The sequence below is a fragment of the Adlercreutzia sp. DFI.6.23 genome, assembly GCF_024462535.1.
Taxonomy (GTDB): domain Bacteria; phylum Actinomycetota; class Coriobacteriia; order Coriobacteriales; family Eggerthellaceae; genus Adlercreutzia; species Adlercreutzia rubneri.
In genome coordinates this window covers 173,014-288,356 of the sequence record NZ_JANGBP010000003.1, presented here as the reverse complement: position 1 = coordinate 288,356, position 115,343 = coordinate 173,014, and the positions used below count along the sequence as shown (strand labels likewise).

The window sequence follows — 115,343 nt, the reverse complement described above, 5'->3', positions numbered from 1 at the left end:
CGCCGTATGAGCGGGCACGGCACAGGCGAGGCGGATACGCCCATCGCCCCCTTCACGCCGGCCACCTACGTGCGCGACAACGTCATCGGTCTGGCGGCGTTTCTGCTGGCCCTTGCAAGCACCGTGCTCATTCTGCCGGCCCTCGGCGTGAACTCGGCGGGCACGCTGCTCGTCGCCGACGTCCTCACGCTCATCGCGCTGGGCGCCGGCTTTCTGGACTACCGCCGCAAGGCCGCTTTCTACCACGAACTGCACCACCTTACCGGGCAGCTGCGCCAAGCCTGCGTGCTTCCCTCCCTCATCGCCGAGCCGCCCTTTCTGGACGGGAAGATCGCCTACGATACGGCCTCGCGCCTCGCACAGCTTTCAGCCGAGGAGACGGCAGCCCTGCGCGACAATGAGGCCGCCTACCGCCGTTACGTGGAACTGTGGATCCACGAGATAAAGACGCCCATCGCCGCCATCAAGCTCATGCTGGCCAACAACCCGGGCCCCGAATCCGCCAAAGTGGCCCGCGAGCTGGAGCGCATCGAAGCCCAGGTGGATCAGGCCCTCTACTACGCGCGATCCACCTCGGTCGAACGCGATTACGCCATCCGCGAGGTGAACCTGGCCGCCGTCGCCCGAGAGGCCTGCAAGCGACACAGCCGCTTCCTCATCGAGAAGGGCTGCACCCCTGCCTTCGACATTCCGGATGCCATGACGGTGCTGGCCGACGAGCCCTGGCTCGTGTTCATCTTGGGGCAGGTGATCGTAAACGCGGCGAAGTACGGCGCCACCGCGCTTACGTTTACCGCCCGCGAAGAGGAGCCCGGCACCTCCCGCGGCCGCACAGTACTTGAGGTGCGCGATAACGGCTGCGGCATTCCCGCCGCCGACGTGCCCCGCGTCTTCGAGCGCGGTTTCACCGGTCAGGTCGGCCGCGCCCACGGTTCGGCCACGGGCATGGGCCTTTACCTGGTAGCGAACTTGTGCGCCTCCATGGGCCTGCACGTGGGCCTCGCCAGTGAAGAGGGCACGGGCACCCGCGTCATCCTCACCTTCCCCCACGACCGCACCCGTAAAGAACTCTTCGGCGCTTAGAAGAGGCGGCCAGGTAGAAACAGGTAGAAACCTGCGCAACCTAACACATTCGTAAGTCAACCGTAAGTCCGATCGATGGAACCATACACACCTCCTCTTTAGGATGAAATCAAGCTCGCGATCCGTCAAATGCAGGAGGCGGATACGGGGCGTTCCGACCGAGCGAGTTCCGCAGCGACTGGAAATGCCCGGTGGGCATTTCCACAAAGCGAGGACTGTCTGAGCGAATCGGAATGCCGCATAGCCGCCTCCGGAGGGACGGAGCATCCCGAAGCCGTCTCCGGACAGGCGGAACGCGAGCCGCACATCCGAGAGAAAGGACTGTCGTGAACACTGCAGGGAAAATCATCCTGACGCTTGCTATCATCGGGGCCGTGGGAGCCTTCATCTCCCACCAGCTGCCCAAAACCGAGAGGAGCTACTAATGGCCGAAGTGTACACCGAACCCACCCCCTCGGCCTTCGGTCCGCGTCCGACCGATCCTGGCACGCCTGTGCCCCTCGATGGCGACGGCACGACGACCCTCGACGGCATCGCCGCCGCTTTCTCCCGCGAGAACTACGTGGCCGGCGCCGCCTCCGCAGCCAGCGCCGCCAGCGGAAGAGGAGCCCACACCGCCCGTGGCGCCCACCGTGCGGCCGACCCAACCCACGCTTCTCAAGCCGGCCACCCCGTCAACGCAGGCTCCCCAATCCTCTCCGTGCGCTCCATCGAGAAGGTCTTCGGCAGCCGCGACTCGGTCACCCACGCGCTGGCCGGCGTCAGCTTCGACGTGGCCGCCGGCGAGTTCGTCGGCATCATGGGTCCCTCGGGCTCTGGCAAAACGACGCTTCTGAACTGCGTCTCCACCATCGATACGGTCACGAGCGGCCACATCATCGTGGGCGGCCGCGATATCACCGGCATGTCGAAGCGCCAGTTGGCGAAGTTCCGCCGCGACGACCTCGGCTTCATCTTCCAAGACTCGAACCTGCTGGACACGCTCACCGGCTTCGAGAACATCTCGCTGGCCCTCACCATCAAGGGCGAGCCGGCCCGCGCCATTCCCGGCAAGGTGAACGCCATGGCCGCGCGCCTCGGCGTGGATGGCGTGCTGCAGAAGTACCCCTACCAGATGTCCGGCGGCCAGAAGCAGCGCGTGGCCGCGGCCCGCGCCATGGTCACCGACCCGAAGCTCATCTTAGCCGACGAGCCCACCGGCGCCCTCGATTCCCGCGCCGCCACGGTGATGCTGGAGATCATGGAGATGATGAACGAGCAGATGGGCGCCACCATCATGATGGTCACCCACGACGCCTTCGCCGCCAGCTACACGAACCGCGTGCTGTTCATCAAGGACGGCGCCGTGTTCAACGAGCTGCGCCGGGGCGACGAGAGCCGCGACGCGTTCTTCTCGCGCATCATGGAGGTCGTGTCGTTCCTCGGCGGGGAGGCCGGCCATGTATCTTAAGCTCGCCCTGCGCAACATCCGCCGGTCGGTGCGCGATTACGCCGTCTATTTCATCACGCTTTTGTTTGGCGTGGCGGTGTTCTACGCGTTCAACTCCATCGGCAGCCAGCAGATCCTCTTCGACATGGAAACCTCGGCCTCCCGAAGCGTGTTCGATTCCACCACCTACATCCTGGGCATGTTCTCCGTGGTGGTGGCCTGCGTGCTGGGCTTCCTCATTCTGTACGCCAACCAGTTCCTCATCCGCCGCCGCAAGCGGGAGTTCGGCACCTACCTGGTGCTGGGCATGACGCCGGGCCATGTGTCGCGCATCGTGCTGTACGAGACGGTGCTCGTGGGGCTGCTTTCCCTGGCCGTGGGCCTCATCTGCGGCGTGCTGCTCTCCCAGGGACTGTCTTTTTTCACCGCCGCGCTGTTCGGCACGACGATGACCAACTACCAGTTTGTGTTCTCCCCCGACGCCTTCCTCGTCACGCTCGCCTGCTTCGCTGCCATTTACGTGGTGGTGGCCGCCTTCAACACCATCACCGTGAGCCGTTGCAAGCTCATCGACCTCATCCGCGCCGGCGAGAAGAACGAGCGCGCCGGCGTGCGCAACCCGTGGGTGTGCCTTGTGGGGTTCGTCGCAGCAGTGGCCATCCTCGCCTACGCCTACGAGCAGCTCATCGAGAACGGCCTCGTGATGCTGGACCAGCCCGAGTTTATCCGCGCCACCATCGGCATGCTGGTGGGATCGCTTCTGTTCTTCTGGTCGCTCGCAGGCTTCGCCATTGCCGTGCTCACGCGGCTTCGCGGCGTGTACCTGCGCAAGCTGAACCTGTTCACCGTGCGCCAGATCGCTAGCAAGGTGAACACGGCGTTCCTGTCCCTGTGGGCCGTGTGCGTGCTGCTGTTCTTCTCCATCACTGTGTTCTCCTCGGGCATGGGGCTCGTGGAGGTGTTCGTTGGCGGCGCGGAACGCTCGAACCCCTATTCCGCCACCTTGGAGGCGGCCGTGTGGTACGGGCCCGATGGGTCGAAGGCTTCCTCGTCGGGCGACCCACTTGATCGCCGCGCCGAGATGGAGGCCGAGGCCCCTGAGCGCCTGGCCCAGGCGGAGTCCTTCAACTGGGACATGGCTGCCGCCCTGCAAGAGGCCGCTCCGGAGCTGTGGGCCGAAACCGTAGGCGCCTTCGCCCAGGTGAGCGCCTATTCAGCCCCGGATATGACCTACGACCCCCTCGTTGCCGCTGCCGAGGCCACCGGCGTTGATCCGTCGACACTGCGCTTGGACGACTTGGGCTCCGTATGCACAACGCATCTCACCGTGGTGTCGCTCTCCGACTTCAACGGCGCCCGCGCCCTACAAGGCCAGGATCCCGTGGAACTGGCAGCGGGCACCTGCGCCTTGGCGAACAACATGGACATGGTGACGCCTTTGGCCCGAGCCGTGCTGGACGCGGCCCCCACGGTGACCATCGCCAGCGAGGAATACGCCCTGGCAGGTCCCCTGTACGACACGCAGCTGGAAGACAACGCCATGGCGGCCACAGCCATGGTCATCATCGCTCCCGATGAAGCCGTAGAAGCCCTGAAAGCCGCCGGCTGCATTCCCGACACCCAGTACTTGAACGTGATGTACGCCGACAACGGTAAGACCGCCGGCGAGAATGACGCGGCCATCGACGACATCGTGGCGGCCCTGCAACCCCGCGACATGGGCGGCTTCGAGAAGGGCACCCAAGGTGCCGACGACCCCTACGCGAGCCTCTTGTGGCCGGTCACGCGCATTCTCACGGCGAACGAAATGCTCTCCCAGTCTGCCGGGCTGCGCCTCATGATCACGTACCTGGCACTTTACATCGGCTTCGTCTTCCTCATTTCCACGGCAGCCATTTTGGCCATCCAGCAGCTCTCCCAAGCGTCCGATTCGACACCGCGCTACCGCATCCTGTGGAAGCTCGGCTGCGACCGAGGCATGATCTACCGGTCGCTTCTGGCCCAGGTGCTCGTGTACTTCCTCGTGCCGCTGGGACTGGCGGTGTGCCATTCCGTCTGCGCCATCGGCGTGCTGTCCGATTCCCTGCTGGACGCCATCGGCGTGTCCTCGGCCGGCCCCATCATGATGGCCGCCGCCCTCACGCTCGTCATCTACGGCGGCTACATGCTCGTGACCTACCTGGCCGCCCGCGGCATCGTGAAAACCGCCCTCACCGAGGGGTAAAAGCGCTATGATGGAGCCTGAAGCTTCCGCAGCCGAAAGGACGAGCATGGAATATCAACAGCTACAAGACGAGATCAAGGCGGCCATGAAGGCGCGCGACAACCACCGACGCGACATTCTGCGCCAGGTGCACACCGAGCTTAAGGCCATTGAGGTGAACGAGCGCCGCGAGGTGACCGAGGCCGACGTGGACGCCATGCTCAAGCGCACCATCAAGCAGACGAAGGAGACGCTGGACGGCTCCATCAAGGCCGGCAACAACCAGGAGCGCACCGACACCCTCACCGAGCAGGTGGCCATTCTGGAAGAGTACCTGCCCCGCCAAGTGGAAGGCGACGAGCTGGCAGCGCTTATCGATGAGGTGCTCGCCGACACGGGCGCGTCCACGAAGAAGGACATGGGCCGCGTCATGGGCGAGCTCACCAAGCGCACCGGCGGCAACTTCGACAAGGCAGCCGCCGCCAAGGAGCTCGGCAGTAAGCTGGGCTAGCGGCAACTGGCAGAGCGTTCCTGCGACCTCAAAGGCCTCCCGCAACTGGGAGGCCTTTCTTCGCTAAATGAGTTAAAGCGACCTAAAACTTTTAAAGCAACCTAAAAGAGTTAAAAGGAAAGTTGCACTCATTGAGTGCAGAATATGCTAAAATATTGCACTCAATGAGTGCAATATTGAAAGAGGCACCCGTGGATCAGCTCTATGAAAACATGCATCGACTGCTCGCGAACACACCGAACCAATTTGTTCGGTATCTCTACCCGCATATTCATTGGGAGAGTCGCATGCTCGGCATTGTCGGCCCTCGCGGCGTGGGCAAGACGACCCTTCTCCTTCAGCACATCCTCAACAGCAACCAGGCAGATGAGTCCCTCTTCGTATTTGCCGACAGCATGTACTTCTCGGAGCACACGCTCTTCGATACCGCTGAGGCTTTCTCGAAAAACGGCGGCACCTTTCTCTATATCGACGAGGTACACAAATACGAAGGATGGTCACGCGAGCTGAAAGCGATCTACGACTCCTTCCCTCACCTGCACGTGCGCTTCACCGGTTCCTCGGTGCTCGACATCGAAAAAGGCGAGGCAGACCTCAGCCGCCGAGCGCCTAAGTACCATCTGCAGGGCCTCTCCTTCCGAGAGTTCCTCGCCATGCGCCACAACATCAGCTGCGAGCCCTACACACTCGAGGAGATACTCGCCCACAAGGCTGCAATCCCAGAGGTCGATCACCCCCTTCCCCTTTTCAGAGAATACCTCGCGAGTGGCTACTACCCGTTTGGAAGCGACCCTGAATTCGAGATCGAGCTCGGCCAGGTGATCACCCGCACCTTGGAGGTGGACATACCGCAATTCGCCAACATGAACGCCGCGACCGGCCGAAAGCTCAAACGTCTGATGGCCCTCGTCAGCACCATGGCCCCCTTCAAGCCGAGCATGGCGAGCATTGCCGGTAAGATCGAGGTGAGCCGCAACAATCTTGAGGACTACTTCATGTTCATGGAGAAAGCAGGGATGATAGCCCGGCTCAGGCAATCCGGCTCGTCCATCAACCTTCTCGGTAAAGTTGAGAAGGTGTATCTGGACAATCCCAACATCCTCATGAATCTCGGCAACGAGAGCTCCGACCGAGGGACTGTTCGCGAGACTTTCTTCTTCAACCAAATGCGCGTCAACCGTCTGGTGACGGCATCGCCCGTATCCGATTTCGAAATCGAGGGCATCACCTTCGAGGTGGGTGGCAAGAGCAAAGGCCCCGATCAGCTGCGGAATGCGAAGAGGGGATATGTGGTTAAGGATGACATCGAGTACGGCTTCGCCAACGTTGTGCCACTGTGGGCCTTCGGCCTCAACTATTAGGCAGCCCAGATACGATGTCTGACAAGGCAGCCGCCGCCAAGGAGCTCGGCAGCAAGCTGAGTTTGCACCGTTCATGGCAGACCGGACACGGAGAAGGCCTCCCACAGGGAGGCCTTCTCAGTTACAGCGCTTTGTCGAAAGCGGGCCCGTTTGGCTTGCCTATGGGCTAGAGCGGGACGCGCGCCGCACAGGTACGCGCCCCCTCCATCCCTAGAAGAACGGGTAGATGGAGATGCCGGTCATGTAGAACACGACGCGCAGGGCGAGCGCGCTCACGAGCACGCAGGCCACGCAGACCGCGCCCCACACCTTCCAATCCTTCTTCGCCTTGCCGACGAAGGCGCCGGCCACGCCGCACGCCGCGGCGATGAGCGCGACCACCGAGAAGGGCAGCGAGGCGCCGGAGAGGGGCTCGGTGACGCCCGTCGGAGCGATGTCCATGGTGGGCTGGGTCGGGTCGAACCAGAAGTCCACCTGGGTGTAGGCGCCCACCGTCGCCTGCATAGCGACGAGGTAGGCCACCACAAGCACCACGTTCACGATCTGGCCGATGACGTTCACCTTGGCGGTATAGTCGAGCGACTCGTCCTTCACGGCGCACAGCACCGCCATGGTGGCCGGGCCGAAGCCGCAAGCCGCACCCAGAAGCGAGCCGATCTGCAGCACGGAATCCCAGGCGGGCAGCGAGGCCATCATGTAGGAGTGGCCCATGACGGCGACGAGCACCACGGCCAGCACTAGGCCGACCGCTGCGAGCCAAGCGGGCACCTTGGCCTCGTCGCCTCCGCGACGCAGGTACACGAAGTACACCACCATGACCACCGCGAGCACCACGATGGCGATGAGCTCCTGGGTGATGCCGCTGCTCAGGTGGCCGAAGCCGTTGAAGATGCGCTCCCAGTGCTCAAGATGGAAGAACACCGCGATGCCGCCCACGACCAGCAGCACGGCCGAGGTGATGAGCGCCGGCATCTGGGCGCGGGTGCCCTGCCCGCGCAGCGCGTAGAGGCACTGCGCACCGAACACGCCCGCCGCCCACGCGAGCAGCGTCGTGAACAGAATAAGAGGCCATTGTAATTCCATAATCAATTCCTAACTAATCATAGGTACGCCCAAGGAAGTCAGCGAGGGTCCGACAGGCGCCTGGAATTGCCCCGCCTTCGCGCCAAGTTGGCTTTGGCCAACGCCGTGCGCGAAACAAGGGGCAAGGCCAGGTGCCTGTCGGAGCCGCAGCGTCGAGCGGTCCGACGGCGCGTTAGCGCCGCCGGAACCTCGTTACTCCTCTCCTTGCCACTTGCGATTGCGCAGGATGTAGCAATGCTTCGGGCCGTTGCCCGTGTCGGTCAGATGGTACACATCGGCCTCGGTGAAGGGCTCGACCCACTCTCCGAGCGTCGTGCGGTTCTGCATCATCTCCTCGTAGGGAGTCGCCAGATCGTGGGTGGGCGCCAAGGCCTGGAAGGACTCCAGCCCCTCGTCCAAGTCGCCGAAGAAGCGGGCGCGGGAACCGCACTGGGCCACGCACTGGGGCAGCTCGCCCTGGGCGGTACGCTGCTGGCAGAGCGTGCACTTCTCGACGACGCGCTCCTCCTCGTTCAAGTAGCGCACGCCATAGGGGCAGGCCATAGCACAGAACTGGCAGCCGATGCACTTGTCCTTGTCGATCTGCACCGTGCCGTCCTCGGTCACGTGCGACGCCTGAGTCGGGCACACCTTCACGCACTCGGGATCCTCGCAGTGCTGGCACTGGATGGGGAGGAAGTACATCTCCACATCGGGCCAGTCGCCGCTCCCGCCCTCTTTAGGGGTGGGGCCGATGCGCAGCGTCTTGATCCAGAAATCGCCGGGCATAACGCCGTTGATGGTCTTGCAGGCCGCCGAGCAGGCCTGGCAGCCCACGCAGCGGTTCAGGTCGGTAACGATAGCGTAGCGGGCCATCTTACATCACGCTCCCATCCCACTCGGGTTCGCCTTCGAAGCGGGCGCGCACGCCCTTGCCCGTGGGCACCCACTCGCGCAGGCGCGGGTCGGAGGCATCATGGATACATTCGACGCCATTCGGATCGCACGGAACCGGATTGCCGAACGGGGAATTCTCGGCCGTGGCCTTGTACACGATGGTCGGGGTGGAACGCATCGTGGCGCAGCCGCCGACGGTGTCCTGGCCGTAGGGGTCGTTCACCACGTTGATGCCCACCAGCTCGAAGCCATGAGAGGCGGTATCGAACTCGGGGAACCACCACGCATGGTTGGCGTTCACGACGCCCTGGGAGATGCCGTAGTACAGATCGAGCACCTCGCGGACCTTGCCCCACGGCGTCTCGATCCACACCCAATCGCCCTGCTTGAGGCCGAGGCGCTCGGCGTCCTTCGGGTTCATCTCGATGCGGGGAGACGGCCACACCTCGCGGCACCAGGGCAGCTGGCGATGCTCGGAGTGGAAGTAGGTGGGCTGGCGGGAACCCGTGGTCATGAGGAAGACGTTGTCGGGCATGGCCTTCAGGGTGTCCTTGTAGCCGTGGTTCATGAAGTAGGTGTCGTCGGCGGAATCGATCAGCGCCGGGTCGTACAGCTCGGGCTTCGCCACCGGCGAGTCGGTGGGCTCGCGGTAGATCGGGAAGCGGTCGTCGTCGCCCTGGAACTGCGGCAGGTCGGAGTGCGCCCACTTGTCGGAGTCCTCCGGAACCTCGCCCATGTTGCAGATGTAGGCCTCGCACACGAGCGACCAGATCTCCACCAGACCGGAAGCGGTCATGAAGCCGGGATGGAAGTCCACGAGCGGGAACAGGTTGAAGCCGCCCTGCTGACGACGCCAGCCCATCTCGTGGCGGCGGAAGGTGCCCCAGCGCTCGGGATGCCACTCGCGGCAGTCCATCCAACCGTGATCGGTGAACCACTGCTTGGCCTCGGCCCAGGTGGGGCCCTCGGGGAACTCGGCGGTGCACCACTTGTCCACGTTGTCCTTCAGCACGCGGTCGTGGTCGGGCCATAGGTAGCTCGGCGCGCCGGAGGCGTCGTAGTCGTCGCCCAGCTGTTCGGTCCACTTGTCGATGAAGGTCTGGCACTGCGGCGCATAGTTGAGGTTCTCGGCCGGAGCGGCGTCCGGATCCTTCGTGTTCCACGGCACGCCCATGGCCTTGTACATGCCCACGTTCCAGTCGGGGTCATAGATGGTCTCTCCCGGAGGCTCGATGGCCGCACAGCAGCAGCCGAACATGCCGCCGGAACCCTGGGAGACGCGGGTGGAATCGAGCTCCATCCAATGCTGGCAGGGGAAGATGATGTCAGCGTTGCCGTTGTTGGGGCAGAACCACAGGTTGATGTCGACAAAGAAGTCGAGCTGCGTGGTGGCGTCCCAGGCGCGGGCAATGTTGCCCATATTCATGATGTCGCCGGACTGGCACACGCCGCCGTGCAGGGCGTACAGGGTCTCCTTGACGTTGTAGCCCACTTCCTTGTTTTCGTTCTCCATGGCCAGCGACCAATCGGGATCCTGCAGGCAGGCGTCCCAGATGCAGTTCGCGTCGGCCCAGCGAGCCCAGAAGCGGTTGAGCGGGAAGCGATCGGCGTCCACCTGGCCGGCCTGGCGCATGAAAATGGTCGTCGGGTTCGGCCAGCCCTGGGAGGGAAGCATGGCACCGCCCATGCGCTTGGCGATGACGATGGCCTCCTCGTCGGTGGGCACCTTGTTGCCGTAGCGCTCGGCGAGCGGGGAGTCCTCGTCGATGAGGTACTGCACGAAGTCCTGCATGTGCTTGGCGACTTCCTCCAGCGAGTAGTCGCGGCCCGGCCACACCTTCGCAGCATCGCCCCACGGCGCCGCCTTCTGCATGTTGGAGCGGCCCGGGTTGCCGTCGAACTGGCTCTTGCAGGAACCGCGGTTGCCGGCGGGCTCGTCGGAGTTGCCCGTCACGCAGGAGAGCATCTGCAGCACGCGGCAGTTCTGGATGGAGTTGCCGTTCTGGTCGGTGGCCAGCTGGAAGTGGATGCCGCCGTTGCCGTGGCGCGGATCGACGCGGGTCGTCCACACCTTCACGGCCTCTTCCGCCTTCTCGCCGGGTACGCCGGTGATCTCCTCCACCTTGTCCCAGGTGTACTGGCTCGTCAGATCGTGGAAGCCGTCCCACACGGTGCGGCACTGGTAGGTCTTGCCGTCCTTCAGGGTAACGGCCACCTCGCCGGGGAACAGCGCGGGCTTTTTGGGCAGGCCGGCCGGATTCGTGACCTTGCCCTTCTCGTTGCCTTCATCCCAATAGGCGTCGAACTTGGCGTCGGCCGGGTCGCACCACGTGCTCGGGTCGGGCAGCCAGCCGGGAGCCACGAGACCCTCGAGCGGATGCTCGATGAACGAGCCGGTGGTCGGGATCTTGTGCATCTCGCCTTCCCACTTGCCCTCTTCGGCGTCCCAGTAGGTAAGCCGGTTGTTGTTCTCGTCCCACACCATGAAGCGCTGGTACTTGCCGCCCTCGATGATGTCGGCTTCGGTGATGAGCTTCGTGCGCATGTCGATGCCGCCGTTGCCCTCCACAAGCCAGCCCTCGGTCTTCCAAGGTTTGTCGTCGCAGAAGAGGAAGGTGGCGTTGGACCAGCGGCGCACCATGGTATCGTCGTAGGCTTCGTTCTCGATGATCCAGTTGAACCAGCCGAGCGCCAGCGCGCCGTCGGTGCCGGGGCGCAGCGGTAGCCAGATGTCGGCTTCCTTGGAAAGCGGCGTCACGCGCGGGTCGACGCAGATGTGCGCCGTGGCATGCGGGGCCACGTCCGAGATGGTGCGGTTGGTGGTGTCGTAGTTGGAGTACTCCACGGCGGTGCCCCACTGCAGGTACACCTTCGGCTCAGCCTCCACTTCCATCCAGGGGGAACCCATCTCGTCGGTCATGATGCCGGCCCAGTGGCGCGGGCCCTTGCAGACCTGGTAGGCCAAGTGCGCGTTCGGCGTACCGAACAGCTGCTTCATGCCCTGGTAGGGGCCGAGCGACCACACGCGCGAGGTTCCGCACATGACGAAGATGGACTGTCCGCCGTACTTGTCGACGACCTCGCCCAGGCCCTGGCCCGACAGCTCGAAGGCCTCGTCCAGGGTGATGCGCACCCAACCGGGATCATCGGAGCCCTTGGGGTTCGTGCGCTTCACAGGGTAACGCAGACGATCGGGGTGATAGGCCGCATGCATGGACGACTGCGACTTCGCGCAGCAATGGCCGCGGCTTTGGGGTGCCGATTCGTCGCCTTCGACCTTGATGGCCTTGCCGTCCTGCACCGTCACCCAGACGCCGCACTCCACCTTGCCGCAAGCACGGCAGCACGTGCGCACGTGCTTCAGCTCGCCAGCGGTAGCGTCGGCATCTTCGGCGAGAGCTCGCATGGGCGCGACCGCCGAGGAACTTACTGCTGCAGCCGCACCGGTGATAGCCATCGTCTTCATGAAGTTGCGACGCGACATGGTTAGCTGTGCCATAAAATCCCCACCTCTCTCTTTCCTTTTCCTTTGCCGTTTCTCTCCTGCACCGAAATGGAGCGGCTTGTCCCCCGACTCGGCGGAAGGCTGGCGCTGTGCGTTGCGCCCGCTACCTCCGCGCCCTCGCCGGTTTCCCCGGGACGCTGACAGGACGGTGCCTTACGGCCGCCATTCTACGGAGGCGCGCATCGTCCCCCTTCATAGGAGGCTTATGATTTGGGACTATTATTCTGAGGGGAGAGGATCATATGAGCCGTTTTGATCTGCGGATTCTCTAAACGGCCCGCATCCGCACGATTTTTCGCGCCGGCTGCTGACTCTGTGTTATCATCGCAGGACATAATTCTGCTGCGGACATACGGGGGAGCAGCTGCATGGACGAAAGGCAAGGGGCCGCCATACCGGGCACCTTGTTGCATGATGCGCTGGAACAGGGGAACTATGAAGCTGCCGTATATCAAAGTTGAAGTGGAATACCGCGAGGAGGAGACCGGGGCGCCCGGGAAAGTATCGCCGGCGCTTATCGTGGGATTCGGGCTGCACTGGGCCTGGGTCTATCTCTTCATGTTCAACGGGCAGTACATCCTCTTTCCCGAAGCGGATTCAATGCAGCTGCTGCTTTCCGCCACCTCCGGCGTCTTCCACGCCGTGGCGTTGCTGCTGTACGCCGTGTTTCTGAAACAGGCCCGCCAACTCTTCGACACGCCGGCGCACATCCGCCGCAACCGTGCGATCGCGGCGTTTTTGGTGGCCTGCGCGACGCTTCTATGCATGGCGGGGAACATGGTCTCGGTAGGGCCCTTGGCTGCCGCGCTCTTCGTGCTTGCCGGCGTGGCGAGCGGCGTGGGATCGGCCATGCTGCTCATGAGCTTCGGTGTCTCCTTCAGCGTGTGCGACCTGCCCACCATTGCGCTGTGCGCGGCGCTTTCCATGGTGGTGAGCGCGCTGGCGTTCGCCCTCACCCTCGTCGTGAGCGCGGCTTTTGTGCCGGCCGGCGCCCTTCTATGTCTGGCTCTGCCATTCCTCGAGTTGCTCTGCCTGAACAAATGCTCCGCCGATCTGGTGGACAAGCTGGAGTTCTCGTTCATGACCATGCCCGTGCGCACCGCCTCCTTCGTAGGGCACCTCGGTGTTCCCTCGGTCGTTTTCGGCGTGCTTCTGGGCATCCTACGCTGCTGCGCGCTCACCGGGCCTTTGCTGGACCTGCTTCTGGCCGCGGGCGGTGCGGAAAGCGCCTTCTCCTTCTCGGTGTTCGCGGCGAGCCTGTTCGCTTGCGCAGCCCTCATCATGGCCATGCTCACGCTGCGCAAGTCGCGCAACTTCGCCTTCCGCGTGCTCGTGCCCCTCATCGCCGTACTGCTCGTGACGCTGTGCACCCCCTATGGCACCGACGGCACCTTCCGCTGCTTCGCCCTGTTCGGCTCCTACTTCATGCTGGAAGCGTGCCTGTGGGTCATGTACGCCGACATCGCCCAGAGCTACCGTGTGAGCGCCTTTACCACCTTCGGCTTCGGTCACGGCCTTCTGTCCGCCGGCTCCCTCGCCGGTTTTCTCATGCTGCAGCCAGGCGGTCTTTTGGAAGCGGCGTCGACCGAACCGATGATGCTGGCTTTGGTCGGGCTCATCGCGCTGACCCTCGGCGTTGCGACGCTGCCCAACGGCGCCGAGATGCGCAGCACGCTCATACGCGGTCGCCTCTGCCCTCTGCTGGACGACCAGACCGACTTGGAAGAGCTGATGGGCGGGGAAGTTGCCGCAAGCGAACCTTCCGTCGAAGAAGCCGTGGTGCCGATGCCATCTGATACGCCGGGAGCCGTCTCTTCTGCACCGGGCGATATTCCGGAGCCAGCCACTCCCGCCGTCCAAGAATCTCCCGAGCAGCGCGCCGGACGCTTCAAACGGAAGTGCGCCGCCGTGGCCGATACCTTTTTGCTGTCGCGCAAGGAAACCGAGGTGCTGCTCCTTTTGGCGAAGGGCCGCAATTCCGCCGCCATCCAGGAGGCTCTCTACATTTCCGCGGGCACGGCCAACACCCACATGCGTCACATCTACCGCAAGCTGGACGTCCACTCCCAGCACGAGCTCATCGATCTGGTGGAATCCATGGTGGTGGATTAGCGCTCGTAGACTTGGTCGGTTTTCATCATGGTTTGGGCTTTGTGCCAGATGGTATGGGGGGTGTCGTGCTGCACGGCGCGGGGGCGCATGACGTAGCGGTCGGTGACGCCGCCCAGGAGATCCACGGCGAAGACCTCCTCGGAGATTTCGATGGCGTGCTCGGGGCAGATGGCCTCGCAGCTGCGGCATTTCACGCAGTCGCTCGGACGGTGCTCCACGCCGAAGGTGCCGTCGGCGTCGGTGAACTTCGCCAAAGCGCCGGTGGGGCAGAACACGGCGCACATCTGGCAGGAGGCGCACGCATCGGTGTCGATGACGACGTGACCCCACAGGCGCGTGTCCACCATGACGTCCTCCGGCTCGCCCAAGGCCGCCAGGCTGTCGAGCAAACGCTCGCGACGGTCGGGAATAAAATGGGGCAGCGTACCGTCGTCCATCACTTTGAGATAGCGACCCACGTCGCGGGCATCGACGACCAACGCGCCCTCGGCATCCGCGTTGCTGGCGTCACCCAGCGCCTCGGTCACCGCCGTTTCCGCTACGACTACCCCGGCACGGGCGGCCAGCGCGGCGCCTTCCGCGAGCACGGCGCGGCGCCCGCTGTCGTAGTCGGCGGCCCTCTTGGCCGAGGCCGGCAGCTTTCCCGAGAAGCGCACGGTCATGGGCGCGCCCCAAATTTCCAGCAGCTTCTCGGCGGTTTCCACCACCGCCTCGGCGCAGGCGCGACCCCGCCCGTGATCGCAGCGCTCGCAGTCGCCGTGAATGAGCACCACCTCTCGGGCGCCTTCCACGGCAAGATCGGCCAGGAGGGACTCGTCCACGCGGCCAAGGCATTCCACACGCGCGATCTTTTCTTCATCGTAGCGGCCGCGCGCCCGCTCCAAAAGCTCGCCGCAACCGAGATAGGCCGCGCCCTCGTTGGCCGCAAGCGATGCGCGGGCCGCCGCCGTGAGGGCCGCATCGCTCGGGTGGTGGGCCTCCAAGGCGCAGGTGGGGCACACCGTGGCGCAGGTGCCGCAGCCGATGCACTTCTCCGGCGACACGGTGAGCACCTCGCCGTCGTAGGAGATGCAGCCCGACGCGCAGGACTCAGCGCAGCGCAGGCAGTCGGCGTGACGGTTGCGAACAAGCGCGCACCGCTCCTGGTGCACGGTGATGTACGGGCTTTCCAGCTTCCCGATGAGCCCCAGCATGGTATCGATGCTCGCCATGATTCCCCCTTGCGTCCTCTCTGCGTATCGACCGGAACCGCGCCCCGCGGCCTTTGTCCCAGCCGCTGCGGAACAAAGGCCGCGGGGCGCAGCCCCCTTGGCGTTTTCGTCATCATAAAGGCCATTTCATAGGCGAAATCATAGGAACCATATTATTCTGGCTATGAAAGCCCTCCTAAACTTCTCGGCGTATTGGGGAATCGAGAGAAAAGGAGGGAACATGGCACTGCTAAGACCGTCGCTGACGCTCGTGCTCGATTTGGATGAGCGCGTCGCCGCCGAGCAGACCATCCTCGAAATCAATCGGAGCTACGCCCACATCGGCACGCCCGTTGTTCGCACCCATGCGTGTGAAAGCGCGGAGGACGCCCCCGTGCGCAACACGGCGCGTCTCATCGTGAACATGGGCACCTACTCTTATCTTAACTCTGCCGACGAAGGCGCCGACGAGCGGTGGGAAACCATCGTGGGGCCTTGGATCGGCAACATGCTGCGCAAGATCGGCAACAACATGAAGGTGTTCAACGATCGCCAGCGCAAGATCGGCTATCCGGAAGTGCACTTCGATACCTTGGATATCGAACTGGGCGCCGGAGCTTTCACCGTCGCGGTGCGGCCCCAGGGCGCAGGCGCCGTCGACGAAGCCGTAGCCGAACGGGTCACCGCCGCTCGCAATCTGCGCAACGACGGCACCTTCGCCGAGGCCGTGCGCGTGGAGCTGCCTTGCGCCGAATCATGGAACGCTCAGCGCGACGCCGCCTGGGAGGCCTGGGCAACCGAGCATCCCGAGGTTTTGGAAGAGCCCGACACCGACGAGGAGGCGCCGAGCGGCGACGTTGCCGACGAGGCAGCCGAACCCGCGCCGGAGAAGACCCGCGAGGAACTTCTCGCCGAGGACGTCATCGCCAAGAGCTACGAAAACACCGCCGTGCCTCCCACCGACTCCGAGGCACTGCCGCGTCCCCAGCGCGAAGAGGAAGAAGAGGAAGACCCCTTCGACTTCCCCGTCGATTACACCCTGTGGGCCGTCATCGGGGCCGATGGCGCAACACGCACCTACGATTCCGTCGCAGCGGCTTTCGTCGGCTAGCGGAGATACCCATGGCACCCGAGAACGCTTCCGCCAACTCGCCCGTCTCGCGCAACGACGCGTCCGCAGCGGCCCAGCAGCCCCAAGAGATGCGTGGCGTGCACGCCCTCGTGAAGTGGGAAAGCCCCGCCGATGAGGTGCGCGGCATTGCCGCAGGGGCCGCCGTGCTGCTGCGCGATCACGCCGTGCTGCCCCATCAGATCGGCTTCTCCGTGCCGAACCGCACCTGGGCCGTACAGCTGGCCCAGGCCTGCAAGGTCATGGGCGTGCGCGCCAGCATCGCAGAGGCCGGCGAAGTGCCGAGCGGTAGCGCCGCTGTCATCTTCGACTTCCGCGCCCCGAAGAGAAACGTCGAGTGGCTGTTCGTTGTCGGCTGCACTGAGGGCCTTATGCCCACGGCGGCGGCCACAGGCGACGACAAAGCGAGCCGGGCGGCCCAAGAGGAGCAGCGCGCCGCCTTCGCCCGCCTTGTCGCCGGCGATCGGCCCCATGTGGTGCTCTCCTATTTCGCTCAGGCGGACGTTGCCCTGGCCGATCAGATTCGCCTTCCCTACCGCCGCACGATCACCCGCGACGGTGTCTCCCTTGCCTGTCTGACTCCCACGCACTTCATCAGCGAGATGGGAGCGGCACGGCCGACCACCGTCGGCAGCCAGCGCTTTCTGCGCGATGCCGGCCTGAACTAGAAAGGAGCTCCCGTGAGCACACCGGATTTGTCCGCGTTCAACTTCAGCTTCGACCCGACCTTGGACACCTGGGCCGTCAGCGATGAGCCCGCCGAGCTGGACTCCTCCGAGATCTTCCTGCCCAACGTGGAAGGACGCACGGAGTTTCTGCCCCCCGACCCCGATCGCGTGCCCGTCATCGAGAACTCGGTGCGCACCGATGACCCGGCCTATGCCGCCCGCCCCGCCGACGAGCGCACCCGCGAGCTTCTGTCCCAGATGCGCCCGCACCGCGCCACGCTGCTGGGCATCCTGGCCGCCTGCGAGGCGCCGATGGCAACCAGCGCCATGAAGGAAGCCGTCGAGCGCATCAGCGGCCGGAAGTTCTCCGTGTACACGCCTTCTAACTTCTGCACCATGCTGGAAGTGGCCGGCGGCCTTGCGCGCGTAACCGATGCCGGCGAGCCCTACACCGACGAGGTGCGCGCGCCCGAGATGGTGGAAGTGGACGGCCGTGCCTTCTGGCGCCCCACCACCCCGCCACCGGTGTACTGGCAGACCACCGAAGCGGGCGCCACGGTGCTCGCCGAGGACGACCCCGCCGCGCGCATCGAGCGCCTCTTCGCCAAGGAGCCCGAGTTCCTCCCCGTGTACAAGCGCATTCTGCTCATGGCCGACACCGAAGAGGGCACCAGCATGGGACTCATGTCCGTGGCCGTCGACACCGATCCGGCCATCGCCGAGAACCGTCGCTTCTACGTGCAGCATTTCGTGGAAAGCCTGGAGCGCGCCGGCGCCTTCGTTTGGGCCGACGGCGCCTGGCACGCCACCGATGCGGGCCGTGCGGCGCTGGCCGGCGCGCTGGCCAAGGTGGTCGACGACTACGAAGTGCCCGCCGTTGACGACGTGACGTGCGCCAATGTACCCACCCTCACCGATGGCGTGAACTGGTAAGGAGGAGCCATGACTGAGGAAGTTCTGGAAGAGACGGCTCTCGCGCCGTCCGAGCTGATCGAGCTGTTCAAGCACCGCAGTGCCACCTACGGGCTGCTGTCGCGCCTGTACGCCAAGGAAGTGGACGCCGAGCTACTCGACGAGCTGCACGACACGCTGTGGCCCATCGAGACCGGCACCGACGCCGGCGATACGGGCAACCGCCTCATCGCCACCTACCTCTCCGGCATTTGGGAGAACACGTTAACCGAGCTGGCCGCCGATTACATGCGCACCTTCTTCGGCCACGGCTATTCGGGCCATGCGGCGGCCTATCCCTTCGAAAGCGTGTACTCCAGCGAGAAGCGCCTGCTCATGCAGAGCGCCCGCGACGAGGTGCTCGCGCTGTACCGTGCCGCCGGGCTTTCCAAGCAGGAGAGTTGGAAGGAGGGCGAGGATCACATTGCGCTGGAGCTGGAGTACCTGCAAATTCTCTCCGACCGCACCGCAGAAGCGCTCTGCAAGGGCGATACCGACACAGCAACGTCGTGGGTGCGCGCGCAGTACAACTTCCTCGACGTGCACCTGGACAGCTGGGCGCCGCTGCTCACCGCCGAGGTGAAGAAGTTCGCCAAGACCGATTTCTACCGGGGACTCGCCTTCCTCACGGAGGGCTTTCTAGAGACCGACCGCGAGGTGCTGGAAGAGCTGCTCGCGGAGGACTAGCGTTCGGGCCGATCGCGTCCGTCGCGCCGGCCCTCTAAGTAGAGGAGAAGACATGGGAGACGAGAAGAAACGAGAAGGCGCGGGCATGTCCCGGCGCACCTTCGCCTTGGGCGTGGGAGGAGCCGGCGTGCTTCTGGCCATGGGCGGCTTGAAGCTGGTGCCCGCGGAGGCCCAGGTGCGGCCACCCGGAGGCCAGGACGAGAGCCGGCTTGTGGCATCGTGCATTCGCTGCGAGCGCTGCGTGGAAGCCTGCCCGCGCGGCGCGCTGCGTCCGGCCCACATTGAAGACGGCATCGTCTCCGTGCGCACTCCCACGACGAACTTCAACGACGGCTGGTGCGACTTCTGCGCCGATGAGAACGACGGGGTTCCGCTGTGTGTGGCGGCCTGCCCCACCGAGGCGCTGGCGCTGCCCGCCGACGCGACCGCCGAAACCACCATCATCGGCAAGGCCGTGCTCATTCGCGAATGGTGCCTGGCCTGGGACAAGAACAACGGCTGCCGGTTCTGCTACGACGCGTGCCCTTACGAGGCCATCGAGCTGGACGAGAACGGCCGCCCCGTCGTCGTGCCCGACAACTGCAACGGGTGCGGTGCCTGCCAAAGCGTGTGCGTGTCCCAGAAAGAGGGCTCCTACACCACCGGCGCCACCTCGCGCGCCATCATCGTCGTTCCCGAGAGCGAGGCCTAAGGAGTCGTCATGAGTCAGAAACTTCGCATCATCATTCCCCTGGCCCTGCTGGGCGCCGCCGGCGTGGCCTACGCCGCTCACGTCAGCGCGGGCACCCTGTCGGCCTTCGGCTGGGAATCCATTTCACTTATCTGTCCGATTGGAGCCTTGGGCACCATGCTCGCCAGCAAGATGCTCGTGCCGCGGGCGGTCATCTCCATCGTGCTGGCCGTGGCCGCCATCCTGCTTTTGGGGCGCGCCTTCTGCGGGTGGCTCTGCCCCGTGCCCGTATGGAGCAAGCTGCGCGGCATCTTCAAGAAGGGCGGCACCTCTACGGCAGGGGCTGCCTCCGGGATCTCCTCCGCGCCCGACGCTGCCCCTGGGATCTCCTCCGTAGGGGGCGACCTCGGTCGCCCCTCCGCAACCGAAGCTACCTCAGCGGCGCCAGCAACGAAGGCCACGCCCCTTTCCGCCGCCGAGAAGCGCGCCCTGAAAACCTCGTGCGCGGGCGGATGCTCCTCCTGCGCCGACCGAAAGCCGGCCGATTCCCGCCACATTATCCTGGGCGGCACCCTGCTTTCCGCCGCCATCTTCGGATTCCCGGTATTCTGCCTGGTATGCCCCGTGGGTCTGTCGTTCGCCATGGTGTTTCTGCTTATCGCGCTGTTCGGCGGCGGCGATGTCACCTGGTCGGTGCTCATCATCCCGGCGCTGATAGCCGTCGAGGTGATCTTCTTCCGTAAATGGTGCTCGCACCTGTGCCCCATCTCGTCGTTCATGAGCCTCATCGGTCGCGCCAACCGCACGTTCCAGCCGGCCATCGACGATGCGAAGTGCCTGGAGACCGCCCACAACGCCACCTGTGGACGCTGCGCCGAGGCGTGCGAGGTGGGCATCAATCCTCGCCACCCGGAGCTGGGTACCACCTTCAACGAGTGCACCCGCTGCCACGCCTGCGCCGATGTGTGCCCGGGGCACGCCATCAGCTTCCCGCTCATCGCCCGCAAGACGGCCGGCGCCCCAGCGCTGGAGCCAACAACTGCGGGCGCATCCGGCACCTCGGCCATCGAGCCCGAGCTCGACCTTGACGAGCCGTCCGAGACTCTCTCGTAACCCCGCCTCCTCTCCTTGGGAAGAAGCTGGGCGCGGCGCCCGTGCAGGCAAGCCCTTCTACCTGCACGACCATCGCACCGCAGCCCAGTCTCTCCCTGACCGGCCTTTCCCCTCCTCCTTCGATGCGGCACTCCTCCTTTCCCGAAGCTTTTCCTCTCCCTCCCTGCGCTTCGGATCCCGCCGCATCGGACGCCTCCCCTTCCTGCGCCCCGCGAAAGGCCGTTCAGGGGGAGCCCGGCAGTCTCGATTCCCCAATGTCCTCGAACTGCTGGGCTTCCCTTTCCTCATTCCAAACGGAAGGCCACCTATGATCCCTTCGCCAACAGTAACCGAAGCGCTCTGCATCACGGGCGGTCCGCGCTCAGGCAAAACCGGAGCGCTCGTCGAACGTGCCGCTGCTTGGGCCGAAGCGATCCCCGCAGACCCCGTCGCCCAGCCGCCGTTTTTGTTCTTCTGCGCGTCGCCCGTGACAATAGATGACACCACATCTCGCCTTTCGCAGCGCGGACTGGCGGACGCGCCCGCAGAGGCCGCAGGGCCTGCCGAATCCGCCGCCTGTCAGCACGGCCCACGCACGAGCCTGTGCACGGGCCTGGTAACCACACCCTTCGATTACGCCTGCCGCATTCTGGCCGATCCTCTCGCTCAGCGGGCCACGGGCCGAGGCGGCCGCGTGCTCAGCCAAGCCGAGGAGGCCGTTTTCTACGAGGATCTGAAAACGTGCGGCCTGAAGCGCCGACGCCTGCGCGAGCTGTGGGCCTTTCTGCAATGCGGCCTTGTGAACCTGAGCGACAGCGACCCCGACTGGATTCAGACCACCGAAGAACAGGCCGTTCTCGATCTGGCCCGCAGCATCCTCATTTTCGAAGAGGCCGTCTTACCGGGCGAAGCCGTGAACCTGGCCGTGCGCGCTTTGGAAGCCGAACCGGCGCTGCGCCAGCGCTTCGGCTCGCCCGTCGTGCTGGCCGACGATTACCTGCTCATGAGTCGCGCTTCCCAGCGACTCGTAAACTTGCTGGCTACGGGCAAGATCGCCGTGGCCGGAAGCGAGAAGACCGCCCTGCCCGCCTTCGAGCCCTACCCCTGTGCCACCGGCTTCGCGGAATTCGAAACGGCCCACGCGCCCCTGCAGCGCGTGACGCTGGAAGCGCCCTTCCGCTCCCTTGAACGCGCATGGGAAGCGGCTCCCGACCTGGCTGGCGAGATGGCCCTTATCGCTCGCACCATTGCCGAGGAGCTGGCCGGCGGCACAAGTCCCGACGCCATCGCCGTCGTGGGCACCAACCGCACCTGGCGCGCCAACCTGCAGCGGGCCCTCACCTCCGTGGACATTCCGGCAGCACCGATGCGCCATCCGGCCTTCAAGGCTCCCAAGGGCGACCTCGCCCCCGCCAGCGACAACGAGCGCGAGCACGTTCTGAGGCAGCTTCGCGACAGCATCACGCGACCGGACGATTCGCACGGGTCCCGTGCCTGCACTCGTGCCGGCATCAACGATGCTGCAACTCGGAACAACCCGCCGGCTTCCCCCTGCGCGGGCGACTCTATCGCCTGGCGCCAATGGCTCAGCTTCGACGACGCCCTCGGACGATCCGCCGCTGTCTCAGAGCTGCGGCGCATCGCGCAACCCCAGGGCCTCAATCTTGCCGAAGCTCTCGCCGCACTGGACGCCGACGCCCTGCCCGGCCTTCCCGCAACAAGTCCCTTCACCCAAAGCCTGCTCACCCCCTATCGCGAGGCGCAAAGACTGCTTGCAAAGCGCAGCGGGAACGACCAGCCGACAATCGTCACCTCGCCGGCGGCCGCAGCCAATCGAGCACGTGAGAGCTCTTCTTCGTCCAAAGCCGACACGGCCCTCTCCCTCGCCAACCTTACTGAAACGCGTGAAAACGATGCAGCGGCGACTCCAACGTCTCCCGCACCGGCCGTCGCCATCGCCGCCCCCGAAGACCTCTTCGGCCATACTTTCGAGGTGGTCATCTTCGGCGGCTTCGTGAACGGCTTCATCCCCTCGCGCGATATGTGCGACCCCGGCGTCATCGTCGGCGGCGCCCGTGTCCGCCAGGAAGCGACCGACCGGGACACCATTGCGCTGGCCGAGCAGCGCGCCACCCGACGGCTTCTCTTCACCAGCTTCGAAAGCTGCGATTTGGAAACCGCCGAGCGCCTGCGTCTTCATATCCCCCGCATCCGCTTGCGCAACGGCGTCCGCACCTGCGACATCGAGCCCAGCAACTACCTGCAGGAATTGAACCTGGGCATCAGGCAAACCTCCGGGCCGACCGATCAAAGCCACCCGTCAGCTTAGGTATCTTCAAAATTCAAGGGGCAGATGCCACTTCGACCCCGAAATGGCGTACCGCCCTGCCAGTTGAAGGCCGAAATGGCCAGAAAGTGCCACTTCATAGCCGAAATGGTCTCCCCCCTCTTACCATTTCGGGGTCGAACTGGCATTTGCCACCAGATTCGAAAGCGATGCGACTTGCTGCTTCTTCTAGGTCGCGCCCGTTAAGCGATGTCAGGTGAGTATGTTTTTCAAGGCCTCTTCGAAACTGGAATGCGAGGCGGAGGCGAGCAGGGCATCCTTCTCGTTGCGGGAAAGCTGCTTGAAGACGTATTCCGCATGCATGGCATCATGTTTGCTGGCAAACTCGGCATAGGCAAGCAAGCTCACCGGCAGCCGGGCGCGAGTGTACTTCGCTCCCTTGCCAGCGTTGTGCGCCGCCAGCCGTGCCTGCACATCCACGGCATAGCCCGTGTACAGCGAGCCGTCGGCGCATTCCAACACGTACATGTAGTGACTTTTCTGTTCCATCTTCATCTCATCCCGGGTTCGCCCAAGAAAATCAGCGAGGTTGCGACTGTGCAATCGCAATCGCACCTGCAGCATCGGCTCGTCCGCTCGTCCCGCCAGGGCGAACGGAACCTCTATCTAGTAATACCGATAATATGCCGCGCAGCTGCCCTCACTGGAGACCATACAGGGGCCCACGGGGTTCTCCGGCGTGCAAACCTTCCGGAACAGCGGGCACTCGCTCGGCGCCATGATGCCGCGGAGCACGTCCCCGCAGCGGCAGCCTTTGTGCTCGCGCACCTCTTCCACGTCGGGCTGAAAACGGCGCATGGCGTCGAACTCGGCGAACTCGTCGCGAATGCGGTAGCCGCTGCCAGGAATCTCGCCCAAGCCGCGCCAGGTGGCCGCGCAGGTCTCGAACACCTCGTCGATGGCGGCGAGCGCCACCGGGTTGCCCTCGGGCATCACGCCGCGGGCATAGGCGATCTCGATGTCGGCGCGACCCTCGTGCAGCTGGCGCATGATCATGGCGATGCCCTGCAGCACGTCCACCGGCTCGAACCCGGTGATAACGCCGGGGATGCCGTACTTCTCGGCCAGGAAGCGATAGGGCTCCGCGCCGATGATAGTGGACACGTGCCCCGGCAGAATGAGCGCGTCCAGCTTCAGCGCCGGGTCGTTGATGATGACTTCCAGCGCCCCGGGCATGTTCTTGTGGGCGCCGTATACGGTGAAGTTCGCAAGGTCCATGGCGCGCGCTCGTTTGATGGCCATAGCTACGAGCGGCGTGGTGGTTTCGAAGCCCACGCCGACGAAGACGATTTGCCGATCGGGGTTCTCCTGCGCCAGACGCAGGGCGTCCAGCGGCGAGTAAACGATCTCCACCGAGCGCCCCGCCGCCTGCTCGGCCAGCAAGCTGGACGTGGAGCCGGGCACGCGGGTCATATCGCCGAAGGTGGCGATGGTCACTTCCGGCACACGGGCCAGCGCGATTACCTTGTCGATGTCGTGGTTGCTCGTCACGCACACGGGGCACCCCGGGCCGGAGGCGAGGCGCACCCCCTCGGGCATAAGGCCGCGAATGCCGTTGCGCGCGATGGCCACCGTGTGGGTGCCGCACACTTCCATCAGCGTCGCGGACTTTGGGGCCAGCGCTTGAATGGACTCGATGAGCCCCCGCGCCAACCTCGGATCTTTGAATGCCTTCAGTTCTTGCTGCATGGCGTCCATTCTTGCAACCACTCCTTCAAGGGTGTACAATGCGGACAAGCGGAATGCCCGCTGCACTCGGGCACGACTGCTTCACATTACTGCGATTAATGTGATGAAGAGCCGTTCTTCCTATGCGAGGGGCGGCTTTTTCATTGCCGCCCGCGCGGCTACTGCCGCAAGCGCGCGGTCAAATCGATCACCGCTACGATCACCAAACAAAACGTGAGGAGTTCCATCCAGCTTACGTACATAGCTGCTCCCTTCGACGAAAGAAGCAGTCCGCTCGTCCGTGCGGTCAGTCTAGTGTAATACACGGACGGATTCAACAGGCAAAATGCACTGTTTTCGCTCCTTAGGCCGGCATGGGAGCCTCGTTCAAATCGGCCAGCTCGGGGAACTGCTTTACCAGCTCGATGGTCTCAAGGGCGAACTGCTCGTCCACCACCTCGATGGCGAAGCCGGCGTGCACGAGCACGTAGTCGCCCACCTGGGCCTGAGGCGTCAGGTCGACGGAAATCTCGCGGGTCACGCCCAGAATGTCCACGGTGGCCAAGTTCCCCTCTTCCAGGGCCGCCACCTTAGCAGGAATTGCCAAGCACATACGCTACTCCTTAATGCATGATTAGAGTTCTATTGTCGCAGGTTCGCCCAAGGAAGTCAGCGAGGTTTCGGTCAGGCTCCTACTCGCCCGAACGGGCGGAACACACCACCGCTTGGCCCAGGCTAATGCAGCCGTCGTTGGGGGGCAGGTCGCGGTTGATGGCGGCCGTAAAGCCGGCAGCGGCCAAATCGGCCAGCACGTGCTCGGTCAGGTACCGGTTCATGAACACGCCACCCGACAGCGCCACGGTAGCGATGCCGTACAGCGCCCGCACCAGCTCGGCGCTCATCACAATGGCGCTCACCATAGCGTCGTGGAAACGCCGCCCGATGACCGACACGGGCACGCCCGCTTCCAGATCGTCTAAAAGCGCGTGGAAGGTGGCTTCGGCATCCAACAGAATAACCGACGTGTCCTCGGCCGTGCTCGTTTCGGTGGCGGTGTTCTTCTCGGCCGTCACGGCATAGCGCTCGCGGGCCGCCAGATCGTCATCGGGCACCACACCGGCCGCTCCCTCGGCGGCAGCGGCGCCGGGCTCATCGGCCCCCGCCGTTTCCATGGCTGCCTCCAAAAGGATGGCACCCTCGCCCTCGTAGCTCGGCTCCGTGCAAATGCCCAGCAGAGCGCTGGCCGCGTCGAACAGGCGCCCGACCGAGGACGTCATGGGCGTGTTCAGCCCGCGCTCGATCATGGTGTCGCACACCTCGGCCTCATCGCCCAGAGGCGCCAAAGCCACCGCGGCAGCTGGATGTTCCAGCAGGTCGTAGGCCCACAGCACGCCATAGGCCATGCGCAGCGGATGCTTGATGGCCGCAGCTCCTCCAGGCATGGGCACGTAGGCGAAGTTGGCGAAGCGCTCGAAATTGGAGCGGTTGGCCAGCAGCACCTCGCCTCCCCAGATGGCCCCATCCACGCCATAGCCCGTGCCGTCGAAGGCGATGCCGCAGACTGCGTCGGTCAGCCCGTGCTCGGCCATGACCGACACAATATGGGCGTGGTGATGCTGCACTTCAGTTACGGGAAGCCCCTGATGGTGGGCCCATTTGCTCGTCAGGTACTCGGGGTGCAAGTCGCATGCCACCGCCGCAGGCTCCATTTCGAAGAGGCTCTCGAAGCGATCCTTCGTGGCCAACCACGCGTCGTAGGTCTCGGCGTTTTCCACGTCTCCGATGTGCTGGGATACGAAGCCGTCGGTGCCGCGCAGCAGCGTGAAGGTGTTCTTCTGTTCAGGGCCGGCGGCGAAAATGACGCCCTCGGCAGGCGCAGCGCCCTCGGCCGCCACCGACACGGGCACGGGCGCATAACCCCGCGCCCGGCGCAGGAACTGGATGGCGTACCCGGGCTTCTCGTCGACCTCATCCACCTGGATCAGCCGCACGACCGAATCGTCGAAGCGCGTGAGGATGGGGCGATTGTTCCCCAAAAAGGCATCGGCGATGCTGGCCAGCTTCTCGCGGGCCTCCTCGTCGGCGATGCAGATGGGCTCGTCATGCACGTTACCCGAGGTCATCACCAAAAGCGGCACAGGCGTGCCGGGGGCGCAGGCCGCGGCCGCCTCTTCAGGATGCGCCGCCTCCCAAGCCTCCGCGAAATCGTGCATAAGCAGATGCTGCACCGGCGTGTAGGGAACCATGACACCCAGCTCGGAAAGCCTGTCGGCCACGCCGGCCCCGATGGCCCCGTCGGGGCGCTTGCGCAAGAGCACGATGGGCCGCGACGCCCCGGTGAGCACCGCTTCCTCCTCCTCGCTCACGAAGCACAGCGCCCGGACTGCAGCCACCGTCGGCGCCATGACCGCCAGGGCCTTCCCGTCGCGTCGCTTGCGCCGGCGCAACTCGGCCACAGCATCGGCATTGTTCGCATCGCACACGAGATGAAAGCCTCCCAGCCCCTTCACGGCCAAAATCTTCCCTTCCATGAGCATCTCCACCGCCGCCGCGAAAATGGCATCCGACTCCTCGCGCGTCTTACCGACGAGCTTATCATCGTCAGTCCCAACGCTCCACGTCACCGAAGGGCCGCATTCGAAGCAGGCATCGGGCTGGGCGTGGAAGCGGCGGTCGAGCGGATCGGCGTACTCGGCGGCGCACTTCTCGCACATGGGGAAGGCCGCCATGGACGTCGCCACCCGATCATAGGGCAAGTGGTCGATGATGGTGAAGCGCGGCCCGCAGTTCGTGCAGTTGATGAACGGATACCGGTAGCGGCGATCGTTGGGGTTGAACAGCTCGCGCACGCAGTCCTCGCACGTGGCAAGCTCGGGCGAGACGAGCGTCGTCTCTTCTACGGCATCATCGTCGGAAAAGCGGATCTCGAAGCTGTCGAAGTCCTCCAGGGGCACTTCCTTGATGTCAATCTCCTCTACGCGGGACGCGGCCGGAGGATTGTCCGAGAGCTCCATGATGAACTCGTCCACCAGCTTGCTCTCGCCCTCGGCATGAATGTACACGCCATCGGCAGCGTTCAGCACCCAGCCGTTGATGAGGTACTTCTTCGCCATCCGGTAAACGAAGGGGCGAAACCCCACTCCTTGCACAATGCCCTTCACATGAATATCGACCGCATCAATCATAAACCGCTCCCTTGCCTTGGGCCCTTTAGCGCGATATACTACGGACAAGCGGAGGCCCGCTGCATTCGGGCACGACTGCTTCACATTACCTGTTCTAATGTGATGAAGAGCCGTTCTTCCTATGCGAGGGGCGGCTTTTTCATTGTCGCCCGCGCGGCTACTGCCGCAAGCGCGCGGTCAAATCGATCACCGCTACGATCACCAAACAAAACGTGAGGAGTTCCATCCAGCTTACGTACATAGCTGCTCCCTTCGACGAAAGAAGCAGTCCGCTCGTCCGTGCGCGCAAGTGTAGTGTAATACAACGCGACTTTCAACGGGAATCAACCTCACTTCATCAGGATGAATTGCCCATTTGAGAGGATGCGGGGAACGCCTACGCTTCGCTGGCCTCGCCCTCGGTGGCGGCAACTTCTGCGGCCACGGCCTCAGCATCGGCGTCCTGGGACGCTTCGGCGAACTCGGCTTCCACGGCAGTTTCACTCGCTTCGGCGGCCTCCACGACCACGGTAGCCTCGGCCAGCTCTTCGTCCTCGGCCATGGCAGCGGCTTCGGCCAAAGCGCGATCGGTCAGGATGTCGGCAATCACGTCGTCGATCACCTGGGCCAGCTGGCGCAGCGTCACGCCGGAGTTGTCCGGCAGATGCAGGTGCACGCAGCGACGTCCGCGCTTGACCAACGTCACCAAGTCGCCCGCGGCCTGGGCTTTCGCCAGCTCGCCGAGACTGGGCGCCGAGGCCCCCTCGGGCAGCGAGATGTCCTTCAACTCGTCGGCCGACAGGATGAGGAAGACGCCCATGTTCGGGCCGCCCTTCTGCAGCTGGCCCGTGGAATGCAGGTAGCGCGGCCCCACTTCCAGGCAGGACACGCAGCCGAAGGATTCGGCCACTCCGTGGCGAATCTGCTCGATAGCCTCGCGCCGGCCCTCGCCCGTGAACGGCAGGAAGGCGTTCAACGCGAAGAAATCGCCGGGCTGGATGGAGGACAGCAGCGCGTAGAGCGCCTCGTGCAAATCCTCGCAGCCCTCGAACATGGGCGCGAAGGACACTTCCACGCGACCCATGTCCACATCGGTCGTGAACACCTCGGTGAAGTCGGGTTCGGGCTGGCCGTTCTTCAGGATGTCGAGCACCTCGGCCTTCGCGGAGGCCACGTCGGGCTGGTCGAAGGGGCACACGCCCATGAGGTAGCCGCACATAGCGATGGCGTACTCCCACATGACGAAGTGCTCGGCCAGCTCCTCCACGGTGTCGATGCGGTAGTTCAGCCGCGGGATGGCCGGGTCGATGTAAGCGAGGCTCATCTCGAAGTTGCGGCGCTCGTCCCACAGGTCGGTCTGGGTCTGGTACATGATGATGGACCGATCGCCCGGGTCTTCCGTGAGCAGCAGCGAGTCGATCTCGATGTTCGGCAGAATGCCCTCGCCGTTCTTGCCCAGCGACTCGGCCACCAGCTGCTCGATCCACAGACCCAGCACGCGCCCGCGCTTGGGGGTAAGGAATGAGAACTTGTTGCGGCCCTTCAGGTAGTTGTCGTAGAGGAACGCCGCAAGGTTGATGGCCGGGTTGTCGATGGCGTCTTCCGAACAGGCCTCCTCGGCCTCGCGGGCGTGGGCCATGAAGGCCTCCATATCGATGCCCGTGAGCGCCGCCGGCACCAGGCCGAACACGGAGAGCGCCGAGAAACGGCCGCCCACCGTGGGCTCGCCAGAGAACACGGCACGCCAGCCCTCCTCGCGGGCTTGGCGATCGAGATCGCTACCCGGGTCGGTGATGGCGACCAGGTGCTTCACCACATGTTCGCCGAGCTCCTTCTCGAAGGAGGCGCGCACGGCCTCCAGCAGCATGCGCGGCTCGATGGTACCGCCGCTCTTCGAGGAGATGATGACCAGCGTGCGATGAGGATCGCAGATGGTGAGCATCTCGCGCACGCGCACGGGCGAGTCGGAATCCAGCGTGCGGAACTTCACCCGAGTGGAATCGTGTTTGTTGTATTTCGTGATGGTCATGGGCGCCTGAGTGGAACCGCCCTGACCGATGAGCAGAATGGTGTCGAGGCCCGCTTCCACCACCTCGTCGGCGAAAGCCTGGATAGCGTCCATATCGCACAAGGGGCTGGTGGCCAGATCGACCCATCCCATGTAGTCGCTCGCGCACGCTTGCGCCTCGGGGGAGAAATCGTACAGCGTGGCGTCCTTGGCATGAATGCGGCTTGCCGCACGAGCTTTCACCAGGGTCTTTGCCGCCGGATACAGCTTCTCAACGTCAACGGAGAGCATGGCGCTCCTCTTCTCTCTGGGCAATTTCCGCCAGCCAGCAGAATTGCAAACGGGCCCCTTGCGCCTGGCACCGGGGCCCCTCCTCGTTAATCTAGTGGAAATATTCTAGCAAAGGCCGCCGAAGCGCGCCCACATCCCCACAACCCTATGGCGGTTCTGTGAACGAAACGAGCCCCGGTGCGGGGCTCGTCAGTGCATCATTTGGCGCAAGACGTTCTACAGATTCAGCGCCTTCTTCAGCGAAGACACGCGGCGGCGGGACACGGGGATCTTCTCCTCCACGCCGTTCAGCGTAAGCAGCAGCGTGCCGCCGGAGACGGACTCAATCTCCTCCACCATAGACAGGTTCACCAGATAGCCGCGGTGCACGCGGAAGAATCCGTGGCCGTCGAGGCGCTTCTCCAACTGGGCGAGGCTCACCGTGGAGAAGTAGCGGTCGGTATCGGTCTGCAGGTAGGCGTAGTCGTCGCGGGCCATGACGAAGCGGATCTTGTCGATGCCGATGAGGATCTTCTTGCCGCCCTTTTCCACGGGGATGCGCTCGGACTTGTGAGCCTGCAGGTGCAGGGCCACCTGCTCGCGCACGCGGGCGATGGCCTGGGCCAAGCGCTCGGTCTCCACCGGCTTGACCAAGTAGTCGATGGCGCTGACCTTGAAGGCGTCCAGCGCGTGCTCGGAATAAGCCGTCACAAACACCACCGCCGGGGGGAACTTGAGGTGCTGCAGGGCCTCGGCCAGCTGAAGGCCGGTGGCCTCGGGCATGTTCACGTCCATGAACATGACGTCGCAGGGATACTCTTTCAGCTTCTCGATAGCCTCGCGCACGTTGGCAGCTTCGGCTGTCACTTCAACCCCGCCAACTTCGTCGAGAAGAAAGCGCAGTTCAGAACGGGCAGGAGCCTCGTCGTCAACGATGATTGCGTTAAGCACGTCGTCCTCCAAAAAGTAAACCTCTGATTGCATTTAATCTATTCTATAGCACAGCTGACGGGCCGTCATGTCCGATCATCAGGAAATCACGGGTTAATTCCAGATGAGAGCATCGAAAATGCCTATGCCCGCGCCTCCCGACGCCCAATCGCAAAAAAGGCCCTGCAGCGAATGCAGGGCCCGGGAAACAAGGTCGAGGGAGAAGCGCCTCTACACGATCTTCAACCCCTGCAGCTCGGCGAGAGCCAGCACGTAGATCTTGAAGGAAGTCTTCAGCAGGTCCTCGGAGACGCCCTCGTCGGGGCCGTGCTCGCCACCGACCCAATCGGGGTTCTCGATCCAGGGCATGTTCACGCCGAAAGACGCGCCCTTCTTGAACTCGCGGGCGTAGGTGCCGCCGCCGATGGTGAAGGGCTTGTGCTCGGTGTCGCCGGTCACGAACTGGAAGGCGTCCTGCAGCACCTGAATCTCCGAATCGTCGGGCTTCACGAGGAAGGGCACCATGAGCAGGGTATTCTCGAAGGTGGCACCGATATTGTCCGTGAGCTTCGTCAGTGCGGCCGTGATTTCCTCGGCCGTGATGGACGTGGGCCAGCGGCTATCCATGGTCTGCACGAGGCGGTCGCCCTCTTTGCGGATGGTGCCGCCCACTACCGTGAGCGGTCCGAAGTACTCGTCGGCCGTGGCGATGCCCACGCCGGCGCCGGTGGTGTCGGACACGAGGCTTTGCACGAGTTCCAAGAACTCGCGTTCTTGCTGGTTGCACAGGCCGTTCTCCAGCAGGTAGTTCGCCAACAGCATGATGGCGGAGATGCCACGCTCGGGCCAGGCGGCATGGGCATTCACACCCGTAGCATCGATGCGCGCCGTGCCGTCGCCGGCGTCTTCCACGGTAATGCGCTCGGCCGCGGGCAGCGCGGCGGCATCGGCGCGCACGACGGCCCAGGCCTCGCCGGGCACCGCGTTGGTCACCACGCCGCCAGAGATGTCCAGAATCACCGGGTCGGCGATGGGCGCGCTCGTGATGCACCCGTCGTAGCCGCCCTTCTCACCGTAGCACACGGGGAAGTCGGCATCGGGCGTGAACAGGAACGCCGGGCTCTCGTAATTCTCGAGGTACCAGGTCACATCGGCCATGGAGGTTTCCTCATTTGCGCCGAACAGGAAGCGGATGGTGTAGGGGCGTGGCACGTCGAGCCCGCTCAGGCACTTCACCGCATGAAGGGCAACCACCGACGGGCCCTTGTCGTCCAGGCAACCACGGCCCATGAGGTAGCCATCCTTTTCCGTCACCTTGAAGGGCTCGAAAGTCCAACCCGGGCCGGCGGGCACGACGTCCATGTGCCCGATGATGCCAAGCTGCGTCTCGGTCTCGCCGGGCAGATCCGCAAAGCCGATGTGGCCCTCGCAGTTGGTGGCGGCCATGCCCATACCCTCGGCGATCTCGAGCGCCGCTTCCAGGGCGGCAGCGGGGCCCGGGCCATAGGGTGCACCCGGTGCAGCAGCGGCCAAGTCCTCGGTCGAGGGAATTTCCACGAGCTTGGCGATGTCAGCCACAATAGCATCGCGATGAGCATCCCAGTATGCCTCGGCGGCGGCAACTATTTCCTTGCGGTCCATAGACGTTCCTTTCAAGCATATCGTCCCCTGAAGTGCGGCACACCATATCATGGCACTTCCGCCCTCTTCAGGCAGAAACGTTATTCCACACATCTCGCACCGGCGCGTCCCCGGCAGCTCTCAATGCCATTATGGCCTTTCCCAAAAAGCAGCACGGGGCATTTCTCCATTTGTTGCGGGGCCGTTAGATCGCTTGGCCACGTGCCTTATTTTCCCTGTAGATATGCTTATAATGGGGTCGGTTTATGCACAAAGGGAAAGGACGCACCGCCATGGCCGACGATTCCATCATTTCGGCACCTGCTGACGCTACCGAGACGGTCGCACCAACGCCCGACAGCGGCGACAACGGGAACGGCCACGGCAAGCCAAAGCCCTGGTTCAAGCGCCTGTCGCTGACGACCTGGATTTTCATCGCGCTCATTCTGGGCGTGCTGGCCGGCATGGCTCTGCAGGGGGCGCCCGAGATCGCCGACACTTACATCAAGCCCTTCGGCACCATCTTCTTGAACCTCATCAAGATGATCGTCGTGCCATTGGTGCTGTTCTCCATCATCGCCGGCGTCGTGTCGCTGGACGACGTGAAGAAAGTCGGCGCCATCGGCGGCAAGACGGTGCTGTTCTACCTGGCCACCACGGCCTGTGCCGTCACGCTGGGCCTTATCTTCGCGAACGTGATGAACGTGGGCGCGGGCTACACCATGCCCTCGGGCGAGCTTTCTTATGAGGCCACTGAGCCGCCGTCGCTCATCGACACCATCGTGAACATGTTCCCGTCGAACTTCTTCCAGCCCATGGCCGACGCCACCATGTTGCAGGTCATCGTCATCGCCGTGGTATTCGGCTTCGGCATGATCGCCGCGGGGAAGAAGGCCGAGCCGGTCATCAAGATCTGCAACGCCATGTCGGACGTGTGCATCGCCATCATGCGCGGCATCATTCTGGTGGCGCCCTTCGGCGTGTTCGGGCTCATCTGCCCCGTCATCGCCAACAACGGCATCGATGTGCTGCGGCCGCTTTTGTGGCTCATCGTGGTGGCCTACGTGGCCATGATCGTGCAGATCATCCTGGTGTACTCGGGCATCATCAAAATCTTCGCCCGCATGAACCCGCTGAAGTTCTTACGCGGCGAAATGCCGGTGATGGGCTTCGCCTTCGCCTCGGCATCATCTATGGGCACGCTACCCATTAATATGGAGTGCACCGAGAAGATGGGTGTGTCGAAGGAAGTCACCTCGTTCGTGCTGCCGCTCGGCGCCACCATCAACATGGACGGCACCGCCATCTACCAAGGCGTATGCGCTATCTTCATTGCGCAGGTGTTCGGCATCGACCTTTCTATCGGCCAGCAGCTGACCATCGTGATGACCGCCGTGCTGGCCTCCATCGGCACCGCCGGCGTGCCCGGAAGCGGCATGATCATGCTGGCCATGGTGCTGCAGTCGGTGGGCCTACCGGTGGAGGGCGTGGCACTGGTGGCCGGCGTGGACCGCATCCTGGACATGATGCGCACCACGGTGAACGTCACCGGCGACGCGGCCGTGGCCACCTGCGTCGACGCCATGCAGAAGCGCGCCGCCGCCCGCAAGGCTCGCAAAGCCGAGAAGGCCGCGGCATAGCCGGCACAGCTCCAAAGTCGTTTCGGCGGACTGGATCAAGGTCGCAACGCCGAGAAGGTGGCTGCGTAACCGGCATAGGGCCACCAAGCACAAACGAGGCCCCCGACCGTTCGGCGAGGGCCTCGTCCATGGGGAGGGGCTGATTAGGCGAGCATCTGGTTGACGCAGGAAAGGCCTGTGCTCATGCTGGAGACACCGCTGTTGCCGTCGGAGCATTCGCCCACGACATAGAGGCCCTCAATACCCGCACCGTCGGCCGTGAGGGCCTGGTAATCGGGACCGACGGAAACGCCACCGATGGTCACATGGGCGGCCCAGGTACGCGGGGAGGCGTAGAAGGGAGCCTCGACGATAGCGTCTTTCTCGCTCATGTTCTCGCGACCGAACACCGTGTCCGCCACGTCTCCACGTGCAATGGCGTTGTAATCGTCAACCGCCTTCGCAAGCACCGAGGGATCGGCGCCGATCATCTGGGCCAGCTCCTCAATGCTGTCCGCCCGGAAGAGCTTGCTCTCCTCGATGAGCTTGTCCGCACTGTAGCCCTGCTCGTTGTAGCCGTTCACAAGACCGGAGTTGAGCGCATCGCTGATGATGAACAGCTTCTCCTCGGGCTGCTTCATTACGGCGGCGGACAGGGCGAAGCGATCGAGCGACTCGTTGATGAAGCGCTCGCCGTTCACGTTGACGAAGAGCCCCAGACCGGCATTGCCGACGATAGTCTCCGTCGAATAGTCGATGGAGTCAGCAATGGGGAACACCATCTGACGCCCCATGTTCTTCAGCTCGGCTCCCAGGCCCTCGGCAAGCACGTGACCATCGCCCGTGTGGCCGTAGCTGTTGGTCGTCGGAATAACCGTGGACTCATCCCAGGGCCACATCTCGTTGTACTTCTTCAGCAGATCGGGATTGCCGGAATAACCGCCAGTAGCCAGAATGACGCCGCGATCCGCCATAACACGATAAGTGGTGCCGTCAGCGCACTGGCCAGAGGCTCCCACCACAGCCTTGCCGTCCACGATCAGCTCGGAAACGGGCGTCTCGAAGAGGAAGGTGATCGGGAGGTTCTGGGTCTCCACCGTGTTGTCGAACACGCTGAAGAAGCCCTCGCCGTTCTCCTTGTCCACCGCATGGGCCTTGCGCGGCCACGGGAACCCGACGATGCCGACCAGCGTGCCACTCACGGTGTAGCCCTGATCGAAGAGCCAGTTGTTCAGATCGTTCACCTTGTGGGCATAGGGGAGCCAGTACTCCTTCGCCGGGCCGCCATTGCGCGAGGCGTAGTCCAGGGCGTAGTACTCCATGGAGTCGTACACCTTCGTGTTGCCCGCGGCGAAATACGCATCGAAGTCGGCCTGCACGGCATCAACGAAGTCCTTGGGAACGCCATTGTCCAGACTCTTCTGGAGCGTCGCGTGGAACATGTCGCGGTTGCCGTCCGTCATATCGGGCTTCATGTCGTCGACGCCTTCGAACACCTCGAGCCAGCCACCGCTGACCAGCGCGTTGCCGCCAGCATAGGCGGTTTTCTCGAACACCACCACATCCAAGCCCTGCTGGGCCGCGGCGACGGCGGCGGCCATGCCGGCACCGCCGGCGCCGCACACCACGAGATCTGCCTGGATCTCCTTGGTCTCATCCGACTTCTCCGGCGATGCGGCCTTCTTCAGCGCCGAAGCGTCTCCGTTCGCCTGGTTGACGCAATCAGCCACGCTCTCGATGATGGCCATACTCGTCAGCGTGGCGCCCGTCACGGTGTCTACGTTCAAGCTCTGCAGCTCCACAATCTGCTGCGGCACCCGCTCGCGAGCCGGGGCGCTGATGCGCTCGGTGTCTTCGAACTCCACGATCTCGACGCTCTCGATGGCGCTTTCGGACATGCGCACCTCGACAGTCACCGGGCCCTTCTTGCCGGGCGCGGACGCCGTATACGTCCCCGGGACAAACGCCGCGGTCGAGGCAAGTCCCTCCCCCGATGGTTGCACCTCGGGAGCGCACCCCGCAGACACGAGAGCAGCCTGGGCGGCCGCAATGGCCGCGCAGGCGACAAACGTCCTGCGCGAAAGCGAGATGTTGCGCAGCGTGGGGAAAACCTCGGCAGTGTTAATTTCCTTCATTCTTACCCTCCTCGATCCATACTTCCTTTTCCTTTACGCAGCGGTATAATTCCGCCGTGAAGAGAATCGGGGAAAAGGGGCGGCAGTTCATCGCCCCCGATGAGCTAAATGCCCGCGATTCACACGTTCATTTTGTGCTAAATGGCAGGTGGGGACAGGTTATTTGATGACGCGACGCGAAAAAGGCCACTTGTGCGAACAGGATTCTCCGAAGGAGTCGATCTTGCCCGCTACGGTTCGGCTCGCCTTGCTGCCCGGCCTCATTTGGGGCTGGCTGCTCATATCCATGGGGCAGACGGCGATCGCGGGGGCCGGCTCGGACGCTTCGCCGGCAATGCTTTCCTTCTCGTGGCAGATAGCTTTTATCGCTCTGCTCGCCATCTCTCTCCCTCTCGCCAAAAAAGGCCGCCCCGCGCCCTCGCTGTTCGCATCCCTCGCGTTCGGCCTTGCAACTGCGACGCTCTTGGTTGCCCAGCCTCTCGTTCCTTCCGGCGAGCTCCTCCAATACCTTGTTCTTCGCCAAGTGCTCATGGGCGCGACCTGCGCCTCACTCCTCTGCCTCTGGTCGCGCATGGCCCGACCCCTTTCGGCCCGGCGCGGATCCTTCCAAATGCTTTGCGCGGGAATAGTGGCCGTGCTTGCGCTCACCTTCTACATGGCGCTGACCGTCCCCGCGCGCTTCGGGCTTCTCGTGCTGATGCTCGTCGCCGTCGCCCTTGACGTTCTCCTTGCTCCATTGCCTCCAGAAGAGGAGGCTCCGGCGTCGCCGGAAGATCGATCCGAATTCTCGGCGCTCGTGCCTCTAGCTATCTGCGCCTACAGCTTGCTCAGCTTCGCCTTCCGCACCGTGTTCACACCTTCGGCGGGTATTTCGATTGCCACTACATCGTTTGCGGGCGTCGTAGTCACGGGGGCTTTCGCGCTCTACTTCCAGAGAAGGCCCTTTGTGCTACGCACGGGCCTCTGGCTTGCCTCGGGCTTTGTGCTCCTTATTTGCTTGAGCGCTCTGCTTGTCATCCTTTTTCCCGAAAGCGGCTTACACCTCATCGCCTTTCTTCTCAACACGGCGGCGTTCCTCTTGGGAGGACTCATGTTCTTCCTGCCGGGCACGTTGGCGAGCGCTGTCGGAAAGCCTGCCTGTCTCGGCTTTCGCCTGGCGGCATTCCTGTTCTTCGCATCGCGCCTCGCAAGCGAGATTCTGGTTACGGTCTTTGCCCTCGACCCTCCCTCGGCTTTGGTGCTCGCCCTGATCTTTCTCGTGATCTCCCTGCTCGTGCTGATATTCGGGTTCTTCTACACTGGCCTCCCCCATCGATCGCCGGCCGCCAGCGCCTCGCCGCTTGAGGACAAATGCGCTCACCTCGCAAAGAAGCACGACCTCACCGAGCGCGAAGCGGCCGTTCTCGTCCCCTTGGCCAAGGGGCACACGGTAAAGTCCATCGCAGAACAATTCACCGTCTCCTTCCACACCGTACGCTCCCAAGTGCGCAGTATTTATCTGAAGCTGGGCGTCCATTCACGCGAGGAGCTCCTGGATATGCTCGAATCGCTGTCGTAAGCGCCAACCCCCAGCTTCGCAGCACGGAGGCTTTCATCGTCACCGCGGTCACGATGTCGCTATCCACACGGACGGAAGGACCTTCGTGACCAAAAAGCGCCCCGGGTCTTGGCTGCCCGGGGCGCTTGCTGTGAAAGAGGTATGCGGTTGAGTAGCGCGCCAGCTTCCGGTGTCGCTGACCGAGACCTCTGAACGCTGTCCATCCGCGACCCCAAGTCGCTCCATGAAAGCATGAAGGAGCGGCGCCTGAGCCGAAGGAGAACAGCGGAGCGGGGGTTCGGGCGATAATGCCGGAAACCGGTGCGCGGAGGGGCGAGGTCGCCCCTCCTTTTACTAGGCGATGGGATCCTCGCCGAGGTCGCCGTTGCTCAGAGTATCCAGATCCTGCAACGTTTCCTTAGGGTCGGCACCGGCCGTGAGGAAGCTGGGGTCGTCCAGGTTCAGGCCGTCCAAGTCCATGGGGCCTTCCACGCGACAGCAGTAGTTGCCCTCGGCGTCCAGGTCGATCAGCACGTGGCTGCGGTCGCGCAGCTCGCCGGAGATGACCTTCTCGGCGATGCGGTCGACCACCTCGCGCTGGATGAGGCGCTTCAGCGGACGGGCGCCGTACACCGGATCGTAGCCGTCGATGGCCAAGTGCTCCATGGCCGCCGGCGTCACGTCCAAGGTGATATGACGAGCCTGCAGGCGGTCGCGCACCTGCTCGAGCTGCAGATCCACGATAGGCTCGATAGCCGAGATGGACAGCTCGTTGAAGGTGATCACGTCGTCGATACGATTCAGGAACTCGGGGCGGAACGTCGTGGAAAGGGCATCCTGAATCTTGTTCGTGAACTCCTGCATGCGCTTGGCGGCCTGCTCGGGCGTCATGGACATCATCTTCTCGGCCATCTCGCCCATGGTCTCGCCACCGGTGGCCTGGGCCTCGTCGTAGGCGCGACCCTCGGCTGCATGCTCGCGGATGATCTGGCTTCCCACGTTGGAGGTCATGATGATGATGCAGTTCTTGAAGTTCACCACGCGGCCCTGGCCGTCGGTGAGCCGGCCGTCATCGAGCACCTGCAACAGGATGTTGAACACGTCGGGATGGGCCTTCTCCATCTCGTCGAGCAGCACCACGCAGTAGGGATTGCGGCGCACGGCTTCGGTGAGCTGGCCGCCCTCGTCGTAGCCCACGTATCCCGGAGGCGCTCCGATCAGGCGCTGCACGGAGAACTTCTCCATGTACTCGGACATGTCGATGCGTACCATGGCCTTCTCGGAATCGAACAGGTACTCGGCCAGCGTCTTGGCCAGCTCGGTCTTGCCCACGCCGGTGGGGCCGAGGAACAGGAAAGAGCCAATGGGACGGTTCGGGTCGGAAAGTCCCGCACGGTTGCGGCGGATGGCACCGGCCACGACACCCACGGCCTCGTCCTGGCCGATGACGCGGCCCTTCAGAACCTCTTCCAAATCGACGAGCTTTTCCATCTCGCCCTGCATCATCTTGGCCACGGGGATGCCCGTCCAGGCAGCCACGACCGACGCGATCTCCTCTTCGGAAACCTCTTCCTTCAGGATAGCGCCGTCCTGCTGCTTCATCTTCACGGCTTCCTCGGCCACGTGCAGCTGCTGCTGCAGCTGGGGAATGCGCGAGTAGCGGATCTCGGAAGCGAGCTGCAGGTTGCCCTCGCGGGTGGCGCGCTCCTCATCAAGCTGAGCGCTTTCCAACTCGGCCTTGAGGTTCTGCACGTCGACGATGGCGTCCTTCTCGTTCTGCCACTCAGCCTTCTGGGAATCGAGGGATTCCTGGGCGGCCGCGATGTCGTGGCGCAGCTTCTCCAGGCGTTCCTGGGAGGCCATGTCGGTCTCCTTCATGAGAGCCTGTTCCTCGATCTGCATCTGGATGAGCTTGCGCTCGGCGGCATCCACTTCCTCGGGCATGGAGTCGATCTCGATGCGCAGACGGCTGGCCGCCTCGTCCATAAGATCGATGGCCTTATCGGGGAGGAAGCGGTCGGTGATGTAGCGGTCGGAAAGCTCCGCTGCGGACACGATGGCGCCGTCGGTGATGCGCACGCCGTGATGGATCTCGTACTTCTCCTTCAGGCCGCGCAGAATGGCGATGGCGTCCTCCACCGTCGGCTCGCTCACGAGCACCGTTTGGAAGCGGCGCTCCAAGGCGGCGTCCTTCTCGATGTACTTGCGGTACTCATCGAGCGTGGTGGCACCGATGGCGCGCAGCTCGCCGCGAGCCAGAGCCGGCTTCAGCATATTGCCCGCGTCCAGGGAAGAGTCGCCGCCAGCGCCGGCACCCACGATGGTGTGCAGCTCGTCGATGAACAGGATGATGTTGCCGTCGGCTTCCTTCACCTCACGCAGCACGTTCTTCAAACGATCCTCGAACTCGCCGCGATACTTCGCGCCGGCCATCATCGCACCCAGATCGAGCGAGACGATCTCGCGATCCTTCAGCGACGAGGGAACATCACCAGCTACGATGCGCTGGGCCAGACCCTCGACGATAGCGGTTTTGCCGGTGCCGGGCTCGCCAATGAGCACCGGGTTGTTCTTCGTACGGCGCGACAGAACCTGAATGGTGCGGCGGATCTCCTCGTTACGGCCGATGACCGGATCGAGCTTGCCCTCGCGGGCCTGCTGGGTGAGATTCTGGCCGTACTGTTCCAGCGCTTCGAACTGGGTCTTGTCGGTCTGCGAGGTCACGCGGGTGTCGCCGCGCAGGCTCTCGTAGGCCGCCTCGATGTTCTTGCGGGTGACGCCCGCCGTCGTGAGGATGCGACCCGCGGCACCCTTGTCCTCGGACAGGGCAATGAGCAGGTGCTCACTCGTCGCGTAGCTGTCACCGAGCTTCTCGGCGATCTTCACCGAGTTATCGATGACCTTGATAAGGTCCTGACCGGGAATGGCCATAGGAGTGGCGCCAGTCTGCTTGGGCATCTTGGCGATTTCGTCGGACACGTTCTGGGACAGCCAGACCGGGTCGGCGCCGATGCGCTTCACGATGGCGGCGAGGTTGTTCTCGTCGGAATCGAGCAGCGCCTTCAGCAAGTGAATGGGCTCGATAACGGCGGCATCGGCTTCGCCAGCAACGCCCATCGCGTTCTGGAAAGCCTCTTGCGCCGTCACCGCCAATTTATCTAGTCTCATATACGTTCTCCTTTATGGTAAACGCCTCGTCGGCGTTACGCGGACGATGGCGCCGACGGGGGTGCGGGTTTCCAATTCGCGAACGCGATCGGCGAGGCGGCGCACCCGCGCGTGCAGGTCTTCCACTTCTTCCTCGCGCTCATCCAGCCGGCTCTGCAGATCAAGGATGCGCGTGACACCGGCGAGGTTGATGCCCTCGCTCGTCAGCTCGTTGATCAGGTTGAGCCGATCGATATCGGCCTGGGAGTACATGCGCGTGTTGCCACTGGTGCGTCGCGGCGTGACCAGACCCTTCTGCTCGTAGGAGCGCAGGGTCTGCGGGTGCACGCCCGCCAGTTCCGCGGCAATGCTGATCATGTACAGCGGCCGGTTCTTGTCATCTAGGCCCATGGGCGCTTCTCCTCTCCCGTCGCGGCGAGGAAGTCCTCCATGGCCTTTTTCTGCTCGTCGTTCATGTCCGTGGGCACTTCAACGTGAATCTGAATCTTCAAGTTGCCGAACTGCCCCTTGTTCTTCAGATCGGGCGCTCCTTTGCCTTTAATGGTGAGCACCTTGCCGTCTTGCGTGCCAGCGGGCACCTTCACCTTGATCTTTTTGCCGTCGGGCGTGGGCACCACGATGGAAGCACCGAGCGCTGCCTCCGCCACATTGATCGGCAAATCAACCGTCACGTCGGCCTTATCGCGACCGAAGTAGGGATGCGCGTCAATCTTAGTGGTGATGAGCAAGTCGCCCGCCGCACCACCGTTTTCGCCAGGAGCTCCCTGGCCCTTCAGGCGCACGCGGCCGCCATCGACAGCACCGGCGGGCACCTTCACCGTGTGGGTGTCGGACTCGCTCTTGCCGGGAATGCGCACGGTGATGCGCTTCTCCGTGCCGTTGAACGCTTCGTCGAACGTCACGTTCAACGTCACGTTCATATCCTGGCCGCGACGGGGCTGAGGCTGGCCGCCAAAACCGCCGCCGAAGTCCCAGTTGCCCCCAAACGCACCTTCACCGTGGCGAATGCTCTCCAGAATGTCGGCCCAACTGCCGCCGAAGCCGCCGGCCCCACCGCCACCGAAGATATCCTCGACGTTAAAGCCTTGGCCACCGCCCCATCCCTGGGGGATCTGGTTCTCGTTCGCCGTGCCGTACTGGTCGTAAAGCGCGCGCTTCTTCTCGTCGCTTAAGACTTCGTAGGCCTCGTTCAGCTCTTTGAACTTGGCCTCGTCGCCGCCGGCATCGGGATGATGCTTGCGAGCGAGCTTGCGAAACGCCTTCTTTATCTCATCGGCCGTGGCGGTGCGCGGAACGCCTAGCGTTTTGTAATAATCGGGCGTAGACGCCATTCGTTCCACCTCCATTACCTTAGTTAGTTACTTAGAATTGCTCTTTCAAGCACGAAGGCGGCCAAGCTGCGGCCGCCCTCGTTCGTCTTACTCTTCTTCGGGCTTTTCCCTCTTGGGGCCGCCCGTGGTGATCGTCACCATGGCAGGCCTGATGACCTTGGTACCCATTTTGTATCCGGGTTGGTAAACCTGCGCGACCGTTTCATCGGGAACGCTCGGATCGTCCACCGTACCCACGGCCTGGCACTCAAGGGCGTCGAATGCCTCACCGGCGGGGCTGATCAAGACCAGGCCTCCCTTGGCCAGCGTATCGGACAGCTTGGTCTGCACGGCCTTCACGCCGCCGAGCAAGCCGGTCTCGCCGTTGGTCTCGGCGTAGTCCACCGTGCGGGCGAAGTCGTCGAGCACCGGGATAAGGCTCTCCATGAGCTTCTCCGTGGCACGCACCTTCTCGGCCTCGCGCTGCTCGGCCATGCGCCGACGGTAGGTATCCCACTCGGCGTGCAGGCGCACGTACTTGTCCTGCCAATCGGCGGCCTCGGCCTTGGCAGCAGCCAGCTCCTCGGATTCCTCGATCGCGCTCGCCACCGCTTCAGCGGCGGCCTGCTCGAGCTCGGCATCCAGCTCGCCGGCCTCGTTGGCCTCGATCACCTCGGCGTCGGCAACCACCTCGGCCGCGCGGGCGTCGTCGGCGGAGGCGGTGGCCGCCACATCGGCGGCCACGTCCTGTTGGGTAGAAGAGGTGACCTGGTCCTTCTCGGGCTCAGTCATCGTTCTTACTTCCCTTCGTTCTCGTCATCGACGACCTCGTAGTCGGCCTCGATGGTGTCATCGGCCGGAGCCGTCTCGGCAGCGGCTGCCTGGGCGCCGGCGGCTGCACCCTCGGTGGAGTACACGACCTCGGCGAGCTTGTAGCCGGCCTGCTGGATCTTCTCGGTCGCCGCCTTGATAGCGTCGACGTCGGTGCCCTCAAGAGCGCTCTTGGTTTCGGCGATGGCCTCCTCGGCCTGGGTCTTGGCGTCGGCCGGAACCTTGTCGCCCAGCTCGTCCAGCGTCTGCTGGGTGGCGTTCACCAGAGCGTCGGCGTTGTTGCGCACCTCGGCCTCTTCCTTGCGAGCGGCGTCCTCTTCGGCGTGCTGCTCGGCGTCCTTCACCATGCGGTCCACTTCGTCGTCGGACAGGGCCGTGGAGCCGGAGATGGTGATCTGCTGCTGCTTGCCGGTGCCGAGATCCTTAGCGGACACGTTCACGATGCCGTTGGCGTCGATGTCGAAGGTAACCTCGATCTGCGGCACGCCACGACGGGCAGCCGGAATGCCGGTCAGCTGGAAGCGGCCCAAGGTCTTGTTGCCCGCGGCCATCTCGCGCTCGCCCTGCAGGACGTGCACCTCGACGGAGGTCTGGTTGTCGGCCGCTGTGGAGTAGATTTCGGTCTTGCGGGTCGGGATGGTGGTGTTGCGCTCGATCATCTTGGTCATCACGCCGCCCATGGTTTCAACGCCGAGGGACAGCGGGGTGACGTCGAGCAGCAGGATGCCCTGCACGTCGCCGGCGAGCACGCCGCCCTGAACAGCGGCGCCCATGGCCACGACCTCGTCCGGGTTCACGGACATGTTCGGGGCCTTGCCGGTCAGCTGCTTCACGAGCTCCTGCACGGCCGGCATACGGGTGGAGCCGCCGACGAGAATGACCTCGTCAACTTCGCCCATCTTCAGGCCGGCGTCCTTCAGCGCCTGCTCCACCGGCTTCTTGCAGCGGTCGAGCAGATCCTTGGTGATGCGCTCGAACTCGGCGCGGGTCAGCGTGTAGTCAAGATGCTTCGGGCCGGAGGCGTCGGCGGTGATGAAGGGCAGATTGATGTTGGTCTGCGTGGTGGAGGACAGCTCCATCTTCGCCTTCTCAGCCGCTTCCTTCAGACGCTGCAGGGCCATGGGGTCCTTACGCAAATCGATGCCGTTCTCGGCCTGGAACTTGTCGGCCATCCAGTCGATGATGCGCTGATCCCAGTCGTCGCCGCCCAGGTGGTTGTCGCCAGCGGTGGAGGCTACCTCGAACACGCCATCGCCAAGCTCGAGCACGGACACGTCGAAGGTGCCGCCGCCCAGGTCGAAGACGAGGATCTTCTCGTCATGGTCGACCTTGTCGAGGCCGTAAGCGAGCGCCGCAGCGGTCGGCTCGTTGATGATGCGCAGGACCTCCAGACCGGCGATCTTACCGGCGTCCTTGGTGGCCTGACGCTGAGCGTCGTTGAAGTAAGCCGGCACGGTGATGACGGCCTGGGTGATGGGCTGGCCCACCTGCTTCTCCGCATCGGTCTTCAGCTTCTGAAGCACCATGGCGGAAATCTCCTCGGGGGTGTAGTCCTTGCCGTCGATATCGATGACCGCACGGCCGTCCTTGCCCTTCTGGACCTTGTAGCTGACGGTCTTCTGCTCTTCGGGAGTCTCGTCGTAGGAGCGGCCGATGAAGCGCTTCACGGAAGAGACGGTGTTCTCAGGATTGGTGACCGCCTGGTTCTTCGCGGCCTTGCCGACGACGCGCTCGCCGTCCTTGCGGAAGCCCTCCACAGACGGGGTGGTGCGATCGCCCTCGGCGTTCACCAGAATTTCGGGCTCGGAGCCCTCCATGACGGCCATGGCGGAGTTCGTCGTGCCCAAGTCGATGCCAAGAATCTTAGCCATTGTGTACTGCCTCGCTTTCACAGTTTCACGTATAGATGAATGATGTTGAGATGCACTATAAAACCTTAGTCTGGTGCTGTCAAGTTTTCTCAACAACATTCAGTGAGACAAGCTCACTTCCCAGCACAATACGCGCCGAAATATGGTGCAGACACGACACGAAGCTTCTGTTGCCAAACTAAAACAATGCTGTTATCAGGGGGAATTCAAAGAAATTGAGTGCGTGCCTCTTCACTTTCCTAAGCGCTTCTCGTGAAGCGATATATGAATGATTTATGTCTATGAGTCGATCGCTCATTGCAAAACGAGCCCGGCATTCCCTTCTTCTCGTCGTCGAACAGAGAGCTGCTGTTTATATATAATGTAATGCGACGGTACTGCCAGGGTAAGAGAGGCCATTATGCTCCCATCCGAATCTTCGCTTCCTATCGCGCGCCGGGCCACTTGGCGTGACACGGAATGCCTCGAGCTGGTCTGCGGCATCGCCAACGCCGGTGGAGGTCGCCTCATTCTGGATGCCGACGTAGACAGCCGCGGCGCCGTGAAGCGACGCACAAGCCGCCTCATGAAAACCATTCCCGGGCTTATCGCGCAATCGCTCAACCTCACCTGCGCGGTGGAATTGGTGCTCGATAGCGGTCGTTTCTGTTTGGAGGTGGTTATTCCGCCGGCCAATGACCCTATCAGCTTCCGCGGTATTTTCTTCTTCTATAAAGATGGCGAGAACCACATCCTTGACGACGAGGCGCTCGATCGGCTCATGCAGCGCGACATGGAAGTCGACGTCAAATGGGAGCAGCGTCCTGTGGTGCAGGCCAGTCTGGACGATTTGAACATGGGCCTCGTCACGCGCTTCACCGGCGCGGCTCGTGATACCGACCTCACCGTCGACCTCGACGAAGCCTCGGCCATCGAGCAGACGCTACGCCATGCGGGCCTCATGACCGGCGTCGGCACTCCCACCAATGCCGGCATCCTTTTGCTGCACAACCGACCGCACCAGTACATTCCCGGCGCCACGGTGCGCATCGGGTTTTTCGGAAGCCACGGCGGCACGCCCATCTACGAGGACGAGGTCTTCGGTTCCCTCATCGAGCAAGTGCACTCAACCGTCGAGCTGCTCTTTGAGAAGTACCTACCGGAAGAGGAGCCGGCCCCGCACGGCACCTACCGTCTCGGCACCGCCGGTGGCCATGGTCGACCGCCTCGGGATGCGGTGCACGAAGCCGTGCTCAACGCGCTCGCCCATAAGAACTACGACAGCGGCGCCCCCGTGCAGGTGAGCGTGTTCACCGACCGCCTCTGCATCGACAACGTGGGCCGACCGCCCCGCACCTGGACCGTGGGCGCGCTCCTCGGACGCCACACATCGCGGCCCAACAACCCCAATCTCGTGGCGGCCCTGCGCTCGCTCGGCATCATCGACGGCTGGAGCAACGGGGTCTCGCGCATCCGCATGAGCTGCATGGAAGCCGGCACGCCCGAGCCCATCTTCGAACTACGCGACGACGAGACTATGGTGTGCTTTCCCATGGATTCAGACAGCCTTTTGACCGCCTCGATAACGCACGCGAACGCCATCAGCGCCGCACCAGTGGCCCGAGCTGACCTGCCCGAAGTGCAGCAGACGGCACGAGCCCGGGCGACCCAGCAGGACACGAGCCTCACGCTGAATGACGAGAAAGTGCTCGCCATGCTCGACATCGACGGGCGCCTCACCGCGCCGCGCATCGCCAAGAACCTCAACATCAGCGAGAGCACCGTGCGCCGCAGCTTCCGCCGGTTGCGCGATTTGGGGCTCATTGCCCGCATCGGCTCGGACAAGTCGGGGTTCTGGCAGGTTCAGTAGCCCGTCGCACCCTTCTTCGAACTTGCTCAACCAGATCTGAAAACAAGACTGCCCGCACGTCCTGATCCGTGCGGGCAGTCCATGGAGTTGGCCGCCGGTCGCGCGTCCTGATCCGTGCGACTCGTCGGCCTCTGCGGCCGCTTGCGCCCTTAGGCCTTATGGGCGACTCGGGCCGCGCGAGTATCTTCGGTTCCCGTCGTAACCGTGCTGGTAAGCGAGTTGTTGAAGTCGTCAATCCTGCGGGCGTAACCGAGGCGGTTCGCCACTACCACGGCAGCGTAGCCCACCGTGAGCAGAACGCCAATGAGCATCACCCAGTGCACCCAGCAGTGGGGCTCGTCGAAGGCGCCCAGAGCCGTGGCGTCGTCCTCGATGACCTCGCCGCCGACACGCGTCACCGTGGGCTCCTCGTTATCGAAGGAGACGCTTGCGGCCATGGGGACGTCCTCGTCGAGAATGATGCCCGCCACAGCCCCGAACTGCTCGGCCACGGCAGCAGCGCGCTGGCTTCCGACCATCGTCGTCACCACGCCGGCAATGGCATCAGCCGGAGTCGTGGCCCCCGCCGGCATGCCCGCGCCCAGGCTCGAACGCGGCGGCAGAAGCGGGTTGCGCGGCGGCACCACCGTAGAGCCGGCCGGGCCGATGGTGAAGGTACCGGGAACAACCTGCACGTCGTAATTGTTGCGGATCTCGTTGCCGTTGGCATCCTTGCTGAGAGGCAGCACCGTGCCATTGAGCAGGGCGCTGTGTCCGTCATAGCCCGAGGGCAGTTGCGCGGCGCCCGACCCGAGGAACGTAGCGCCGCTCATGTCGCTGCCAGCCGCCACCGCGGCACCGCCGTTCAAACCATTCTCGGAGGGCGGCAGGAAGTAGAAGTAGGCAAGCTGGGGGCCTTCGGCGTCTTCGGTCAGAGCCGGACGCACCGTGACGTTGATCGTAACCTCGCCGCAGCGCACCACCGCGTCTCCCGGAGCGACCGCTGTCACCTTGCCCGTGGTGGCAACCTCGGCCACAGCCGGGTTTTCGGAAGCCCACGTGCCGCCAGAAGCGGCAAAACGGTGCAGATCGCGAACCTCGCCCACATACAGGGTGAGCTGATGCTCGTTGTCCGAGTCATCGACGGGCTTGTTCGCGGCGGGCTCGGACAGCGCAGGCTGCTCGGGAGCGTCCACGTCAGCGTCAGCGCCTGTACCGGTATCGCCGTTATCGGTGCCGGGCACGTCGCCTTCTTTGCCGAAACCGTTGTCATTTTCGGCGTTGTCGCCATCACCTTCACCGACGTTCTCATCACCCGGAATTACGGACTGCTCAGGATTGGTCGGGTCGGCAGGCCCGTTCGGCTTGTCGCCCTCATCGTCACTGGGCGTCGGCATGGCGAACGCAAAGGGAGCATTGAGCACATCAGTGGAGAACGTGAGAGCGTTGGGATTGATATCGCCCTGAGTCGTAAGGGGCTTTTCCAGCGTTATTTCAGTGACCGTGTCGGGGCCATCAATGCGATACGCCTTCATTTCGCCCGCAAACATGCCATTCCACGTCACGGTAACGCGGTAGCCCATGTCAGAAAGCGTGAGCGGATCGCCTGCCTCGTCAACAAGGCCGAGGCGGTAGATGCGGTACAGCCCGTATCCCTCTTCCAGAGCCTTCTCCATGGCGGTCTTGCCTTCGTCGTTTACCGCCACATCAACCGTCAGCCGCGCTCCTTCGGGAAGCGCACCCGCAGCGGTCAGCTCCACCGTCACATCATCGGTGTCGACGGTCAGGACGGCCGCATTGTTTTGCAGGCCATCGGACGTCGGAGCATCGAGGGGGCCGTCGTCTTTCTGGGCGGGCGTCTCGCTGGCGCCATCATTCGTCGGCGTCGAAACGCTCTCGGACGCCTTCTCCGGAGCATTTTCAGGCGGCGTTGGCTCCGTCGTCTTCTCGCCCACTTCACCATCGAAGCCTTCGACGGCCAGCGCAGCATCGGCAAACACCGAGACGTTCAGGAACGAGAGCGCCATAAGCAGAGAGAGCGCGACCGCCACGATCTTTCCCTCGAGGCAGTTACGCGCGTCGGCGAATCGCTGTATTGTGTTCATTTCCACCAACTTCTCCTTAACCCCGGCGGCTTTTTCGCCGCCTTGCATCCTCACATTTCAGGCTGTGAGTGCGATACCGAAAACACCGGCGATACGCATAATGCAGAGTGATTTCAATATCGATGAGAATTCTACGCAGCTTTAAAGAGGAAGTCGCTTTTGCGGTAAGTTGATAGGATATTGATAGGGTAATGACATTGCATTTGATATGAATTTGTCATTCTTCTGTTCTGAAATGGAAATGACAGGCAAGAAAAAGCGGCCGAAGCCGCCATAAGGAAAGTCCTTCAGAGAAATTTGCTAAACGGCGCCGCGAACCAGAGAGGCCAATTCATTGCGATCATGGAACTCCCTGGGGCGATCGGGGCGTGAAACCTCCACGACATCGCCCTCCCAGGTGGCTCCCGCATCGCCGAACTTCGAGGAATGCACGATGCGCTGGAAGCGCACTCGTGAGTTGGCAGGCAGCTCGGCTAATTCGAACCCATAGGTAAGGTTCGAGAGAATCGCCTGCAACGCGTCGACCACCTCATCATCGGGGCTCAGACGCACCACTCCCATCTCGCTGTTGTAGAGCAGCCCCGGCGCAACGAAGATTGTGCGGATCCGTTCCTGACGCTTCTTTTCGGCCCAGTGAATGGCAACGCAGGCAGCGACAATAACGACCCACCAGACAACCGTCACCACGATATCGAGAGGGTTGTCCACGAGATCGAACTGCAACGCATGCCAAATCCAGAGGAAGGCAACGGAAGCCAGCAGAAGCACAGCGGCTATGATCCAGTTGCTCTTTCGCATACGACGTGACTCCTGAATGTTGCTTCTCGTGGGGCAACTCATTTTCATTTCGCCAATTTTACCCCTTTAAGGTACGACAGGCTACCTCATTTTGCGTGTTCATTTACTCAATTCGCAAGAAAGCCCGCTGCAGCAGCAACGGGCTTTCAATGGATTTCGATAAAAGAGACTCCGGAAGACTCCGCGTTCAATCGCACTTACCGAAAATTGAGAGTTAGTCCTCGACGATCTCCGGGATAGCACCCATGGGGCACTCCTCGACGCAGTCGCCACAAGCGATGCAAGCTTCCTCGTTCACGGCGTCGGCAACGCCATTGACGACCTCGAGCACTTCCTGGGGGCACGCGTCAACGCAGATGCCGCAGCCGATGCACTCGTCAGCTTCAATTACGGGATGAGACATGGGAAGCTCCTTCGTTCTCGGGTGATAATCCTCGTCTATGAAGCAGGGGCTTTCCGCCCCCCGTTACTTCACTGCGCAAGATACCATGAAAGAGCCAAAGCGCAAGTAGAAATAGAAAACTTTTCAGGGGGCGGCTAAGGAGTGCGTAACGAACTAGCAAATACGGGGAAGCTGCTCGCCGACGAGCATGTCCAAGATGCGGGTGCTACCGAAAGCGGTGCGCAGGAACACCTTGGGGCCGCGGGCCGGGTCGGCCTCGGTCACGCGCCCGATAATGGCGGCGTCGTCACCATAGGGACTCTTCCGCATGGCGGCCAACGCCGCCTCAGCCTCATCGGCGGCCACCACACAGACCATCTTGCCCTCGTTGGCCACCTGCATCACGTCGTAGCCGAGCATCTCGCAGGCGCCCAGCACGGCGTCCTTCACGGGAATGGCATCCTCGTCCACGGTGATGTCGGTGCCGGACTGCTCGGCCAGCTCGTTCAGCGTCGAGGCAATGCCGCCGCGCGTGGGATCGCGGAAGCAACGGGTGTGCGGCGCCGCGGCCAGCACATCGGCGATGAGGTGGTTCAGCGGTGCCGCATCGCTTTCGATGTTCGCGGAGAAATTCAAGCCCTCCCGGCAGCTCATGATGGTGATGCCATGGTCGCCCAGGGTGCCGCTCACCAGCACTGCATCACCGGGACGAATTTGCGCGCCGCCCAAGTTCACGCCCTCGGCGAGAGCGCCCACGCCACTCGTATTAATATAGATGCCGTCGCCATGGCCCCGGTTCACCACCTTGGTGTCGCCGGTGACGAACCGTACGCCGGCCTCGCGCGCCGCCTCGGCCATGGAAGCGCAGATGCGGCGCAGGTCATCCATGGGAAAGCCCTCTTCCAGAATGAAGGCGCAGGAGAGATACAGCGGGCGGGCGCCGGAGGTGGCCACGTCGTTCACGGTGCCGCACACCGCCAAACGGCCGATGTCGCCGCCGGGAAAGAAATGCGGCGTCACCACGAAGCTGTCCGTGGAGTAGGCGATGCGCTCACCCGGCGCGAGGGCCGGCAGCACCGCCGCGTCATCGCCGCGCAGAAGCTCGTCGGTGCCGTAGGCCTCGAAGAACACCTCGTCGATGATGCGCTTCATCATGGAACCGCCGGAACCATGCCCCAGCATTACCTTCTCGTCTGCCATTACATAAACCTTCCCGTGGTGGTAAGCACCAGCTTGCCGTTCTTCACGCCCTTGGTGCCCAAAATGAGGTTGGCCACGCTTTGCACGAGGCCCGTTTCACCGCGCATGACGATAACCTCCAAGCACATATGCTCGTCCACATGTACGTGCATCGTGGAGATGATGGTGTCGAAGTAGTCGTGCTGAATGGTGTGCAGCTTCTCCTGCAGATCGTTGGAGTGGTGGTCGTAAATAATGGTGAGCGTGCCCATGACAAGGCCCCCAGGCGTTGCGCACTCTTCTTCCACGAGGGCGTCGCGCACCAAATCGCGCACCACTTCGCTGCGGTTCTTCGCCAGGCCGCGGCGAGCCACCAGCTGGTCGAACTCCATGAGCAGCCCCTCGGGCATGGCCACGGAGAAACGAACAAGGTCGTTGCTCATCGGTCGCGCCGCCTAGACGCGGGCGACGGTGAAGCCGGCGGCATCCTTCGCGTCATCTTCCATGGCCTCTTTGGCCTCGTCAAGTGCGGCGCGCACCTCGTCGAGCAGGCGCATCACGTCATGCAGCTTTTCCCCCACCGTGGCAAACCCGGCGTCGGAGGCCAAATGCCCCAGATCGTGCGCATGGCGGCGCTCGAGCTTAATGTGGTCGTCGATCTGGTCGATCATCATTTCCAGCTGGCCGGTGTTGACTCCATTGGTGCACATGGGCGCCTCCTTGGAATTTGCTACTATATACAGGAATGTTTTATCGCGAGTGCGAGCGCAGCGCAAGAGGGAGTGTGATTTCTTCCGTGAAAAGTAACATTTTTGAGGTAACGGGCGAATCGGTGCTCATGCTGTACGGCAGCCACCTGACCGGCGCGCCAACCTCCACGCTGCTCGTGCTGAGCGAGACCCCTTTGGGCGACGCAGCCTTGGAGGCCCTAGAGAAATCGGCGGTGAGCTTGGAGTTCGGCACTGCCCCTCTGGCGCAGGTGGTCGTGGAAACCGCCGAGGGCAAGCTGGGCGCGGAAGACGTGCGAACCATCGTGGAAGGCCTCGACCCCGTGGCGCTTGTGGCCTGCGACGCCTTCGCCGCCGAGGCGCTTTCGGCCGCCTACCGCACACCGGTGACCCTGGATGCCGACAATCGCCTGATGGGCCGCACCGCCGCCATCTTCCAAGACTTCGAAGGCATGATGAACACCCCCGCCGACAAACAACGCGCCTGGGCGCTCCTGAAGAAGCTGCGGTAGAGAGACCTTCTGAATAGCGAAACTCCAAATTGCAAGGCAAAGCCCTCCGCTAACTTAATTATTTGAAGAGATGTGCCGGCAGAAGACGACTGCGCTCGTAATGCAGAGAACAGCATCGCGATCGCCCCCTGCGCTTCTTCCTGGGGCAAGCCTTTTTGCTTGAGTATTTCCAGGCAAATCCTTTCAGCATTCGGGTAATCCTGCATTTGATTTGCCTGTTTTGCCCGGGTAAAAAGCTCCTTGATACTCGCAGAAGACGATTCTTTCCCGTAAAAGACTTTGTCTAATCTGCGCGCTATCGCATCATTAACCCTGCAGGAACCGCTATCAACCCATCCGCACTTTGTCTTGCGGTACAACCGCCCTTCGGATTCAAGCTCGTCCATAGCCAAGATAACTCCTTCTGCGCATCCGGTTATCGCTCAAATAGGTATAATTGATCATCGCTAAAGATGTTCTAGCTAATACAGAACGAAGAAACCGCCGAAGCTCGGAACCATCCCGGAAACAGCATCGGCCCCCCTCAATCTACGAAAGCGGAAGAATACCCTCTTCGAGACGCTTTCTCAGAAGCCGCTTGTGCTCCTCGCGCATCGATTCCGATAGAAGCACGACGCCGTAGGCCTCCTCGGGCACGCTGTCGATGAGTCCGTCGATGGCCTCCATGTCCACGGCTGCCGCAAAGCGCTTGATGGCGGCGGTCAGATCGGGGTTCGACGTCTTCGCCATGTACTCGAAGGGGTGGATCGCGACGCTGCCGCCTTCGCCATCCGGCAGCCGATAGCACGAGACGTTCGTTCCGAAGGCGTCCTCGCGCTCGGCCTCTTCGTCGCCCAGGCGACGCGCCGCCACACTCGGACTGCGCTTGCTGAAGAGAGAACTGCCCATGTCGTAGACCGGCGCCAGCTCGTAGGTCATCGGCGCCGTCATGAGAACGCCCCAATTCCCGTTGTTGCGATCGGGGTTCTTGATGAAGGCGTCCGCCACGAACATGTCCCAAAACCGCTCACGTACGCCCGGCACCCTGCGCAGTAAATCGGACGTTTCGATAGCGGCCAGCACGTCGCCGAGCAGGATGACCTCGCCATCGGACGGAGCGGAACTGAACCCGGCATCGTCATCGGAAAGGGCGTTCTTGATCTCCTTGAACTCGAAGAGCCGCGCGTTCGGGAACGTGAAGTCGCGGCAGGCACAGACGATCTTCCCGGCACGGTATCCCAGCATTGTCTCGTGCACGGGAATGCCCAAAAGCTCGTAGATGTGCGATCCCAGATATTCGGAAACAGGACTTGAGGTGTACGAGGGTAGATGCTTGCCCATCAAATCCCGCGTCGTGCGCGGATACTTGGCAATCCAGGGCTCCCCTTCGATGAGAATGCCCTCTTTCTGTCCCGCGCGCCCTCCATAGAAAAGGCCGCTCGGAGCGCAATCGCGCAGATCAGCGATCTCCACCATGAAACGACCTCCTTCAATTCGCGCAAAACAGTTCAGCCATTGTAGCACGAGCGCAATAACGCCTGCATAGGCTCGCCTCGCTTACAAGAAAAGCCAGAGACGCGTTTAGGACATCCACTGTCCACAATAGCGATACAATGCATTTCAACTTTTCAACCTCCTTTGAAGGAAGTGACCATGCCTAACGTCATCATCAGCGCGGACAGCACGTGCGACCTCTCGCCGGAACAGCGGGAGCACTACCAGGTTCGCAGCTTTCCGTTTCACATCGAATTCCGCGGGCGCGACCACTTGGACAACATCGACATCACGCCCCAGGTGCTCTTCGACGGCTTCTACGAGGACAAGTCGCTGCCCCAAACGGGCGCCTGCTCGCCGGAGGCCTACCGGCAGCACTTCGCCGAGCTTGTGGCCGACGGCTCGCAGGTCGTCCACTTCAACTTGGGCAGCGCGCTTTCCTCCGCCTACGAGAACGCGAGCGCTGCGGCGGCCGACATGGAGGGCGTCTACGTCATCGACGGCAAGAGTCTTTCGACCGGCATCGGCCTGCAGGTGCTCGCGACGTGCCGCATGCGCGATGCCGGCATGAGCGCCGCCGACATCGCCCGCGAGGCAGCCGATCTGCACAGCCGATCCCATGCGTCGTTTGTGCTGGACACCATGGAATTCCTCGCCGCCGGCGGCCGGTGCCCCACACTGGTAGCTTACCTGGGCGGCAAGCTCAGCTGCAGGCCGGGCATCCTCGTGGACAACCAGAGCGGCGCCATGAAGGTGGGCAAGCTCTACCGCGGCAAGCAGGAGAAAGTGCTCGAGCGCTACATGAGCGACACCCTGGCGCGCTACCCCGACATCGTGAAGGACGAGATCTTCATCACCCACTCCGGCGTGAGCGACGAGATTGCCGACGCCGTGCGCCGCATGCTGGAAGAGCGCGGATTCCGCACCATCTACACCACCACGGCCAGCTGCACCATTTCGAGTCACTGCGGACCGGGCACCCTCGGCATCCTGTTCATGACCGAAACGCCGAGCGCTTAGAAAGTACGGGACGAGAGGGGGAGCGAAGCGGAGCAGCTCGCCCATCATCCTGCCACACCGCCACACCAGCGTACCAGCATCGAGAAACGGAGGATCGCCATGCGCGCATTCATCGCCCTGGAACTACCCGCCGACTTCGCGGATGACACGGCGGCTGCAGCGCGCCGACTAAGCGCATCTTTGGAGGGACGTTTTCTCGACCGCAGCACCTACCATCTGACGCTGGCCTTCCTCGGCGACATCGATGATGCCGAAGCAAGTCGGGCCATGGACGCCCTCGATGTGGCTTGCGCTGGCTCGGCTCCTGTTTCGCTTGCGCCCGACGGCCTGGGAAAGTTCGGCCGCCCCGCCGACGCGACGCTCTGGCTGGGCGTGGCGCCCGACCCGGCCCTTCAGGCCCTGGCCGAACGTGTTCGCGAAGAACTCACCGCCCGCGACGTTCCCTTCGACCCGAAGCCTTTCCGCCCTCACATCACCTTGGGGCGCCGGGTGCGCATTCCGAAAAAGCCCCTACCGCCACTGGCCTTCCCGCTGCCGGCGCACGCCCGCACCGTCACACTGTTCAAGAGCACGCTTTCCCGCGACGGCGCCGAATACAAGCCGCTCTACACAGTGGAGCTGGGGGAGCCGGCAGAGATGCCGACGTCAACCCCTAATTAGCTGAAAGGCCCCGGGCGCACATGGCTACCCGGGACCGACGCCATCGTACCTTGCGGCAAGCTCACCAGGGAACCCCAGGCAAACCGCGCATCGCTCAAAGGGTTATTGCTCGGCGCACCAAGCCACAAGTGCGTCGCGCAGGAAGGCCGTCGCGCCTTCGCCTACCGAGCCGTCGTAGTAGGCCGTGAAACGCGGATCGGCCACGTAGCCCTCGGCCAGGGCGGCATGGGCCGCTGGAGAATAGGTCCCCTCGCCCCAGTGCATTTGCAGCCAGCGAGCGTGCATGGCGCACAACTCCCGAGCCGCTTCGCCTGTCGGGTCGCCCGTCGCCTTCGCCTGCACCAGCTGCTCGAGGATGGCCGCCTCCAAGGCCTTGGCGTCGTTCCACTCTGCCTCGGTCATGCCGGCCATGCGCTCGTTGGCCGCGTCCATGGCCGCATCTCCGTGACGTCGGCGTACCTCGGCGCCGTAGTGCTCTTCGTTCTCGGCAATGGCCCGGGCCTTCATGCCTTCGAATCGTTCCTTATCGGTCATAGTGCATCTTCCTTCCAGGGACGCGATGGTCTTCTCCACCGTTCCCATCAGAGTTTCCAATTCTTTTTGCCGTGCGCGCAACGTGGCAAGGTGGTCGGTGAGCACCGCACGGAAGTCGAAACGGTCATCAGCGAAGGCGTCGCGAATGGCGCCGAGAGAGAGCCCACAGGACCGCAGCAGCAGAATCTGCTGCAGCCGCTCCACATCCGCCGCACCGTAACGGCGATAGCCGCTGGCCGTGCGCTCGGGATGCAGCAGCCCCTCGTCCTCGTAATGGTGCAGCGCCCGCACGGTCACGCCGGCCAGCTTCGCCAGCGAACCCACGGTATACGAGGTCCCTTCCGCTTGCGTCCTTCGCTTCTTTTGCACACGTGGCATTTTGGCCGCTCCCACCTCCGCCTCCCTTTCGTCTTCCTTCGCTTCCAGCGCTTCCGTTTCCAGCGCCTTCGCTTTCGGCGCCTTCGCTCCCAGCGTTTTTGCTCCCAGCGCCTTCGCTTCCGCTTCTTCGCGAGATCGCTCATCTCGCCTTGCCAAGACCAGCATAAACCCTCACGTTCCGTAAGGGTCAAGGGCTTTCAGAAGATTTTGTAGCCGCAAATCAACGGTTTTTACGGAACAACCGTGATTTTGAGGCTAAAAAAGACCCATCTTCTCGCAAACGGGCAAAAAGATAGCCCCGAATCGACGGTTCTTCCGTAAAAACCGTCGATTCGGGGCTTAAAATTTCCCAGCGCTCCTCTTGCGCCACAGCTCAACGCTACTTCGGCGCAGCGCTACTTCTTCAGCAGCTTCTGACAGAGCACGGTGAAGGCGCAGATGCCCAAAGCGAAGATACCCACGGTGAGCACGATCTCGGGAACCGTCGGCGCGTAGGTGCCCATCAGCGTCCACATGTCGGCAGCGCCGCCCGCTTGCGCGGCCGTGGTGCCCAAGGTGATGCCGTTGCCGCCCACGATGTTGGGCACGGCGAAGCCGGTGAACATGAGCCAGCAGCGCTTGCAGAACACGCCGGCCACCACCAGCGCGGAAGCCACACCGACCACCTTCATGTTGCGGCGGTTCTTCGCGAACACCAGCAGGCAGAAGGGAATGATCAAGCCGCAGATCACCTCGAACCAGAAGAACGGGGCCGTGCCGCCGAACAGCAGGGTGTTGATCACGGCCATGCCGCCCTCGGTGCCGTTGTAGGCCGTCGTCAGGATCTCGCAGCCGATGAAGTAGGCATCCACGGCGATGCAGGTGCACAAGAGCCCGGCCAAGCTCGTGAGGAGCTCGTCGGTCGTCTCGAACACGCCACGAGCACGCAGGCCGAGCAGGGCCAGCACCAGAAGCGCCAGGCCGGAATCGAGTGCGGAGGCCACGAAGATCGGCGCCAAGATGGCGGTGTGCCACGCCTCGCGGGCCACTTCCAAGCCGAAGATCCACGCCGTCACGGAGTGCACGAGGATGGCCACCGGCAGAGCGAAGCGCGACACCACGGCCACCTTCGCCGGATCGGCCTTGCGCGAGCACATGAAATACAGGTACACCAGATTGATGACCAGGTAGCAGGTGATGACGATCATGTCCCAGGCCAGAGGCGACAGGAAGTTCAGCCCCGTGAACATGCGCCAGATGCGCTGGATGCCGCCGAGGTCCACCAGCACGCAGATGCCGGCGCAGCAGATGCACACGAGCGACAGGATGACAGCGGGCAGCGCCACGGCCTTGTACTTCTTAATGCCGAAGATAGAGGCCGACGAGGCCACGATGAGGCCGCCGGCCGACAGGCCCACGAAGAACATGAAGCAGGTAAGGTACAGCCCCCAGCTGGTGGAGTTGTTCATGCCCGTGATGCCGAGGCCGAACAGAAGCTGGTACACGTACACGCCGATACCCACAAGGGCGATGGCGCCCGAACCCACCACGAGCGGGTTTTTCATCACAGAAGTCATAGCACCCTCCTAGCGAACGTAAAAGACCTGCGGGCGCGTGCCCTTATCTTCCAACAACACCTCAGCGCCCTGATCACGGCGCAAGCGCGACACGGCGGAATCCGGGTCGTCCAGGTCGCCGAAGATGCGGGCATCGGCCGGGCAGCAGCGCACGCACATAGGCTCGTCGCCCTCGTCGGTACGCTCCTTGCACAAGGTACACTTCTCCATCACGCCGCGGGCGCGCTCGGGCACGCGGGCATCTCCGTAGGAGGCACCGGTGGCGCGCACCGGATCGTTCCAGTTGAACGTGCGGGCGTTATAGGGGCAGGCGGCCATGCACATACGGCAGCCGATGCACTTGTCGTAGTCGATTTCCACGCGGCCCTTGTCGTCTTTATAAGTGGCGCCCGTGGGGCACACACGCTCGCACGCCGGGTTCTCGCAATGCTGGCACGCCAGCGGCAGATAGGTGCGCGAAAGGTTCGGATACGTGCCCTCGGCGCTATCGAAGCGCTCGCACCCCTCGGTGAGCACGCGGTTCCACAGCATGCCATCGGGCACGTTGTTCTGCATCTTGCAGGCCAGCGCGCAGGTGTTGCAGCCGATGCAGCGATGCAAATCAATGCCAATAGCGAGCTTCGTCATGGCTATTCACCAACCTTCTTGATCTCGATGAGCGTGTCGTTGTAGGGGATCATGGGACCGAACGGCAGGGCATAGCCGCGCGGATTCAACGTGTCGTTGGAAACGCTCTGCATGATGGTGCCGTCCAGGTACTGGCGGTAGGTGCTCTCCACCATAAAGGCGCTCTCCGGCCGCACGGCCTCGTTCACGCGCAACACCGTGCGGAAAGAGCCGCGGTCGTTGAAGACCTCTACCGCATCGCCGTCTTCCAAGCCGCGGGCGGCAGCATCCGCGGGATTCAGCTCGATGCAGGGCTCGGCCACTTCCTGAATCCACTTCGCACCAGAGTAGGCCGAGTGCACGCGGAAGCGAGAGCGCGCCTGGTTGAACTGCAGCGGGTACTTCTCGCGCAGCGGGTTCTCCGGATAGGCCTCGCAAGGCGCCTCCCAAGCGGGGAAGGCCTGGCCGAACTCCAGCAGCGCCTCGTAATAGGGCTCCTGGCGACCCGAAGCCGTGCCGTAGGTGAAGCCCACCTCCGGGGCGATGAGATCCTCCGAGCCGATGAGGCGCAGCGCGCCGCCGGCTTCCTGCAGTTTCTCCAAGGTGAAGCCAGCCATCTGCGGATCATCGGTGGTCAGAAGCGCCCGGGCGTACTCCTCGCCATCGGCCGGGAACAGGTCGCCCAGCCCCATGGCCTCGGCGATGCCCTTCTCGATGTAGAAGTCCGACTTGCTTTCGAACAGCGGATCGAGCACCTTCAAATTGGCCAAGATGTGGGCATTGGCACACTTGATGCCGCCCACGGAATCGGCGCATTCGAACTTGCTGCACACGGGCAGCACCAAATCGACGAAGTCGGCCACCGAGCTGTGGTAGATGTCGGCCAGGCACACAAAATCCAGCGAGTCGAGCCACTCCAGCGTCTTGTTCCAGTTCGCGGCCTTCTGGGTGGGGATATCGCCGAAGAACATCGCGCCGTGGATAGCGTCGCCCTTCACCACGTCGTAGAAGCCCTGGGGGCTCGGCGCCGGCGCCATGCCCTCGGGCAGCGGCCATGCGCCAAGCGCCGCCTCGTAGGGAGTCACGTGGTAGCCGTAGATGCCGCAACCAGTGCCGCGCTTGCCGTAGTTGCCCGTCAGCGAAGCGATGAGCGCGTAGCAGTGACCGGCCACGTCGTTGTTGCCGAACTTGTCGATGCCGCCCACGCCGTTGTCTATGATGGAGGGGCCGGCCGCATACTGCTCGGCCACATCGGCCACCATCTCGGCGGGGATATCGCAGGTCTCAGCGGTCCATTCCAGGGTATAGGGCTCCATGTCCTTGCGAAGGCGCGTGAACTGGGTCACGTAGCGCTTGCCGTTTACGGTGAACTCGCCTTCCAGCGCCGGGACCGCGCCCTCGGCGGTATGGGGCACTGCCGCGTTCGTCGCTTCGTCCCACATATAAAAGGTCTTCAGCTCCACCGGCTCGCCGGTTTCCGGATCGGTGCCCGTCACCACGTCGGCCAAACAGGCGCCTGTTTCGGCGTCGATCAAAAACGGCAGCGCGGTGTGGGCCAGCACATGCTCGCGATCGAACAACTCCTCGTCCAGGATGTACTTCGTCATGCCAAGGAAGAACGCCGGGTCGGTGCCGGCACGCAGGTTCACCCACTGATCGGCCTTGCCCGCCGTGGGGCTGAAGCGCGGGTCGAGGCAGATGAACTTCGTGCCCGCTTCCTGGGCGTCAAGCATGCCGCGCGACCAGGTGAGACTCGTTTCCACCAGATTGGTGTTGGCTAAAATGACCACGTTGGCCTCGGGCCACTCCCACATAGTATTCTGCGCGAACATGCCGATCCAGGGCGAGAACGCCATAATCTGGCCATTGCCCTGACCCATGTCGTAACCGTTCAAGCCACCGGCCTGAGCGCCGAGCACGCTGGCCAAAAGTGGTGGGAAGCGCTGGGAGGCCTCCGTGGAGAACTGGATCCACAGCGCCTCCTTGCCATACTTGTCCTGAATGGCCTTGAAGTTCTCGGCAATCATTTGGAAGGCCTCGTCCCAGCTGATGGCCTCGAACTCGCCGCTCCCGCGCTCGCCCACACGCTTCATGGGACGCTGGATGCGGGCGTCGCCGTAAATGTTCTGCACTTCGGAGATGCCCTTCAGGCACACGTTCTGGAAGCGCTTGTCCTCGTTCTCGCGCGGCTGGATCATTGCCAAACGTCCGTCGCGCACCGTGCACTGCAGCATGCAGTTGCACAGGCAGTGCTCGTTGTGGTACGTAAAGCCCAGCGTTTCACTGGCCGCGGGCTCGGCCTGAGCCGCGCTGGCAGCGATGCCCGTCAGGCTCGCCCCCGCAAAGCCAGCCGCTCCCGTGGCCGCAGCGGCCTTCAGAAAGCCGCGACGGCTGAGCATGGCGCCCCTCGGTTTCTGCTCCATACTATCCTCCTGCTCTCTCGTGCGCAATCGGCGTCCTCGGCCGGCGCCGCATAGTCGCCTGCCTGCAGCCGATGCCCTCGATTCCGTTCCGACCCCTCGTCGGAATCGGTTTCTGGGTGCAGTCTACGAAGCGTCAACAGGAAAAGCACTGCCCACTCCCCCGACCCCGTGGCTTAAGCCCCACTTTCCGGAAAGTGGGCATTAACGTAGGCCTCCGAGCAAGCGCAAAACCGCTAAGATGCTAACCAGCCAATGAAACGACGAGGAGGGACGATGGCGGACAAGAAGAGCGATCTGCGCGTCGTGCGCACGCGCAATGCCCTGCGCGCGGCCTTCGAGGAGCTTATCGCCGAGACGACCCTCGACAAGATCACCGTGAAAGCCCTCACCGACCGGGCCGGCATCAACCGCAAAACCTTCTACTTGCACTACGAGACCATCGAGGCCTTCTACGACGAAATTATGAACGGCATCATGGACGAGTTCTTCGAGTACTACGAGAAAACGCCGGACGACCCTTGGGATATGGACGGTCACGCCCGACGTTTCTTTCGCTATCTGGCCGCCCAGCCTCCCATGATTGAGCAGCTGGTGTGCTCGCCGAGCTTCTACGATTTCGGAGAGCGCATCTATGCCACCCAAATGAACCGTTACCGGGCCTTTGCCGACGAGCTGTTCTGGCGCGAGGGGATCACGTCCGAGAGCGAAGAACTGATATGCGCGCTTATTCGCAACATGGCCCTGGAATGCTACCGCCAATGGGTGCGCGCGGGAAAGGTCGTTCCCATGGAAGAGGCGGCCCAGATTCTCGGCTCCATGACGTTGCACAGCGTCGAGCACCTCATGAGCCCCCGGCCCGAGAGCGATTAGAACAGCGACATTTGGTCGGAGTCGGAGGGACGACGGGTGGGAGCGGGTTCTTCCTGGGCTTCCAGAGGCACGGGCGCGTGACGAGCGAGCAGGTCGCGGGCGGTGGTGGAACGATCCAGCCACGCCAAGGCTTCCGGCGCCGTCAGCGAGAGGGGCATGCGGCTGTGAACGCGCCCCACCACGGCGTCGGGCTCGCAGGTGACCAGCACGAAGCGGTCGCCCAAACGCAGTCCCGCCAGCAGAAGCGCCGTACCGCCCGCACTCGCGAACCGATACTGGGGCTTGCGACCGCCTGTTCCGCCATCGACATTCCGCGTCTCGTAAAAGGCGCGCACGGGCACAATGCAGCGGCCGTTCTCGACCGCCTCACTCCACAGGCCCGATCCCGACAGCGCCGATTCGATGCGCGCGTTGAACACGAGCCCGCGCTTCCAGGAAACATCGACGCCCCACAAAAGGTCGACCCTCGTCAGATCGCCACCGCGATCACCGACGAAGGAGGCTCCCTCGCCGTCGGAAACCCAATCGCCTTCGATCCGCTCGCCATCCATCACAATAACCGAGCTTTCCGCGCCGGGATAGCAATCAAGCGCGTCGAAGGGCACGTCCATCGGCTTCCCGAACGCTGGGGGCACCGCCATCGCCGCCCCCGTGCCGCTCGCCAGCGGCCGCCGCACGGCCCGCAGCCAATCGAGCACCGCATCGGTCTCTTCCCCGCTCACCATCTCAAACCGATGACACACAACGGCCCCCTTCGGATTCGCGCCCGCACGCTTTCTCGCCCCAAACTCGCAGCTGAATAAGACCTATCCGGAAGATACTGTTTTGCAATATGCGTGAGCTTGATCTGCAAAACCCGCACTGTAGCGAAATCTATTGAATATAGACAGGTCGTAGGAATATACCAAGTATAGTAAATATAGCAAATCTATTTTTCGGACGAAGTATAGCAAATATAATTCTCAAGCGAAGTAGAGCGAACGCAACCCATCGGGCTGCGCGTGAGAAAGCGAGGGCGTCATGGCCGCCGATGTTCTGTTCTTGGAATACCCGAAGTGCTCCACCTGCCAGAAGGCTAAGAAGTGGCTGGACGCACACGGCGTGACCTACGCCGACCGGCACATCGTGGAAGACAATCCCACCGCCGATGAGCTGCGCACGTGGCACGAGCGCAGCGGGCTTCCTCTCAAGCGCTTCTTCAACACGAGCGGCATGCTCTACCGCGAGATGGAGCTGTCGAAGAAGCTGCCCGACATGCCCGAAGACGAGCAATACGCCCTGCTCGCCACCAACGGCATGCTCGTAAAGCGCCCCTTGCTCATCACCGCCGCCACCGTCATCCCCGGCTTCAAGGAAACCGCTTGGGAAGAGGCGCTGGGGGCTTAGTGCAGCGGCGAAACTGCGGGCTAAACCGCAGGCATCTCAGATAAGCAAAGCCGACAGCTAAATCGGCCCGACCTTCCCGCCAACGCGGGCCGACCGGGCCGATTCATGAAATAGCAAGTAGAGGGGAGGCTTGCTATTTACCGAGATTGGGCAAGTGCTACCAGAGCCTCAAGGCTCACCCCCGAGACTTCAGCTTGCGCTACCGCCCCGCCACCCGGAGCATTGGAAGCGCAGGAGCACCCGATGATCTTGGCCGAGTCCCCCTCCTCGAGCATCTGCTCGGGAACCGTCCACGAAAGCCCGTCGATGCCGCTCACTCTCAGATCGCTTGCCACGCTGCGAACCGCGTAGTCGGGCAAAGACGCACAAAGTGTCGCAGCGGCCTTGGAGAAGATGCCGCTAATGTACTCGTTCGAACTTAGCGAATCCTGCGTATAGACGAACGTACCGACAACTTTGGAAACAGCATCATGGCTCTCCGTCGCAACAGCTTCCTGCGAGACATCTTGGATCGCGACCGCGTCACAAGTCCCATTCGACTCAATGGCCATGGCTGGCGCAACTATGGCACTACTCGCAAGCATTGCGCAACCAACAACTGCCGTGGCCTTTTTCACAGTCTTGCTCATGATCTCCCCTTCCTACTCTTCCACAACCACATACACCGACGCGGCAGTCTGGGTATCGAAGCCGCCCGCATCGCCAGGCTTCACCGACAACATGTACACGCCGGGCTCCGTAGGCGTCCACTTTGCCGTGAAATACACCCATTGGTCTCCATCGAAATCGGCAGGAACTTCGATATCAGTCCAGCTGTAGCCGTAGTCGGCGCTGAAGCGCACTGCCGAGGTGTGGTGCTCGTCGCACTGCGCCGCCCACACATAGCCTTCCAACGTTACCGTATCGCCTAACTTGTAGGTCTGGCCGTCCTTGCTCGGAGTCCAGAAGGCACTGTCCAGCGGATCGCAAATCTGGTTGTAGATATCGGATCCCTCGGGCGGGAAACCTGTGTACCAATCGTTCCAGCCCGTCTTGTCGGGACGCTCCTCCCCAATGAAGTCAATTTGCGTGAGATACTTCGTCCATGAATAGGCGGGCCATCCGGGAACCACGTAACGCAACGGTGCGCCCTCTTCCGGGGAAAGAGGCTCTCCATTCTGGGCCCAGGCGAGCATGGCCCCCTCGGCAAGATCCTCTTCAATCTGGCTGTACAACCCGTTCATGAAGCCGTCGGCCGTCGAGCGCTGCACCGTGACCATGCCGTCCTTCAAGCCACCGCACGCCTCAATCACATCTTCGAGCAGAACACCCGTGTACTCGATATTACCTACCTGGGTGCAATCGAATCCATTGCCGGCGCAGATGGCGCAAGTTCCCTTGGTCACCTCTCCAAGCGCCTTCAATTCATCAAGCGTGAAAGTGCGAGGGCTGTTCACGCCACCGCCTACTTTCAACTCGTAGGAAGCAACATCGATATTTTCGACCTGCCCGTTGACGCTGCAAAACAAGTCCTCGAGAGAAGATGTGCGCTGGTCTAGCTCAACTTTGTCAAGCTGCCAATCATTGACCACGTTGATGCCCGCGATGGTGTCTCCTCCCGACACATTTCCGCGCAGGGCAATCCATTCCTGCCATTCGGGACTACCGACGTTCTCAGGGAAACCACCCAGCTCACCGGTGTAGATGTACTCGTCGAAGAGAACCAACTCCCCATCATTGGTGGTCGCGTGACACGTGAAGCAGTTGCCCGTGAATGCCTGGTTATTGTAATGGGCCTGATGAATCGCTTCCCCAATCATGGGGCCGCCACCGATAGCTTGCGGCCGATGGCACGTCATGCAGTCGGTGACCTTCGTCCCCTGCCCATAGGTTGCCAGATCTTTGTAGGGCAGATGCTGCCGATACCCTGAAACGAACGAGTACAAATCGTCGCCGTGGCAAGACCCGCAACCGCGATTCCCAGCATTGATAAAGTTTGTCGTATAGTCGGCCTCGGGGAAAAAACCCGGGTCACGCTCTGTCGATCCCGATTGAGCCAAGGTGGTTGGCTCAGGCTCGACAGCTTCCACCTCGCGCGTTTGCGGCTGGCAAGCTGCCAGGCAGAAGACAGCCAACGACAGCATCAGAACGATTATTCCGACGATGCGTTTTCTTTTCATTAGTTCTCCTCCTTCTCATAGAAGTTGTTCATAGACACAGCCTCCTGCGGAACCACCTCCTTACTATTTCGCTGCACTATCAACCCTAATCTCGGCTAACGCATTCGTCTTGAGCAAAACAGACGGGTCTTTTCACGCATCTACGCAACCATTACGTAGGCGAAGAAAAAAACAACCCGTATACTCGGAATCGTTCAACTGAAGCAGAGGGGGAGCCATGGCGGAACAACCGGAAGACAAGGAAGCCAGAATAACACTGCCTATTAGCGCATCGTCTGCGCTGCTCGCCATGGGCTTTGGCCTTTGGTGGGCTTGGACGGATTCGTTTTACTTGGCATCGCCGGGAGCAAGCCCTTCAGCCACCTCCATGATTCCTTCCGAGAGATGCTTCATCTCTCTAGGCTGCGGCCTGGCTCTCATCGCCCTCCTGCTGAAACAAAGACGCCAAAAGGAGAGAGCGCCCAGGGGAATCGTCTGGGCATCTGCGCTGTGCATGAGCGTGCTGCCTTTCATAGCGCGCGTCATCCCCCTTTATACAGAGGAATCATCATGGCGAGTTCTTCTGCTACTCGTTGCCGGATTCGCATCCGCGCCGCTCTTCCTCGAGTGGCTGTCGAAAATCGCCGGCAACTCGGACGAACCATCACTTATTGTTCCTCTCGCCCTCGTTGTCGATGTTGCGGTCAACGGCTTGGCATACTTGCTCGGCGCCACCCTACCTTCTGCGAAATACGCTGTACTTCAACTTGTCTTACCCCTTGTCTCAGCTGTCGTCTTTGCAAAAACGAAGCCAATTTCCTCTGGCAACAAACCCTATGCCCAAACCATTGCGAAAGAGCATGCCCCCCACGGCGCAACTCCTTGGATCTTGCTCGCAGGATCGCTTCTATTCGCGTTTGATTTCGCCTTGCTCCTTGAGTGTATCTCGTCGATCCCGGAAAGCGCGTCTGCTCTTCAGTCCCTGCGCCTCTTAGGACCTCTAGCCTCGGCCGCACTCTTTATCACTATAGAAAACATCCTGCACAAAAGAGGCAGTCTGAGCTGGGGACTCAAATTCATCGTGACGCCCTCACTTGCCATGGGCTTCCTCGCCCTCCCCGTCATTGGTTTCCAGGTGCCCGCCATCTCATGCACGATCACGTGGATTGGCATCGATTACTTTGTCTTGACGTTCTTCACGCTTCTCTGTCAGATCATTCGGCGAGTCCAAATACCTGCTCGCCCGCTTCTCGCCCAGGGTATAGCCAGCAATTGCATTGGTCTTGCACTGGGAGCGTTCGCAGGGAAAGCCATCTGCATGATGGCCAACCCATCGCCGCTCTTGTTCTCGATAATCGCCCTCATCGTTGTCACTTCCATTATCTGGATCGCCTTCTGGATGATCGATGACCGAAAAGTCGATACTCTTTGGGGCCTCGACAAAAAACCAGCACAGCTTGTTCACGACGAACGTATTTGCCAATGCTGCGACGCCATTACCGCAACCTATGGACTCACCCCACGCGAGCACGAGATCATCGTCATGCTTGCCCATAACCGTACCGTGAGCGATATCGCTGGCGATCTGATCATCTCCGTCCGAACCGTAAACACGCACATGAACAATATCTACAGAAAGCTCGATATCCACTCGCGCAACGAGCTATCCGATCTGCTGAGATCCACGCAAGGCGACGTGCGGTAGCGGAGAGAGAACAGCGGCCCATGCTACAATAGCCCGAAGCCATCAGCAGGAAGGAGGCCCGTGGGCACGGGATCGGAATACGAGCGCTACGAAGAGCCCTACTCCCACGAGGTGCGCGACCGACGCGTGCGCGGAGCCCGGGGCCTGCAGGCCGTCGACGGGCTCACCACCAGCGCCGCCTTCGACGAGGCGGCCGAGCGCTACGTGGCCGGCGACATCAGCGCCCGCGAGCTGAGCGACATCGTAGACGACTACTACGACCAGAAGGTCGAGCGCGGCGTCAACCGCTACTCCCAGGAGGCCGACCTCGTGAGCGCCCGCATCTGCGACGCTCTGGACTCCAACGGGTTCACCTTCTCCCCCGCCACCCTGCGCGCCATCCACGGTCGCCTCTTCCGCGGCCTTATGGAAGAGCCCTTCTACGAGCAGCACTACCGCGACTACAACATCTCGAAGCGCGAGTTCGTCCTCGCACGGGAGTCGGTGGCCTACGGGGACTACGCCTCCCTCGAGGACGATTTGGAAACCGCCTTCTCGGAGTTCAGCCCCGCGCCCGCGCAGGACGGCGACTACACCGCCTACATCGCCTCGGTGGCCGACTTCATCGCGCGCGTCTGGCAGATTCACCCCTTCGCCGAAGGGAACACGCGCACCGTCGCCGTGTTCCTCCAGCAGCTGCTGCACTTCCATGGGTTTCCCCAAGACTGCAGCGAGGCCTTCGACCGATCGTCGCTGCAGTTCCGCAACGCGCTCGTGCGGGCCAACTACCGCAACATCCCGCTCGGCGTCGAACCCGATCCGACGTTCTTAAACGAGTTCATAGGCTGCCTCATCGCGGGTCGCCCCTTCCCCTACCGCAACCGCGACATGGCCGCCGCCGAGCTGTTCCGCTCCAAGGGCCTCATCCCTCCGCAAGAGGAAAGCCCCCGACGACTCGGGTAAAAAACAAATGCAGTCCCACGCCTCGGCGCAGGGGAACGTCGGATCCAGGTCGCGCCCGAAGCATCAGAAGTCGTCGACGCCGATGGGCAAATAAGAGCCACCAACTGCTCTTGCCAGAGCCTCGGAACGACATTCTGGCCAAAAATCGACTGCAAGCTGCGTCAGCGCCTAGCATCTCCGCGACGAGCAACCAATCGCAATCCTCTGATCAGGGGAAATACAGAACAGGCGCAACCAACTTTCGCGAAAGGCAATGCGGTGGCCAAAAAAGGAGCCCGCAATGCCAGTTGATGACCCTTTTTTGGCCAGGATTCTCGCGCAACCCTTAACCTCATGAAAGCGTGGGCGGGCTGGGTGACGCTGGGGGCTCGGGGCTTCGGAGAAGGCGGCTGCATCGGCGCCGCTGAAGCCGGTGATGTCGAAGCGGGCGAGGAGGTCATGCCGACCAAAAAAGCCGCCCGGGGAGGCGGGCGGCTCGTAAAGGGAGCGGGCGCAGGGAGGGAAGCGCCCGCGCGGAATTGGTCGGAGGTCGGCGAACTAAGGCTCCGCAGGCCCTCGTAGATCGAGGAGTCTTTGGAACCTCGCGGCCTTCTAACGGCTAGGAAGCGGTCGACTGCTCGAGACCTTCCGGTTCTTCGCAGTCTTCCAACTGCTGACATACGGCCAACGCTGCGGCGTAGGCGGCCTGGTAGGCCTCCACTTCAGCGGCCAGAGCGGCGAGCGATTCCGCTGGTAGCATAGCCGCGCGGGCTTCCTCAACCGTGTCGAAGGGACTCGCCTCCAACGCTCGGGCCAGGGCCTGCTCGGCGTTCTGGGCCGGCCCCACGCGCAGACCTCGCTGGGTGCCTGCGGCCATGAGCGCCAGACGCGCCTCCCCTGCTGCCTGCTCTCCCTCGGCTTCGGCCGCGCTCACGCGGGCCTCCGCCTCGGTCACCAACGCGTCGGCCCGGACAAGCTCGGCCGCCCGATAGGCCGCCGCCTTCGCCAGGCCGTCCACCGTGGCGGCAGAGCGGGCGCGCGCCAAGGCCGCGCCTTTCTCTTCCATCGCCGGCAGCTGGGCGTACAGATGCTCCAAGCGCCCGAACGCCTGCTCAACCTCTGCGCCTTCCACGACCTCCACGCCTTCCGGCCCACAGCCGGAGGTGGCCACCGCAGCAGCGACCACCTCGGACTTCAGCATCTTCGCAGACACTAGATCTCCTGGTACACGCCGGCCAGCTGCTCGCCGAGGCACTTGCCCTGCACGAGGCAGCGCCCGTGGCTGTTGCCCTGGATGTTGATCGGGTAGTCCACCGCGTAGATGTCGCCGGCGCAGTTGCCGATGGCGTACAGGCCGGGGATGGGTTCGTCGTTCTCGTTCAGCACCTCGAAGTTATCGGAGATGTGGATGCCGCCCACGACGGAGAGCAGGCCGGGCGCCACCATGCAGGCAGTGAAGGGGCCCTGCTCGATGGGGAACAGGAAGTGGTTCTCCTTGAAGAAGTCGGTATCCTCGCCGGCCTTGCACAGCTTGTTGTAGCGCTCGACGGTGGCCTTCAGCTCGGTGGGATCCACCTCGATCAGCTCGGCCAGCTCCTCCAGGGTGTCGGCGCGCTTGTAGTAGTCCGGCACCTCGGTCAGGCCGTTCTCCACGGTCTTGGTGTGGCCGTCCACGGCCGCCTGGTAGTCGGAGCCGTAGGGGCGGAAGGTGTCCCAGAACATGCCGCCGCCGTGCTCAAGCGAGCCCAGAAGGTCGTTCTGCCAGTTGGCATCGAAGATGGACCAAGCATGGTCGGCGCCGCCGTTGTACATGACGCCCAGGCACTTGCCCTGAACCCAGGTGGCCTCGTTCATGAAGCGCTTGCCGTCGGGGTTCACGAACAGGAAGGGGCCGTGGAAGGTGGCGGCGGCCTGCGGGTGCATCATGGTCGGCCAGGGGCCCTCCTGGAAGGCGCCGCCGGCCCAGGCGGCCATGTTGTGGCCGTCGCCCACGTTGCCCTGGTCGGAGCACAGACGGGTGAACACGCGGTTGGCCACCGGGGCGAACGCTTCGATGTACTCGTCGTTGTAGCTGATGTCACCCGTGGCCAAAACGACGCCCTTGGAAGCGTTGTACTGCACGTACTCACCGCTCTTGTTCTGGCAGATGGCGCCGGTCACCTTGCCGGACTCGTCCTGCACCAGCTGCACGGCGGGCATCTCGTAGACGAACTCGGCGCCGGCCTTCAGGGCCTCGGCCTCGAACATGTACTCGACGAAGTCGGCCATGGTGTGCTCTTCGAAGATGGGGCCGCCGCTCATGAAGTGGTAGCAGGCGATCTCAGGGTGCACCGTGGAGTTGGAGCCCACGGTGACCATGCACTTCGCGCCGTTGGCCTCGGCCATGTCGAGGAACCAGTTCATGCAGCGCTCGGACTCGCGGAACCACTTGCCCACGAGCGACTCGCGGCAGCGGTTGCCGCAGGTGGACACCCAGCGCTCCATCTCCAGGGACTTGTCGAACTTCAAGCCCAGGTCGTCCAGAGCGCGCGAGGCGATGGCGCCGGTGCCGCCCACGCCGTGGCCGTTCAGCACGGCGTCCTTCTCCACGAGGATGGTCTTGGCGCCGTTCTGGGCCGCGGAAAGCGCGCAGCAGGTGCCGGAGTAGCCGCCGCCGATGACGAGCACCTCGGTGTCGACGGTCTGGGAGATCTGGTCGGCCGCGATAGGCTCGGGCTTCACTTCCCAGGTGTGCTTGGCGGCCTCGCCGGTTTCGGCCAGCGCCGCGTCGGCCTTGGTGGCCTCGGTCTGCGGTGCGCATCCGGCCAGGCCGAGCGCGGCCACGCCGGCGGCGCTAAAGGCAGCGCCCTTGAGCAAGTTGCGACGAGAAATTCCAGTCATGTTTCCCTCCATAGTCTCGGTGACTGAACGGTTCCGAAGCTTTCGCGGCAGCCACCTGGGCCCTTCACCCAAGCTGTCCACACGAAGCCGGAACCGACGCCCCGGCCCTCTCATTGGCGGAACGCGAGAAGCACTATGCCCTCTTCCGCCCTTTCGCGTAAGCCACCAAATTGGGTAAATTCGCAGCAGCGGGAACCCGAAACGTGGCGCGGCATCGCGCTTTTGAGGGGGACATATTTTGGGTTGTTTTTGAAAAATTCCAGGTCATAGCCAAGTATTATCGCAAACTTGTTGGGTGCGCCGCCTCCGGCCACCGGCTGCGGCTGCTAAAATGCACCAGGGAGGAAGGATGCCACATGCAACGCGCCAAAAGGCTTTTGGAAGGTCTGCGAATACACCACCTCGGCTTCGGCTTTTTCTGGACCGTCACCTTTATCGTGCTCGCAGGGTTCCAGGGCGCAGGCGCCGTCGCCGATTATTGGCAGATCTACATTCTCACCGAACAGACGCTCATGCCCCTGGCCGTAGGAGCCCTGGGCGCCCTGTGCGCCTTCCGCCGTTGCGAGCTTCCCCATTGGACGGCCTCGGCGGCGAGCTTCATGCTCAGCGGAGCCGCGCTTCTCTACTTTCTCGCGTTTCATTTCGGCCAAAGCGACGGCGCCATCGCGACGGTCGCGGGCGTGCTCATGGGCGGCTCCTGCGCTCTGTTCTTCCTGCTTTGGGAGATGTTCTACGTAACCGAAGGCCAGCAACGCGCCCTCATCTGCATTCCCCTTTCGGCCGCCATGTCGGTGGCCTTGTATTTGCTCATTCGCCTTTTACCGCCCGTTGCCGTAGCCCTGGCTGCCGTTTGCGTGCTCCCCTTCTTAGCACTTCTCTGCCTTCAGAAGAGCCTCGCCGAAATTGAGGCCGACGCCACGGCGCCCCTCACGTGCCCCGCCCTGAGACGCGCCGTGGGCGACCTATGGCGCCCCGTGCTCTGCGTCAGCATCCTCGGTTTTTCGTGGAAGCTCATCGCCGGCATCGAGCCGGCCCAAAGCTCCGGCGGCGCCGCGGTGCTCGTCGGATTCGCGACGGCGGCCCTTTTGGTGGTGGCCCTCGAGCTGTTTCTTTCGAAGGGCTTCGACATCCTGCATATCTGTCAGGTACTTTTTCCCGCGCTCACCGTCGTATTCCTGCTACCGTCGTTGTTCGGCCAGCAGTACACAACGCTGCTCGTGGCGTTTCTCATGTTCGGCTTCGAGGTGGTGAACCTGCTGCTCATCATCACCTGCGCCGTGTACACCATTCGAAACGGACTGCCCTCCTCACCGCTGTACGCCCTGTGCATCGGGCCCGTCCTGCTTTCCATGGCCGTGGGCAGCGGGCTGGCCGAGCTTCTGGGGCCGGCGCTTTCCGATGACCTCGCCCATTGGACGAACGTCATCTTGCTTTGCGTGGTGCTGCTGTCGGTCGCGCTCATTCTGGTCACGCGCGGAAAGGGCCAGGCGCTGGCCTCCATGACTGACGCGGAGCTGCTGAACCGCGGCACAACGTTACGGCGGGGACGGCGCGATAGTCGCCGGGATGGCCGCCAAGGTGCTAAGCCAGCCAACGGCAGCGCGCGTCAACGGGGAGACGCACTGCACTCCCCGGATGCGACAGCAGCAGACGCCACACGAGTTCCCAGTGACGGCCCCTCCGAGCAACAGCGCCGCATTCGCAGCTACCTTGAGGAGCACGGCCTTTCTCCGCGCGAGATTGAGGTGGCCGAGCTGCTCATGAAGGGCCATACGGTATCGGCCATCGCCGGCAAGCTGTTCATCTCGGAAAACACCACTCGCGGCCATGCCAAAAGCATCTACAAGAAACTCGCCATCCACTCCCGCCAAGAGCTAGTCGACCTAGACGACCAGCTCACCCGGGCGTAACGTTCACTGAATGCCCTGGCCGCTATCGAACCCATGCCGCGGTGTCGCGAGGTGCTTGGATGTCGAACGGCATCGGAATTCTACGCCACAGCTTCCTCCGGCAACTTGCAGACGTCGACCCAGGTGCTGCCCGGTGTGCAGGCGGCCAGCTCGTCGGGAGCGAGGGCGATGGCGCTGTTGGAGCTGCCGCAGGCCGGGTACACCACGTCAAAGCGGCGCAGTGATTCATCGAGGTACACGTCGCAGTCCTCGTTCACCGCGAAGGGGCACACGCCGCCCACCGCGTGGCCGACGCGCTCCTCGGCCTCTTCAGCAGGAAGCATGCGAGGCTTGGTTCCAAACTGGGCCTTGAACTTCGGGTTCGCAATGCGGGCATCTCCCGCGCACACCACGAGCGCCACTCGGTCGCCCACGGCAAACGACAGCGTCTTGGCAATGCGCGCCGGCTCGCAGCCCACGGCCTGAGCCGCCAGCTCCACGGTTGCGCTGGATGTGGGGAATTCCATAACATCCCCCTCGCGCCCGAATTCCGCAAAATACGCCTTCACCTTATCGATCGCCATCTCGCGTACCGCCTTTCGCCACCATCTTCGACGTTGTGGAATAATAGCACGACACACATCTCCGGGAAGCCCTGAGGAGGACTCATGATCTCGTTCGAGAACGACTATTCCACCGGCGCCCATCCGCGCATTCTGGAAGCGCTGGCGGCGACGAACCTGGAGCCGGCGCCGGGCTATGGCAGCGACCGCTTTTGCGAAAGTGTGGCGGCCCGCATCCGCGCGGCTTGCGATGACGAGACCGCCGACGTGTTCTTCCTCACGGGCGGCACCCAGACTAACGCCGTGGTCATTTCGGCTCTGCTGGCCGGGCACGAGGGCGTGATCGCTGCCGATACGGGGCACATCGCCGTTCATGAAGCCGGTGCCATTGAAGCCACTGGGCACAAGGTGCTCACCGTGCCCGAATGCGACGGCAAACTGCGCGCCGCCGACGTGGAAGCTTATCTGGAGACTTTCTACGCCGACGCCAGTTACACCCACATGGTGTTCCCGGGCATGGTGTTCATTGCGCATCCCTCCGAGCTGGGCACGCTGTACTCTTTGGCCGAGCTGGAAGAACTCTCGGCGCTCTGCCGCCGCCATCAGATCCCGCTGTACTTGGACGGTGCGCGCCTCGCCTATGGCCTGGCCGCTCCCGACACCGACGTCTCCCTGACCGACATCGCGCGCCTCACCGACGCCTTCTACATCGGCGGCACCAAATGCGGGGCACTCTGCGGCGAGGCGGTCGTGTTCCCGCGCGGCGGCATGCCCCGTCACTTCCTCACCCACGCCAAGCAGCACGGGGCCCTTCTGGCAAAGGGACGGCTGCTCGGCGTGCAGTTCGACACGCTGTTCACCGACGACCTCTATGGCGAAGTGGGACGTACGGCCGCTGCGGCCGCCGACGAGCTGCGCCGCATCCTGCGCGAGGCCGGGTGCACCTTCTTCCGCGAAAGCCCCACCAATCAACAGTTCGTGGTTCTGGAAAATGCCCAGGTCGAGGCGCTGGCCGAGCGCATCCGCTTCAGCACGTGGGAAAAGCTCGGGGACGGCCGCACCGTCATCCGCCTCGTCACCAGCTGGTCCACCACCCCCGACGACCTCGCGGCCCTGGAAGCGGCCCTGCACGAGGTGATGCAGTAGCTCACGACGCCTCTGCTTGCCGCCTCGATGCTCTCGCCGTCTCCACTTCGTGCACCCATGGCAAGCCCGCAGCCCGCTTAAGATCAGGCGGCCGGCGCATTCGAAGCATTCTTCACGAATCAGTTTCGAGTTGCGCTGGGCGAGGGTGCGCCGTCCCGATCCGTGGCATCATAGTCGCGCATTGTTCGTCGGGCCGCCAAGACGCATCGTGCGGCCAGTGCGAGAATAGAGGAACTCATGGACAAGTACATCTGCGACATATGCGGCTACATCTACGACCCAGCTGTGGGCGATCCCGACGGCGGCATCACTGCGGGAACTGCCTTCGAGGACATCCCCGAAGACTGGGTTTGCCCCGTATGCGGCGTTGGCAAGGACGACTTCTCGCTGTACACGGAATAGCGCCGCACTTCCACCCCTGTCAAGCGCAAAGCCTCGCGACCGTTCAGACGGCTCAGCCACCGGAGCGCCGATCATCCAAGCACCTCAGCTGATCGGCGCTCCTTGCATTCAAGCGCCTTGCTTTCTGGCAAGTTTTCCAAAGTTTGCGACACGTTCGTGGCAAAGCAGGCTTCAGAAACTCTTTTCCAAAGGCAAATCCTGGTGTTTCGCCCTTCTTGCGCCTACTCTATGGGTTCGCAATGTCGAAACCCCCGAAAAACTTGCCTAAAACGTGCCCTCAAAATAACGCAGCTCTCTACAGAATGCCGGCGACCCAGCTTCCGGAACAGCGCCGCCAGGCAGCCCAACGGGGCACCGCCAGCCAACACCAACGCAGTCGGGAAGGGTCGCCGCCGACCATCACCGCCGGCACCAGCGCAACGGGAGACGCCGGCGTCAATCCAGCCGACCAGCTTCCGAAGAGGCCCATCGGAAGGCATCGCCGCCTACCGCCCGAGATAGTCACCAGCGCATTAGCCCACGCTGCCATACCTGCTCATCGATACTTGCTGCAGCCCGAAAAATGGCAAGTTTTTTGAGGATTTCGACCTTATAGCTGGCCGTATTCCCTTGAAAAACCGAAGCTCGCTCCGGGAAGAGCCTAATGCTATCGTTTATCGACAGTTTACTAGGATAGCTTGATCTGCCATCGCCTTGTAACGTCGAAACCCTCGGAAAACTTGCCATAAAGAGAAGACCAAAATTGCACGCGGCCCCTCCAGAGCTTCGGGCGCAGCTCGCCAAACGGATGCGGCCAGCCGAGCGGGTGAGGCTCGCCAAGGAGGTGAGGCTCGCTAGGCGGATGCGGCCGAGCGGGTGAGGCTCGCCAAGGGGTGCAGCTCGCTAAACGGATGCGGCTCGCTAGGCGGGTGCGACTCGCTAAGCGGATGCGACCAGCCGAGCGGACGTCGGCAGGATACAAAGCGCCCAGGCAGCAAAAGGCGGGGCGGCCGCGCAATCTCGCGCGAACGCCCCGCCTTTGAGGTTTCCGGACAAGCAGCTTGCCTCTGATTGCGCGATTGGCAATCCCCTACCCGAGGTTGATCTGGCGATGCAGGACGCGGGTCAGCACCAGGTAGTAGGCGATGCCGATGAGGATGAACACCACGCCCGTCACCAGGGCCACGGTGCCCACGGACATCAGAATCGCGAAGCACACCAGCGCGCCGAGCGCCGGGAACACCAGGTGCATGAACACGGCCTTTGCGCCCGAACGCTGCTTCAGCTGGAACCAGCAGAACACGATGACCGACACGTTCAGCATCACATAGGTGGACAGCGCGCCGAAGTTCGAGATCTTCACCACGGTGTTCATGTCGATGCCGCTGAAATGGAAGAGCAGCGTCAGCACCACGGACAGGGCGATGATGAAGATGACGGCGTTCAACGGCGAGTTCGTGCGCTTGTTCATCTTGGCCATGAACTTCGGCAGGCAGCCGCCATTGGCCATGGTGAACATGACGAAGGCGATGGAATTCTGCTGCGCAATAGCGGTGAACACGCCCTGGGCCAGCGCCACGCCCACAGCGCACACGATCATGAGCCAGGGACCGGCGGCCATCTTGGCCACGGCGTAGAACGCGTTGTCAGTGTTGCCGGCAAAGGCCGCGCCCGACGGATCGATGCACGTGGCGATGAAGCACTGCAGCGCGTACAGCACGCACAGCACGATGGCCATGACCATCATGGCGCGCGACGGCCCGTGCTTGGGATCCTTCGCCTCTTGGGTCAGCGTGGCGATGGCGCCGAAGCCCACGTAGGACATCACAGCCAGCGACACAGCGGACATGGTGCCGCCGAACTCGAACTTGGCGGGGTTGAACAGGTTGATCGGCGAGAAATTCGCGCTCTCGGGATGCTGCACGACGAACATCACGCCGCACACGACGAACAGCGCGAGAATCGCCAGCTGAGCCACCAGTGCCACTTTGTTCACCACCATGGCGGTCTTCATGCCGATAAGCGACACGATGGCCACAATAATGAGGAACCCGAAGCACAGAGCCAGAATCGGCACATCCGGCAGCATGCTGTGAATGGCGATAGCCGCGATGAGGTACACCATGGCCGGGCTCACCAAGTACTGCAACAGCATCAGCCAGCCGGCGATGAAGCCGGGCAGCTTGCCGAACACGTGGCTCACATAGGTGAAGATTGATCCCGAAGACGGGAAATGCTGAATCATGATGCCAAAGGAGAACACCGAGAACAGCACGGCCACGAACCCGATGAGGAACGCGAGCGTGGGCATGCCGCCGGAGTCGGCGAACACGCCGCCGTAAACGGCCATGGGAGAGATGGGCACCATGGTGATGAGGCCCCATACCACCATGTCCTTTACAGTTAGGGTCGCTTTGAAGTCGTCGCCGGCGTTCTGCTGGGTGGCCACGGTCGGCTTCGTCACTTTCTTCCCGTTGTTTTCCGGCATGGAGAGGCGAGCGGTCGTAGCGTCATCGGAGACGCCCTTCGCCGCACCGGACGCGGCCGTGGCTACGGCTACGGGAGCCTTCGGCGGCGCGCCCGCGTTTGTCTTTCCGTTTGCACTCATTGAGGACACCTCTTTTTACCCTCGAGGGGGCCGCGCCGCCCGCACATCCTGCGGCGCGACCCCCTTCCGAAACACTTACTTAGAAGACCCCTTGGCAGCACCGGCGTCGTCGGCACCGGCAGTACCGGCAGCGCCGTCGGCAGCATCGCCGCCCTTGGTCGCGCCCGCATCCGCGGCGGAACCAGCGGCCTTCTCAGGCGCAGCCGCCGCCTCAGCGCCAGCCTCGCGCGCAGCCTTGCGCGCCTGGTCGGCCGCGGCCTTGGCCTCCTTCACCTCGCGGCGAGCGGACGCCAAATCGCTGTCGGCTTCCACCTGCTGCTCGAGCGCCTCGGCAGCCACCGCCTCGGCATGGGCCTTGTCCTGCGAGGACTTCTCGGCCGCCAGGGCTGCCGCTTCGGCAGCAGCCGCTCGCTTGGCGTCGGCCACCGGGTCGCGCGGCACCGGTTCGGCAGCCACCTCATCAGCAGGCGCCGCCGGCACTTTCGCATCAAGCCGCACGGGTTCGGTGCCTTCCACGGGAACCGTCTGAGTCGCCTTCTTCAGACCCACCGTGGCCGACGTGCCGATACCGGCCTTCTCCGAAATCATCGCCGGCTGGCTTAGGGGGATGGCACCCAGCGCGCCGATGGACGTACCGCTGGTCTTCACCGGGTGGTTCATGGCCGCAGGATCGTCGCCGGCCTCAATAGCCGGAGAGGACGGATGATGCTTGCCCGGCACGTACTCGTCGGGAAGCACGATCTGCTCGTTGGGGTTCCACAGCTTCTTGATGGGCATGCCCATGGGGTTCTGGCCCTCGCTCATCAGCTCGGACGGCACGTTGGACAGAACCTTCTGGGGCTTCTTCAAACCCTCGATCTGCCAGGTGAACGGCGCGAACACATTGTTCGGGTCGGCCCAATGATGGCGCTTGGAGGCCTGGTACACGCCGAAGCAAATGGCGAAGGTAACAACGATGATGGCCACGATAACCACCACGTAGGTCACCGGACTGCCCACTTCCTCGGCTACCTGGGCCGGCGGGATAATGGCCAGCACGATGCCGAACAGGCAGGCCAGAAGACCAAGGCCGGCCACAAGCCACGCGCCCACGTTACCGCCGGGCACCTTGAACAGACGCGGACGGTTCGGCTGGTCGTGACGCAGCTTCAAGAACGAGACGAACATCAACACGTAGTACATCATGTAGAGGATGGTGATGGCCTGGGTGATGAGCACGACGAAGCCCTCGATGTTCGGAATGAGGAAGCAAAGGAAGGCAATGAGGGTCATGAACGTCATCTGCAGGTACATAAGGCGGCTCGGCATGCCGTGCTTGTTGGAGTTCTGCAGCACCTTCGGCAAAAAGCCGGAGCGACCGGCCTGGCCGAGCATGAACGAGGGGCCGGCCATGTTGGTGACGAGCGACGCCATGGAAGCGCCGAGGCCGACCCACACGAAGGCCACGTAAATCCACGGGCAGTTGAACGTGGCGCCGAGGATCTTATAGGTCTGGTACAGGCCGTAGACCAAGTTCATGTCGGATTTCGGCGTGACGATGGCGATGCACACGGTACCAGCGATGAAGATGATCAGCGTCAGGATCATGGCGATGAAGATGGACAGCGGGAATTCCTTCTGCGGCTTCTTCAGCTGCTTGATGTGGGCAGCGTTCATATCGATGCCCGCGAAGCTGAAGAACACACCGGCGGCCAGGGCCAGGTTGGTGAGGCTGAAGCCGTCAGCGAAGGGATTGAACGCCTCCGGCGTGGGAGTCACGTTGGACACGTTGCCCTGGGCGAGCCACACCACCGTGAAAATGACGATGAACGCCAGCGGGATGAACGTGCCGATGATGACACCATACTTGGTCAGGCGGGCGAAGGCCTTCACGCCCTTGGTGGACAGGAAGGTCAGGCCCCAGTAGTAGGCCAGCCACGCCAGAATGATGAAGAACTGGTTCTCCGGATGGTTCATGAACTGCACGGCCCAGTCCCAATCAGGCGTGTAGAAGCCGATGGTGGCCGATGCCGACGCAACGCCCATACCGAAGTTGATGGAGGTCTGGAACCACAGGATGAGCAGGCACGTAAATGCCAGTCCGGGGCCCATAGCCTCGCCGACCCAGCGGAAGATGCCGCCGCGCTGGCCCCAGCCGGAAGCCAGCTCGGCCGCCACCAAACCGGTGGGCAGGAAAAACACCAGAGCGCCGATGATGAAGAGCGTGACGGAGGACAGCCCGTAATAAGCCTGCTGGACGTCGTTGGCGACGCTGCCGATGATGGTCACGTTCATCATGACCAGAGCCATCAGGCTGATATAGGTTCCACTGCTGGCCTTCGCTGCGCCCTTCGCCGGCGCTTTGGCCGCATGAGTTGTAGTTTGGGAGCTCATAGTTACCCCTCACGAAAGGGCCCGGCGGGGCGGGCTTTCCTTCCCGGGACGTCATTCCCGGAAAAGGCACCCCGCCGGACAGCGGATAGTTGCCGCGCGCGACTTGCACAAGCCGCCCGCAAGGGCCGACCTTGGGGCATCCCGTGCGGAACCCCTGCGGCCGGCGCCCGATTGCCGCTTAGGCGGAAACCGGGTTGAAGGTGTTCCAGAACGGCCACACGATGGGATCGGAGTCCAGCGCCTTCTGCATCTCGGGGCTCAGGCGATCCTTGCGGATGGCCACCTCGTAGACGAAGTTGTCGAACCACTCGTCGCTGCAGACGAAGTAGCCGTTGTTGCCAGTCTTCATGCCGTGGTTCTCGGTGCCCCAGGAGTTCTCGATCTTCCACTTCGTGGGCTTGCCGTCCTTGATATCGACGCCGGCGATGGTCATGGCGTGGGTCGGCAGGCTCTCGTGGGTGGCGAAGCGCTCGGCCTTGTTCATGGTGAACTTCACGCCGAACATGGCCTCAAGGTCGTACAGATCGAAGTCCATGACGCCGGCATTGCGATCGCAGTGCTGCAGCACATCGGAGCCGAACCAGACAGGCTCGCCGTCCTTCAGCGAGTCGATGACGTAACCCTTCAGCTCCTCCATCGGCACGTTCAGGTACAGATTGCGACGCTCGGGGATCTGATCGGAATCCTGGATGGCGTACATGCGGCCGTAGGGCTTGTCGTCGCCGGGCACGTTGATGACGCCGATGTAGTCGTCCAAGTTGATGGGCACGTACTTCTTCAGGAACTCCAACGGGGTGATGCCGAGGTCAGCATGGTAGTGGCCCTTGGCATCGTTGTAGGTGAAGTCGAACTTCTGCACCGGCTCACCGAAGCACACGGCCAGCACGCGGTACACCTCGTTGAGCATTTCCTCCTGGACGGCCTTCGTGTCCTTGTCCTCCTGGGCCATGGTGCGCAGCTTCAGGGCGTCCTGGCGCAGCAGGTGCGAGAGCACCGTGTTCAGCTCGGCGGTGTTGTTGGTGCAGTGGGTCTCGGCCTGGGCCTCGTGCGGCACAACGCCGTACTTCTTCACCAGGGCGCATACCATATCCCAATCGCCGCCGTCGGCCATGGGCGTCGTGAACAGCCAGTCGACCTCGCGGTCATCCAGCGGCTTGTCAGCCGTGGCCACCGCGTGCTCGAGGAACCAAGCAGCGCGCTCAAGCTTGTTGAAGAACGCCAGGTAGGCCTGGGACAACTCGAAGGTGCCCTTCGGCAGATCCAGCTCCTTCTCAATGTGGAAGCGCAGCACGTTTAAGCAGGCGAACATCCAGCAGCGGCCCGACATCTTCTGGTTGGCCACGGCCTGGTCGTCCACGTCGATGGAAAACGCGAAGTTCTTGGGGCTCATGCGCTTGAGCACCTCCACGCTTTCCGCCGACTCCAGAATGCCGTTCTTGGTCACCGCACGCTGGGCCACGTGCTGGGTTTCGGCCTTCTTGTAGGATTCGGCCATCTTCGCGATTTGTTCCTTTGAGATTTCCATAATCTATGCTCCTTATCCTCGATTGGTTAGCGATGATCTATATGGAAGGAACGCGGCGCCGTGGAAAAGCGCCGGTTCGAATTCCCTTTAGTTGAAGAGCGTCCAAGGCTGAGTCGGGCGATCTTCCAGGTAGCCGTCCATCCACTTCCACAGCGGGTGCTGGTCCATGAAGTCGCGGGCGTTGAACTCCACGCCGTCGGCGCGGCCGTAGCGGCCCCACATCTTCAGGTGCTTCACGTCGTCGGGGCCAGCGGCCTTGGCGTCGCAGGAGCCGGCCGGGTAGAACGGGATGTTCCACACGGCATCGGGGTCGTCGGCGTAGTACTGCGGATCCACGTCGTAGTGCGAGCAGATGTCGCGGCTCGACGGGCAGTTGTAGCCGAGGTACACGTCGTAGGTGTCGGCGAGCATCTTCTTCACGACTTCCAGGTCGATCTTGCCGTAGTACTGATCGATGAGCTCCATCCAGCGCTGGCGACGGGCGCCGGTCTGCTGGCGCGGATCGTTGAAGCCGTTGTCCTTGCATTCCAGGTTGCGGATGCGCGGGTCGAACACGGCGTTGCAGCCGAAGTACGCGCCGTCGAAGGTGCGCTCGAGGCTCGTGAATTCCAGGCCCTGCTCGAAGCGGGCGATCTCGCCGGTGTTGTGGTCGGCAATGAGCCAGGCGTTGGCGTAGCCGCCGTTGTTGCCTTTGTTCAGGCGCTCGACGAACTCGTCGATGGTGGCCGCGTACTGCACGGCGTCGCGGATGCGCACCCACTCGGGCATGCCCGCGTCGTCGTAGCGGTCGAAGCCGGCCAGGGTGGTCTCGGTGATGTTCAGGCCCGCGGCGGTCACGTAGAAGTCGGTCATGGACGAGAGCATGCACGGCGCCGAGGCCTGCATGATGAAGGCATAGCCGTCGTCGGGCTCCACGCGCTTGCAGATATTGAAGTACTGGCCGCTCCAGAACTCGTCGAAGCTCTCATGGCCCAGGTAGGGCTTGCCGTCCACCGTGGCCGAGCCGGTGGCCACGATGGCGGAGCAATGCTCCTTGCGGTGGGTCTTCATGAGCGGACGGCTCATGATCTTGCCGGCGTTCTGGGGCCACCAGTAGCCGGTGATCTCCATCCAATCGTTCCACGCGATCATGTCGTCGGTGGTGGTGGGGATGCCGGCAGCCGTCAGGCCCTCGGCCATGCCGCGCAGCTCTTCGAACCAGCGGGTGGGAATCTTGTCGCGGTGCAACTTCAGCGCCTGCTCGGCGAACCACTCGTAGGTCATACCGAAGGTTTCCAGGGTCATGAACTTGTACACGCGCAGGGCGTCTTTGTACTCGTCGGCCAGAAGGTAGCCCTCCTGGAAGCCGCACTCGTAGGGGGTGCCCTTCACCTTGATATGCTGCCAGCCGTTGATCTTCTGCAGCTGGGCATGATCGATGATCGATTGCTGCTCTTGAGTGACCATTGTCGTCTTCCTTTCCAGGGTGCGCCGGGGCGGGCGGGCTTGCGGACAGCTCCCTTGAGCCGTCCTGCGGGCGAGCTTCAACGCACGAACTCGCGGATTCGTTTCATATCCTGCGCTCTTCCCCGGCGTTTTGGCGACGGGGGCGGTTTTCGTTGCTGCGCCGTTATAGATTAGTTTTCCGCTGATTTTCTAAGTTCTAGCTGGGTGTTTTCCCGAGCCTCATCGCGTCCTTTCGCGAGCGCAACACAGGATCGTCGATTCACCGAATGGTTTCAGATCGGATGCCCGCCTGCGCGGAAACGCTGCCTGTGGGAGGATACGCATGTTGCAACCATTCGACGACTGGGAGGTTCCCATGGACAAGTACATTTGCGACGTATGCGGCTACATCTACGACCCCGAGGTGGGCGACCCGGACGGCGGCATCGCGCCGGGCACGGCCTTCGAGGATATTCCCGACGACTGGGTATGCCCCGTCTGCGGCGTCGGCAAGGACGACTTCTCACTGTACGAGGGTTAGCCTACGGCAAAACCTATAGCCCACTCGAACTGCAAGGGCGTCCCTTTGGGTCGCCCTTTCCCTTTCTTCTTGCCCTTTTTTCTGCGCCCGCTAAACTGAAGGTGGCTGGCAGCTCATAAGGAACGCGATCTCGAGGGGAGAGCCATGTCCCACGCAACGCCGCACCGTCTGCTGTACTTCTTCGTCGCCTTCGTGCTGCTCATGTTCTTCGGGCTCATCTATGCCTGGTCGCTGTTCGTCGACCCACTGGAGGCGGAATTCGGCTGGGATCGCTCGGCCACCTCGGTGGTATTCACGCTCTCTATCATCACCTTCTGCGCCGGCATGCTCGTAGCGGGCGCGCTGGAAGAGCGCACCTCGCCGCGCACGGTCATGCTCATAACCGCCACCTGCCTGGGACTCGGGCTTATCGCCTCGGCCTTCACCGAATCGCTGCCCTTCATTTACGCCACCTACGGCGTGCTGGTCGGGGCCGGCGTAGGTCTTGGCACCGATGTGGTCATGTCCGTCACGCTGAAGTGGTTCCCCGACAAGCAGGGCCTGGCCTCCGGTGCTATGCTCATGGGCTTCGGCGGCGGCACCATGCTGCTGTCCCCCGTTGTCACCACGATGCTGGGCGCGCTCGGGTGGCGTCTGACCTTCGGAGCGCTGGGAGTCATTTTCGTCGTGCTGGTGGGGGCCGGCGCCTTCATCATGAAGCTGCCGACGCCGGAATATGTTCGCCCTCTTCTGGAAAAGGCGCGGCAGAACGCCACCGTGGCGGCCGTCGACATGACGGGTGGCCAAATGGTGCGTACGCCCACGTTCTGGGTGTTCATGGTGTATCTGATGCTCGTCACCTGCGGCGGTCTGGCGCTCATCAGCCAAGCAGTGCCGGCGGCCATGGAGTTGCTCATGGGCGCTGGAGCAGCAGCGAGCGGGGCAGCGAGCGCGGGGGCGGGAGCGAGCGGGGCAGCGGCGGCTGGCGCGGGCGTCAGCGCCGCGCTGCCCGAGGCCGAGGCGCTTATGCTGGCTACCGCGGCCATGGGCAGCGTGTCAGCCATGAACGGACTCGGGCGCCTCATCAACGGATTCATCTGGGACAAGTTCGGCTACCGCGTGTGCCTCACTTGGATCGCCGTGGCCTTCGCCGCGGGCATGCTCTGCTGCGCCTTCGCCATGATGGGCAGCAACTTCCCGCTGCTCGTCGCCGGATTCATGTTGCTCGGCCTCATGTACGGTGGGAATATGTGCTCGATGTCGGCCATGGTGGGCACCTTCTTTGGGCCGAAGTACTACGGCATCAACTACGCCATCGCCACCTGCCAGATGATCCCGGCCGCCATCGTAGGTCCGCAGATTCTCGCCCTCTCGCAAATGGGATCGGGCAGCTACCTCGGCGCCTTCTGGGTCTTCTTCGGCGTGGCCATTGCGGCCCTTATCGTTTCGCTGTTCATCAAGCCTCCGAAGAACAATAGGGCCGCCTAGAGGCCCGGGAGGGGAACCAGAGCGGCCCTCGCCTCTCGCGATTGGGCCTCCCACCCGCGCACGACCCCGTCGTCTCCTTCGTTGCATCCCCGAGAACTCCGCACGGCTTCCAAATTGAGTCGCCGCTCGTGCACGCCTCGCGTCGCCCTCGCCAATTGGCCAAAAATCGCGCGCGGACTGCTATTTTCGAGGGATTCTCCTCGGGGTCCGCTGTCCCGGGCTCGTACACCCCTTTGCAGCGGCATTCTGAACTGGGGAAACTCAGCTCGAGGATGACGCCGATCCCGAGATTGCGACCCCACGGCACAGCTGGCGCGGGGTTTTTGGCCAGAAAGCGCCAAACGTGCCTCCCCGCATACAGCTCGCGCGCCTTTTTTGGCCAGCGATGACCCGTCCGTACAGCTCGCGCGCGGTTTTGGCCAGCGGCGATACGACGCGCGATGGGTTCCCAATCCGCGAATGTTCCATCCCAGCGCTTGCGGCTTTTCATTTTCGCATGGCCCCATTACCTCAAACGCGACGCAACTGCGGTCTGCGCGAGGAATGAACCGAGAATTTCCTGCGTCATAGTTGCGGTCGTGAGCACCGTTCTAGAGGACATGGCCGAGAGCGGCGAAGAAGCGCCCACCCCTCTGGCCAGTCGCACCTATTCGGGTAAGTTCGCGTTGCGCATCCCGCCCGAGAAGCATCGCGAGCTCGCCATCGAAGCTGCCGAGCAGCATGTCTCGCTCAACCAACTCGTGGTGTCGCGACTTTGAGTTGCGCGTCTGGCGGCACGCGCTTGGGAGATCACAAGCCCATGCCGTTCGCAGGACCATGAAAGCGGCAGGCTCACGAGCACGCGGATTCGCAGAGCTCGCTAGCTCGCGAGCCTTGCCTTCTATCGATCCTTATTCGAGCACAGCAGCAAGATGCCGGCCACCAGCGAGCAGAAGATGAGAGTGCACACGCCGAAGGCGACGGTGTTGGCCTTGGTGCCCTTGTAGATGCCCCAGGAGATGACCGACATGGGAATCATCCACGCCAGCGGGATGATGAGCCAACACGAGCCCACCAGCGACAGGATGCAGAAGATGAACGCCACAAGGCGCAGATTGCGGTCGGTGTCGGTCATCGGGTAAAGAGCTGCAGGGGCCGCCGGGGCCACGGGCTGGGCGTACACCTGCTGGTAGGCCGGCTGCGGCTGCTCGTAGGTGGCCTGATAGGGCTGCTGGTAGGTTTGCTGGGCCTGATAGGGGTCATAGCCCTGGCCGGCGCCGTAGGGTTGCTGCGCCTGGTAGGGGTCGTAAGCCTGCTGAGCGGTTTGGTCGGTGTCGTAGGACTGCGCGGCCTGCCCCTGGCCCTGCGCGTTGTCGAAAGCCTGGGGCGGCTCGGGCATGGTGCTGAAGGGATTCTGCTGGTCAGTCATGGGAGATACCTCCTGTTTCGAAATGTCATGCTGCCAGTATAGCCCCTTCTCCGCCCCCCACGCCTTACGAATCGACTTTCATTGTTGTAAGAGAAACGAGAGCCCGCGTGTCGGCGGGCTCTCGAGGGGAGGGTGTGGGTATGGAAACGTCGCTACAGGCTCGCTACGTGCTTGCCGGCGAGATAGCCGCCGGTGATGGCGCGGCCGATGGAAAGCCCCAGCACGTCCATCGGGTAGTCGACGCCGCCGTAGAAGCAGCCGGACACGTTGCCCACGGCGAACAGGCCGTCGATGGGCGTGTGCTCGTCAGCTTTCATCACTTGGTTGTCGGCGTTAATGAGCAGGCCGCCGATGATGGCCGAAAGTCCCATACCGAACTCGTGGGGCACCACGATGAACGGCGGGGTGTCGATGGCGCGCATGAACGTGGAGTTCTTGCCGAAGTCGTCATCGGAGCCCTTGGCACAAAGCTCGTTGTAGCGATCCACCGTTTTCTGCACGGCTGCGGCGTCCAACTCGTAGGCGCCCGATTCCGTATCGGCGGCCATGGCGGCGCAGGCCTCCTCGATGGTGTTGCCCTCGTAGAACCACTTGCAGTTCGAGGCGTCGATCTCCGGGTCGATGGCCTTCCACTCCGCAATCTGGTCCTGCCACTTCGCGTCCACGATGGTGTACAGGTTGCCCGCCTTGGCGTCGCCGCCGGCCTCGTGGATGTACTCGCGCACATAGTTGTTCAGGTAGCCCTGCATGGGGCCCTCGCACATAAAGCGCTCGCCCTTGGCGTTCACCAGCAGATGCGGCGTATCCACACGGCCCACGCGGGCGTCATGGATCATCTTGGTGTGCGTCGTCGGCTCAATCTCGCCGCCGGCCCACACACCCATCTTGTGGCCGTCGCCGGTGCGGTTCATCTGGCAGGGCGGAAGCGAGAAGGGGATAACGCCATGGCCCATGATGGCACGGACAAACACTCACTCACCGATCTTCTCGATATGCCGCTCGCCTTTCTCGGCTTCGCCCTGTGGCGCGCCTGGGTGTCGCTCGCCTATGCAAACCCGGCCGCGCCCATGCCCGTCAGCGGCACCGCCGGCCAGTTCGCCTACGATGTGGTGCTCGCCGGCAGCGCTATCGTCATCGCCCTGCTCTCCAGCCGCATCGCGCCTTTGGCCGGGCGACGCTGGGTCTATGGGACCATCGCTCTTCTGCTTGGGTTCTCCGTGGCCGCGAACGTGGCGGCTCTGGCACTGCCCGCAACCACCGACGCCCTTGTTGCGCCAGCAACCCTGGCCGGCGGCATCGGCTCGGCGCTTCTCATTCTGCTGTGGTGCGAAATCTACAGCTGCCTCAGTCCTACCCGCGTGGCGCTGTACTACGCGCTCGCCATCATCGGTGGAGTCGTGCTCACCTTTGCGCTTCAGGGCTTCAGCGATGAGTACCTTTACGGGGCGCTGCTCGTGCTGCCAGCGCTTTCGGCGGCCTTGGCCCATCGCTCCTACCGACTCTACGTCCCGGCAGAAGATCGGCCCATCGCCGCCAACCGTCGGCTCATTCCCTGGAAGTTCTTCCTTATCCTCGCCCTCTTCGAGCTGGTGGCCAGCTACAGCTCCGCCCATATTCGCAGCGCCTACCCCCTGCTGGTCGGCTCCCATTCCACCGCGACCACCTTGGTCGGCGGTCTTGTGCTGTTCGCGTGGGTGTGGTGGTTCTCTAACCGACTGCCCTTGTCCGCCTTGTACCGGGCGCCGGTCATCCTCCTTTGCTGCGGGCTCCTCATCGTGCCGCTATTCGGCCTTGGCGGCAATTTGGCCGGCAGTTTCTGCACAGCCCTGGGCGTGATGCTCTTCAACGCCATCGTGTTTCTGTTCCTCTGCGACATCTCCAAGCGCTTCGGCGTGAGTGCGCTTCTGCTGTTCGGCATCGAGGAGTCGCTGATTCTCGTGAGTTGGGTCGGCCGCGAGGGGGCGCTCCTCTTCGATGGATCCGGCCTGTTCGGAGGCACGGGACCGGCCATCGGTGCCGTAGTCGCCATTGCGGCCATTGTGGCGGTGGCAACTCTCGTGCTTAACGAACGCGAGATCGGCGAGCGCTGGGGCATCGCCTTCATGGGCAAACGACCACCCGAGGAGAACGAGCGCACGCGTCTGGCGCGTCGCTGCGCCACCGTGGCCGAAGCGCGCCGCCTCACGCCACGCGAACGGGAGGTGATGGAGCTGCTTGCTCAGGGCAAGTCGCTTTCCGGCGTGGCCCACGAACTCATCATCGCCGAGGGCACCGCGAAGGCCCACACCCGCCACATCTACGAGAAGCTCGGCATCAATACCCGTCAAGAATTGCTCGATTTGCTGATGACGGAGCAGTAGCAAGGTCTCCGGCGCGCTCCCCCGACAACAAGACAAATTGCTCGGCATATTCGAAAAATTTGGTCAGCGCAGGGCTCAAGCGATCTGTGCGAAAAAAGAAGCACAGTGGGAAAGAGATGTCCTCTTCCTCAAGGGGGATCGCCCGCAGGTAATCCCTATGAGGAAACTGCAGCGACGCAGGCGTAAGGGCATATCCTTTGCATTCGCTCAGCTTAAGCCCGAGCGTCTCAATCTGCTCAGTACGTCGTATGTCGCAGGGAGCACAACCGCGCTGCGTAAAAAATCTCAATATCTCTTCGTTCATGCGGCTGAATCCTTCGGCCCGATCGTCGAGAACCACCAAAGGCTCACCAGCAAGCTGCTCCAACGCTAGCGTCTCGCATCCCGCCAACGCATTGTCTTCATGAATCGTTGCCACAATTCTCTCACGAAGAAACAACCTCATGTTCATCGGGGGCTTCAGTTCCGTGGGAAGCCCGATACCAAAGGCAAGATCGCACCGGCCCTCCTCCACCGCGCTCAAACCCACAACAGGAGGATTCGATTCCAACTTGACACGAAGAGCAGATTGCTCGAGGGAGAGAAACGCCAACAACGACTCAAGATAACACGGTATCCAAAAATCCGGACAGCTCAGTCGTATGACTGGCACATCCTCCGCGAGTCGACCAAGCTCATCAAGCACATGAGTGTAATGGGCCTGCATGGCAGAGAAGTCGGCAATAACCGCTCGTCCCGCATCGGTCAGCTCCACTTTGCGAGTCGTACGATTAAATAGCCGAGCCCCCAGCGCCCGCTCCACAGCGTCAACGTGACGGCTCACAGCCGAATGAGACATGTGCAGCCTTCGCGCCGTCTCCGTGTAGCTGAGTGTTTCCGCCAGCACGAGCAACTCGGGCATATATTCCATGTTGAGCACCACAACCCCCTGATCCCCTTTGTCGTTGTAGCGAATTGTACGGTTTGTGCACAAATCACGCAACAACTTGCAAAAGACCCTCGGGCGAACCGATCCCATAATGAACGACAGCAGGGGCGAGGGCGTCTCGCCGACAAGATTCGAACATAGGAGGGAACATGGGACACGGAAAGAACCACGTCATCGATCGCAGACGGTTTGTGCAAGCAAGCTCGGTCGCAGCGGCAGCTCTGGCCTTAGGCGCGACGGGATGCGCTTCGTCACACCCCGTCGCAGAGACGGGCGGCACGACAACTCAATTTGTCGCAGGAACCTACCAGGCCACGGCACTCGGCAAGAAGAGCGATATCACCGTCGAGGTCGTCTTCTCCGACACTGCCATCGACAGCGTCCGCGTCGTCGATCACGGAGAAACCGAACGCATCGCCGCACCGGCGTTTGAGAAGATCCCTGAGATCATCGTATCATCACAATCACTCGCCGTCGACGCGGTGACAGGAGCGACGCTTTCATCCCTCGCGCTGCTCTCGGCCGTAGAAGACTGCGCGCGTCAAGCCGATGGCGACGTGAGCGCTTTGAAGCGTGCGGAGGTTCCCAAAGAGCAGCCAACCGACGAGGAGATCGAATGCGACCTCGCCGTCATAGGCGCCGGCATTTCTGGAATGGCATCTGCACTAGCAGCTGCTCAGCAGGGAGCGAAGGTCGTCGTGTTCGAGAAGTCCTCGAGCATGGGCGGCAACGCCCTCGTGAGTGGCGGTTTCATCGAGTATGCCAACGCACCCGAAGAATTACGCGTCGAAGTGAACGACGGCTACCTGAAGATCTTCCAAGAAGTTCTTCAGTTCAATCGAGACGCCGGGCTTGACGCCTCTCTGGTAGATGAGGTGCAGCAACAATGGGACGACTACTACGCAAACGGGAACACCAAACTCTTTAGCTCGCCCGAATTCCTTGCGCTGCAACTCTGCATGCTTGAGGGCAACACCTACGACTTCCAACACACTTATGCAACGGATGTGGAGGGGGGCACGGCATGGCTCGACACCATGCAGTTTCCCTGGATGCCACTCGTCGCAATTCCCGGTTATTCTTGGGCGCATTTCTCGGGTTCCTCAGAAGACGTGAATGGAGAAGGCTATTTCAACGTGTTCGAACGAGAGATGGAAGGACTCGATCTTCGCATCCTGTTCGCCACGCCGGCAACCGAGCTCATCACTGAAAGCGGTCGCGTGACTGGCGTCATTGGCAGCAGCGCAAACGGCAGCACGTACACCGTGCGCGCTAAAGACGGTGTCGTTATCGCCTCTGGAGGCTATGCCGACAACCAGGATATGCTGAAAGAGCACGACAAGATGTGGAACTGGAAAGATCTCGACACCTTCCACTGCGACAACAACTACGGACACACTGGAGACGGCATCCGCATGGCCACAGAAGCAGGCGCCGCCTTCGCCGAATTGCCCTTTAACCAGATGGTCTTCCCCTTCGTGGACACCGTGCTCTACGCCACCGAAACAACCGTCGGAACCACCAATGAGAGCATCTACGTGAACAAGGCCGGCAAACGCTTCTGCGACGAGGGCGGCAGTCGAACTGACATGACGATCGCCCTGATGGAGCAGGATGGGGGTGTGGGTTTCCAGGTGGTCGACCACGACAGCTCCATGATCACGGACGGCAAGACCCACACAGGCATGGACGTCGAGTACGCCATTGAGCGGGGCATCCTCTACCGCGCCGACACACTTGAAGAACTGGCGGGCCTCATGGGCGTCGACGAGGCGACATTCCTGAAAACTGTCGACGATTACAACGAGATGACTCGTACTTTCAACGACCCAGAATTCGGCCGATCCAGCTTCGGGCCCAATGCCCCCCTGGATAATCCTCCATTCTATGCATCACCCCGCACCTGGGCGATGCATATCACGATGGACGGCATCTCGACCGACTCATCTCACCGCGCGCTCGATGCGGCCGGAAATGTTGTACCGGGACTCTACGTTGTGGGCGAAGCAGCTTGCGGCGGCCGCGGTGTCGGATCGCTCGGCGCAGGCTATGCGGTGGCGCAATCAATCTACAACGTCTAAGAACACGCGTTACGATAGATCAAGCCCTCCCCTCCCTGGTCGGGCGGGTAAAACCGCCCGACCGTTTTTTAAACAGCAACAAGCTCAGTGCGGACTTGAGCTCCAAAGGCTTTTGCCGCGCAATCCCACACTTTCATGGAGAAAAGGAAGGAACTGAAATGGACAATAATGGACTTGTAAGCCGCAGAGGGTTTTTGGCAGGTAGCGCCTTCGCGGGAGCCGGCGCCTTGTTCGGCCTTGCAGGATGCGCCCCGCAGACTGCGGATCCCCTAGCAAACACTTCGCCTGAGGCGGGATCGCAAGATTCCTCGGACTGGATCGGAGATGCCCCGAACATCTCCGATGATGAGATTGTCGAAACCATTGACACGGAGTTTTTGGTGATCGGCGCTGGCACGGGCGGTCTTTTTGCGGCCTGCGCTGCTGGAGATGCCGGCATGGAAACCTTCGTCATGGAGAAGTTCAACGGTGGCGTCGTGCGTGACGATCTTGCAGGCGTCAACTCTCGCTTGCAGCAGGAGAGTGGCTATGAAATCGACGCAATTGGTTATTTGCGAGATATGGATCATTACGCTGCGGGCCAATGCAATCTCGCGTTACACAAGGTCTGGCTTGAGCGATCGGGCGAGACCATCGACTGGTACGAAAGCGTTCTCTCCTCTTACGGTATCGCGCTTTGGCATGAGGCTGCCGAGGAAAAGCATGAAGTCAACTACCGACATTGGGCTACAGGGCATTCTCCCGCCTGGCCAGTCGATGGATCGCTCGACGGGTTCACTGTGCTGACTGACTACGCAGAGAAGACGGGCCATGTAACGTTCCGCTACCAAACGCCCATGGTGAGCCTCACCGTCGAAAACGATCGCGTGACCGGTGCCATAGGGCAGGGCGCTGACGGCTACATTCGCGTCAACGCAAGCAAGGGCGTTCTTGTATGCACAGGCGGTTACGCCGCGAATCTCGACCTTCTTAAGCAGCTCCAGCCTCACACGACCAGCATTTACGCTTACAACTCAGCGCAGCCGGGCTGTGAGGGAGACGGCATAAAGGCGTGCCTTCGCGTTGGGGCAAAAATGGACGAAACACACTCTAGCATGCTTTTCGACCGAGCAAGCGTTCCCGCCGACTCCCTGGGAGGCGCCGACTGTGGTACTGCCATGGTATTCTGGATGGGAAGCCAACCCTGGTTGAAAGTCAATCTCAATGGCGAGCGCTTCTGCAACGAGTCCGGCACCTATGACTTCATCCTGCACGCCGATGCATCGCAACCAGGAAATATCCACGTGTGCCTCTGGGATGCAGACTGGCAGACCTACGCTCAACAGTTCGACATGCATGGCTGCTCGCGCATGTTCCCCTTTGATAATGGAGCGGCTCCGAACCTGCCCATCGAAGTGGTGACGGCCATGAACGAGGAGGCACTTAAAGCCGGACACATTCAGCAAGCCGACACCATCGAGGAGCTCGCCGAAAAGCTTGGTCTTCCTGCAGAAGCCCTCGCGAAAACGGTGGAACGAAACAACCAGAATTACGACAACCAGCGCGATGACGACTTCGGCAAGGAACCATTCCGGCTTTCCCCTGTACGCAAACCTCCCTTCTTCGGCGTACGTACCACAGGCGCTTTGCTATGCACCATGGACGGTATCGTGATAAACACCCAAGGTCAAGCACTGCGCGAAGATGGAAGCGCCATTGAAGGCCTGTATGTCACAGGCAACGATTCTGGAGGATACTATTCCATGACTTATCCGAACCTGTCGACCGGCAACGCTTGCGGCAGGACAGTAACTTTCGCACGAATGATTGCTCAGAATCTGGCTGCCCAGTAGCCATCTCGACCAAAACCCGTCTTGTCGAGCCGCTGTCCCTTACGCCCCAAACTCACAGGCGGACAGGATAACGGCTCGACCTGTATCATCGGGAGAAATGCGGCAGCGGTCAGGCCACGCTTCGGCAAGGAGGGCCTCGGTGTCGTCGAGCAGATAATCGCGCACGACGGCCAACGCATGGGGGAAGACCGGCGTTGGGCCCTGGGCAAGCAGGGCCATGGCCGAGGTAAGGCCGCCACCACGCCAGATTTCCAAGCGGCCCAGCTCGTCCACGATGAGGAGGCCGGGAGCGCGGGAGGGATCCTTCGACTCTGCACCTTCGGCACTCCGCTCGGAATGCGGTTTGGCACCGACGGGCGCAGCCGCGCTGGCGTGCGCGGTGATCTCGTCGAAGTGGGCGTTCACGCGGTCGATAGCAGCGTCGTCGATGTGCCAGGCCAACTCCGCCTTCGCCGCCCGGCTCTCTTCGTCGAAGGTGCCGTCGGCTCGGGCCAAGTCACCCCGACGGGCGAAAGGGATGCGCTCGCCGCTGGGCAGAAGCACGTTGTCGATGCCCAGCTTCTCGAAGCCGTTCGCATCGGCGTGCGGCCCCGTCGAGGGCACCCACTGCCCGGGAGCAAGCACGCCGGCGCAGGGCACCCCGAAAGCGCCCAGCTCCGCCACCAGCGATTCCAGCCAGCGCGTCTTTCCTATTTGCACCTCGCCCGTGAGAAGAAACAGCACCTATGCCTCCGGATTGCGCAGGGCGGCCATGGTCAGCGCCTCGCCGAAGAACTGGCCGGCGCCGTTCTTGACGGCGAAGCGAGCCTTGTCGGGGTCGGCCACCACGCTGCCGGCCAGCATGTCCACGCCCCAGCGGAAAAGAAACGGCGCCATGACCACACTGGGCCCCACGAACACCGTCGTGGCGTTCGCCGCTAAATCCAGCAGGCGCGGGGCCGTCTTGTTGATGAGGGTCACGCCGGTCATGAACAGATAGTCGGCGCCGGGGATCACGTACTCGCAAGCCGGGTCGGGTACATCGCCCGCCTGAGAGCACTTGCGCTCCAGCACCGTCAGACGCGCGTACTCCTCGATGCGCTCCACATGGGGGAAGTGCCCCACCACGACCACGCGCGCATCCCCACCGGCGGTGCTGATCTGCGGACGGTACATTTCGAAAGCGTCCATCTTCCGGATGGTGCCGTCGGGTACCTCCACCGCCGCATCGTAGGTGCACCCCAACGGATCCAGCAGCGACCGCTGGGAGTACCAGGCGTTCAGCGCCGCCACGCCCAGGCTCGCCTCCTCGAAGCACCAGGACTTAGAAAGCTCCGCCACCTCGCGCAGGGACATCCCTCTCAGGTCGCCCGTGTAGCCACGACGCGCGCCGCCGGTGGTGGTGAAGCTCACCCCCATGCCACTGTCGGCTTCCACGTAGGACCAGTGGGTACCCAGACAATAGTCGCGCACCACGACGTCCTCGGGAATGCCGGCGATCAGGTGGTTGTACAGCTTCCAGGGCGTATTCGGCTCGTTTGTGCCGGGAAACGCAATGGCCCCCGTCGCAACCCCCTTCGTGCAGCAGTCTTTCTCGGCGCAACCCATGGCTTTCGTCCTTTCTCAGATGATAGCGACCCGACATTCCGGGCGCTTTTGCTCAGTACTCATCCTACCGAATTGTTCTCTCTTGTAAATCATTTTACTTCATGAATAATTCTCTCTTGTAAATCATTCATGACTGAGAATATAATAGATGCCATGCAAACGAGCACTGTAAAACCCATGCTTCATTCGGCCGCCTCTCGGAGGGCTCGATTTGTCGTGCTGGCCCTTGCCCTCATCCTCATTGGCGCGACCGCGATCTCCCTTTTGCTGGGCCGCTACCCCATCGATCCGGCTCAAGCTGTGGCCATGCTCGTCAACCAGATCGTCCCGCTTGACCCCATCTGGACCGAACAGCAGGCGACGCTCTTCTTCAACGTGCGGCTGCCGCGCATTTTGCTGGCCCTCATGGTGGGATGCTGCCTGGCCTGCGCCGGCGCCGCCTACCAGGGCACCTTCCAAAACCCGCTCGTCTCCCCCGACATTTTGGGCGCAAGCCAGGGCGCCGCGTTCGGCGCGGCCGTGGCTATTCTTCTCAGCGTGAGCTCTTTCGCAACATCCCTCTTCGCATTCGGATTCTCCCTGCTCACCGTGTTATTGGTGCTGCTTATCAGCACGCGGGCCCGCGGCAACCACATGATGGTGGTCGTGCTCGCCGGCGTCATGGTGTCGTCACTGTTCCAAGCCGGCGTTTCCTACGCCAAACTCGTGGCCGACCCCACTGACGAGCTGGCCGACATCACCTACTGGCTCATGGGCTCACTCACCGGCGCGAACATGCGCGACATCGGCATGGTGCTCCCCATCATGCTTATCGGCTGCGCTACGCTGTTCGCCCTGCGCTGGCGCATCAACATCCTCACCATGGGCGACGACGAGGCCGCCACCATGGGCGTGAACGCCCGACGCACCCGCATCGTCGTCATCATCGCCGCCACGCTCGTCACCGCCGCGAGCGTCTGCGTCACCGGCATGATCGGCTGGGTGGGCCTCGTCATTCCGCACCTGTGCCGCATGCTCGTCGGCGCCGACTATCGCCGCCTCATTCCCGCATCCATGCTCATGGGCGCCAGCTTCCTGCTCATCGTGGACGACGTCGCCCGCCTTGCCACCACCGCCGAAATCCCCATCGGCATCCTCACCGCTTTCGTGGGCGCGCCGTTCTTCTTGTACCTCATAACGCGGAAGAAGAAGCTATGAGCATCGATGTGACCAGCTTGAGCTTCTCCTACGGAAGCCGCGAGATCTTGCACGACCTTTCGTTTTCCATTCCCGACGGGTGCCTCGTGAACGTGCTCGGGCCCAACGGCGTTGGCAAGTCCACCTTGTTCCGCTGTATCCTGGGGCTTTCCCCGCACTATAGCGGCACGATTCTGGTGAACGGGAAGGATCTGCGCGCGCTTTCGGTGCGGGAGCGCGCTCGCGAGATCTCCTACATTCCCCAGTCGCACGCGCCGGTGTACGACTACGAAGTGGTCGACGTGGTACTCATGGCCACGGGCAACGACCTGAAGATGCTCGCCACGCCCGGCGAGGCCCAGCTGCAGCGAGCCCACGAGGCGCTGGCCCGCATCGGCATCGAGCACTTGGCCCATCGCACCTACACGCAGATATCCGGCGGCGAGCAGCAGCTCGTGCTCATCGCTCGGGCGCTCGCGCAAAACGCCCAGACCATCATCATGGACGAGCCCACGAGCGCGCTTGATTACGGCAACACCATGCGCGTGCTGTCCTGCGTGCGGCAGCTGGCCCGCGAGGGGCTCTCCATCGTGCAATCGACCCACAACCCCGACCACGCCTTTCTCTATTCCGATGCCACCATGGTGCTTTCCGAAGGCGGCCTTAAGGCATTCGGCGATCCCCGCGAGGTTATCACCTCCGAGCTCATCAGCGAGCTGTACGACCTCGAGGTGGAGGTCAACTCTCTTTATGGCGACAAGGTGCGCGTCTGCGTGCCCGTACGCGAGATAGAACGCCAGTAGAACCTGGCACCCCTTGGAAGGAAAGGAAAACGAATGCTGAAACCGACGAGGAACAAACGGCGCATCGCGGCTCTGGCTGGAGCGCTCGCCCTGTCCACTTGCTTGGCCCTGGGGCTCGCCGGATGCGCCAACAGTGAGGGTAATGGAGCGGCCGAGCCCACTGCACCGGCCACCGAGCAGGAGGCGAACGCCGACGCCCAGGCCGCTACCGAGGCCGAAAGCGGCGCCATCACCTTCACCGACGACCTCGGGCGCACCGTGGAGCTGCCGGCCCAGATCGACAAGATCTGCCCGTCGGGCTTCACGGCCCAGCAGGTGCTGCTCACCATGGCCCCGGACAAGATGGTGGGCCTGGCCCAGGAGCTCAACGACGACCAGCTGAAGATCTTCGGTGAGAAATTCGCCGACTACCCGGTGTTCGGCGCGGTGCTCGGCGCCAAGGACGACCTGAACCGCGAGGCCGTGGCCGCCGCCGCGCCCCAGGTCATCATCGACACCGGCGAGGCGAAGAAGGGCGCCAAGGAGGACTTGGACGCGCTTCAGGAGCAGCTGGGCATTCCGGTCATCTTCATCGAGGCGAAGCTGTCCGATTACGGCGCGGCCTATGAGCGCCTCGGCGAGCTTCTGGGCATGGAAGAGCGCGGCAGCGAGCTGTCCACCTACTGCACCGACGTGTACAACATGACGGTCACCACTATGGAGAACATTCCCGAAAACGAGCGCGTGCGCATGGCCTACCTGCTGGGCGACAACGGCCTGAACGCCATCGCCAAGACTTCGTTCCAGGCGGCTGTGGTGGACATGGTGGCCGACAACGTGGTCGTGGTTGACGACGTGTCCGGCAAGGGCAACGGCAACGAGATCAGCCTCGAGCAGATCGCGCTGTGGAACCCCGACCTCATCGTGTTCCAGACGGGCAGCATTTACGACACCGTGGGCAACGACCCGGCGTGGAAGGGCATTGCCGCCATCGACTCCGGCAACTACTACCAGGTACCCAACGTGCCCTACTGCTGGCTGAACAACCCGCCCACCGTCAACCAGCTCATGGGCCTGCAGTGGCTGCCGCGCCTTCTGTACCCCGATGCCTTCGACGACTCCATCGAAGACGTGACCCGCACGTACTACTCCACGATGTACAACTACGACCTGTCCGACACCGAGCTCGCCGACCTTTTGAAGGACGCCACCGGCAAGGCTTAAGAACCAGCCTCACACCCAATCCGAATGCGAAAGACGCCGAAGGGCCGCCATTGCGGCGGCCCTTCGGGAAAGGAGCAGTTTGTCTTTCAGCTACGTGCTTCACGCGCCCCTAGCAAAAGCTAGGCGATCTGAGCCATGCCCTCGGCAATGGCATCGTCGGCCTTCTGTAGTTGCTCAACGCTCTTGCTAAAGTTCATGGCGGCCATGGAACCGTCGGTGGGACGCATCGCGGTGCCCTGGTACAGGAAGTACACGTTAGCGAGATTGTAAGCATCCTTGGCGGCCTGCAGCTTTGTCTCATCGGCGTTGCCAGCGGCCACAACCTCGGCCAGCTTAGCATGGAACTCGTCCAGCTTGGTCTTGGTAGCCTGCTGAATCTGCGCGAGTTCGTCCATCTTGCCCTTGACGAACGTAACCATGGCGTCAGCATCTTCAACGCCCTGGCTCTTGTGGCACGTGAGGCACTTTTCCAGCGCGGCCGGGTTCTCAAGCGGCGATTGCGTCATGTTGTGGTGCGTGTAGGTGGCGCCATCGGCGGCCTCGGTCTGGGGCATATGGCAGTCCGTGCAGGTGAGGCCCATCTTCTGATGGTTGCCGTCCTGGAAGAGCTCCAATTCGGTGCAAGCGTCCGTGAGGTACAGCATCGTATCAATTTCGGGATCAAGCATGGGAACCCCTACCATGCCGGCGCAAATCGTTGTTTCAGTAACTGGATTCGCCTCGTAATACTCTTTCATGGCACGAAGCATCTCTTCAGGCTCGAAGCCATACTTGTATTGATCGATACCCTTGTTCGCATCCTCAAGATAGGCCGCGCCGGGGAACATGGCGTGGCACTGACCGCATACATAGTCCTCCTCGGGGAACAATGCCTTGGCACTCACGGAAGTAGCATCACCATAGGCGTTGCCACCCTCTACTTTACCTTCGCCAGGATCGCCTACGTGGCAATTGGTGCAATTGGACCATTCCATCTCGTAGTCAGAGGCGTTTTTGTCAAGAATCGTCTCGCCTTGCTCATTATAAACCGTTTGGAAGTCCTCACGGGCATGACAGGCGGCGCAAGCCACTGCTGCATCCTCCCCGCCAAACGCCTGCTGACTCGCCCCCGCAAAGGCGTCATAGGTGTGGGCCATCTTCGCTTCCATATAGCTGTTTCCCTGATTGGGATAAGTAGTTACCCACTCAGCGAGCGTCTTTTTGGCCACCTTCTCCGGAGCAGCAGCCTGTTGCTCCGTCTGCTCTTGCTGAACCGGCTCCTGCGCGGCGCCTGTGTCCGCCGTTTGAGTCTGGGCTGCACAGCCAAGGCAGCCGACCAGCGCTACAGCTGCCACCACCGTACCGGCAAGGGCGATTTTTCTCGGTTTTATGGTTTTCATCGCTTCCTCCTCTCATCGGTCGTTCGAACGATGCAACCTTCCAACCTTCTACGAACCATCTTAGAAGAAGCTCAGCCGTAAACCGATACTATTGCGCTTTCGCAATGGGCGTCCTCGCCCTATTGCAATTTTTGCGCAAGCTATAGGCGAGATTATTCCCCAGAACTGTCCCGCTTCTCGTCTTCCTCATCTGCCAGCCGGTAACCGCAGTGCCATACCGTCTGCACGTAGCGCGGCTCGCTCGGATCCGGCTCCAACTTGGCTCGAATGCGTCGTATGTACACGGAAATGGCGATAGACGAGTCCAGATACTCCTCTCCCCAAATCTCCTCGATAAGATCGCGCTTGCTGTATACCTCCCCCGGATGCGATGCCAGCACCGCCATGATCCTCGACTCCTTGGGAGTAAGCTCGACTCGTTTTCCCGCCAGGCGCACATTCCCCGTGCGCACGTTCACTTCCAGGTCGCCTACGTGGTATAGCTCGCTTTGGGGCGCGGACGCTGCGGCTTCTGCCGCAATTTGCGCGCGACGCAAGAGAGCCCCCACCCGCAACCGCAGCTCTTCTCCGCTGAAGGGCTTTACCAAATAATCGTCGCCGCCAATGCCGTAGCCAATGCGCTTGTCCACGATATCGCCTTTAGCCGTAAGAAACAGCACCGGTGTAGCCCGATCATGCTCGCGAATGCGTTCGCATACCTGAAAGCCGTCGAGAAGCGGCATCATTACGTCGAGAATGATCAAATCGGGCCGCTCATCCCAAAACAGACGCAGCGCCTCTTGCCCATTCCTTGCACGCAGACAGCGATGGCCATCTTTGGCGAGCATCTTCTCAATAGCGCTGCTCGAGCTATTGTCGTCGTCGGCAACGAGGACCAACGCGTCACGACGGCTCATGGTTTCCTCCTTCTCGTGAACACAACGAATCGGCTGAAGGCTCATCGGCCAAGGGAAGCCCCGTATCGGCGGCATCATCGCCTTCCTCGACCTCGTCGGGAATGGCCGGCAGAGGCAGTTCCACCGTAAAGCAGCTGCCTTCTCCTTCCAGGCTTTTCACTGAAGCATTGCCGCCCATCATGGTGGAGAAGTTACGCACAATGGACAGACCGAGGCCCGTGCCCCCCTCGCTCGTTGTTTCCGAATGGGGAGCGCTCACGAAACGATCGAAGACATGATCGAGCTGTTCGGCAGGAATACCGCAGCCGTTGTCGCACACGCAAATGACGAACCGTCCTTCTCGATAGGCAAGCTGCAATTCAACCCAACCTCCCGAATCGGTGAACCGCAGCGCATTGTTCACCAAATTCACGACGATGCGACGCAGCACTTCCTCATCACCCAAAAGCAAGGGGGTATCGGGGCTCACCTTCACCTTAAAGGACACATCCTTCTTCTTGGCCAGCGGGCCCATAGTAGCCTTCACTTGGCCAGCTAAATCGTATACGTCGAACTCGTCCTGGGCGAGACTGAGCGTGCCCGCCTCCAACTTGGCCGCATCGAGCACGTTGTTGATCATCGCCAGCAGTACGCGTGCGTTCGTCTCCACTTCATTTACGAGCGCACGGCTTTCTGGCGAGTCATCGGGCATGCGTTCTTTCCATAGCTCCGTAAAAGCGAGAATAGACGACAGCGGCGTTTTCAGCTCATGGGTAATAATGGTAAGGAAGTTCGACTGATCCTCGGCTTCATGGCGCAGCTTCTTGTTCTCGTCAACAATGGGAGCGGTAATCCAGGTACGCAGGCCCAAGGCAAGAACCAAGGTAACCGACCCCATCAGTACGCAGAAAAATACTACCGTGCTGACCAAATCGGCCTTCGCGTCGGCAATGATGGAATCCATGGGCATAACAATGGACACCGCGCCCGCCACGTCTCCTTCGGCCATTCCCTCTTTTGCATAGCCGGTGATATCCTTCTCACCCGCCGGATCACCGTGGCACGGCAGGCATCCATCCTCTATTTCAAGCAGGCCCACATAGCGGAAGACCGAACTGTCTCCTTGATGCTCGAGCCCGTAGTACTCTTCAACGACGCCCTCCTCGAAGGAGGAAAGCGCCTTGCGCTCGAAGTCATCGGGGGCATCCTCGGTGTTACGGGGATTTCCACGAATGTAGCGAATCGAATAGGCAGATCCGGCGGAGAAGCGCTTGGCGATGTCTTTGGCCGCCACCGCGCAATAAATTCCCGAGGTTTCGCCCGTCGCGCGGTTGATCTGCGGCTGGACGGCATCGATGTAATCCCAGGCAGCCCCAATCTCTGCGGACAGCACACGGGCTTCAGCGAGGGCGCGCCGATCGTTCTCAATGCTTTGGGCGTGGTAAAACCAGGCGAGATACACGCACAGCACAAGCACGCTTACCACACCGGCAAGCAGAAAGAACTTTTTTGCAAGGCGACGCCGCTCCAACCAAACCCCTTCTCATGGACTGACGACTGTTCCATTGTAGCGATTCGGCCTTCGCGCTGCGATCTGACAGCTGTTGCAAAATCGCAATAGTCGAACATGAACGTCGAAATACGTTGCGAAGGGGCAGCACCTAGCACCATGCGCCGAGCACATCTTGCGCGCCCAAGCAGCAGTAGTTCTTTTGGGACACCAAAAGCGGATTTGCCGCGACGATATCGTAAGAGGAGCCATCGTCGCTCACAGCGTCATCGGCTGCCGAGACGCTGTCTATAGCGCACAGGTAGAGGTTGCTGCCCTTATAGGAAAAATTCTCCCGCAAGCTGAGTTCATAGCGCAGAGGGCTCTCGCACAGCCGAGGCGCATGCACGTGCTCGGCAGCCTCTAGGGCGAAGCGTGCGATGGCCTTGTCCTTTTCCGCCCCCGAGGCGCGACCAAGGGCCTCTACCGCATCGAACATATCGCGCGACAGCGCGTTGAGAACTAGCGCCCCCTCACGCTCGAAGTTCCGTTTCACCGCCTTATCGCCATCCATGCACAGCGTAACCCCAAGTCCGTCGTCCCAATAGAAGTTCACCCAGCTGACAAGGGCAAGATGGGGCGACTCGTCCTTGTTGTAGGTGCTCGCAGCAAACACCATCATAGGATGCGGAATAAACTGATTCACGGCGAAAGGAGTGATATCCATAGCGACACTTTCTCATACGAGCCGGCGCCCCAACAGCACCGGCTTCTCTCACATCGTTCATGCGTCGAATGGGCTCTCACAGGGGAGGCTAGGTGAAAGCCCGATCCGCTTCCTTTTCTCGATAAAGCAGCCTACAGCTTCACCACCGTGGGCGCATTGCCAGTCATATCGGCAATGGTCGCCTCTCCATCAGTCAGGTAGAACACCTCGAAAATGGGGTTATCCGCCGTCTGGTACTGGTCTTTCAGCATGGGGATGTTCATGCAGGCTTCTTTCACGGCGCGATTGTCCTCGAACACCGCCTTCCCTCCCAAGCGGATCCACCGGAAATCAGGGGTGGACGCGCAAACCTCCACGTACGGATTTTCCTGCATCTCGGCAAACACGGTCTTCTGATTGTTGGTGCCGAACCACAGCTTTCCTTCGTGCTCCATCAGGAACATGAAGGGGCGGCACTTCGCCTTCCCATCGGCACCGACCGTAGCCAGATACTGGACGGGATTTGCGGTAAGGAACTCAACGACTTCCTGCATGGTTCGCTCTCTTTCTCTCGGTTGCGATTTGCCGGAGAGAGTATATAATGCTGTACAGTATTATGGAAAGTAGGAACTATTTTGTTATATAGTTTCATTTTGAATCTATTAAGGTAGGAGCTGTAAAATGACCACGCCTTCTGCTCATTCTCTTCCTCGTTGCCCCGTTGAAGTTACCCTTTCGCTCATCAGTAGCCGCTGGGTGGTGCTTATTTTGCGAGAGCTTATCTACGGAACGCGACGTTTCGGGCAGATTCGCAAGGCCCTCGGCGGCGTGTCGACCAAGGTACTCACGCAGAACTTGCGTACCATGGAGGAGAACGGCCTGCTTACCCGCGAGACCTTCGCCGAAGTGCCCCCTCGCGTAGAGTACACGCTTACCGCCTTGGGCCAAAGCCTGAGACCCGTGCTGCTTTCAATGGTGGAATGGGGCTCTCAGTACGCGCGGCTGCACGAGCATCGGAGCTCGGTGCGCTGCGACACCGGCGAGGTGCTCATAGTGCGTCGCAAGGACGATGCCTACGTTGCTTTAAACGAAGAGGGCGATGAAGTAGCCCGCGTTGTTCCGACGGATGCAACTTGGGAAGCTGAGATTAACAACTCATATCGGACGCACGTAGATGGAGCGGCTCTCATTGCCGCCGCCGAAGTCCTCACACAAGACTAGCATTCGAAAGAGAAGGGCCGCTCGGCGACGGTCAGAGCCTTAACTGGGCAGCGCTCCACCAGCTTCTTGCCACACGTTATGAAGAACTGGGCTTCGCTGCGACGGGCCGAATGGGCGACGAGATAGCCCCTTCCGTGCCTCTCTTCCCTTCAGAACCCAAAATAAGAGAAGGAATAAGTGAATAAGGGAAGAAATAGGGAAATAAGGGAAAAAATAGGGGAAATACAGAGAAGCCTCAATCAGCCCTACGGCATCATTTCGCAAAATAGCGAACCCTTGCGGTAGATGTGCTGCTCTGCAACGCGGCCCACACTCTTCCCGGTGCGAGCCGCGCGAAAGCACGAACCTTTACCCCAGCAGGGCTGTCACCTTCCCGAGCAAAGGCTCGAAGGAGACGCCGCGGTCTTCGAAATTGGGCTGCTTGGCGGAGATGAGCATGGCGTCGGCCGTGAAGTCGGCGGCGAAGGCCGTGGCCTCGGCCAGGTTCGAGCCGGCCATCACCGCAGCGAGCAGGGTGCTCGCGAACACGTCGCCCGTGCCGTGCAGCATGTAGGGCAGCTTGGCGTTGGTGGTTTCCGTGAAGTCGATGGCGTCGCCCCACACGTAGTTGTGGATGAGGCCGTCGCCGTGCTCGATGCCCTTCAGCACCACGTTCTTCGCGCCGCGCTCGCGCAGCTCCAGAATCATCTCGCGCACCGTGGGCTCGTCCACGTCGGCACCCTGCCACCCGCGACCCAAGATGATGGCCGCCTCGGTGAGGTTGGGCGTCAGGATGTCGGCACCGTTGGCCAGCGTCCCCATGGCTTCCACCAGCTCCGGCGTGTAGGTGGGGTACACCTTGCCGTGATCGGCCATGACCGGATCCACCACGCGCAGGGCCTTCGGGTAGGTCTCCCACACCTGCTTGATGATGTCTACCTGCTCGGGGGCGCCGAGGAACCCGGAATACACCGCGTCCAATTCCACGCCAATACCCGCCCAGGCAGCCAGATAATCGCCCAGAATGTCGGTGGTATCGTGCATGTACCAGCCGGGGAAGGCGGTGTGGCTGGAGAACAGGCCCGTGGGCACGGGGCACACGTCGCAGCCGGCGGCGGACAGCACCGGAATGGCCACGCCCAGCGAGCACTTGCCGTAGCCGCACAAATCGTGGATAGCGGCCACGCGGGGGATGTAGGCGTCTTCGCGTTCGTAGAGGTTCGTCATAAGGTTCCCTTCGAAATCGGCCGACCGCGCGGGCCGGCAAGGGGCGTTCGTTGAATCGTTCCCCATTCTAGCCCTCTTGCAGGCGCACGGCCCTCGGTTTTTCCGATAGGTATCCTAGCGGTTCTCAATCGCGCCGATGTTTTTGAGCGCGATCTCGATGCGGCCGTCCGGGGTGCTGAAGAACTCGATGAAATCGGAGTTCTCACCGTATTCGGCCGGGAAGGTGAGCTCAATGCCCGTGTCGGTGCGGATCTTGTGACTCTTGGTGACCCGCTTGGCCACGGCTTTTTCCACCACGACGCGCTCGGGCAGGGCGCCCTTTTCCACAGCGGCCTCGAAGCGCTCGGCGACGCGGGGCTGGTCGGCGAACACCTCGCGGCCCAGCTCGCGGGCGTCCACCTCGTCGGATTCCTCGGCATTCTCGGCCACGTAGGCCTTTGCCCGCGAAAGCGCCACGGCCGTGTTGGCGCCGAACTCCTCGGCCACCTCTTCCACCACGGTGGTTACCGCCTGCAGCACTTCGCGGCTGGAAGCTTCCATGGAGCACTGCAGCAGACCATCGGGGATGATCCAGCGTTTCTCGCCAGCAATCTCTCGTTCCTTATCCACGAACCACACGGCCATGTCGTCGGCGGAGATGAGCGCGAAGGATGCCACCTTCTGAGACGGGTTCGGCAGAATGGCGTGATGGCGCGCGATGGTGGTGGCGGTGTCGCCGAAATCGTTGCTGCCCACCTCGTGCATGTAGGCCTGGCGGCTCTCCAGCAAAATGATGGCGAAGTAGCGCGGGCCGCGAGCCTTGTAGGCGGCCTCGGCCTCCTCGTCGGTCATCTCGCGCACCGTCTGATCGGCGTCGCCTTCGAAATCGATGACGAGCAGGTCAGTGGAGGGCGTCTTTTCCATGCGCGACAGCTCGCCGACGACAAACTCGCCGATCTGCTGGGACAGCCCCACGAAATCGCGCTCGCCCCGAAAATAGGAGCGGAGCTCCTCGGCGAACAGGCTGTTCTCCGCGAACGTTCCGCGCTTGCTGTCCAGGTTGCTTAAGGTGCGCTTGGCCTGAGACGCGACGTAGCGCTTGGCGGCCTTGTTTCCGAGATCCATGGGCACCTGCGCGAACACGTTCACGCAGGACACGAAATCGAACACATGCAGAATGGCGTTGTTGATGTTCACAGGACTCCTTTACTTCTGCGGCTCAAGCCACACATTCAAATCGACGTCGGTGGGGATGCCGGGAACCGTGCCGGCGTTGGTGTACTGCCAAATGGCGAAGTCGAGCGGCGCGGTGGGAGCTTCCACATCGTACTCGGCCAACCACACTGGATAGGCAGCGCGCAGCTCGGGCGCGAGACGCAGCAGGTCGCGCTGGTTTCCGTAGAGCATGGGCGCGTAGCCGGCCGCGGCGATGACCTCGCAGAACGCGCGGGCGTTGGCGGTCAGCTGCTCGCTGGAGAGGTTGTTGGCCCGGGCGCCCTCGATCTCCACGGGCTCGTGGTCGTAGGCGACGTAGGCAAAGGTGGCGCCGGAGGCCTCGGTTTCGCGCAGGTTATCCAGAGCGAACTGGGCCTCCTCGCGAGCCTCGTCTTCGGTCAGCGCCTGGGAGAAGAAATAGGCGCTCACCTGGATGCCCACCTCCCCGGCGCGAACGGCATTCTGGAAGAAGAACTCGTCGGCGGAAAGCGCACCTTCCGTGGCGCCTCGGTTGCCGATGCGGGCGAAAGCGAACTGCACGCCGGCGTCGGCAACGGCGGCCCAATCGATGTCGTTGCCCTGGTGCTCCGACACATCGATGCCCCAGCGCGAACAGAGCGCATCGTTTTCGTAGTACGACAGCTTCTCGCCGTCGCGCACGAGGCCGGACCAATCGTAGGGACTCACGTAGGGCTCGATGGCGGCCACCTCCGCCGACCTAGAGGCCGACCCGCAACCGACGAGCAGCCCCGCCGCCGCACACGCCACTGCGCACGCCGCACCGGCCACGAAGCGTCGCCGCGTCAGCGTCGCGATCCGGGGCGCCCGCAGCCCATCTATGTTGCGGCCATTCAATATCATGGGCAGTATTGTACGGCAGCGAGAACCTACTTCCGCAAGTTCCCAAACAACCCCCGCAAAAGTTGCCGGCTCGTCTCGCGCCCGATCTGGCCGATGACGGAGCTGACCGTTTTCATGGCCTGCTCGCGTTGTTTCTCGGCAGCTCGAGCGGCGCGCTCGGCTTCTTTCTCGGCCGCTTTCTGGGCACGCTCAGCCTCTCTTTCGGCAGCCTTGGCAGCACGCTCTTCTTCCTTGGCCGCGGCTTTCGCGGCCCGATCGGCCTCGGCGGCCTTCTGCTTCTCGAATTCGGCGCGCTCCTTTTCCAGCTGGGCGCGCTCGGCAGCCAGCGCGTCGGCCTCGGCAGCGGCGCTCTTCTCGGCGGCAAGCTTCTCGTAGGCGCTCTCGCGGTCGATGGCCTCGCCGTACTTCTCCACCAGATGCGCCTGGGCCACGCCGATCGCCTCCAGCGTCGCCGCATCGGCAGCGGCCATGCGGCACTCCGGCGGCAGCACGCGCGCCCGTTCCACAATGCTCGGCTGGCCATCCTCATTCAGCAGCGACACGAGCGCCTCGCCGGTGCCCAGTTCCAGCAATGCCTCGGCGGAATCGAAGGCCGGATTCTCGCGGAAGGCCGCCGCTGCCGCGCGCACCGCCTTCTGCTCGGCGGGCGTGTAGGCGCGCAGCCCGTGCTGGATGCGGTTGGAAAGCTGCGCGAGCACTTCGTCGGGAATGTCGGCGGGCGACTGGCTGACGAAGTAGACGCCGACGCCCTTGGAGCGGATGAGCTTCACGGTCTGCACGATTTTGTCGGTCAGCTCCTTGGGCATGTCGTCGAACAACAGATGCGCCTCGTCGAAGAAGAACACGAGCTTAGGTTTGGGAAGGTCGCCGGCCTCGGGCAGAAGCTCGTAGATTTCGCTGAGCATCCACAGCAGAAACATGGCGTACACCTGGGGCGATGCCATGAGTTTCGCGGCGTTCAGGATGTTCACGGTGCCCTGACCCGCATCGTCGGTCACGAGCCAATCCGTGATATCCAGCGCCGGTTCGCCGAAGAAGATGTCGCCGCCCGCATCTTCCAGGGTGAGCAGCGCACGTTGAATGGCGCCAACCGACTGTGACGACACGCGGCCGTAAAGCGTTTCCACCTCGCTGGCGTGCTCGGAGAGATAGCCGAGCATGGCGCGCAGATCCTTCAGATCGATGAGCAGCATGCCGTTATCGTCGGCCATGCGGAAGGCGATGGCCAGCACGCCGCGCTGCACGTCGGTCAGCCCCAGCAGCCGCGCCAACAAGTCGGGCCCCATGTCGGAAATGGTGATGCGAACGGGCACGCCGTCGCCGCCAAGCATATCCCACAGGCGCACGTCGCAACCCCGAGGCTCCCAGCCGTCAGCGCCCAGGGCAGCCGCGCGCTCGCGTACTTTCTCGGTATCGTCGCCAGGCTGGGCCATGCCAGTGACGTCGCCCTTCACGTCAGCCATGAACACAGGCACGCCGGCCTGGGCGAACCCTTCGGCCAGCACCTTCATGGTGACCGTCTTGCCCGTGCCCGAGGCTCCTGCAATGAGCCCATGGCGGTTCGCCTGGTCCAGCAGCAGATAGCAGGGATTCTCCCCCTGCGCCACCTTGATCTTATCGCCTTCGAGCATGGGAACCTCCTAACCGGTCGGGGCAAACGTCGCCTCCATGGTACGGGAACGCCCCCGCCGCCCGACCACCTCACGCCAACCCGTTGGCATACCGTAGGCTTGCCAGCTAGGCGGTCTCGCCAGCGGGGCCACGCCACCAGCGAGCCCACGTCACCAGGCTAGGCCGCCCCGCCGGCATCGTCGCGCAGGGCCGGCGACAAGTAGTAGCCTTCGACGGAGAAGCGCTTCTTGTAAGCGAGAAAGCAGATGATCACAACGGAGAGCGTCGTGGCCGCCGAAATCATGAGCAGCACGACGATCTGGTACTTCGCCGCGATAACAGGATCGGCACCCGCCAGAATCTGGCCGGACATCATGCCGGGAATCTGCACGATGCCCGCCGCCGACAGCTGGGCCAAAAGCGGCGTCATGCCGGCGCCCACCGCCGCCTTGATGGAAGGAAACGCCGCCTCACGCGGAATGGCGCCCAAAGCAACCATCATGTATATCTCGTTCGCACGGGAATCCATGCTAGCAAACAGGCGGTCGGTGGCCACCGCTGCCGCGGCCAGTGTGTTGCCGAGAATCATGCCCGAGATGGGCACGAGCTGCATGGCGTTGTACCACGGATCTGCGTGGATGATGCCTTCCACCACGATGAATGCGATGACCATGGATGACACGGTGATGGAAAGAAAAACGTCGGCCCAAAGCCCCCGCACGACCTTGTTCGTGCGGCCCGTGGCGATCTGCGTCGCCGCGATGCACATGCCCAGCAGCACCAAACACACGAGCCACCACGTCTGATACTTGAAAAGATAGCCCAGAAGCAGACCCATGGCGAGCAGCTGCAGAAACGCCCGCACGGTAGAGACGGCGATGCGGCGGCTCTGCCCGAGCCCCATGCGCCACGACACAATACCCGCCACCAACATGAGCAAGCTTGCGCCCACCAGTTCCACATACCCGATGTTCACCACGCCGCCGGTCATCGGGAGCCCCCCTTCGCAGAGGGCTCGACCGGCTTTCGGTCGGCCGACGAAGACTGCAAGGATGGCGAGCCGCTCCTTGGCGATGCGACTGGGTCGAATGCGGAACCAACAAGAGGGGAAACACCGGAAGGCGCGCTGGGCACCGCTTTCAGCTTCGCAAGCACTTCATCGGCTCGCGAGTCGCATCCTTTTCCAGCGCTTGTAGCGGGTGCGTTGTCGGCCGTGATCTCGTTTTGATGGTAGGTCATCTTCCCATCGGCCAGCGTGAACACCCCGTACGCGTAGCCATCCTCGGCCCGATGGCGGATGCGCAAGCAGGCGGCCCCGCCCGCGAGCATCGCCCGCGTAAGCCGACTGACGGCCACGGCCGACTCCTCATCAAGCGCCGCTTCCACCTCATCGAGCAGCAGCACGGTCGGTCGTGTGGCGAAGGCCCGCAGCAACGCCACCCGAGCAAGCTGGCCGCCCGAGAGCTGAGCCGCCGCGTGATCGAGCGTCACGCCATCAAGCATCGCCAGGGAAAGTATCTCGTTCAGCACGTCGTCATCGGGCTTCGGCGAGCCGGCATTCACCTTCAGCGTCCAGGGAAACAGCAGGTTGTCCCGCACCGTGCCGGGCACCAACGACGCAGCCTGAGGCACCAGGCACACGCGCCGGCGCCATTCCATCGGCTTGAACCGATCAACGGGAATACCCTCGAGCGCCAGCGTGCCGCCCGAGCGCGGCAGCATGAGCGCGCACGCGTTCAACAGAGTGGACTTTCCCGATCCGGAAGGGCCCGTGAGGTTGTACAAGCAGCCCGCCTCCAGCGAGAAACCCACATCCGCAAAGGGCGCGAACGGCTGCCCGTCGCGACGAAACTGCACCCCGATATGTCCTGCCTCGAATAACGCCATGCAAGCATGATACCCGACCCCGCGATCTCCGCAACAAGTGCCCACCGTTTGTGACCCAGCCGCTATGCGAGCGCCTGCACGCGCTCGACCATACGAGGCGATTGCCGTAGTAAGATGGAACCAGAAACGCACGACAAGCGCGAAAGCGACGAAAGCGAGGCGGCATGGTTTACGACGAGAGGGACATTCGGAAGGCGCAGGCGCTGGACATCGCCCAGAAGATGCTGGTGGCAGCGCGGACGGCTCCCAAGGGCAAGGGCGTCGATGTCGTGGAATGCGCCGTGGTGGACGGCGACGATTTGGAAGCGCTCGCCTGCACCATGGAGGCCGTCGGCGAGGAGCGCGGGTTCGCATTCTTCCTGCGCGACGCCAACTGTGTGCGCAAAAGCCTCTGCGTGGCGCTCGTGGGCACGCGCGAAAAAGCCCAGGGGCTCAACTGCGGCCACTGCGGTTTCGCCACCTGCGGCGAGCGCACGCCAGGCGTTCCCTGCGAGGTGAACTCCGTAGACGTGGGCATCGCCCTCGGCGCCGCCGTGTCGCGCGCCCAGGCCTTCGGCGTCGACACCCGCATCATGTTCTCCGCCGGCCTAGCCGCTCAACAGCTGGACCTGCTCGGCGAAGGCGTGGGGCAGGTGTACGCTATCCCGGTAAGCATCAGCTCCAAAAGCCCGTTCTTCGACCGCGGGTAGGTCAGCTGCGGTCGCATCCGCTCCAGCATGTTCCAGAAATCGCGCCATAATCGCGCCAATCGCGCCATAATCGCGCCAATCGCGCCATAATCGCGCCAATCGCGCCATAATCGCGCCATAATCGCGCCATGGCACGATTCCGAAGGGGTGGTCACCGTGAACGCGCATCAACTGCGAGACATTATCGAAGAGGGCGAGAACGACCGCATCGAATTCAAGCGTTGCGGCAACCAACCTGAAAAGGATCTCTTCGAAACCATCTGCGCGTTCGCCAACACGTTCGGCGGCACTATCCTGCTCGGCGTAGAGGACGACGGCTCTCTCACGGGCATCGATCCAGCCCAGGTGCTTCCCGTCACAAGAAACGTCCTCAATGTCGTCAACAACTCCAACGCCTTCGACGTGCCCGTCTCCATGGAATTCGAGCATATCGAGATCGGTGACCGCCAAATCATCAAGATCGACGTTCCCAACAGCCCGCAGATGCACAGCTACAAGGGCAAAGTATACGAGCGACGCGGGGATGCCGATGTCGTTGTGCGCGGAAGCGCTCCTCTCGCCGAGCTCTGCATCCGCAAGCAGGGAATCTATACCGAACAGCGCATTTTCGAGCATGTATCCCTGAGCGACCTGCGAGAAGACCTCATTGACGAGGCCCGGCGACTCGCTCTCGCGAAGAGAAAAGACCATCCGTGGGGAGCCATGACGAACGCGCAGCTCGTCGAATCGGCCGGGCTCTTCGGCAAAGACTACTCAACGGGAAAGCAGGGCTATAACTTGGCGGCCGTCGTTCTTCTCGGCAAGGACGAGGTTATTCGATCGCTGTGCCCTGCTTACAAAACCGATGCACTTGTGCGCCAGCACGACACGGACCGCCACGACGATCGGCTCGTGGCTACCACCAACCTCATAGACGCCTATGCCCAGATCGCCGGGTTCTGCAGGAAACATCTTCCAGACCGCTTTCTTATGGAAGGAGACTTCGCCCTCAGCCCCCGCGATACCATCGTGCGCGAGCTGGTCGTCAACTGTCTCATTCATCGCGAGTTCACCAGTCCCTTCCCGGCGAAAGTCATCATTGACAATGAGGGCATTCGAACCGAGAACGCCAGCCGAGCTTCTTTCGAAGGACCCTTGGAGCCTGACACCTTCAGCCCCCTCCCGAAGAACCCTCTCATCGCTTCGTTCTTCGTGCACATCGGTCTGGCCGAAGAGCTGGGCAGCGGCACGCGCGAGCTATTCAAGAATTCTCGTCTCTACACGGGCCGCGACCCCGAGTTGGAAGAGGGTCTGATTTTCAGAGCATTCGTACCGACGGTTCCTGCTGCCGAAACGGTGCACAGCCCGCTCGGGCAGCACACCACTCGAGCGGACGAGCCCGACGAGGCTGTCGCCCTTGCCCTGAAATTGGCGGAAAGCGCTGAGGGCGTGCGAACTGCCGACCTGGCTAATACAGGAATTTCCCGGAGAACGGCCCTGCGTATCATAAGCGAGCTCGTTGAGCAGGGTAAGCTCGCTCCGCAAGGCAATGGTCGGAGTCGCGTGTACCGCCGATGCCCCCGATAGAAACGTTCGGAACGCCTGAAAACTCAGCCACAGCGGCTGGCATGTCCGCGCAAAAATGATTAGAGAGGTCATCATGACAGACCACGCACTCGCAAGTTTCGAAGCGAAGGACGGCACAGGCCGGTGGGAGGTTTTCACCTGGGGCATTATCGCCAACGGCCAGCGCTACCACTTCACGAAGCAGTCCCATATCGTGTGCGCCGGCCTGCCGGGACGCACTGAGAAGCACGTCTACCAGACCGAGGAAGACGATGGCTTCGGCTTGTGGGCGGCGCTTGCCGTCTACCAGGAGACCGGAAGCCTTGCCGACGCCGGCCTCGCTGCCTGGGCGTTGGGCGGTCCGAGCATCGAGACCCACATCGACACGCGGGAGATCCCCGGCAACGTGACGCTCTCCATCGGACACTTGCGCCGCGGCCGCGACGCCAACCTCTCCCTGCGCTACCGCGAGGACGGCCGCTGGGTTCAAGTCGGTGCCATCCAACACTTCGCCGACATCACCCTTGCCGCCATCACGGCCTACCGCGCAGGCGCGCTGTAACGGCGCTGACGCTCAGGATTTCTGAATCCCTACAAAATGCAGTATGAAGAATCGCAAAAGTGCATAAATTAGCAATTTGAAGATGCTAAAAAGTGCAGCGGGCCGCTTTAACTGCGCCTCAACGACCCCCTAAAGAGCCGGCCGCTCCCCCGTTTCAACATAGCGATCAATGTCGGCAACCATTAGGTCGGGCGACTCTATGTGGTAGAGAAAGTAATTGTCCAGCACATATTGCGAGAGTCCTTTTTCGCGAAAGAGAGCCGCCACCTCCGGACCCGTCAGCCCCTTCGCCTGCCGATAGTACTCGATGGCGAACACGAGAAACCGCATTTCCTTGCTCATGACTGCTCCTCCGGGTCGTCGAAAAAGCCGCGCTCCACTTCCTGCCGGTACAAATCCGCCAGAGCCGCCGAGCTGAGATGCCACAGCCCGCTATCGGGATTGCGCAGCAGCTCATAAAAGTTCGATGCATAGAACTCCTCGATTTGGCAAGGCTCGGTGAAGCCCAGTCGCTCAAACAAGCCGGGAAGCGTCGCCGTGCCGAGCAGCACAGATAACTGCTCCGGAGACTTAGCCATTCGTCCTCACCTCTCCACCGTCCGCGCCGACTCAAAGGTCAGCCTCTCTAACGCCTTATCGTTGCAGAAAAGTATTTGCGTGAAAAGCTCTTTGATCTTTAGCATTTCCAGAGCAGCACGAGCCGTGATCTGCCCTTGCTCGTAAAGCGTTACCGTTGTGAATACGTCATCGTTCGCCACGGGCCCAATGATAATGTCCACTTCGAGTGCTTTATCGCGACCTTGCTTTCGGTTGTGCACGACGAACTCCAGCCACTCTTCATTAGGTTCGGAAAATTCGAGAACGCGTAGCTCGCGCCCGGCTCGCTCCATATCGCATTCGTAGCTATTCAGCGTCGGAGCCCCCTCCATGCCGCGGCGCACAAAGGCCTTGCGAGCGAAATCCTCCGCTTGAGCAAGGTTTGTCGTGGTGTAAAACCCTGTTCCGAAATCCAAGTAGGGAGAACGATTCACAATCCTCGGCTCACTGGCCGTTTGAGTTGAAGCATGGTATAGCCGCATGAAGTTCTCGCCTTTCGGATAACACCTCTTACACTGGCCGAGACGGGTTAAAAAGGACCGCATCCCATGATGGCAGAATAGCACGCCCCAAAGCTTCAACCCACCCGAGAACGTGCCGATTCTCTACGCAGGCAACGCATCGGCTGGAATGCGCATAACGGGGAGCTGTCGAACCTGCTCGTCAAGAAAGAAAGCGGATCTGGAAATCACAGTCCGTGATTTCAAGTGACAGAGGATGGGGCCTTACGCGAACGCCTCCTCCATGCCAATGCAGAATAGATCCATTGACACCATAAGCAATGGCATTATCTTTAGCTATAAAGCCCCCGAACGGCGAGGAATCACCTCTTCCGGTGCTTTCATTTTGCGTTGGCATAGAGCGCTTCCTCAACACAGCAAGGTGATCAGAATGCGATGTCACTCTTAATTATGCAGAAAAGCTTTAGAGCCACCGCCTCAAACTTCAATGCTATTAAAGAAATAGTTGCAGCCTGTATTGGAGTCTGTTCCCCAGAATTGCGAGAAGACGTTCATCTCTTGCGTAGTGCCAGGGCCCAAATAGAAGGAATAAGTCACCACTTCATCGTTGATGGCAAGCGTATGGAAATTCCAGGACTCCGAGTCGAAATACAA

98 protein-coding genes (2 of these 98 only partly in view) are annotated in these 115,343 nt (G+C 62.3%); 40 read left to right on the top strand and 58 right to left on the bottom strand.

Features of this window, described 5'->3' with window-relative positions; translation table 11 throughout:
* The 6 genes from NE591_RS04370 to NE591_RS04345 all read left to right on the top strand — a co-directional run.
* Positions 1–10, top strand: the 3' end of a protein-coding gene (locus NE591_RS04370; protein WP_173111462.1) for a response regulator transcription factor. It extends 665 nt beyond the left edge of the window; the window shows 10 of its 675 coding nt (coding positions 666–675); its start codon lies beyond the left edge, outside the window; the stop codon is at positions 8–10.
* Complete coding sequence (locus NE591_RS04365) at positions 7–1,083, top strand: HAMP domain-containing sensor histidine kinase (RefSeq protein ID WP_173111459.1); 1,077 nt, start codon at positions 7–9, stop codon at positions 1,081–1,083. Before NE591_RS04370 ends, NE591_RS04365 begins: the two co-directional genes overlap by 4 nt.
* Positions 1,084–1,774: 691 nt before the next feature.
* Positions 1,775–2,533, top strand: a complete 759-nt coding sequence (locus NE591_RS04360) for an ABC transporter ATP-binding protein (RefSeq protein WP_041714745.1) — start codon at positions 1,775–1,777, stop codon at positions 2,531–2,533.
* A complete protein-coding gene (locus NE591_RS04355) occupies positions 2,523–4,736 on the top strand; it encodes an ABC transporter permease (protein WP_173111456.1) in 2,214 nt (737 codons plus the stop codon). Before NE591_RS04360 ends, NE591_RS04355 begins: the two co-directional genes overlap by 11 nt.
* A gap of 46 nt (positions 4,737–4,782) precedes the next feature.
* Positions 4,783–5,226 carry a GatB/YqeY domain-containing protein gene (locus NE591_RS04350; RefSeq protein ID WP_173111453.1) on the top strand — a complete coding sequence of 148 codons (444 nt, stop codon included), beginning with the start codon at positions 4,783–4,785 and terminating at the stop codon, positions 5,224–5,226.
* A gap of 191 nt (positions 5,227–5,417) precedes the next feature.
* Positions 5,418–6,587 carry an ATP-binding protein gene (locus NE591_RS04345; protein ID WP_197745974.1) on the top strand — a complete coding sequence of 390 codons (1,170 nt, stop codon included), beginning with the start codon at positions 5,418–5,420 and terminating at the stop codon, positions 6,585–6,587.
* 210 nt (positions 6,588–6,797) lie between these two features.
* On the opposite strand, the gene NE591_RS04340 is transcribed toward NE591_RS04345, so the two are convergent.
* From NE591_RS04340 to NE591_RS04330, 3 genes are all read right to left on the bottom strand, one after another.
* Positions 6,798–7,670 (bottom strand): hypothetical protein, encoded by an 873-nt coding sequence (locus NE591_RS04340; RefSeq protein WP_114538616.1) that lies wholly within the window; start codon positions 7,668–7,670, stop codon positions 6,798–6,800.
* A 192-nt stretch (positions 7,671–7,862) separates the two neighbouring features.
* Positions 7,863–8,525 (bottom strand): 4Fe-4S dicluster domain-containing protein, encoded by a 663-nt coding sequence (locus tag NE591_RS04335; protein ID WP_114538615.1) that lies wholly within the window; start codon positions 8,523–8,525, stop codon positions 7,863–7,865.
* Between the two features lies 1 nt (position 8,526).
* A complete protein-coding gene (locus tag NE591_RS04330; RefSeq protein ID WP_173111450.1) occupies positions 8,527–12,045 on the bottom strand; it encodes a molybdopterin dinucleotide binding domain-containing protein in 3,519 nt (1,172 codons plus the stop codon).
* A 441-nt stretch (positions 12,046–12,486) separates the two neighbouring features.
* Here NE591_RS04330 and NE591_RS04325 point away from each other — a divergent pair, with 441 nt between their 5' ends.
* Entirely contained in the window at positions 12,487–14,163 is a 1,677-nt protein-coding gene (locus tag NE591_RS04325; protein WP_256156357.1) for a helix-turn-helix transcriptional regulator, read from the top strand.
* Here NE591_RS04325 and NE591_RS04320 read toward each other — a convergent pair.
* Positions 14,160–15,374: a 4Fe-4S binding protein gene (locus tag NE591_RS04320; RefSeq protein WP_173111444.1), complete on the bottom strand. Its 1,215-nt coding sequence runs from the start codon at positions 15,372–15,374 to the stop codon at positions 14,160–14,162. The two genes, NE591_RS04325 and NE591_RS04320, sit on opposite strands and share 4 nt — an antisense overlap.
* 220 nt (positions 15,375–15,594) lie before the next feature.
* Between NE591_RS04320 and NE591_RS04315 the strand changes: the two genes are divergently transcribed.
* The 7 genes from NE591_RS04315 (at position 15,595) to NE591_RS04285 (ending at position 22,879) form a co-directional block, all read left to right on the top strand.
* The gene (locus NE591_RS04315; RefSeq protein ID WP_256156356.1) at positions 15,595–16,464 is read left to right on the top strand and encodes a nitrogen fixation protein NifZ; all 870 of its coding nucleotides are present in this window, start codon (positions 15,595–15,597) and stop codon (positions 16,462–16,464) included.
* An 11-nt stretch (positions 16,465–16,475) separates the two neighbouring features.
* Complete coding sequence (locus NE591_RS04310) at positions 16,476–17,150, top strand: hypothetical protein (protein ID WP_173111438.1); 675 nt, start codon at positions 16,476–16,478, stop codon at positions 17,148–17,150.
* A 12-nt stretch (positions 17,151–17,162) separates the two neighbouring features.
* A complete protein-coding gene (locus NE591_RS04305) occupies positions 17,163–18,083 on the top strand; it encodes a hypothetical protein (protein ID WP_173111435.1) in 921 nt (306 codons plus the stop codon).
* 9 nt (positions 18,084–18,092) lie between these two features.
* Complete coding sequence (locus tag NE591_RS04300) at positions 18,093–18,788, top strand: molecular chaperone (protein WP_173111432.1); 696 nt, start codon at positions 18,093–18,095, stop codon at positions 18,786–18,788.
* Between the two features lie 52 nt (positions 18,789–18,840).
* Entirely contained in the window at positions 18,841–19,479 is a 639-nt protein-coding gene (locus NE591_RS04295) for a 4Fe-4S dicluster domain-containing protein (RefSeq protein ID WP_173111429.1), read from the top strand.
* Between the two features lie 9 nt (positions 19,480–19,488).
* Entirely contained in the window at positions 19,489–20,571 is a 1,083-nt protein-coding gene (locus tag NE591_RS04290; protein WP_173111425.1) for a 4Fe-4S binding protein, read from the top strand.
* 307 nt (positions 20,572–20,878) lie between these two features.
* A complete protein-coding gene (locus NE591_RS04285) occupies positions 20,879–22,879 on the top strand; it encodes a hypothetical protein (RefSeq protein ID WP_173111423.1) in 2,001 nt (666 codons plus the stop codon).
* Between the two features lie 210 nt (positions 22,880–23,089).
* Here the strand turns inward: NE591_RS04285 and NE591_RS04280 are convergent, their stop codons facing one another.
* From NE591_RS04280 to NE591_RS04250, 7 genes are all read right to left on the bottom strand, one after another.
* Positions 23,090–23,461: a GIY-YIG nuclease family protein gene (locus NE591_RS04280; protein WP_256156354.1), complete on the bottom strand. Its 372-nt coding sequence runs from the start codon at positions 23,459–23,461 to the stop codon at positions 23,090–23,092.
* 42 nt (positions 23,462–23,503) lie between these two features.
* A complete protein-coding gene (hypD, locus tag NE591_RS04275; RefSeq protein ID WP_256156353.1) occupies positions 23,504–24,595 on the bottom strand; it encodes a hydrogenase formation protein HypD in 1,092 nt (363 codons plus the stop codon).
* Between the two features lie 334 nt (positions 24,596–24,929).
* The gene (locus tag NE591_RS04270; RefSeq protein ID WP_256156352.1) at positions 24,930–25,178 is read right to left on the bottom strand and encodes a HypC/HybG/HupF family hydrogenase formation chaperone; all 249 of its coding nucleotides are present in this window, start codon (positions 25,176–25,178) and stop codon (positions 24,930–24,932) included.
* A gap of 79 nt (positions 25,179–25,257) precedes the next feature.
* On the bottom strand, positions 25,258–27,750 hold the full coding sequence (gene hypF, locus NE591_RS04265) for a carbamoyltransferase HypF (RefSeq protein WP_256156351.1): 2,493 nt from the start codon (positions 27,748–27,750) through the stop codon (positions 25,258–25,260).
* 376 nt (positions 27,751–28,126) lie between these two features.
* A complete protein-coding gene (locus NE591_RS04260) occupies positions 28,127–30,028 on the bottom strand; it encodes a glucose-6-phosphate isomerase (RefSeq protein ID WP_173111413.1) in 1,902 nt (633 codons plus the stop codon).
* A gap of 216 nt (positions 30,029–30,244) precedes the next feature.
* The gene (locus tag NE591_RS04255) at positions 30,245–30,958 is read right to left on the bottom strand and encodes a LytTR family DNA-binding domain-containing protein (protein ID WP_041714276.1); all 714 of its coding nucleotides are present in this window, start codon (positions 30,956–30,958) and stop codon (positions 30,245–30,247) included.
* Between the two features lie 210 nt (positions 30,959–31,168).
* Positions 31,169–32,578: a Sapep family Mn(2+)-dependent dipeptidase gene (locus NE591_RS04250; RefSeq protein ID WP_173111410.1), complete on the bottom strand. Its 1,410-nt coding sequence runs from the start codon at positions 32,576–32,578 to the stop codon at positions 31,169–31,171.
* Between the two features lie 272 nt (positions 32,579–32,850).
* On the opposite strand from NE591_RS04250, the gene NE591_RS04245 reads away from it, so the two are divergent.
* Positions 32,851–34,197: a dicarboxylate/amino acid:cation symporter gene (locus tag NE591_RS04245; RefSeq protein ID WP_256156350.1), complete on the top strand. Its 1,347-nt coding sequence runs from the start codon at positions 32,851–32,853 to the stop codon at positions 34,195–34,197.
* A gap of 143 nt (positions 34,198–34,340) precedes the next feature.
* Here the strand turns inward: NE591_RS04245 and NE591_RS04240 are convergent, their stop codons facing one another.
* On the bottom strand, positions 34,341–36,311 hold the full coding sequence (locus NE591_RS04240; protein ID WP_256156349.1) for an FAD-dependent oxidoreductase: 1,971 nt from the start codon (positions 36,309–36,311) through the stop codon (positions 34,341–34,343).
* Between the two features lie 223 nt (positions 36,312–36,534).
* Here NE591_RS04240 and NE591_RS04235 point away from each other — a divergent pair, with 223 nt between their 5' ends.
* The gene (locus tag NE591_RS04235) at positions 36,535–37,869 is read left to right on the top strand and encodes a helix-turn-helix transcriptional regulator (protein ID WP_173111404.1); all 1,335 of its coding nucleotides are present in this window, start codon (positions 36,535–36,537) and stop codon (positions 37,867–37,869) included.
* A gap of 333 nt (positions 37,870–38,202) precedes the next feature.
* On the opposite strand, the gene NE591_RS04230 is transcribed toward NE591_RS04235, so the two are convergent.
* From NE591_RS04230 to dnaK, 5 genes are all read right to left on the bottom strand, one after another.
* Positions 38,203–41,016 carry an ATP-dependent Clp protease ATP-binding subunit gene (locus NE591_RS04230; RefSeq protein ID WP_256156348.1) on the bottom strand — a complete coding sequence of 938 codons (2,814 nt, stop codon included), beginning with the start codon at positions 41,014–41,016 and terminating at the stop codon, positions 38,203–38,205.
* A 12-nt stretch (positions 41,017–41,028) separates the two neighbouring features.
* Positions 41,029–41,406 (bottom strand): heat shock protein transcriptional repressor HspR, encoded by a 378-nt coding sequence (locus tag NE591_RS04225; RefSeq protein WP_114538594.1) that lies wholly within the window; start codon positions 41,404–41,406, stop codon positions 41,029–41,031.
* Entirely contained in the window at positions 41,397–42,347 is a 951-nt protein-coding gene (locus NE591_RS04220; protein ID WP_022738233.1) for a DnaJ C-terminal domain-containing protein, read from the bottom strand. The genes NE591_RS04225 and NE591_RS04220 overlap by 10 nt, the downstream gene beginning before the upstream one ends.
* A gap of 87 nt (positions 42,348–42,434) precedes the next feature.
* Positions 42,435–43,118 (bottom strand): nucleotide exchange factor GrpE, encoded by a 684-nt coding sequence (locus tag NE591_RS04215; protein WP_173111398.1) that lies wholly within the window; start codon positions 43,116–43,118, stop codon positions 42,435–42,437.
* Between the two features lie 5 nt (positions 43,119–43,123).
* The gene (gene dnaK, locus NE591_RS04210; protein ID WP_173111396.1) at positions 43,124–45,028 is read right to left on the bottom strand and encodes a molecular chaperone DnaK; all 1,905 of its coding nucleotides are present in this window, start codon (positions 45,026–45,028) and stop codon (positions 43,124–43,126) included.
* 400 nt (positions 45,029–45,428) lie between these two features.
* Here dnaK and NE591_RS04205 point away from each other — a divergent pair, with 400 nt between their 5' ends.
* Positions 45,429–46,877, top strand: coding sequence for an ATP-binding protein (locus NE591_RS04205; RefSeq protein ID WP_173111393.1), 1,449 nt, complete (start codon positions 45,429–45,431; stop codon positions 46,875–46,877).
* Between the two features lie 149 nt (positions 46,878–47,026).
* On the opposite strand, the gene NE591_RS04200 is transcribed toward NE591_RS04205, so the two are convergent.
* The 6 genes from NE591_RS04200 to NE591_RS04175 all read right to left on the bottom strand — a co-directional run bounded on the left by NE591_RS04200 (position 47,027) and on the right by NE591_RS04175 (position 52,030).
* Complete coding sequence (locus NE591_RS04200) at positions 47,027–48,961, bottom strand: Ig-like domain-containing protein (RefSeq protein WP_256156347.1); 1,935 nt, start codon at positions 48,959–48,961, stop codon at positions 47,027–47,029.
* 300 nt (positions 48,962–49,261) lie between these two features.
* Entirely contained in the window at positions 49,262–49,759 is a 498-nt protein-coding gene (locus NE591_RS04195) for a hypothetical protein (RefSeq protein ID WP_114538589.1), read from the bottom strand.
* A 214-nt stretch (positions 49,760–49,973) separates the two neighbouring features.
* A complete protein-coding gene (locus tag NE591_RS04190) occupies positions 49,974–50,162 on the bottom strand; it encodes a 4Fe-4S binding protein (RefSeq protein ID WP_022738207.1) in 189 nt (62 codons plus the stop codon).
* A 153-nt stretch (positions 50,163–50,315) separates the two neighbouring features.
* Positions 50,316–51,341 carry a hydrogenase expression/formation protein HypE gene (gene hypE, locus NE591_RS04185; protein ID WP_114538588.1) on the bottom strand — a complete coding sequence of 342 codons (1,026 nt, stop codon included), beginning with the start codon at positions 51,339–51,341 and terminating at the stop codon, positions 50,316–50,318.
* Positions 51,341–51,763 (bottom strand): nickel-responsive transcriptional regulator NikR, encoded by a 423-nt coding sequence (nikR, locus tag NE591_RS04180; protein ID WP_022738200.1) that lies wholly within the window; start codon positions 51,761–51,763, stop codon positions 51,341–51,343. The genes hypE and nikR overlap by 1 nt, the downstream gene beginning before the upstream one ends.
* 12 nt (positions 51,764–51,775) lie before the next feature.
* Positions 51,776–52,030 carry a dynein gamma chain protein gene (locus NE591_RS04175; RefSeq protein WP_114538587.1) on the bottom strand — a complete coding sequence of 85 codons (255 nt, stop codon included), beginning with the start codon at positions 52,028–52,030 and terminating at the stop codon, positions 51,776–51,778.
* Positions 52,031–52,116: 86 nt separating this feature from the next.
* Between NE591_RS04175 and NE591_RS04170 the strand changes: the two genes are divergently transcribed.
* Positions 52,117–52,560: a hypothetical protein gene (locus NE591_RS04170; protein WP_147272649.1), complete on the top strand. Its 444-nt coding sequence runs from the start codon at positions 52,117–52,119 to the stop codon at positions 52,558–52,560.
* A gap of 528 nt (positions 52,561–53,088) precedes the next feature.
* On the opposite strand, the gene NE591_RS04165 is transcribed toward NE591_RS04170, so the two are convergent.
* Positions 53,089–54,015 carry a HipA domain-containing protein gene (locus NE591_RS04165; RefSeq protein WP_231699534.1) on the bottom strand — a complete coding sequence of 309 codons (927 nt, stop codon included), beginning with the start codon at positions 54,013–54,015 and terminating at the stop codon, positions 53,089–53,091.
* Positions 54,016–54,192: 177 nt separating this feature from the next.
* Between NE591_RS04165 and NE591_RS04160 the strand changes: the two genes are divergently transcribed.
* Both NE591_RS04160 and thpR read left to right on the top strand, forming a co-directional pair.
* Positions 54,193–55,053 (top strand): DegV family protein, encoded by an 861-nt coding sequence (locus tag NE591_RS04160; protein ID WP_256156346.1) that lies wholly within the window; start codon positions 54,193–54,195, stop codon positions 55,051–55,053.
* 99 nt (positions 55,054–55,152) lie between these two features.
* Positions 55,153–55,713: an RNA 2',3'-cyclic phosphodiesterase gene (gene thpR / locus NE591_RS04155; protein ID WP_114540569.1), complete on the top strand. Its 561-nt coding sequence runs from the start codon at positions 55,153–55,155 to the stop codon at positions 55,711–55,713.
* A gap of 102 nt (positions 55,714–55,815) precedes the next feature.
* Here thpR and NE591_RS04150 read toward each other — a convergent pair whose 3' ends face one another.
* From NE591_RS04150 to NE591_RS04135, 4 genes are all read right to left on the bottom strand, one after another.
* Entirely contained in the window at positions 55,816–56,571 is a 756-nt protein-coding gene (locus NE591_RS04150) for a MerR family transcriptional regulator (protein WP_231699535.1), read from the bottom strand.
* 449 nt (positions 56,572–57,020) lie between these two features.
* Positions 57,021–58,181, bottom strand: a complete 1,161-nt coding sequence (gene nrfD, locus NE591_RS04145; RefSeq protein ID WP_114549436.1) for an NrfD/PsrC family molybdoenzyme membrane anchor subunit — start codon at positions 58,179–58,181, stop codon at positions 57,021–57,023.
* A gap of 9 nt (positions 58,182–58,190) precedes the next feature.
* Positions 58,191–58,808 carry a 4Fe-4S dicluster domain-containing protein gene (locus NE591_RS04140; protein WP_114540571.1) on the bottom strand — a complete coding sequence of 206 codons (618 nt, stop codon included), beginning with the start codon at positions 58,806–58,808 and terminating at the stop codon, positions 58,191–58,193.
* A 2-nt stretch (positions 58,809–58,810) separates the two neighbouring features.
* A complete protein-coding gene (locus tag NE591_RS04135) occupies positions 58,811–61,210 on the bottom strand; it encodes a molybdopterin-dependent oxidoreductase (protein ID WP_173114836.1) in 2,400 nt (799 codons plus the stop codon).
* A gap of 273 nt (positions 61,211–61,483) precedes the next feature.
* Here NE591_RS04135 and NE591_RS04130 point away from each other — a divergent pair, with 273 nt between their 5' ends.
* Entirely contained in the window at positions 61,484–62,080 is a 597-nt protein-coding gene (locus tag NE591_RS04130) for a TetR/AcrR family transcriptional regulator (protein WP_173114840.1), read from the top strand.
* Here the strand turns inward: NE591_RS04130 and NE591_RS04125 are convergent.
* Positions 62,077–62,823, bottom strand: a complete 747-nt coding sequence (locus tag NE591_RS04125; RefSeq protein ID WP_147270679.1) for an SOS response-associated peptidase family protein — start codon at positions 62,821–62,823, stop codon at positions 62,077–62,079. The two genes, NE591_RS04130 and NE591_RS04125, sit on opposite strands and share 4 nt — an antisense overlap.
* Positions 62,824–63,100: 277 nt before the next feature.
* Here NE591_RS04125 and NE591_RS04120 point away from each other — a divergent pair, with 277 nt between their 5' ends.
* The gene (locus NE591_RS04120) at positions 63,101–63,466 is read left to right on the top strand and encodes an arsenate reductase family protein (protein ID WP_114549432.1); all 366 of its coding nucleotides are present in this window, start codon (positions 63,101–63,103) and stop codon (positions 63,464–63,466) included.
* Between the two features lie 137 nt (positions 63,467–63,603).
* Here NE591_RS04120 and NE591_RS04115 read toward each other — a convergent pair whose 3' ends face one another.
* Both NE591_RS04115 and NE591_RS04110 read right to left on the bottom strand, forming a co-directional pair.
* Positions 63,604–64,095, bottom strand: coding sequence for a hypothetical protein (locus NE591_RS04115; RefSeq protein WP_114540576.1), 492 nt, complete (start codon positions 64,093–64,095; stop codon positions 63,604–63,606).
* Between the two features lie 12 nt (positions 64,096–64,107).
* The gene (locus NE591_RS04110; protein ID WP_114549431.1) at positions 64,108–65,625 is read right to left on the bottom strand and encodes a molybdopterin-dependent oxidoreductase; all 1,518 of its coding nucleotides are present in this window, start codon (positions 65,623–65,625) and stop codon (positions 64,108–64,110) included.
* Between the two features lie 217 nt (positions 65,626–65,842).
* Between NE591_RS04110 and NE591_RS04105 the strand changes: the two genes are divergently transcribed.
* Together NE591_RS04105 and NE591_RS04100 are read left to right on the top strand one after the other, a co-directional pair.
* The gene (locus NE591_RS04105; RefSeq protein WP_114540578.1) at positions 65,843–67,309 is read left to right on the top strand and encodes a helix-turn-helix transcriptional regulator; all 1,467 of its coding nucleotides are present in this window, start codon (positions 65,843–65,845) and stop codon (positions 67,307–67,309) included.
* A 60-nt stretch (positions 67,310–67,369) separates the two neighbouring features.
* The gene (locus NE591_RS04100) at positions 67,370–68,251 is read left to right on the top strand and encodes a Fic family protein (protein WP_114540579.1); all 882 of its coding nucleotides are present in this window, start codon (positions 67,370–67,372) and stop codon (positions 68,249–68,251) included.
* A gap of 598 nt (positions 68,252–68,849) precedes the next feature.
* Here NE591_RS04100 and NE591_RS04095 read toward each other — a convergent pair.
* Together NE591_RS04095 and NE591_RS04090 are read right to left on the bottom strand one after the other, a co-directional pair.
* Positions 68,850–69,443 carry a hypothetical protein gene (locus tag NE591_RS04095; RefSeq protein ID WP_227069428.1) on the bottom strand — a complete coding sequence of 198 codons (594 nt, stop codon included), beginning with the start codon at positions 69,441–69,443 and terminating at the stop codon, positions 68,850–68,852.
* Positions 69,443–71,110: an FAD-dependent oxidoreductase gene (locus NE591_RS04090; RefSeq protein WP_227069427.1), complete on the bottom strand. Its 1,668-nt coding sequence runs from the start codon at positions 71,108–71,110 to the stop codon at positions 69,443–69,445. Before NE591_RS04090 ends, NE591_RS04095 begins: the two co-directional genes overlap by 1 nt.
* A 356-nt stretch (positions 71,111–71,466) precedes the next feature.
* Here NE591_RS04090 and NE591_RS04085 point away from each other — a divergent pair, with 356 nt between their 5' ends.
* The gene (locus NE591_RS04085) at positions 71,467–73,020 is read left to right on the top strand and encodes a helix-turn-helix transcriptional regulator (protein WP_114538994.1); all 1,554 of its coding nucleotides are present in this window, start codon (positions 71,467–71,469) and stop codon (positions 73,018–73,020) included.
* A gap of 80 nt (positions 73,021–73,100) precedes the next feature.
* On the opposite strand, the gene NE591_RS04080 is transcribed toward NE591_RS04085, so the two are convergent.
* Positions 73,101–73,583, bottom strand: coding sequence for a YbaK/EbsC family protein (locus tag NE591_RS04080; protein WP_114538993.1), 483 nt, complete (start codon positions 73,581–73,583; stop codon positions 73,101–73,103).
* A gap of 84 nt (positions 73,584–73,667) precedes the next feature.
* Here NE591_RS04080 and NE591_RS04075 point away from each other — a divergent pair, with 84 nt between their 5' ends.
* Positions 73,668–74,708 (top strand): low specificity L-threonine aldolase, encoded by a 1,041-nt coding sequence (locus tag NE591_RS04075; protein ID WP_256156345.1) that lies wholly within the window; start codon positions 73,668–73,670, stop codon positions 74,706–74,708.
* 237 nt (positions 74,709–74,945) lie between these two features.
* On the top strand, positions 74,946–75,110 hold the full coding sequence (gene rd / locus NE591_RS04070) for a rubredoxin (protein WP_117284884.1): 165 nt from the start codon (positions 74,946–74,948) through the stop codon (positions 75,108–75,110).
* 1,069 nt (positions 75,111–76,179) lie between these two features.
* On the opposite strand, the gene NE591_RS04065 is transcribed toward rd (NE591_RS04070), so the two are convergent.
* The 4 genes from NE591_RS04065 to NE591_RS04050 all read right to left on the bottom strand — a co-directional run bounded on the left by NE591_RS04065 (position 76,180) and on the right by NE591_RS04050 (position 83,041).
* Positions 76,180–77,697 (bottom strand): APC family permease, encoded by a 1,518-nt coding sequence (locus tag NE591_RS04065; RefSeq protein ID WP_256156344.1) that lies wholly within the window; start codon positions 77,695–77,697, stop codon positions 76,180–76,182.
* A gap of 75 nt (positions 77,698–77,772) precedes the next feature.
* Positions 77,773–80,070, bottom strand: coding sequence for an APC family permease (locus tag NE591_RS04060; protein ID WP_256156342.1), 2,298 nt, complete (start codon positions 80,068–80,070; stop codon positions 77,773–77,775).
* 178 nt (positions 80,071–80,248) lie between these two features.
* Complete coding sequence (locus NE591_RS04055) at positions 80,249–81,595, bottom strand: aminopeptidase C (protein WP_022741440.1); 1,347 nt, start codon at positions 81,593–81,595, stop codon at positions 80,249–80,251.
* 87 nt (positions 81,596–81,682) lie between these two features.
* Positions 81,683–83,041 carry a C45 family peptidase gene (locus NE591_RS04050; protein ID WP_256156341.1) on the bottom strand — a complete coding sequence of 453 codons (1,359 nt, stop codon included), beginning with the start codon at positions 83,039–83,041 and terminating at the stop codon, positions 81,683–81,685.
* A 355-nt stretch (positions 83,042–83,396) separates the two neighbouring features.
* Between NE591_RS04050 and rd (NE591_RS04045) the strand changes: the two genes are divergently transcribed.
* The 3 genes from rd (NE591_RS04045) (at position 83,397) to NE591_RS04035 (ending at position 85,786) form a co-directional block, all read left to right on the top strand.
* Entirely contained in the window at positions 83,397–83,561 is a 165-nt protein-coding gene (rd, locus tag NE591_RS04045; RefSeq protein WP_114539008.1) for a rubredoxin, read from the top strand.
* 144 nt (positions 83,562–83,705) lie between these two features.
* On the top strand, positions 83,706–85,028 hold the full coding sequence (locus NE591_RS04040) for an MFS transporter (RefSeq protein WP_157011899.1): 1,323 nt from the start codon (positions 83,706–83,708) through the stop codon (positions 85,026–85,028).
* Between the two features lie 578 nt (positions 85,029–85,606).
* Positions 85,607–85,786: a type II toxin-antitoxin system HicB family antitoxin gene (locus tag NE591_RS04035; RefSeq protein ID WP_256156340.1), complete on the top strand. Its 180-nt coding sequence runs from the start codon at positions 85,607–85,609 to the stop codon at positions 85,784–85,786.
* A 122-nt stretch (positions 85,787–85,908) separates the two neighbouring features.
* Here the strand turns inward: NE591_RS04035 and NE591_RS04030 are convergent, their stop codons facing one another.
* Positions 85,909–86,436, bottom strand: coding sequence for a hypothetical protein (locus NE591_RS04030; RefSeq protein WP_198160988.1), 528 nt, complete (start codon positions 86,434–86,436; stop codon positions 85,909–85,911).
* Positions 86,437–86,588: 152 nt separating this feature from the next.
* Positions 86,589–87,407 (bottom strand): FAD-binding protein, encoded by an 819-nt coding sequence (locus NE591_RS04025; RefSeq protein WP_227069421.1) that lies wholly within the window; start codon positions 87,405–87,407, stop codon positions 86,589–86,591.
* Between NE591_RS04025 and NE591_RS04020 the strand changes: the two genes are divergently transcribed.
* Positions 87,381–88,796, top strand: coding sequence for a helix-turn-helix transcriptional regulator (locus tag NE591_RS04020; protein WP_227069420.1), 1,416 nt, complete (start codon positions 87,381–87,383; stop codon positions 88,794–88,796). The genes NE591_RS04025 and NE591_RS04020 overlap by 27 nt on opposite strands.
* Here NE591_RS04020 and NE591_RS04015 read toward each other — a convergent pair.
* On the bottom strand, positions 88,750–89,718 hold the full coding sequence (locus NE591_RS04015; RefSeq protein ID WP_198160986.1) for a LysR family transcriptional regulator: 969 nt from the start codon (positions 89,716–89,718) through the stop codon (positions 88,750–88,752). The two genes, NE591_RS04020 and NE591_RS04015, sit on opposite strands and share 47 nt — an antisense overlap.
* Positions 89,719–89,873: 155 nt before the next feature.
* Between NE591_RS04015 and NE591_RS04010 the strand changes: the two genes are divergently transcribed.
* The gene (locus NE591_RS04010) at positions 89,874–91,805 is read left to right on the top strand and encodes an FAD-dependent oxidoreductase (protein WP_157011890.1); all 1,932 of its coding nucleotides are present in this window, start codon (positions 89,874–89,876) and stop codon (positions 91,803–91,805) included.
* Between the two features lie 158 nt (positions 91,806–91,963).
* Positions 91,964–93,637, top strand: a complete 1,674-nt coding sequence (locus NE591_RS04005; RefSeq protein WP_157011888.1) for an FAD-binding protein — start codon at positions 91,964–91,966, stop codon at positions 93,635–93,637.
* A 39-nt stretch (positions 93,638–93,676) separates the two neighbouring features.
* Here the strand turns inward: NE591_RS04005 and NE591_RS04000 are convergent, their stop codons facing one another.
* Complete coding sequence (locus tag NE591_RS04000) at positions 93,677–94,360, bottom strand: hypothetical protein (RefSeq protein ID WP_114538982.1); 684 nt, start codon at positions 94,358–94,360, stop codon at positions 93,677–93,679.
* Complete coding sequence (locus NE591_RS03995; protein ID WP_114538981.1) at positions 94,361–95,224, bottom strand: DUF364 domain-containing protein; 864 nt, start codon at positions 95,222–95,224, stop codon at positions 94,361–94,363.
* A 216-nt stretch (positions 95,225–95,440) separates the two neighbouring features.
* Between NE591_RS03995 and NE591_RS03990 the strand changes: the two genes are divergently transcribed.
* From NE591_RS03990 to NE591_RS03980, 3 genes are read left to right on the top strand one after another with little or no spacing between them, the layout of a single operon-like run.
* Complete coding sequence (locus NE591_RS03990; protein WP_227069419.1) at positions 95,441–96,421, top strand: iron ABC transporter permease; 981 nt, start codon at positions 95,441–95,443, stop codon at positions 96,419–96,421.
* On the top strand, positions 96,418–97,203 hold the full coding sequence (locus tag NE591_RS03985; protein ID WP_114538979.1) for an ABC transporter ATP-binding protein: 786 nt from the start codon (positions 96,418–96,420) through the stop codon (positions 97,201–97,203). The genes NE591_RS03990 and NE591_RS03985 overlap by 4 nt, the downstream gene beginning before the upstream one ends.
* Positions 97,204–97,236: 33 nt before the next feature.
* Complete coding sequence (locus NE591_RS03980; protein WP_114538978.1) at positions 97,237–98,406, top strand: ABC transporter substrate-binding protein; 1,170 nt, start codon at positions 97,237–97,239, stop codon at positions 98,404–98,406.
* 119 nt (positions 98,407–98,525) lie between these two features.
* Here NE591_RS03980 and NE591_RS03975 read toward each other — a convergent pair whose 3' ends face one another.
* From NE591_RS03975 to NE591_RS03955, 5 genes are all read right to left on the bottom strand, one after another.
* Positions 98,526–99,785, bottom strand: coding sequence for an ammonia-forming cytochrome c nitrite reductase subunit c552 (locus NE591_RS03975; RefSeq protein ID WP_114538977.1), 1,260 nt, complete (start codon positions 99,783–99,785; stop codon positions 98,526–98,528).
* A 152-nt stretch (positions 99,786–99,937) separates the two neighbouring features.
* Positions 99,938–100,681 carry a response regulator transcription factor gene (locus NE591_RS03970; protein WP_173114898.1) on the bottom strand — a complete coding sequence of 248 codons (744 nt, stop codon included), beginning with the start codon at positions 100,679–100,681 and terminating at the stop codon, positions 99,938–99,940.
* A complete protein-coding gene (locus tag NE591_RS03965) occupies positions 100,668–102,191 on the bottom strand; it encodes an ATP-binding protein (RefSeq protein WP_114538975.1) in 1,524 nt (507 codons plus the stop codon). Before NE591_RS03965 ends, NE591_RS03970 begins: the two co-directional genes overlap by 14 nt.
* A gap of 130 nt (positions 102,192–102,321) precedes the next feature.
* Positions 102,322–102,876 carry a flavin reductase family protein gene (locus NE591_RS03960; protein ID WP_114538974.1) on the bottom strand — a complete coding sequence of 185 codons (555 nt, stop codon included), beginning with the start codon at positions 102,874–102,876 and terminating at the stop codon, positions 102,322–102,324.
* Positions 102,877–103,007: 131 nt separating this feature from the next.
* Complete coding sequence (locus NE591_RS03955; RefSeq protein WP_114538973.1) at positions 103,008–103,409, bottom strand: pyridoxamine 5'-phosphate oxidase family protein; 402 nt, start codon at positions 103,407–103,409, stop codon at positions 103,008–103,010.
* 127 nt (positions 103,410–103,536) lie between these two features.
* Here NE591_RS03955 and NE591_RS03950 point away from each other — a divergent pair, with 127 nt between their 5' ends.
* Complete coding sequence (locus tag NE591_RS03950) at positions 103,537–104,076, top strand: helix-turn-helix domain-containing protein (protein ID WP_114538972.1); 540 nt, start codon at positions 103,537–103,539, stop codon at positions 104,074–104,076.
* A 348-nt stretch (positions 104,077–104,424) separates the two neighbouring features.
* Here the strand turns inward: NE591_RS03950 and NE591_RS03945 are convergent, their stop codons facing one another.
* The 6 genes from NE591_RS03945 to NE591_RS03920 all read right to left on the bottom strand — a co-directional run bounded on the left by NE591_RS03945 (position 104,425) and on the right by NE591_RS03920 (position 110,805).
* Complete coding sequence (locus NE591_RS03945; RefSeq protein ID WP_114538971.1) at positions 104,425–105,282, bottom strand: pyridoxamine kinase; 858 nt, start codon at positions 105,280–105,282, stop codon at positions 104,425–104,427.
* 114 nt (positions 105,283–105,396) lie between these two features.
* Positions 105,397–106,458 carry a nucleoid-associated protein gene (locus NE591_RS03940; protein WP_114549349.1) on the bottom strand — a complete coding sequence of 354 codons (1,062 nt, stop codon included), beginning with the start codon at positions 106,456–106,458 and terminating at the stop codon, positions 105,397–105,399.
* Positions 106,459–106,467: 9 nt separating this feature from the next.
* Entirely contained in the window at positions 106,468–107,337 is an 870-nt protein-coding gene (locus NE591_RS03935) for a GH25 family lysozyme (protein ID WP_114549350.1), read from the bottom strand.
* Positions 107,338–107,363: 26 nt separating this feature from the next.
* Complete coding sequence (locus tag NE591_RS03930; RefSeq protein ID WP_114549351.1) at positions 107,364–108,968, bottom strand: helicase HerA-like domain-containing protein; 1,605 nt, start codon at positions 108,966–108,968, stop codon at positions 107,364–107,366.
* 158 nt (positions 108,969–109,126) lie between these two features.
* Positions 109,127–109,939: an iron export ABC transporter permease subunit FetB gene (gene fetB / locus NE591_RS03925; RefSeq protein WP_114549352.1), complete on the bottom strand. Its 813-nt coding sequence runs from the start codon at positions 109,937–109,939 to the stop codon at positions 109,127–109,129.
* Entirely contained in the window at positions 109,936–110,805 is an 870-nt protein-coding gene (locus tag NE591_RS03920; protein ID WP_173114902.1) for an ATP-binding cassette domain-containing protein, read from the bottom strand. The genes fetB and NE591_RS03920 overlap by 4 nt, the downstream gene beginning before the upstream one ends.
* Before the next feature lie 194 nt (positions 110,806–110,999).
* On the opposite strand from NE591_RS03920, the gene NE591_RS03915 reads away from it, so the two are divergent.
* From NE591_RS03915 to NE591_RS03905, 3 genes are all read left to right on the top strand, one after another.
* Positions 111,000–111,524, top strand: coding sequence for a ferredoxin domain-containing protein (locus NE591_RS03915; RefSeq protein WP_114549354.1), 525 nt, complete (start codon positions 111,000–111,002; stop codon positions 111,522–111,524).
* 156 nt (positions 111,525–111,680) lie between these two features.
* Positions 111,681–113,090 carry an RNA-binding domain-containing protein gene (locus NE591_RS03910; RefSeq protein ID WP_227069417.1) on the top strand — a complete coding sequence of 470 codons (1,410 nt, stop codon included), beginning with the start codon at positions 111,681–111,683 and terminating at the stop codon, positions 113,088–113,090.
* A 73-nt stretch (positions 113,091–113,163) separates the two neighbouring features.
* A complete protein-coding gene (locus NE591_RS03905) occupies positions 113,164–113,631 on the top strand; it encodes a hypothetical protein (protein ID WP_114538964.1) in 468 nt (155 codons plus the stop codon).
* A 129-nt stretch (positions 113,632–113,760) separates the two neighbouring features.
* Here NE591_RS03905 and NE591_RS03900 read toward each other — a convergent pair whose 3' ends face one another.
* From NE591_RS03900 to NE591_RS03885, 4 genes are all read right to left on the bottom strand, one after another.
* Positions 113,761–113,973, bottom strand: coding sequence for a DUF3791 domain-containing protein (locus NE591_RS03900; protein WP_022741532.1), 213 nt, complete (start codon positions 113,971–113,973; stop codon positions 113,761–113,763).
* Positions 113,970–114,209 carry a hypothetical protein gene (locus tag NE591_RS03895; protein WP_114538962.1) on the bottom strand — a complete coding sequence of 80 codons (240 nt, stop codon included), beginning with the start codon at positions 114,207–114,209 and terminating at the stop codon, positions 113,970–113,972. Before NE591_RS03895 ends, NE591_RS03900 begins: the two co-directional genes overlap by 4 nt.
* 6 nt (positions 114,210–114,215) lie before the next feature.
* Positions 114,216–114,710 carry a DUF3990 domain-containing protein gene (locus tag NE591_RS03890; RefSeq protein ID WP_181869645.1) on the bottom strand — a complete coding sequence of 165 codons (495 nt, stop codon included), beginning with the start codon at positions 114,708–114,710 and terminating at the stop codon, positions 114,216–114,218.
* A gap of 456 nt (positions 114,711–115,166) precedes the next feature.
* Positions 115,167–115,343, bottom strand: the end of a protein-coding gene (locus tag NE591_RS03885; RefSeq protein ID WP_114538960.1) for a hypothetical protein. The gene runs 453 nt beyond the window's last position; 177 of the gene's 630 nt are visible here — the last part of the coding sequence; the start codon falls outside the window, past its right edge — the gene reads right to left on this strand; its stop codon occupies positions 115,167–115,169.

Coding starts and splice junctions, on each gene's coding strand:
- NE591_RS04365 (WP_173111459.1), top strand. CDS start 7: ATGAGCGGGCACGGCACAGGCGAGGCGGATACGCCCATCGCCCCCTTC.
- NE591_RS04355 (WP_173111456.1), top strand. CDS start 2,523: ATGTATCTTAAGCTCGCCCTGCGCAACATCCGCCGGTCGGTGCGCGAT.
- NE591_RS04350 (WP_173111453.1), top strand. CDS start 4,783: ATGGAATATCAACAGCTACAAGACGAGATCAAGGCGGCCATGAAGGCG.
- NE591_RS04340 (WP_114538616.1), bottom strand. CDS start 7,670: ATGGAATTACAATGGCCTCTTATTCTGTTCACGACGCTGCTCGCGTGG.
- NE591_RS04335 (WP_114538615.1), bottom strand. CDS start 8,525: ATGGCCCGCTACGCTATCGTTACCGACCTGAACCGCTGCGTGGGCTGC.
- NE591_RS04330 (WP_173111450.1), bottom strand. CDS start 12,045: ATGGCACAGCTAACCATGTCGCGTCGCAACTTCATGAAGACGATGGCT.
- NE591_RS04325 (WP_256156357.1), top strand. CDS start 12,487: ATGAAGCTGCCGTATATCAAAGTTGAAGTGGAATACCGCGAGGAGGAG.
- NE591_RS04320 (WP_173111444.1), bottom strand. CDS start 15,374: ATGGCGAGCATCGATACCATGCTGGGGCTCATCGGGAAGCTGGAAAGC.
- NE591_RS04315 (WP_256156356.1), top strand. CDS start 15,595: ATGGCACTGCTAAGACCGTCGCTGACGCTCGTGCTCGATTTGGATGAG.
- NE591_RS04310 (WP_173111438.1), top strand. CDS start 16,476: ATGGCACCCGAGAACGCTTCCGCCAACTCGCCCGTCTCGCGCAACGAC.
- NE591_RS04300 (WP_173111432.1), top strand. CDS start 18,093: ATGACTGAGGAAGTTCTGGAAGAGACGGCTCTCGCGCCGTCCGAGCTG.
- NE591_RS04295 (WP_173111429.1), top strand. CDS start 18,841: ATGGGAGACGAGAAGAAACGAGAAGGCGCGGGCATGTCCCGGCGCACC.
- NE591_RS04290 (WP_173111425.1), top strand. CDS start 19,489: ATGAGTCAGAAACTTCGCATCATCATTCCCCTGGCCCTGCTGGGCGCC.
- NE591_RS04285 (WP_173111423.1), top strand. CDS start 20,879: ATGATCCCTTCGCCAACAGTAACCGAAGCGCTCTGCATCACGGGCGGT.
- NE591_RS04280 (WP_256156354.1), bottom strand. CDS start 23,461: ATGCTGCAGGTGCGATTGCGATTGCACAGTCGCAACCTCGCTGATTTT.
- hypD (WP_256156353.1), bottom strand. CDS start 24,595: ATGGACGCCATGCAGCAAGAACTGAAGGCATTCAAAGATCCGAGGTTG.
- NE591_RS04270 (WP_256156352.1), bottom strand. CDS start 25,178: ATGTGCTTGGCAATTCCTGCTAAGGTGGCGGCCCTGGAAGAGGGGAAC.
- hypF (WP_256156351.1), bottom strand. CDS start 27,750: ATGATTGATGCGGTCGATATTCATGTGAAGGGCATTGTGCAAGGAGTG.
- NE591_RS04260 (WP_173111413.1), bottom strand. CDS start 30,028: ATGCTCTCCGTTGACGTTGAGAAGCTGTATCCGGCGGCAAAGACCCTG.
- NE591_RS04250 (WP_173111410.1), bottom strand. CDS start 32,578: ATGGACCGCAAGGAAATAGTTGCCGCCGCCGAGGCATACTGGGATGCT.
- NE591_RS04245 (WP_256156350.1), top strand. CDS start 32,851: ATGGCCGACGATTCCATCATTTCGGCACCTGCTGACGCTACCGAGACG.
- NE591_RS04240 (WP_256156349.1), bottom strand. CDS start 36,311: ATGAAGGAAATTAACACTGCCGAGGTTTTCCCCACGCTGCGCAACATC.
- NE591_RS04230 (WP_256156348.1), bottom strand. CDS start 41,016: ATGAGACTAGATAAATTGGCGGTGACGGCGCAAGAGGCTTTCCAGAAC.
- NE591_RS04225 (WP_114538594.1), bottom strand. CDS start 41,406: ATGGGCCTAGATGACAAGAACCGGCCGCTGTACATGATCAGCATTGCC.
- NE591_RS04220 (WP_022738233.1), bottom strand. CDS start 42,347: ATGGCGTCTACGCCCGATTATTACAAAACGCTAGGCGTTCCGCGCACC.
- NE591_RS04215 (WP_173111398.1), bottom strand. CDS start 43,118: ATGACTGAGCCCGAGAAGGACCAGGTCACCTCTTCTACCCAACAGGAC.
- dnaK (WP_173111396.1), bottom strand. CDS start 45,028: ATGGCTAAGATTCTTGGCATCGACTTGGGCACGACGAACTCCGCCATG.
- NE591_RS04205 (WP_173111393.1), top strand. CDS start 45,429: ATGCTCCCATCCGAATCTTCGCTTCCTATCGCGCGCCGGGCCACTTGG.
- NE591_RS04200 (WP_256156347.1), bottom strand. CDS start 48,961: ATGAACACAATACAGCGATTCGCCGACGCGCGTAACTGCCTCGAGGGA.
- NE591_RS04195 (WP_114538589.1), bottom strand. CDS start 49,759: ATGCGAAAGAGCAACTGGATCATAGCCGCTGTGCTTCTGCTGGCTTCC.
- NE591_RS04190 (WP_022738207.1), bottom strand. CDS start 50,162: ATGTCTCATCCCGTAATTGAAGCTGACGAGTGCATCGGCTGCGGCATC.
- hypE (WP_114538588.1), bottom strand. CDS start 51,341: ATGGCAGACGAGAAGGTAATGCTGGGGCATGGTTCCGGCGGTTCCATG.
- nikR (WP_022738200.1), bottom strand. CDS start 51,763: ATGAGCAACGACCTTGTTCGTTTCTCCGTGGCCATGCCCGAGGGGCTG.
- NE591_RS04175 (WP_114538587.1), bottom strand. CDS start 52,030: ATGTGCACCAATGGAGTCAACACCGGCCAGCTGGAAATGATGATCGAC.
- NE591_RS04165 (WP_231699534.1), bottom strand. CDS start 54,015: ATGGTGGAGATCGCTGATCTGCGCGATTGCGCTCCGAGCGGCCTTTTC.
- NE591_RS04160 (WP_256156346.1), top strand. CDS start 54,193: ATGCCTAACGTCATCATCAGCGCGGACAGCACGTGCGACCTCTCGCCG.
- thpR (WP_114540569.1), top strand. CDS start 55,153: ATGCGCGCATTCATCGCCCTGGAACTACCCGCCGACTTCGCGGATGAC.
- nrfD (WP_114549436.1), bottom strand. CDS start 58,181: ATGACTTCTGTGATGAAAAACCCGCTCGTGGTGGGTTCGGGCGCCATC.
- NE591_RS04140 (WP_114540571.1), bottom strand. CDS start 58,808: ATGACGAAGCTCGCTATTGGCATTGATTTGCATCGCTGCATCGGCTGC.
- NE591_RS04135 (WP_173114836.1), bottom strand. CDS start 61,210: ATGGAGCAGAAACCGAGGGGCGCCATGCTCAGCCGTCGCGGCTTTCTG.
- NE591_RS04130 (WP_173114840.1), top strand. CDS start 61,484: ATGGCGGACAAGAAGAGCGATCTGCGCGTCGTGCGCACGCGCAATGCC.
- NE591_RS04120 (WP_114549432.1), top strand. CDS start 63,101: ATGGCCGCCGATGTTCTGTTCTTGGAATACCCGAAGTGCTCCACCTGC.
- NE591_RS04115 (WP_114540576.1), bottom strand. CDS start 64,095: ATGAGCAAGACTGTGAAAAAGGCCACGGCAGTTGTTGGTTGCGCAATG.
- NE591_RS04110 (WP_114549431.1), bottom strand. CDS start 65,625: ATGAAAAGAAAACGCATCGTCGGAATAATCGTTCTGATGCTGTCGTTG.
- NE591_RS04105 (WP_114540578.1), top strand. CDS start 65,843: ATGGCGGAACAACCGGAAGACAAGGAAGCCAGAATAACACTGCCTATT.
- NE591_RS04090 (WP_227069427.1), bottom strand. CDS start 71,110: ATGACTGGAATTTCTCGTCGCAACTTGCTCAAGGGCGCTGCCTTTAGC.
- NE591_RS04085 (WP_114538994.1), top strand. CDS start 71,467: ATGCAACGCGCCAAAAGGCTTTTGGAAGGTCTGCGAATACACCACCTC.
- NE591_RS04080 (WP_114538993.1), bottom strand. CDS start 73,583: ATGGCGATCGATAAGGTGAAGGCGTATTTTGCGGAATTCGGGCGCGAG.
- NE591_RS04075 (WP_256156345.1), top strand. CDS start 73,668: ATGATCTCGTTCGAGAACGACTATTCCACCGGCGCCCATCCGCGCATT.
- rd (WP_117284884.1), top strand. CDS start 74,946: ATGGACAAGTACATCTGCGACATATGCGGCTACATCTACGACCCAGCT.
- NE591_RS04065 (WP_256156344.1), bottom strand. CDS start 77,697: ATGAGTGCAAACGGAAAGACAAACGCGGGCGCGCCGCCGAAGGCTCCC.
- NE591_RS04060 (WP_256156342.1), bottom strand. CDS start 80,070: ATGAGCTCCCAAACTACAACTCATGCGGCCAAAGCGCCGGCGAAGGGC.
- NE591_RS04055 (WP_022741440.1), bottom strand. CDS start 81,595: ATGGAAATCTCAAAGGAACAAATCGCGAAGATGGCCGAATCCTACAAG.
- NE591_RS04050 (WP_256156341.1), bottom strand. CDS start 83,041: ATGGTCACTCAAGAGCAGCAATCGATCATCGATCATGCCCAGCTGCAG.
- rd (WP_114539008.1), top strand. CDS start 83,397: ATGGACAAGTACATTTGCGACGTATGCGGCTACATCTACGACCCCGAG.
- NE591_RS04040 (WP_157011899.1), top strand. CDS start 83,706: ATGTCCCACGCAACGCCGCACCGTCTGCTGTACTTCTTCGTCGCCTTC.
- NE591_RS04030 (WP_198160988.1), bottom strand. CDS start 86,436: ATGACTGACCAGCAGAATCCCTTCAGCACCATGCCCGAGCCGCCCCAG.
- NE591_RS04020 (WP_227069420.1), top strand. CDS start 87,381: ATGGCCCATGATGGCACGGACAAACACTCACTCACCGATCTTCTCGAT.
- NE591_RS04010 (WP_157011890.1), top strand. CDS start 89,874: ATGGGACACGGAAAGAACCACGTCATCGATCGCAGACGGTTTGTGCAA.
- NE591_RS04005 (WP_157011888.1), top strand. CDS start 91,964: ATGGACAATAATGGACTTGTAAGCCGCAGAGGGTTTTTGGCAGGTAGC.
- NE591_RS03995 (WP_114538981.1), bottom strand. CDS start 95,224: ATGGGTTGCGCCGAGAAAGACTGCTGCACGAAGGGGGTTGCGACGGGG.
- NE591_RS03985 (WP_114538979.1), top strand. CDS start 96,418: ATGAGCATCGATGTGACCAGCTTGAGCTTCTCCTACGGAAGCCGCGAG.
- NE591_RS03980 (WP_114538978.1), top strand. CDS start 97,237: ATGCTGAAACCGACGAGGAACAAACGGCGCATCGCGGCTCTGGCTGGA.
- NE591_RS03975 (WP_114538977.1), bottom strand. CDS start 99,785: ATGAAAACCATAAAACCGAGAAAAATCGCCCTTGCCGGTACGGTGGTG.
- NE591_RS03970 (WP_173114898.1), bottom strand. CDS start 100,681: ATGAGCCGTCGTGACGCGTTGGTCCTCGTTGCCGACGACGACAATAGC.
- NE591_RS03960 (WP_114538974.1), bottom strand. CDS start 102,876: ATGGATATCACTCCTTTCGCCGTGAATCAGTTTATTCCGCATCCTATG.
- NE591_RS03955 (WP_114538973.1), bottom strand. CDS start 103,409: ATGCAGGAAGTCGTTGAGTTCCTTACCGCAAATCCCGTCCAGTATCTG.
- NE591_RS03950 (WP_114538972.1), top strand. CDS start 103,537: ATGACCACGCCTTCTGCTCATTCTCTTCCTCGTTGCCCCGTTGAAGTT.
- NE591_RS03945 (WP_114538971.1), bottom strand. CDS start 105,282: ATGACGAACCTCTACGAACGCGAAGACGCCTACATCCCCCGCGTGGCC.
- NE591_RS03935 (WP_114549350.1), bottom strand. CDS start 107,337: ATGATATTGAATGGCCGCAACATAGATGGGCTGCGGGCGCCCCGGATC.
- NE591_RS03930 (WP_114549351.1), bottom strand. CDS start 108,968: ATGCTCGAAGGCGATAAGATCAAGGTGGCGCAGGGGGAGAATCCCTGC.
- fetB (WP_114549352.1), bottom strand. CDS start 109,939: ATGACCGGCGGCGTGGTGAACATCGGGTATGTGGAACTGGTGGGCGCA.
- NE591_RS03915 (WP_114549354.1), top strand. CDS start 111,000: ATGGTTTACGACGAGAGGGACATTCGGAAGGCGCAGGCGCTGGACATC.
- NE591_RS03905 (WP_114538964.1), top strand. CDS start 113,164: ATGACAGACCACGCACTCGCAAGTTTCGAAGCGAAGGACGGCACAGGC.
- NE591_RS03900 (WP_022741532.1), bottom strand. CDS start 113,973: ATGAGCAAGGAAATGCGGTTTCTCGTGTTCGCCATCGAGTACTATCGG.
- NE591_RS03895 (WP_114538962.1), bottom strand. CDS start 114,209: ATGGCTAAGTCTCCGGAGCAGTTATCTGTGCTGCTCGGCACGGCGACG.
- NE591_RS03890 (WP_181869645.1), bottom strand. CDS start 114,710: ATGCGGCTATACCATGCTTCAACTCAAACGGCCAGTGAGCCGAGGATT.